Below are 111202 nucleotides of genomic sequence, written 5' to 3' on the forward strand. Positions count from 1 at the left end.
CTCAGGTACACGAGGGCGGAATGGGAGATGTTCATGCGAGGCGTGCGCGCCGGCGAATTCGAACGCTCCGCAGCCGCGGCGTGGGCGAGCTGACCCGAGCGATCAGCACGTGGGCGGGGACCTCTGCGAAGCCGTTGCACCGTTGCACCGTTGCACTGTTGCGCGTTGGGCCGTGTGGGGTGTTGCGCTGTCTGGTCGATTGCGTCGTGTCACGACAGGTGTGGAATGGGACCCCTGATGGACTAGCACGGGTCGGTTCCGTAACCTGTCCGAGACTTGGGCGGCTGTGACCCGTTCGGTGCACACACCCGGCTTGAAGGAGGACCGCGCGACCGTGGCGTCCAAACCCGCTCTGCGCACCGTCCGCGCCACCCTGACGGCCACTGCCGTCACCGCGCTGGTCGGGGCCGTAATGCCTCTCCCCCACGCCGCAGCGGATCCTGAGGTGCCGCCGAACGCCTCCGAGGCGTTGCGGAAGTACAACGAGCTGTCCACGCAGGCCGAGGCGCTGAACGAAGAGCACCTCCGCGCGCAGGAAGCCCTCTCCAACGCCCAGGGCGCGCTCGACCAGGCGAACCGCGACCTCACCACCGCCCAGCAGGCGCAGGACACGCTGCGCGGCCAGGTCGACCTGCTCACCGAGGCCTCGTTCGAGGGCGCCCGGTTCAACCAGCTGTCCGCGCTGCTGGTCAGCGACTCGCAGCAGGACTTCCTGAACCGCATGTCCGCGCTCGGCGTGCTGGCGGGCGACAACGCCGACGCGTTGCAGAGCCTCAGCGCCGCCGTGGACCTGGCGAACGACGCCGCCCGCCGCGCCAACGAGGCCGCCGACGCCGCGAACAAGGCCATCGCCGACATCGACCAGCGCAAGGCAGCCCTCGACGGCCAGATCACCGAGGCCCGCAACGCCTACCGTTCGCTGAGCGCGGCCGAGCGGGCGGCGTTGAACAACGCGGGTGACATGAGCGCGATCCCGGTGCCCGCCGGTGCCGCCGGTCAGGCGTTGGCGTTCGCGCTGGCGCAGCGCGGCAAGGCCTACGTGTACGGCTCGAACGGCCCGAACACGTGGGACTGCTCCAGCCTCATGCAGGCGGCGTACCGGTCGGTCGGCATCGCGATCCCGCGCACCACCTACGGGCAGGCCACGATCGGGCGGTCGGTGTCGCGCAATGAGGTGAAAGCCGGCGACCTGATCATCTACTACTCGGGCCAGACGCACGTGGCCATGGCGATCGACGGCATCCGCGCCGTGCACGCGTCCACCGAGGGCGTGCCGGTGAAGGTCCAGGACATCGAGTCCATCGGCCCCTTGAGCGTGATCCGGCGCGTGGTCGGCTGATTCGCGGGTACTCCTCCGCCACCAACGCGACGGAGGACGACATGCGCGACGTAGTCGATCTGATCATGCAGGACCACCGCGAGGTGGAGAGACTGTTCGACGAGTTGAAGAACAACCCGGAGAAACGCCCGCTGCTGGTGCCCGTGCTGACCGCCATGCTCACCGCGCACAGCCGTGCCGAGGAGTCCGAGGTCTACCCGGTCGCCAAGGCCGAGGCGGGTGAGACCGAGGAGATCGCGCACAGCCAGGAAGAGCACGTCGAGGCCGAACAGCTGCTGCTCAGGCTGACCCAGGCCGACCCGACGTCCCCGGCGTTCGACGAGGTGCTGAACAAGCTGGTCGAGACCGTGACGCACCACGTCGAGGAAGAGGAGTCGACGGTGCTGCCGCGTATGCGGGAGCGGCTGGACGACCGGCGGCGCGAGGAGCTGGGGCGGGCGTTCGCGGAGAGCCGGGCCCGGCACATGGGCGACCGGCCGGGTGAGGAGACCCGCGAGGAGCTGCTGACGCAGGCCCGCAACGCCGGTCTGTCCGGGGCGTCCGCGATGAGCAAGGCGCGGCTGGAGAAGGAGCTGCACCCGTCCTGAAGGGCGCTCGGCGTTCCCGGGGGCCTAGGCTTGGCGCGGTTGAGCAGCCAGCCGGATCCTGCCGACCGCACCCAGGGGTTCGAAATGGACGATTTCACCGACGCCGTCACGCTCACGGCGCGGGATGTGGCCGTGGGCGTGACGGTCGTCGAGGTGGCCGGTGAGCTGGACATGGCGACGGCGCCGGTGGTGGAGGAGTTCGTCCGCCTCAGGCTCCACGACGTGGTCCGCACGCTGGTGCTCGACCTGTCCGGTGTCACGTTCCTCGGGTCGACCGGTATCAACCTGCTGATCGAGCTGCGCACGGCGTGCGAGGCGGCGGGCACCGCGCTGCAGCTGGTGGCGAGCAGCAAGGTCGTGCTGCGCCCGTTGGAGCTGACCGAACTGACCGGCCACTTCACCTTCATCCCGGCGGTGGGCGAGGCCAGCTGAAGTGGTGACGACCGCACCGGTTCCGGTGCGGTCGACCACGTCACTGCGCGGGTGAGGTGACCTTCGGCTTCGGGGTCCACTGGGTGTAGCCGGCGCGCTCGGCCTCGGCCACCGAGCGGAAGGTGACGTCGCCCTTCATGCGCTTGTAGTACGGCGAGGCTGGGGTGTGGAAGATCATCGTCTTGGAGTTCGCCTTGACCTCGACCTCCTCCACCGCTTCTTCAACCGCCACCGGTTCGACCGCGGCTACCGCGCTGTCGACTGCCTCGGCCTTCTCGGCTTCCTCGACCGCTTGCGGGGCCTCGACCTCGGCAACGGGCTCGGGCGCTTGAGGGGTCTCGGCAACGGGCTCCGGCTCGGCAACGATCTCGGGCTCCGCAACGGGCTCCGGCTCGGCAACAACAGCGACGGGCTCGGGCTCCGGCTCCGCAACAACGACGGGCTCGACGGCAGCGACGGGCTCGGGCTCGACCACGGGCTCCGGCTCCGCAACTGCAACGGGCTCGGGTTCCGGCTCGACGGCGGGCTTCGGCTCGGGCTCGGCGGCGGTTTCGGTGGCCGAGGGCTGTTCCGGGATCTCGACGGGGACGACAGGGGCGACAGGGGCGTCAACCGGGGTGTCGGTGTCGGTTGGGGCGCTGGTTGCGGTGGCGGCTGCCGGCTCGGGCTGAACTGCCGGCTCGGGCTGGACCGCCGACTGGTCGAGGCGGTCGCGCAGATCGGTGATGGTGGCGCTGAGACGCAGCCAAGAGAGCGCGGCGCCCGCTATGAACGCCACCACGCACAGGACGAAAGTGAACAACCAGGACACTGACACTCCTACGGCCACAGCTAGCGGGACAGGGACAGCTAGACCCGACAGTGCGCAACATCCTCGGCGCGCCACCCGTCGGCCGAATGCACCTCTCGGGAAGCGCCGAATGCACCTCTCGGGAAGCACAGACTAAGGACGTGTCAAGCCGCGTGCGGCAGCACCCCCTGCCTGCACCCGCATCGACTGCACACGGGGTGGGCGGGCAGCCGCACGTCGGCCAGCAGCTTGCGGGCGTCGTCGAACGTCGGAACCCGTTGCCCCGGCACCAGGAGACTGTCCAGCACCTCCTGCCGGCGGCGTGCCAACTCGCGTGACCGCTCCACCGGATCCTTCAGCCTCGCCCGCACCCGCTCCCGCGACTGCTCGCGCGCCAACGTCCCCGCCGCGCTCAACGGCCGCGCCGCCCGCGGTTGGGTCAGGCGGGCGTTGCGCCGGTTGATGCGCCACCACGCACCCAACGTCATACCGGCCACCGGGGGGCGCGCTCGGCGCGCGCCCCCCTGCCACCACGACCTCAGCCGCGCACGGAGGAAGTCGTGCGCTACCTGGTCGCGGTTTCTCGGGCTGCCCTGCCTGGTGCCGTCAGGCCTGCGGTCGACCGCCGCGAGCAGGGCATCGACGCTCCACCCCTCGCCGAACCAGGGCTCGACGACCCGGCGCACGGCGGCGCGGTGTGCATCGGGCCAGGTCGCGCGCAGGCAGAGCGCCTCGACGGCCGTGTCGATCTCGGCGTCGGTCTCGGGGATGACACGGCCGGGCCACTGACGGGGATCGAGTCGAACACGCATCGCATGGCTCCCTTCGAACGCGTACCGAACATCCGTTCGAGATAGTGCCACCGACCACCGACAATTCCCGAATCTTAGATTTGACTTATATAAGCCACGACTGAAAGATGCTGGTCGTGCACGCGTTCGACGTACTCGGCGATCCCGTCCGCCGCCGCATCTTGGAGCTGCTCGCCGACGGCGAGCAGACCTCCGGCGCGGTCACGGAGGTGGTCCGCCGGGAGTTCGGCATCTCGCAGCCCGCGGTCTCCCAGCACCTGCGGGTGCTGCGCGAGAACGGCTTCGCCGGCGTCCGCGCGGAGGGCACCCGGCGCCTCTACGCGGTGGACGACCAAGGCCTGCGCGAGGTGGACGAGTGGCTCGACCGGTTCCGCCGGTTCTGGAGCGGGCACCTCGGCGCGCCGGCCACCGAACTCGCGCGCGGCAAGCGCGAGCGACGACTCGACGAGGAACAACAGTGATCGACATCGCCGAGCAGCTCAAGGCCATCCACCGCGAGGTGCGCGCCGGCACGGCCGACACCGTGGGCGTACTGCTGCGTCCCACACGTACGACGCCGACGCGGCGGACGTGTGGGACGCGGTGACCGACCCGGAAAGGCCCGGTACGCGCCGGACCTGATCTGAGGCGCTAGGGCTCGGAGACCTCGGCTTCGACGCTGTCCAGGGTGGACTCGATCCCGTCGAAGCCGGGGTCCGCGGGCGCCGCGTCGTCGGCACGGCAGCCGACCAGCGACAGCAGCAGCACCGCAGCCGTGATCAGGGCCTTCACTTGTTGCCGCCGCAATGGTTGGTCTGGAAGGTGTCGACGCGGCGTTGGGCGTCACCGAGCTTGGTCAACTGCTCCCCGCGCCGCGCGACCCGGCGTTCCAGCCGCTCGGCGCGGGCGGTGTTGCCCGCGTCACGTGCCTTCTGCGCCTGGGCCTGGAGCCAGGCCGTCGACCCCGCCACGTCGGGGCCGCCGTTGATGCGCGTGGTGAGCCGTTGGATGCGGTCCTCGATCTTCGGCGCCCGCTCCTCGCACAGCTGTTTCACCTGTTCGGGGCTGATCGTGATGGGCGCGTAGCTCGTGTCCTGCGCGGCCGCGACTCCCGTCGTGGTGAGCCCGAGAGCGGCGGTGCCGACGACGGCGATGCGGCGAATCCACATGTTCATGACGGCAACGATGGCGCTCGCGGATGTGGAGCACGTCCGGCGAGTGTTCGGGTTGCGCAAAGAACTCGAAACCGTCCGTTTCACCGGCGCCCCGAGTGGCAACCCTCCTCCCCATGACCGACACCTTGTGGGACGAGTTCCACCGCGTAGTGAACATGACCTCGCACGAACTGGAGGACTGGCTGCGCACCCGCTCGGCGGACGAGGACACCGAGGACCTGCCCGACCAGGCGGGGACGCCGACCGGCCAGGAGGTGCTGCGGGTCCTGCGCAAGCGGCGCACCGACCTGACCACAGAGGACGTCAAGGTGATGCGCAAGGTCGTGGAGCGGGTGCACACGCAGCGCCGCGAGGACCTGGAGCCGACGGCGGGCGAGGCGCACTGGAGGCACCGGTTGATGTCCATCGGCCACGACCCGCTCAAGCCGGCTTGAGAGGCCCCCGCACCGTCACCCTCGGGTGGCGGCGCCGACTTTCGCGTCGTCCGCCAACCGCGCGCCCGCCTCGGGGACCAGGCCGAACTGCACGACCTGGCGGCGGGCGAGGAGGTCGGTGAGCCAGTCGACGGCCACGCGCAGCCGGTTGTCCGGCATCGCGAGCAGGTGGTAGCCGCGCGCCACCGCCTTCGCGGCCGGCCCGGTGAGCGGCACGTGCAGCGGGTTGGCGACGGCCTGCGCGCCGGCCAGGTCGACCACGAACCCGAGGTCGCGGTGCCGGTAGGTCCCCACGGTGCCGTGGCCCAGGGAGGCGGCGACGTTGCGCCCGGCGAGCTTGCCCTGGCGCTGGGCGTGCTGCGCGGTCATCGGCGTCGGCTTGCCGTCGTTGAACACGTCCGGCACGGCCGCCACGTCACCGGCGGCGAACACGTGCGGGTGCGTCGGCACCGCGAGCGTCGGGTCGACCACCAGTCGCCCCTTCACCGTGGCCAGGCCCTCCCCCGTGGCCGGCGACATGGACTCCACCAGCGGGTCCGGCCGCACGCCGACGCACCACACCAGGGTCCGGGTCGGGATCTCGGTGCCGTCGGTCAGCCGGGCGCAGTGCGCGGTGACCTCCTCGACGCTCGTCTCCAGCCGCACGTCCACGCCCCGTGCCCGCAGCACCCGGGCGGCGGGCCCGGACAGCCGCTCGTCCAGTCCCGGCAGCACCCGCGGCGCCATGTCGACCAGCACCCACTTGATCTCGGACTCGGCCAGCCCGGTGCGACCGCGCAGTGCCGACCGGGTCAGCTGTTGTCCCTGCGCCACCAGTTCCGTGCCGGTGTACCCGGCGCCGACCACGACGAACGTCGCCCGCGCCGCCCGTTCGGCCGGATCGGCGGCCTGCTCGGCCAGCTCGACCTGCCGCAGCACGTGGTCGCGCAGGAAGACCGCCTCGGCGACCGATTTGAACCCGAACGCGTGCTCGGCCACGCCGGGGATCGACATCAGCCGGGTGACGGAGCCCGCGGTCAGCACGAGCCGGTCCCACTCCAGGACCTGCTCACGCCCCTCGATGTCCACCACCGTGCAAGTCCGCGCGGCCAGGTCGAGCCCGGTCGCGTGCGCCTGCACCAGTCGCGTGCGCGGCAGCTTGGGCCGCAGCGGCACGGCCACCCGGCGCGGGTCCAGCGAACCGCCCGCGACCTCGGGGAGCAGCGGCACGTAGAGCATGTAGTCGGTGGGGTTGACGGCCACCAGCTCGGCGGCGTCGGGCGGCAGCACGCGTTCCAGCGTGCGCAGGCAGTGGTAGCCCGCGAAACCCGTTCCGACGACCAGCACGCGCGGCTTGCCCATTGGCTCGATCCCTCCGACGACGGCAGGTGTGAACGTCAGCTGTTCCGCCAGCGGGTACCCAGGAGCCGGACGGGGTAGACACGGAGCATGGCCCTGGGACTGCCCGATGCGATCACCGCCTGTCTCTTCGACCTCGACGGCGTGCTGACCAGCACGGCCGTGCTGCACCGCCGTGCCTGGCGGCGCACCTTCGACGATCTCCTGCGCCCACGCGGGCAAGCGCCGTTCGCCGAGTCGGATTACATCCGGTTCGTGGACGGACGGCCGCGTTACGACGGGGTGCGGGAGTTCCTGGCCTCGCGCGGCATCACGCTGCCCGAAGGCGAACCGGACGACCCACCGGACCGGGACACCGTGCACGGGGTGGGCAACCGCAAGAACGACCTGTTGGAAGCGATCATCCGGCACGAGGGCGTGACGCCCTACGCGGGCACGGTGCCCTACCTGCGCGCGGTGGAGGACGCCGGTCTCGGCATCGGCGTGGTGACGTCGTCGGCCAACGCCCGCAAGGTGCTCGACGCGGCCGGGCTCACCCCGTTCGTGCGAGCCCTGGTGGACGGCGTGGTGATCAGCCGCGACGGGCTGAAGGGCAAGCCCGCGCCGGACTCGTTCCTGGTGGGCGCCCGCCTGCTCGGGGTGAACCCGGAGCACGCCGCCGTGTTCGAGGACGCGCTGTCCGGCGTGGAAGCGGGCCGTGCGGGCGGGTTCGGGCACGTGGTCGGCGTGGACCGGACCGGTCAGCGCGAGGCGCTGTACGCGCACGGCGCGGACGTGGTGGTCGAAGACCTCGCGGAGCTGCTGTGAGCGGATGGGAGATCCACCCCTGGAAGCTGCGGTGGGACGGCCTCGCGGTGGACCAGCTGCGCCGCACCGAGTCGATCTTCGCGCTGTCCAACGGGCACCTCGGGATGCGCGGAACGCTGGACGAGGGCGAGCCGCGCGGTCTGCCCGGCACGTACCTCAACGGCTTCTACGAGGAACACGCGCTGCCGTACGGCGAATCGGGCTACGGCTACCCCGAGGCCGGGCAGACCGTCGTCAACGTCACCGACGGCAAGGTGATCCGGCTGCTGGTGGAGGACGAGCCGCTGGACATGCGCTACGGCCGGGCCCACGTGCACTGGCGGCAGCTGGACTTCCGCACCGGCACGCTGAGCAGGCACACCGAGTGGGAGTCGCCGACCGGTCGCCGGGTGACCGTGCGCAGTGAACGGCTGGTGTCGCTGACCCAGCGCGCGGTCGCGGCGATCCGCTACGAGGTCGTGCCGAGCGAGGACACGCAGCTGGTGGTGCAGTCCGACCTGCTGGCCAACGAACCGGTGGAGCACGAGGGTGACGACCCGCGGGTGGCCGCCGCGCTGAACGAGCCGCTGGTGTCGGACTTCGCGCACGTCGAGGACTACCGGGCGGTGCTGGCGCACCACGCGCGCAACTCCGGGCTGCGGATGGCCGCGGCGATGGACCACGACCTCGAAGTCGAGGACGGCGTGCGCACCGAGATGCGCGCCGAGCGCGACCTGGCCCGGTTCACCGCGGCCGTGGACGTGCCCGCGGGCGGGAGGCTGCGGCTGGTGAAGTACCTCGGCTACGGCTGGTCCGCGAAACGGTCGGTGCCCGCGCTGCGGGCGCAGGTCGAGGCGGCGCTGGCGGGCGCGCGGCAGACCGGCTGGGAGGGTCTGCTGGCCGAGCAGCGGCGGTTCCTGGACGACTTCTGGGAGGTCGCCGACATCGAGCTGCGGGGCGACGACGAACTCCAGCAGGCGCTGCGGTTCGCGTTGTTCCACATCATGCAGGCCGCGGTGCGCGGCGAGACCCGCGCGATCCCCGGCAAGGGCCTGACCGGGCCGGGGTACGACGGGCACGCGTTCTGGGACACCGAGATGTTCGTGCTGCCGGTGCTGGCCTACACGGTGCCGGAGGCGGCGCGGGACGCGTTGCGGTGGCGGCACTCGACGTTGGGCAAGGCGCGGGAGCGGGCCGCGGTGCTCGGGCAGGGCGGCGCGGCGTTCCCGTGGCGGTCGATCAGCGGCGCGGAGTGCTCGGCGTACTGGCCCGCGAGCACGGCGGCGTTCCACGTCTCCGGTGACGTCTCGCACGCCGTGGCGCAGTACGTGAACGCCACCGGCGACACCACGTTCGAGCGCGAGTGCGGCGCGGAGATCCTGGTGGAGACCGCGCGGCTGTGGACGTCGCTGGGGCACCACGACCAGCACGGCGGGTTCCGCATCGACGGGGTGACCGGGCCGGATGAGTACTCTGCGCTGGTGGACAACAACGTCTACACCAACCTCATCGCGCAGAAGAACCTGCGCGGCGCGGCGAACGCGTGCGAACGGCACCCCGACGTGGCCGATCGGCTGGACGTGACCGCCGAGGAGATCCAGGGGTGGTGCAAGGCGGCCGACGGGATGACGATCCCGTTCGACAACCTGCTCGGCGTGCACCAGCAGTCCGAGGGGTTCACCTCGCACGCCGAGTGGGACTTCGGCGACACCGACGCCGACCAGTACCCGTTGCTGCTCAACCGGCCGTACTTCGACCTGTACCGCAAGCAGGTGGTCAAGCAGGCCGACCTGGTGCTGGCCATGCACGTGCGCGGTGACGCGTTCACGCCGTTGCAGAAGGCGCGCAACTTCGCCTACTACGAGCCGCGGACGGTGCGGGACTCGTCCCTGTCGGCCGGGACGCAGGCGGTGCTGGCCGCCGAGGTCGGCGCGTTGCAACTGGCCTACGACTACCTGGCCGAGGCCGCGTTCACCGACATGCACGACCTGCACCGCAATGTCCACAACGGACTGCACATGGCGTCGCTGGCGGGCGCGTGGGTCGGGCTGGTGGCCGGGTTCGGCGGGATGCGCGACCACGACGGCGAGCTGACGTTCGCGCCGCGCCTGCCGCCGGGGCTGGCCGGGATGGCGTTCCGCATGTCGTTCCGGGGCACCCGCTTCGCGGTGGAGGTCGGGCCGGGCGAGGTGACCTACCGGATCGTCGCGGGCGGTCCGCTGCACACCCGGCACCACGGCGTTCCGGTGGTGGTCGAACCGGGACTGGCGGTGACGCTGTCCACACCGGACCCGCCCGAGCCGCCCGTGCTCAGCCAGCCGCCGCACCGCTCGCCCGTGCGGCGGGTGCCACCGGGAGCCCGTCGGTCGGCCGGAGCCCGGTTGAACCGGGGCCGACGTTGAACCGGGGCCGGCGTTCCGCGGGCGTTCACAGGTGTTCCGGGGCGACCCGGAACGAATGTGTGGCCCTGCAAGGACTTCGGCAGGGATGAGGTGCCCGGCCGGGCTCCTGGGGGGAGTGGAGCCCGGCCGGGACTTGTCAGGCGGCCAATGGGGGGGCGGTGGCCGCCTAAGCCCTCATCGTGAGCGGGAGTACCCCTGTTACCGACTTTCAACCACAGTCCCGGACATCGACCACGTGATCTAGGTCATCAACGCCCTCACCACGGCTCACGCCGGATCGTCCACAGAGGTCCGACGACGGAAACCCGAAAGATCTCCGCAAAAATGCGGTCCCGATCGAGCCGAACGTAACCCGCACGAGTGAGACGGGCAGCGCTCCGGCCCGCGGCCGGACAGGATGCCGGAATGTGAGCTCAACACCGATCTACGACGAGTTGGCGGCCACCTACCTCGCCGACCTGACACCCGAGGTCCGCGAGCCCGCCGGGCCCGAGCAGCCGGGGCAGCACGCCCTGCCGCCCACCACCCAGACCCCGCCTCGGAGCCAGTCGCGCAAACGGCCGAAGGTCTGAACCACCTCCGATCTTGACACCGTCTCACGCAGCGGAGTAGGACGATCGCAGTCCGTAGACGAGGTCGCCTACCCCGAAGGGTGGAGCGGAATGCGTGGACGAGCGCTGTTCCTGGCAGCGGCCCTGTTCGTCACGTCGGCGTGCACCGGAGAACCGACCGACACCCCCGACCAGGTGACATTCACCTGGTGGGACTACCTCAACCACTCGCCCGCGGCCGACCAGGCCGGGCTGGACTGGGACAACGCGACCGAGTTCGGCGGCGGCCTCGGCGCGCTGCCCAACCGGACGGACACCGTGGACGACCTGGCCTGGCAGTGGGACCCGAACGTGCCGGGTTTCGCCGGACAGCCGGCGTCCGCGCGGACCCGCACCGCGTACGGCGCGAAGTACCCGGAGATCTCCCGCGCCGTCCACACCATGGCCGCACAGGTGCTCACCGGCGCGCGCAGACCCGAACAGGCGACGTCCGACGCCGAGGCGGAGATCGACCGGCTGCCGCGCTAGGCGCGACACGCCGATTAGCCGTAATGCCGCAAGGCGTTGGGCGATATGTCCCATAGGGGGAAGCCCCCGGGGACCGGGATGAGCCGAACGGGCGCGGGGTAACCCCCTCCCATGCGGAACGAGGGACCCGTGAAAGAGCGGAAAACCGGGAAGAGAGCCGACAAGAAGGCCGACTCCAAGGCCGACGCGCAGCAGTTCAGCCGGGCACAACTGCTCGCGCTCGTGGTGGGTGTGCTGCAAATCGTCGCCGCCTCCGTCCCCTTCCTGCCAATGGGAAGTGGAACCAACCACACCCTTTACATCTGCACGGGTCTGGCCGGCGTTCTTCTCGCGTGGCAGCACCGACACGCCCGTTTCTACGGTGTGCTCCTGCTTCTCCTCTACGGTCAGCTGTTCATCACCGACGCCGAGGACACCGGCGCCTTCGGCCTGCCCACGTGGGAGACCCTGGCGTACGGCCGAGCCGCCCTGGCGGGCGTGGTGATCGCGCTGATCCCGGCGTTCAAACGCCCGTAGTCGCCGGCGGTCATCGTGCCGTCCGGGTGGAAGCGCAGCTTGGCGTCGGTGCTGCGGGCGATCGACTCGAACATCGCGAGGTCGGACTTGGTGGTGGGCCGCCAGTACATGTGGGCGCCGTGGGTGACGCCCATGTCCATCGACATCATGGTAGCCACCGCCCGGTCGTACCGGCGGCGGCTCAGGTCCGCGCCGCCGGAGGCGTGGATGTCGAACACGTCGTGGTCGCCGGTCAAGGGCCGCAGCGCGCCGCGCCGGTCGCGACCGTGCACGACACCGTCCCGCACGACGTACTCGCCACCTCGTTCGAACAGCGCCATCTTGTCGCGCAACGCGTCGAACTCCACGCGGCGCTGGTCGTACCGGCGCAGCAGCCGGTCGCTGAGGTCGAAGTGGGGTAACGACGGCCGGAAGTAGCCGACGAGTCCGCGGTGTCGCCTCGCGGCGCCCAGGCGGACGTCCAGGTCGTCGATGGTCTTGGCCTTCACCGCCTCGGGTTTGGGCAGCGCGCCCTCGCGCAGCCAGGCCACCGCGTGCGGGTTCGTCGCCCGCACGTCGATGACCAGGTCCTGCTCGGCGGCCACCTGCTGGAACTTGCGGGCGTGTTCGGTCGGCATGCCGAAAACGGGCTCCACCGACGCCAGGGGGAAGAGGTGATCAGTGCGCACGGGTATTAAGGTCCGCCCGAAATGGGCGTGCACCAGACCGCCGGCTTCGGTTAGCTCGAAGCGTGACCCCTGATTCACTTGTCGGACTGCTGGCCGAACCCGAACGGTTGCGCGTGGTGGCCGCGCTGGTCCTGGGCGCCCGCACGACTGCGGACATCACCGCGGCGACCGGGTTGGACGCACGGCGCGTCGAGAACTCGTTGCGGCGGCTGCGGTCGACGGGACTCGTCGTGACCGACGGGACCGGTCTGCGGTTGCGTGAGGAACTGTTCAAGGAGGCCACCCGGGTCGAACAGGCGAACCGGGTCCCGGAGGACCCGTTCGTGCGGGACGGGCGGCTGGTGAAGCTCCCCGCGCAACGCGGACGCAGGCGGGCGGTGCTCGAACAGGTGAGCACCGCGTTCGAGCCGGGTAGACGGTACCCCGAGCGGGAAGTGGTGGAAGTGCTGAAGCGGTGGTGTGACGGCGGTGAGGTCGACCACGTGACCGTGCGGCGGTACCTCGTGGACGAAGGCCTGCTCAGCCGGGCCGACGGCGAGTACTGGCGTACCGGCGGCCCGGTGAGCGTCTAGCGGGGTCTAGCCGAACGTGTCGGGATCGGGGCCGGTGCGCTCGCCCCGGTCCAGTTCCGCGATGCGCCCCATGTCGTCACCGTCCAACCGGAAGTCGAACACGGCGAAGTTCTCCGCGATCCGGCTGGGCGTCACCGACTTGGGGATGACGATGTTGTCCAGCTGCACGTGCCAGCGCAGCACGACCTGCGCCGGGGTGCGGCCGTGTTTCGCGGCGATGTCGGTGATGACCGGATCGGACAGCAGCGCGCCGCCCTGCGCCAACGGGCTCCAGGCCTCGGTCGCGATGCCGTGCCGGACGTGGAAGGCGCGCAGTTCGGCCTGCTGGAGCCACGGGTGCAGCTCGACCTGGTTGACCGCGGGCACCGCGCCCGTGGCGTCCACGACCCGTTCCAGGTGCGCGGGCTGGAAGTTCGACACGCCGATGGCGCGGACGCGGCCGTCGGCGTGCAGCTTGCCCAGCGCGCGCCAGGTGTCGACGTACTTGTCCTGTTTGGGCGCGGGCCAGTGGATCAGGTACAGGTCGATCCGGTCGAGGCCGAGCTTGGCGGCGCTCGCGTCGAACGCGCGGAACGCCTCGTCGTAGCCCTGGTGGGAGTTCCACAGCTTGGTCGTCACGAACAGTTCGTCACGCGGGATGCCCGAGTCCGCGATCGCGCGGCCGACCGGCTCCTCGTTGCCGTAGGCGGCGGCGGTGTCGATGCTGCGGTAGCCCACCCGCAACGCTTCCCGCACCACGTCGTAAGTGTCCTCTGTGGACACTTGGAAGACGCCGAAACCGAGCTGGGGCATGGTGACGCCGTTGTTGAGAGTTGTCGTCGTCATGGGTGCCATCATGCCCGCCGCCAACGGTTCCCACGGGTCGGGTCGCCGGCTAGCCGACCAGGGCGATCCGCCGTTCCACCTCGGCGGGCAGCGTCCGCCGGTGCCGGACCACCGCGGGCAGCCTGCGCGCGGCGGCGGCCAGCGCCGCGCCCGCGTCCCGGTCCCCGGCCGCCCGCCTGGCCAGCGCGAACGTTTGCGCCAGCACCACGCCGAGCGGGCGGCGCAACCAGGTGGTCAGCAGGTCGTTGCGCAGCTCCACCCGGCGCCGCCAGGCCGACGGCGGCCGGGACGAGGACGGCTGGTGGTGCGCCACCACGTCGTCCACGTAGCAGCAGGACCAGCCGGACGCGGCCATGTCCCACGAGAACAGGCGTTCTTCGCCTGGCCAGAACAGCACCGGGTGGAATCCGCCGACCCGGACGAACGCCGACCGCCGCACGACCGCGCCGCAGCACACGAAACCCAGGACGGACGGTCCGGGCAGGTCGTCGTCACGCCCCAGCGCCGATCGGGCCATCTCGGCGCACACCGGGTCCAGCCCGCCGCCGGGTTCCACGATCGTGCGCGCCGCGACCAGCCCCAACCGTGGATGCCGGGCGAATAACTCCTCCGCCCGCGGCAGGGCGTCGGGAGCCCACCACGAGTCGTCGTCGCTGAACGCCACGTACGGGGTGGTCGCCCGCCGCACGCCGTGGTTGCGCGCCAACGCGCCCTCGTTGCGCCCCAGTTCCAGCACCTCGACCTGGTCGAACTGCCGCCGCACCCGCGTCACCGTGTCGTCGGACGAGCCGTTGTCGACGACGATGACCGGAACGTCCAGTTCCCGGAGTCGGGCGAGGGTGCGCGTCAGGTCGTCCACCCGGTCACGCGTGGCGATCACCACCGTCGTTTGCGACACCAGCGGGTGGTACCCGAAGAAGCGGTGGTTACTCATCGAATCGACGGGTAGGCCCGACTCATGGGATTCGAACGAGCGGTGGTGACCGGTGGGGCCGGGTTCCTCGGCTCCCACGTGTGCGAAGCGCTGCTCAAGCGCGGCACGCGGGTGGTGTGCGTGGACGATTTCCGCACCGGGTCGCCGGACAACCTGTCGGACGACCCGCGGCTGGGCATCGTGGTCGAGGACGTGGCCAAACCGCTGGACCTGCTCGGTTCGGTCGACCTGGTGATGCACCTGGCCTGCCCCGCGTCACCCGTGGACTACCTGCGCACGCCCGTCGACACGCTCAAGGCGAGCGGTTTCGGCACGCTGCACGCGCTGGAGCTGGCGCGGCGCAAGAACGCCCGGGTCGTCATCGCCTCCACCAGCGAGGTGTACGGCGACCCGTTGGAACACCCGCAGCGCGAGACGTACTGGGGCAACGTCAACCCGATCGGCCCGCGCAGCGTCTACGACGAGGGCAAGCGGTTCGGTGAAGCCCTGACGTGCGCGTTCCGCCGCGAGTACGGCGTGGACGCGGGCATCGTGCGGATCTTCAACACCTACGGCGCGCGGATGCGCCCGGACGACGGTCGGATGATCCCCACTTTCGTGCGGCAGGCCCGCGCGGGCGAGCCGCTGACCGTGCACGGCGACGGCACGCAGACCCGCTCGCTGTGCCACGTGGACGATCTCGTGCGCGGCCTGCTGTCGATGGCCGACAGCGACCACGCGGGGCCGGTGAACCTCGGCAACCCCGAGGAGGTCACCGTGCTGGAGGTCGCGCGGAAGGTCATCGAGCTGACCGGCAGCACGTCCACGATCGAGCACGTCGACGCCATGACCGACGACCCGCGCCGCCGCCGCCCGGACATCACCCGGGCCCGTCAGCTGCTCGGCTGGCAGCCGGAGATCCCGCTGGACGAGGGGCTGCGGCGGTCGTTTGACCGGCACCTCGTCGGGTAGTCGGAGCTGGTCCACACCGGAACCGGTCCACAGCTGGTCCACACAGGAGCGAAAGGGGAACGCCGTGCGCGTGCTCGGTGTCAACGCGGTCTTCCACGACCCCGCGGCCGCCCTCGTGGTGGACGGCGAGGTGGTGGCCGCCGCGGAGGAGGAACGCTTCTCCCGGCGCAAGCACGGCAAGCGGCCGGTGCCGTTCTCCGCGTGGGAACAGCCCGAGCAGGCCGCCCGCTGGTGCCTCAAGCACGCCGGGCTCACCCCGGCCGATCTCGACGCCGTCGCCTACTCCTACGACCCGGACCTGGTCGAGCCGAGCGACGTGCCGTGGGAGGACCTGCGCACCGAGTTCGCCCGGCGCGCGCCGTACTTCCTGGCCACCGCGCTGCCCGGGTTGGACCCGGCGATCGTGCGGTTCGTGCCGCACCACGTCGCGCACGCCGCGTCGACGGGCCTGGCCGCGCCGTTCGGCGGGGACTGCGCGGTGCTGGTCAACGACGGTCGCGGCGAGTGCCGCTCGCACCTGGCGGGCAGCTACCGCGACCACCGGCTGGAGACGCTGGCCGCGCAACACCTGCCGCACTCCCTCGGTCTGCTCTACGAGGACCTGACCGAGCACCTGGGTTTCCTGCGGTCCAGCGACGAGTACAAGGTGATGGCGCTCGCCTCCTACGCCGAGCCCAAGCACCTGGACCTGGTGCGCGAGCACGTCTACGCGACCGGTGACGGCGGGTTCGCGGTGAAGCCGCTGGACTGGGCGACGCTGGCCAAGCGCCGCGACCCGGACGGCGAGGTGACGCGCGAGCACGCCGAGCTGGCGGCGAGCGTGCAGGTGCGGGTCGAGGAGGTCCTGTTGGACCTGGTCCGGTGGCTGCACGAGCGAACCGGGCAGAAGCGGCTGACCATGGCGGGCGGTGTGGCGCTGAACTGCGTGGCGAACACGCGGATCTTCGCCGAGGGGCCGTTCGACGAGGTGTGGGTGCAGCCGGCGGCCGGTGACGCGGGCACCGCGCTGGGCGCGGCGCTGCAGGTCACGGCCGACGCCGGTGAGCCCGCCGCGGCGATGCCGGGCGCCGACCTCGGCCGGTCGTGGACCGACGCGGAGATCGAGGACCACCTGCGCACCGCCAAGATCGCCTACGAGGAGCCGCCGGACGTGGCGGTCGCGGTGGCCGAGGCGTTGGCCGACGACCAGGTGGTGGCCTGGTTCCAGGGCCGCAGCGAGTACGGGCCGCGCGCGTTGGGCCGGCGGTCGCTGCTGGCGCACCCCGGTCGGGCGGAGAACCTGGCCCGGCTCAACGAGGTCAAGGGGCGCGAGCAGTTCCGGCCGATCGCGCCGATGGTGCTGGCCGACCGTGCGGCCGAGTTGTTCGAGCGCGGGCCGCTGCCCAGCCCGTACATGCTGTTCGTGCACGACGTGCGGCCGGAGTGGCGTGACCGGATCCCGGCGGTCGTGCACGTGGACGGCACCGCGCGCGTGCAGACCGTGGACCCGGGGTCGGAACCGCTGATGGCGCGGGTGATCCGCGAGTTCGACCGGCGCACCGGCGTGCCCGTCGTGGTGAACACCAGCCTGAACACGGCCGGCCGGCCGATGGTGGACGACCCGCGCGACGCGCTGGAGTGCTTCGGCTCGGCGCCGGTCGACCTGCTGGCCATCGGCCGGTTCGTGGTGCGGCGATGAACGTCGACTACGCCGTGGTCATCCCCACCGTCGGCCGGGACAGCCTGCGGGTGGTGCTCGACGCGGTGGAGCGCGGTGACGGCCCGCCGCCGCGCGAGATCATCGTGGTGGACGACCGGCGTGATCCCGGACCGTTGCCGCCGACGCGCTGGGCCCGCGTGCTGCGCACCGGTGGCCGGGGCCCCGCCGCCGCGCGCAACGCCGGGTGGCGTGCGACGTGCTGCGAGTGGGTCGCGTTCCTGGACGACGACGTGGTGCCGGCGCACGACTGGAAGCTGCGGTTGGCCGACGACCTCGAACCGCTGGGACTCGACGTGGGCGCGTCGCAGGCGCGGATCATCGTGCCGCTGCCCGAGGACCGCAGGCCGACCGACTGGGAACGCGGCACGGCCGGGTTGGCGCACGCGCGGTGGATCACCGCGGACATGGCTTACCGGCGGGCCGCTCTCGTGCACGTCGGCGGGTTCGACGAACGTTTCCCGCGGGCTTACCGGGAGGACGCCGAACTGGCGTTGCGGGTGCAGGCGTACGGGTACCGGATCGTCACCGGTGATCGCGTGACCACGCACCCGGTGCGCGAGGCGGGGTTCTTCGCCAGCCTGCGGCAGCAGCGCGGCAACGCCGACGACGCGTTGGTGCGGCGGCTGCTCGGGCCCGAGTGGCGTGAGCGGATCGGCGGCGCGCCCGGACGGTTGCCTCGGCACGCGGTCACCACCGCGTCCGGCGCACTTTCGGTCCTTTGTGGACTCCTCGGGTTGCGCAAGGCGGCATTGGCGTTCGGCGGCTTGTGGGCGGCGTCGACCGCGCGGTTCGCCTTCGAACGCATCGCGCCCGGCCCGCGCACACCGGACGAGGTGGCGAAGATGGTCGTCACCAGCATCGCCATCCCGCCCGCCGCGTGCGCGCACCGGTTGCGCGGCGAACTGCGCCACCGGTCCGTGCCCGTCGCGGGACGGCAGCGTCGCCGGGTGGTCCTCGTGGCCGACGCGCTGGACCGGTTGCGCACCCGGATCGACCCGCGGGCATCGGCCCGTGTTGTCGGGGCGGTGCGGCGATGAGGGTCCTGGTGCTGCGCGCGCTCGGTCTCGGCGACCTGCTGACGGCCGTGCCGGCGCTGCGCGGGTTGCGCCGCGCGCTCCCGGACGCCGAGATCACCCTGGCCGCGCCCGGCTGGCTGGCCGACGCGGTGGACCGGATCGACGCGGTCGACCGGCTGCTGCCCACCGAAGGGCTCGTGCCGATCGACTACGACTCGCCGGACCTCGCGGTCAACCTGCACGGACGTGGCCAGCGGAGCACCGAGCTGCTGCGCGCCACCCGGCCCGCCCGGCTGATCACGCACGGCCCGCACGTGCCGTGGCCCGCGCGGCAGCACGAGGTGCTGCGGTGGTGCCGGCTGCTGGCGCAGTTCGGCATCGCCTGCGACCCGGCCGACCTGCGCCTGCCGCCGTTGCCGCGCACCGGCGCGATCGTCGTGCACCCCGGCGCCAGCCACGCCGCCCGCCGTTGGCCGGCCGCGCGGTTCGCGGCGGTGGTGCGTGCGCTGGGGCCGAGCGTGGTGGTGACCGGCAGTCCCACCGAGGCCCCGCTGGTCCGTGCGGTGGCGCAGGGGCGCACGCGGATGGGCGATCTGGCCGGGTTGATGGACCTGGTGGCGGGCGCACGGCTCGTCGTCTGCGGCGACACGGGCGTGGCCCACGTCGCCACCGCTTACGGCACGCCGTCGGTGGTGCTGTTCGGGCCGGTGTCGCCCGCCGAGTGGGGGCCCAGATCGGGGCCGCACCGGGTGCTGTGGCGCGGGACGACCGGTGACACGTTCGCCGACCGGCCCGATCCGGGACTGCTCGGGATCACCGTGGACGAGGTGTTGGAGGCCGCGCGATCGCTGCTGGGAGGTGGACCGTGTCCAGGATCGGCGTCATCGGCGCGGGTTATGTCGGGCTGACCACCGCCGCCTGCTTCGCGCGGCTCGGCCACACCGTCGTGTGCGCGGACGTGGACGAGGCGAAGGTCGAGGCGCTCGGCCGCGCGGAGGTCGGCGCGCACGAGCCGGGGTTGGCGGAGCTGGTCGCGGAGGGGTTGCGGGCCAGGCGGTTGCGGTTCGTGCCCGGGAACGCGGAAGCTCTGTCCGAAGTGGACTTCGTGTTCCTGTGCGTGCCCACGCCGACCGGTGCGGACGGTGCGGCCGATCTCACCGCGGTGCACGCCGTGCTGCGTGAGGCTCGGGACGCGGTCGCGCCCGGCTGCGTGCTGGTGATCAAGTCGACCGTGCCGGCCGGGACGACGGAACGGGTGGCCGCGCTGGTGGGGCGGCCGGACGTGCAGGTCGTGTCCAATCCGGAGTTCCTGCGTGAAGGCCATGCGGTGGAAGACTTCCTGCGGCCACAGCGGGTCGTGGTCGGTGCGGAGGTCGAGGAGGCCGCGCGCCGGGTGGTGGCGCTGTACGAGGGCACGGGCGCGCCGACGCTCGTCACCGGGAGCGCGAGCGCGGAGCTGGTGAAGTACGCGAGCAACTGCTTCCTGGCGATGAAATTGTCGTACGTGAACAGCCTGGCCGAGTTGTGCGAGCACGTCGGGGCGGACATCGCGGACGTGACCGAGGGGATGCGGCTGGACGACCGGATCGGGGCGTCGTTCCTCGAACCGGGGCCGGGCTGGGGCGGTTCGTGCTTCCCGAAGGACACCAGGGCGCTGCTGTCCACGGCGGAGAAGGCCGACGTCGACTTCCCGTTGCTGCGCGCGACCATCGGCACGAACGGTCACCAGGCGCACCGGGTGGTGGCGATGGTGCGCGAAGCGGTGGGAGGTTCGCTGGACGGCGTCCGGCTCGGTCTGCTGGGGCTGACGTTCAAGGCGGGCACCGACGACCTGCGCGACTCCCCCGCCCTGGCGGTGGCCGCGCTCCTCGCGGAGGAAGGCGCGCGGCTCACCGGCTACGACCCGTGCGTGGAAGCCGATTGCGGGCCGGTGACGGTGCTCGACTCGCCCGAGGCGGTGGCCGAGGGCGTCGACGGGCTGGTGGTGCTGACGGAGTGGCCGGAGTTCGCCGAGCTGGACTGGCCCAACGTGGCCGCCGCCATGAGCCACCAGGTCATCGTCGACACCCGCAACCTGCTGCCGGGTGACAAGGTGACCGAGGCCGGTTTCCGCCTCGTCTCGCTGGGCCGCGGGTGACTCCTGGACCCGGCTACCCGCGCGGGTCCCAGCGGAAGAAGCGGACGGACAGTGCCGTGGCCGCGGCGATCCAGGCGGCTGTGGAGAGCATCGCCAGGCCGATCCGTTCAGTGGGGCCGCCCCATGCCGCCTGGATCAGGGTGCCCAGGCCGCTGCCCGGCAACAGGAGCACCCGGACGTCCGGCACGCCGTCCGTCGAGATCAGGCCACCCACGACCATGGCGAAGAAGAACGGGGCCGTGGTGATCTGGGCGAGCTCGGCGGTGCCGGTGAGGCCACTGGTGCACACGCCCGCCGCGCAGCTGATCGCGGCGCCGCCCACCAGAGCCAGGGCCAGCAGGTCCGGACGTGCCGGCATCGGGGCGCCGGCCGCCACGCTGATGCCCAGCAGCACCAACGCCTGCGCCAAACCGAGCACCACGACGGGCAGCAGGATGCCGGTCAGGACCACCACGTCCGACGCCGCGCCCGTCCGCAGCCGTTTCAGGTACAGGTCCTGCCGTCGGGCGGTCAACGCGGTCGTCACGGTCACGTACACGGTGAAACCGAACGAGAACATCAGCTGGAGCGTGACGATCACCGTCCAGCCGCCCTCCTCGCCGTTCATCGTGAACGCGAAGAACATCCCCGCCGCCAACGGCATCAGCACGGCCAACGTGGCGGCGGTCCGGTTGCGCAGCAGGAGCTTCAGCTCGGCCACGCCCAGTGCGGCGATCATGCGGCCACGACCTCCTTGCCCGTCCGCGCACTGTGGAACACGTCCTCCAGGGACGCGTGATTCGCCCTGATCCGCCCCAACCGCAGCCCTTCCCGCCGCGCCCACCCGAGCAGCACGGCGAGGTCGTCCTGCAACTCGGCGGTCCGCACCTCGACCCGACCGGACGGCCGGTGCACCACGTCACCGGCCAACATCGGCAGCGCGGTGACGTCGAGCCGACCCGGCAGGTCGAACGAGATCCGCGCGGGCTGGGCGGCGAGCACGTCCACCAACGCCCCGGACACCGCGACCACGCCCTCGTGCATGATCGCCAGCCGGTGCGCGAGCGACTCGGCCTCTTCCAGGTAGTGCGTGGTCAGCACGATGGTCGTGCCGTCGCCCAGCAGCCCGCGCACCACCTCCCACGTGCGCTGCCGCGACTCCGGGTCCAACCCGGTGGTCGGCTCGTCCAGGAACAGCACCTCGGGCCTGCCGAGCACGGCCAGGGCGAGGTCCAGCCGACGCCGCTCACCGCCGGACAGCTGCTTGATCCGCACGTCGCGCCGGTGCGCCAGGTCCAGTCGCTCCAGCACGTCCTCGGTGGCACGCCGACCGCTCGTGACGCCCCACAGCCGCACCATCTCCCGCGCCGTCAGGTCGGCCGGGAACCCGCTGTCCTGGAGCATGATCCCGGTCCGCGCACGCAGCGCCGCCCGCTCGCGCCAAGGGTCCACGCCCATCACCCGCACGGTCCCGGCGAAGGGCGCGCGCAGCCCCTCCAACGTCTCCATGGTCGTCGTCTTGCCCGCGCCGTTGGTGCCGAGGAGCGCGAACAGCTCCCCCTCCAAGACCTCGAAATCGACACCGCGCACGGCCTCGAAATCGCCGTAGCGGCACCTCAGGCCCGCCACCTCGATCACCGGTTTTCTCATGGTCACCATGCTGGTCGGGGGCGCCTCCGACCCCCAGTGCCGTCGCGCACCGGTTCACGTGACAGATGTCAGCAGACAGCCGTGTGATCCGACTCGTAGATTCCCCCCTGTGACACCCCTGAGCAGGTTGCGGCGCTACACGTGGTGGTCGGTGGTCGCCGGCGGCGTGGTCGTCGGCCTCGGTACCGGGCTCGACCTGTTCACCCACGACTACGGCCTGGTCAAGTCGCTGCTGGTGGCCTCGGCGGTGGCCGTGGTGATCGTCCAGCACACCCGCTACCTGCACCAGGCCATGGGCGGGCTGGGGCGCGGTGACCACCGGCCGTGGGAGCACGGGGCGACGTTCGCGGTGGCGTTGGCGGCGTGGGCGGCGATGAGCGCCGGCGGCGGGTTCGTGTTCGGTTGGGCCATGCTGCCCGCACTGGTGGTCGCGCACGTGGGCGCGCTGTTGCCGGCGCGCAGCCGGTGGCCGGTCGTGGTGGTGATGACGGCGCTCGCCGTCGCGGTCGGCGGCCTGTTCGGCGGCGCGGACGCCGGTCCGGCGATGGTCCTGGCCGCGACGATGATCATCGCGCTGGTGTTCGCCGACCTGATCCAGCTGTGGATCTGGCAGCTGGTGGTGCAGCAGGAGCAGGGGCGCAAGACCGCCGAGGCGCTGGCCGTGGCCGAGGAGCGGCTGAGGTTCGCCGCCGACCTGCACGACATCCAGGGCCACCACCTGCAGGCCATCGCGTTGAAGGGCGAGCTGGCGCAGCGGCTGATCGGCCGGGACGACGACATGGCCCGGCAGCACGCGGGCGAGGTGGCCGAGCTGGCGCGGACCGCGTTGCGGGAGACGCGGGACGTGGTGCAGGGCTACCGGCGGGCGAGCCTGGGCACGGAGATCACCAACGCGGTGGGCGTGCTGCGGGCGGCGGACATCGACACGGTGGTCGAGGGTGACGCGGTGGACGTGCCGCCGCCGTTGCAGCCGCTGTTCGGCGCGCTGGTGCGGGAGGGCACGACGAACGTGCTGCGGCACAGCCGGGCCCGGCGCTGCGACGTGAAGATCACCGTGGCCGACGGCCAGGTGTGCGTGCGGCTGCGCAACGACGGCGTGCGGGTGGACGACGTCGGCGAGGCGGGCGCCGGGCTGGCCGGGCTGCGGGAGCGGTTCGCCACCGTCGGCGGGCGGGTCGAGGCGGGTCCGGCGGGCGCGGACGGGTTCGAGCTGGTCGGCCGGGCCGGGGTGGGCCGGTGATCCGCGTGGTGCTGGCCGACGACGAGGACCTGATCAGGGGCGCGCTGGCCGCGTTGCTGGAGCTGGAGGAGGACATCACGGTGGTCGCGCTGGCCGGTGACGGCGACGCGGCGGTCGCGGCGGTCCGCGAGCACCGGCCGGACATCGCCGTGTTCGACCTGGAGATGCCGGGTCGGGACGGTGTGCTCGCGGCCGAGGCGGTGCGCGAGCTGGACGGGGTCGCGGTGGTCATCGTGACCCGGCACGCGCGGCCCGGCGTGCTGCGGCGGGCGTTGAGCGCGGGTGTGCGGGGGTTCGTGCCGAAGACGACGCCGGCCGCGCAGCTCGCCTCGATCCTGCGCGACGTGCACGCGGGCCGCCGGTACGTGGACTCCGAGATCGCCGCCGCCGCGCTGACCGAGGGCGCGTGCCCGCTGACCACCCGCGAGCTTGACGTGCTGCGGTACGCGCTCAAGGGCGGCACGGTGGCCACGATCGCCGGCGAGGCGCACCTGGCCGCGGGCACCGTGCGCAACTACCTGTCGTCGGCGATGACGAAGCTGGGCGTGAGCACCCGTTACGAGGCAGCGCGGTTGGCCTGGGACGAGGGTTGGATCTGACCCACGTGGACGACCTTCACGGTCGTCATCTCGTCCAGCAGCTCGGGCCCGTAGCCGAACCCGGTGCCGGACATCCGGCGCGGCTGCGCGGCCCCGCCGGGTGCGCCGCCGAACACCGAGTTGACCTTCACCGTGCCCACCGGCAGCGCCCGCCACGCCTGCTGCGCGTGCGCCATCGACGCGGTGAGCACGGTCGCGGCCAGGCCGTGCTCGTCCACGCACGCCTCGGCCAGGCCCTCCTCGAACGACGGCACCACGCGCACCGGCGCGACCGGGCCGAACGTCTCCTCCCGCATCACGCGCATGTCGGGCGTGCAGTGGTTGAGCACGGTCGCCGGGTAGTACGCGCCCTCGCGCTCCGGGACCTCGCCGCCGACCAAGGGCTCCGCGCCGTCCGCCACCGCCTCGGCCACGTGCGCGTGCACGTGTTCCCGCAGCCGGACGTCCACCAGCGGCTGCGGGTCGGTGTTCCAGCGGCGCGCCTCGTCGCACAGCGCGGCCAGGAACTGCTCGGCCACGGCCTGGTGCACGAAGATCCGCTCCACCGACGTGCACAGCTGCCCGGCGTTGGTGAACGCGCCCAGCGCCGCCTGCCCGGCCGCCCACACCGGGTCGACGTCCGCGTCGACCAGCAGCGGGTCGTTGCCGCCGTTCTCCAGCAGCGCCTTCGCGCCGGTCGCGGCGCACGCGGCGGCGATCGAACGGCCGGTCGCCGTGCCGCCGACGTGCGCGACGAGGTCGACGTGCGGTGACGAGGCCAGCGTCGCGCCGACCGCACCGCCGCCGGTCAGGCTCTGCAGCACGCCCGGCGGGAAGTGGTCGACCATGAGCTGCGCGAGCAGCACGCCGGTGTGCGGGCAGCGTTCACTGGGCTTGTGCACCACGGCGTTGCCGGTCACCAGGGCCGCGCCGAGCAGCCCGCAGGACACGGCCACCGGGTCGTTCCACGGGGTCAGCACGACCACCACGCCGCGCGGTTCGGGGACCATGAAGTCCGCCGCGTCGTACGCGCCGAGCAGCGACCGGCCACGGTGGACCGGACCCAGCTCCGCGTACTGCTCCAACGTGGACACGCCGGCCAGCACACCGTCCCGCGCGGACGCGAACGAGCGGCCGGTCTCCGAGCGCACCACGTTCGCCAGGTCGTTCGCCTGGGCCCGGATCGACGCCGCCGCGGCTTTGAGCGCGGTGCCGCGTTCGGTGGCGGGTGTGGCGGCCCAGCCGGGCTGCGCCTCACGTGCGGTGAGCACCGAGCCGGCCACGTCCTCGTCCGTGGCGACGGGCAGCCAGCCGATCAGCTGGCCGTCGACCGGGCTGTGGACGTCGAGTGCTTCGACACGCATGTCCGTCATGGCCACCGGGTACCCCTTTGTCCGAGGTGAAACCCGAGGCGAAGCCCCGAGGAGGAGAGCCATGCCCGGACGCGAGGAGTTGCCCAGCACGATCGCCCGCTCGTCGAAGAAGGCCCAGCGGACGTGGATCAAGGCGCACGACTCGGCCGTGGAGACCTACGGTGAGGGCCAGCGGTCGCACCGCACCGCGTTCGCCGCGCTGAAGCACTCGTTCGAGAAGGTCGGCGACCACTGGGAGCCGAAGCAGAGCAAGGGACCGTCGGACGAGCAGGCCGCGCGCAGCACGCCCAAGCCGGGCAAGACCGCGGGCGGCGTGGACGCCAACGCCGGCAAGGAGCACCTCTACGACCTGGCCAAGGAGCTCGGCGTGGCCGGCCGGTCGAGCATGACCAAGCAGCAGCTGGTCGAGGCGATCGACAAGGCCAACAACCGCAAGACCGCCAAGGCCCGTTCCTAGTATCCACGAGTTGGCGATCCGGCGGCGACAGGCGCGCCATCGTCACCGCGGCAGCCGGCACGCTGTCCGCCGCAGCCCTGACCGCCTACCTGGTCAGGGCCGTCACCCTGCGGTTGCCGGCGAGCGAGCAGGTGTTGGACGGTGACGAACGCCGTCGGTTGATCGCCACCTGGCACCGCGGCGACCTGGCCCGCCTGCCGGCCCTCGGCGTAGCGGCGTCCGCCCTGCGCGGGGCTGCCCGCACGGCCGACGCGGTTCAGCGCCGTGCAAGGCTCGAGCCACCGCCGGTCGGTGCGGAGTTGACCGTCACGACGTGACGGTCGGCGCGGCGAAGGTGTCGGCGACCCAGTCGGCGATGTAGGTGCTGACGTGGGAGAGGTGGTCCAGTCCGATGTGCTCGGTCGCGCCTTCCTCCGCCGTGAAGACGCGCAGCCGGCGGTTGGGGCTGTGGGTGGCCTGCTCGTAGGAGCGGTGTGCGTAGGCGACGGGGATCTGGCGGTCGTTATCGCCGTGACAGATGAGGAACGGCACGGTGATGTGTTCGACGACGCCGTCCAGGCACACCGCGTCGGCGAAGTCGGGGAACGTGTCGAGGCGGTCGTGGCCCCACACCCACTGCACGTGCTCCCAGTAGTGCGGGACCGGGCGTTCTCCCTCCCGTTCGAGGCGGCGGCGCTGCACGGCGCCCCAGTCGTGGTTCGCGCCCCAGGCGACCACGAGGGCGAGGCGCTTCTCGAAGGCGGCGGCGCGCGGGGCGTAGTAGCCGCCGAGGGACCAGCCGACGAGGCCGATCCGGTCGGGATCGACGTCGTCGCGGGTGAGCAGCCAGTCGACGCACGCGGCGGCCCACGCCTCGGTGTCGATGCGGGCGGTGAGTCCCTGCAGGCGCAACGCCTCGCCCGAGCCGGGGCAGTCGATCATGAGGCACGAGATGCCGCGGGCCGCCAGTTCTTCCCAGTGCCCTGACGCGTACATGTGTTCCTTGGTGGAGTCCAGCCCGTTCCACATGATCATCACGGGCGCCCGGTCGCCGTCGGCGGCCGGGCTGAAGTACGCGGGCAGGGTCGTGCCCTCGTACGGGATCGACACGCGGGTGATGCGGGGGTCCTTGAGGTCGAAGGTCTTCTGCTGCAGTTCGAGGATGCGCCGGTAGGTGTCCAACCGATCGGGTGCCGATGCGCTCTGCAGTCGTTCGGCTTGGGACAGGTAGTTGGCGGCGCGGGCGTACAGCTGCCCGGCGGTGCGGGTGTGGCCGGCCTTCTCGGCCTCTTCGGCCTGCGCGACCAGCCGATCGGTCAGGGCGGTCCACGCGCGCAGGAAGTCCGCGGTGCCCGCGTCCTCGCCGTGGGTGGCGGCCTCCCGGATCGGCCGGCAGGCGCGGTCGACCTCGTCGATGAGGCCGCCGCTGTTGAGGGTGGCGACGACGCCCAGGTTCCAGACGTAGTTGCCGGGGAAGTACTCGAACACGGGGGTTCCTCTCACGTTCGCATGGCTTCGCTGATCGACTTCACGCCGCCGTGGGCGGTCATGCCGCCGTCGACGGGGATCTCGGCGCCGGAGATGTACGAGGCGTCGTCGCTGAGCAGGAACGCGACGAGCGGGGCGACCTCGTCCACGGTGCCGGTGCGGCCGAGCGGGGTCTCCGCGACGTTCGCGGCGCGGAACGCCGGGCTCGCCGACGCGGTCATCGGGGTTTCGATGTACCCGGGGTGGACGGTGTTGACCCGGATACCGCGGGCGCCCAGTTCGAGGCACGCGGATCGGGCGAGGCCGCGCAGTGCCCACTTGCTCGCGGTGTAGGCGACCGGGTAGTGGCCGGTCAGCGCCGCCGCCGAACCGACGACCACGATCGAGCCGCCGGCGGGCATGAGCGGCAGGACGGCCTGGACGGCGCGCAGCACACCACCGACGTTCACGTCGTGCACCCGCGCGAGGTCGGCGGGGTCCAGCTCGCCCAGACGGGCGCGCCACGTGATCCCCGCGTTGGCCACCAGGCCGTCGACCCGCCCGTGACGCCGCGCGAGTGCGGTGGTCAGCTCCGCCCAGCCGGCGGAATCGGTGACGTCGAGCTGCCGGTAGTCGACCTGGGGCAGGTCCTCCGCGGGCGTCTCGGTGAGGTCGACGCCGACGACCGCGGCGCCCTCGGCGGCGAGCAGACGTGCCTCGGCGGCGCCCTGTCCCCGACCGGCTCCGGTGACCACCACGACCTTGCCGGCCAGGCGCCCACCGTTCACCGCGCACGCGCCCTGGTCCGGCGGCGCGCCGGGCGCACCGGCGGGAGGTCCACACCGGACACGACGGTGTTGCTGATGGTGCCGATACCCTCGACGGTCATCTCCACCACATCGCCGGGACGCAGCGGCGGCGGGTCCTGCGCGCCGCGCCGCCCCCACAGCTCGGCGAGACAGCCGCCGTTGCCGCAGGTGCCCGAGCCGAGTACGTCGCCGGCGCGGACCCGAGTGCCGCGGGAGGCGTAGGACACCAACTCCTCGAACGGCCAGCCCATGTTGGACAGCAGGTCCCGCCCGACCGCCTCGCCGTTGACCGCGACGCGCAGCTCCAGGGCGAGGAACCCGTCCTCGTCGCGGAACGGCTCCAGTTCGTCGGCCGTCACCAGCCACGGGCCGAGCGTGGTCGCCGAGTCCTTGCCCTTGGCCGGACCCAGGTTCACCTTCATCTCACGCCGCTGGAGGTCCCGCGCGGACCAGTCGTTGAGCACGGTGTAGCCGAAGATCGCCTCGCGGGCCTGTTCGGGCGTGAACGAAGCTCCGTCGCGGCCCACGACCGCGGCGACTTCCAGCTCGAAGTCGAACAGCTCGCAGCCGGGCGGGATCGGCACGTCGTCGTGTGCGCCGACGAGCGCGCACGGGTTGGTGAAGTAGAACGTGGGCGCCTCGTACCACTCCGGCGGCACACCGGCGCCGCCGGACACGCTCGCCACGACTCCCTCGACGTGCTCCTCGAACGCGACGAAGTCGCGCACGGTCGGCGGGTCGAGCGGCGGCAGCAGCCGAACCCGGTCCACGGGCACGGCGGGTCCGCGGAGGGCGACCGCGCCCGCGTCGAACGTGGCCGGGAGGCCGGACCGGACGAGGTCCAGCACGGTCACTCCCAACGGGAACGCGTGGATTCCTTCCGCGTCGACAACACCCGCGCGCACGGCGCCGAGGTGTTCGTAGGTGGCGAGGCGCATCAGACCGGCGGGGCCACGAACAGGCCCTTGTCGGGGTCGTTGAAGGACTTCTTCGCGACGAACTCGTTCATCGTGTTCGCGGTGCCCCACTGGTCGGAGACCTCGGGTCGGCTGAAGTCGTAGAGGTGCGGGTGCCAGGTGTCCTCGTCGACCAGGTCCAGTTCGGTGGTGTACTCGACCGTGTTGCCGTGCGGGTCGAGGAAGTAGCTGAAGGTGTTGTTGCCGGCGAGGTGCCGGCCGGGACCCCAGATCTTCTCCACCCCGGCGCGCAGCAGTCGGCCGGTGCCGCGCATGTACTCGTCCAGGCCGCGCAGCTCGAAGGACGCGTGGTGCAGCGAGGGGTGCGGGCCGCGGGCGATGGCCAGGCTGTGGTGCCAGGAGTTGATCCGCAGGAACCACATCATCTCGCCCATGCGCGGGTGCATCAGCGTGTCGGACAGCCGGAAGCCGAGGTGGCGCTCGTAGAAGGCGCGGGTGCCGTCGGGGTCGGCGGAGTTGACGACCACGTGGGACAGTCGCACCGGGACGGACTCGCCTTCCTCGATCCGGCGATGTCGCCGGATCGCCACGTCGGCGCTGATCTCGACGGTGCGGCCCTCGTTGTCGAAGAAGCGGAACCCGTAGCCGCCGCCGGGAGTCTGGAGCACGCCGGGTTCGGTCACGAGCCGCACACCGGCCGTGGCCAACCGCCCGGCCAGGATGTCGACGTCCGCAGGTGTCGCGGCGCCGAAGGCGATCAGGTCGATCCGCTTGTCGTCGGCCTGGCGCAGGCGCACGACGTACTGCTCGGGTGAGCCCTCGGCGGCCAGGAACGAGATGCCCGTGTCGCCGTGCTCGGCGGTCAGACCCCACGCTCCGGTGAAGAAGTCCTGTTGGCGCGCCAGGTCGGGCACGGCGAGGTCGATGTGGCGCAGGTGGGTGATCAGACGGTCCGTCATGGGTTCCTCCACGAGGTCAGGCGGGCTGGGAGACGAGGTCGGCGATCCGCCCCATGAGGCCGGGCACGTCGCCCCGCTCGTGGTCGAGCAGCCACTGGCCGAGCTGGTTGGACGCCTCGACCACGGCCTTGACGCGAGCGAACCGGCGGTCGGTGAACGCGTCCCACAGGTGCTCGTCGAGGGTGTCGCCGGCGAGGAGCAACTCGGCGAGCACCGCGGCGTCCTCGAGGGCTTGCGCGCCGCCTTGGGCGAGGGTGGGCGGACAGGAGTGGGCGGCGTCGCCGATGAGCACGACCCGGCCCCGGTGCCAGGGCGGCGGGAGCAGGTGGGTCTCGAACAGGGTGTAGTTCACCCTGGCCGGGTCGTCCAGCGCCGGCCGGATCTCGTCCCACGGGCCGTGGTAGGCGGCGGCCAGCTCGCGCATGGTGGCCAGGCGTTGCTCCGGGCTCAGCCCGCTGCGGTCCCGCGCGTCTTCGACTACGTAGGCGTAGAGCGAGTCGGTGCCGGTCGGGCAGTACCCGGCGATGTAGCACGGGCCGCCGTAGAACAGATCGGTGCGCGTTACCGAGACCGGGCGAGGACCGAACGCCCGCCAGATCCCCATGCCGATGGACCGCGTCGCCGGCTCGATGCCGATCATCCGGCGGACCGTCGAACGGATGCCGTCCGCACCGACCACGAGGTCGTACCGGCCGGTCGAGCGGTCGGAGAACGTGACGTCCACGCCGCCCGCGTCCTGGACGATCCGGGCGGCGGTGCACCCGAAGCGGGTCTTCACGCCGGTCCCGGCCGCGCGGTCGAGCAGGATCGCGGCCAGCGCGGGGCGGGGCATGCCCATGGTCGCCGGCAGGTCGGGACCGCCGGTTCGGGCGTCGGGTATCTCCGCCAACAGGGTGCCGTTGGCGTCCGGTGCGCGCAGGCCGAGGCAGTCGAACGCGAACCCTCCGGCGTTGACGCGTTCCCACACGCCGAGGGTGCGCAGCACGCGCAGGGCGTTGCCCTGGAGCGTTATCCCGGAGCCGACGGCGGCGATGTCCGGCTTGATCTCGATCAGCTCGACCGCGACGCCGCGCTCGGCGAGCAGGATCGCGGTCGCGGCTCCGGCGAGGCCGCTGCCGACCACGAGGACGTTGTTCACCGCGGGCATGAGGACTCCTTTGTCCGAGCGGATGTCCGAAGCGGACTACTTGACGGCGACGGGTGCGACCGGTGCGCCGACCGCGCCGGTCACCGGCAGCGGGGCGGCGGTCAGCCAGAACTCGTAGGTCCCGTCGGCGGCGCAGTCCTCGGCGAGCGCGTCGAGGTCCCACATCTCGCCGAGGAACAACCCGATGTGCGGGATGGCCACCTGGTGCAGCGGCTGGAACGCCCGGTCGAACTCGTTGGGCCGGACCTCGACACCCCAGGTGTCGGTCGAGACCCCGGCGATCTCCGTGCCGTGCAGCCAGTCCGCGGTGGAGAACGACAGGCCCGGCGAGTCGCCGCCGGCGTAGTCGCCCCAGCCCTCCCGCCGGGCCCGGGTCAGCCGGCCGGTCCGCACCACCAGCAGGTCGCCCCGGCCGACCCGCGCGGTGTCGCCGTGCGCGGCGATCGTGGCCTCGAGGTGGTCGGCGGTGATGGCGAAGCCGTCGGGCAGCTCACCGTCCACACCGGACACCCGGCCGACGTCGAGCAGCACTCCCCGCCCCGCGATCAGCCCGGCCGTGGTCTCGATGCCGGTGAGCCGGTCGCCGTCACTGGTGACCACGTCCCCCGCCCGCCGGCCGTTGTAGGCGTAGCCGTGGTCGAAGATGTGGCCGAGGCCGTCCCACTGCGTCGAGGCCTGCAAGGGCATGAACACCACGTCGTCGGCCCCGCCCAGGCCGTGCGGGAACCCCTGGGTGCCGCGCTCGGCCTCCAGGCCGGTGTCGAGCATGGTGTGCACCGGGTTCGTGCGCCGCCGCCAGCCCTTCTGCGGGCCGTTCGCGTCGAAGCGTTGCGCCAGCGAGAAGCTCGCGCCTCTTTTGACGAGCGCGGCTCCTTCCCGGCGCTTCTCCTCGGTCAGGAAGTTCAAGGTGCCCAGGACGTCGTCGGCACCCCAGCGGCCCCAGTTGGAACACCGTTCGGCCGCCGCCGCGATCGCGCCCTCGGGATCGTTTCGGTCCACGATTCTCACGATCGGACACCACGTGGCATCAAGGAAGCCGAAATCGCCGATGCACGGTATCAGTCTCGTTGATACCGTTGTCGGCTGTGAACCTCGCCCGCCTGGACTTGAACCTGCTCGTGGCGCTGGACGCGCTGCTGCAGCACCGCAGCGTGACCCGCGCGGCCGAGCAGATGGGGCTCAGCCAACCGGCGGTGTCGGCCCAGCTGAGCCGGCTGCGACGGCACTTCCACGACGAGCTGCTGGCCAGGGCCGGAAACCAGTACCGGCTCACCCCGCTGGCCATCCAGCTCAAGGAGCGCGTGCGAGTGGCGCTGTCCGGCGTGGAGCGCGTCTTCGCCGCCGAGCCGGACTTCGACCCCGCGTCCTCGACCCGCGAGTTCTCCCTGCTGGTCAGTGACTACGGGGTCGCGGTCTTCGGCGCGGCCGTCGCCGGCCTGCTCGCCGCGGAAGCGCCCGGCACGCGACTGCGGCTGATCGCGAACACGCCGCAGCTGGTCGACACGGCCACCCAGGTCCTGGTCAACGCCGACCTGCTGCTCCTCCCGCACGGTTTCGTGGAGGACCTGTCCCACCTCGACCTCTACCGCGACGAGTGGGTGTGCCTCGTGTCGGCCGACAACGCCGAGGTGGGCGAGTCGCTGACCGTCGAGCAGCTGGAGACCATGCCGTGGGTGATGACCTACCACGGGCCGACCGCGTCCACACCCGCCGCGCGGCAGATGCGCATGGTCGGGATCGAGCCGCACGTCCAGGTGGTCACCGAAACGTTCCTGACCGTGCCGAGCCTCGTGCGCGGCACCAACCGGGTCGCCCTGCTCCAGCGGCGTCTCGCCGACGGCATCCCCGACGAACTCGGCGTGCGCGTCCTGCCCTGCCCGTTCGAGGCCGGCCCGCTCGTGGAGGCCATGTGGTGGCACCCGATGTACGACGACGACCCCGAACACCGCTACCTCCGGGACCTCGTGCTGCGCGCCACCACGATCGTGACCGCGCGGCCCACCCCGCCCGTCCACATCGACGGCACGGATAGTCCACCTCGGCGGAAGTGATTTCCGATCGCGTTCCGCGCGGCTGACACTTCGGCGGTGACGCAGGTCATCGAGGACCAGCTCCCACTCGACCGGAGACGCCCGTGACGGACCGCACCCTTTCCGCTCGTGTCCCACTCGCCCCGGACACCGCCGTCAACCCCGCCACCGGCAAGCCCGCCGGCACCGCCCAAGCCTTGGTCCTGCTGTTCTCCAGCTGCCTGTCGGTGCTCGGCGCGGTGTTGCTCGCGCCGGTCCTGCCCAGCATGCAGGCCGCCTTCGCCGGCACGCCGGGAGTCGCCACGCTCACGCCCATGGCGCTGACCGTGCCCGCCCTGGTCATCGGCCTCACCGCTTCCCTCGCCGGCCGCATCGTCGACCGGCTCGGTCGCAAACGGTTGCTGGTGGGCGCCCTCGTCGTGTACGCCGTCGTCGGCACCGCGCCGCTGTGGCTGCCGTCCCTGCCCCTGATCGTCGCCAGCCGGGTCCTCGTCGGCCTCACCGAAGCCGCGATCATGACCTGCTGCACGACCCTGCTCGCCGACTACTTCCACGGCGTCCGGCGGGAGCGCTACTTCGGCCTCCAGACCGTCTACACGACTGTCAGCGCGACGGTGTTCTTCGCCGTCGGCGGGCTGCTCGGCGCGAGCGGGTGGCGCACCCCGTTCTGGCTCTACGCGGTCAGCCTGCCGCTCGCCTTCCTCGCCGCGCGCCACATCTGGCAGCCGCCCGCCCGGCCGAAGGCGAAGCTCCCGCCCCTGGCCTGGCGCCCTCTCCTCGCTCCGGTCGGCGTCACGCTCGTCGGTGGTCTCGTCTTCTACGTGCTCATCGTCGAACTGTCCTATGTGCTCGACGGCATCGGCGTGACCTCCACCGCCACCATCGGCCTCGTCAGCGCGATCGGGTCACTGGCCACGGCGGTCGCGGCCTACCTCTTCGCCCGCGTCGCACGCCTCGGCCCGGCGGTCACGATCCCCGCCGCGTTCGCCCTCTCCGGACTCGGCATCCTCGTGCTCGCACTGGCCTCCTCGGTGCCCGTCGTGGTGCTCGGCGCCGTCGTCGCCGGCCTCGGCAACGGTCTGCTGCTTCCCGCGATGCTCACTTGGGCACTGGGCTCGCTGACCTTCGAACAACGCGGTCGCGGCACCGGAATCTGGACCTCGGCGGTGTTCATCGGCCAGTTCATCTGCCCGCTCGTGGTCCTGGCTCTGGCCGGCGCGATCGCCGGGTTGCCGTCGGCCCTGATCGTCGTCGGCGCCGTCGCACTCCTCGTCGCCGTCGGTGTCCGGCTCCTCCGCCCCGTGCGGCCGGCCGATTTCCCCGCCTGAGCGCGGGTGAGGGCGCGATTCGGGGAAGGCCGGGTCATGGTGTGACATCGGAAGCGCCTGCGGCCGCGAGCGCCTCGTCCAGGGTCAGGGTGCGGGACACCTCGTTGATCGACACCTCGGGCGGCCCGGCCACGAATTCACCGAGCCCCGTCAAGAGCCGCTGGAAGTCCGGCGTGCGGAAGTGCCGGAGCTGGGCGTCCAACGACGCCCAGCGCTCGACGATGACGAAGGTGTCGAGGGCTTGGGCGACCGAACGCACCACGGCCAGTCCGAGGCCGGAGCCGGGTAGACCGCGTGCCGGCCGTTCGCCAGGTCGACCAGCTCGTCGACCAGTGGGACCAGCTCCCGAGTCTCGCTGTCCAGGTCGTCGATCAGGTGCGCCCGCTCCTCGGGGCTGAGCTCGTCGAGCCGGCGCAGCACGGTGGTGTTGGTGCGGATGCTGGTCAGCGGGGTCTTCAGCTCGTGGCCGGCGTCCTGCACCAGCCGCACCTGGTCCTCCCCGGCCCGCACGAGCTGACCGAGCATGGCGCGCAGCGCGGTGCTGAGCCGCCCGACCTCGTCCCGTCCCGCCCACGGCACAGGTGTGTCGAGCCCGCCGGTCTCCGCGATCCGCTCGGCCGTGCTCGTCAGCCGCGCCAGTCGGCGGGTGACCCCGTTCGCGGCGATCCAACCGGCCATCCCGGCCAGCACGAACACGACGAGTCCCACGAGCAGCATCGCCTGACGCAGGTCCCGCAGCAGCCGGTCGGTCTCGGTGGCCCGCTGCGCGAGCTGGACCGCGCCCCGCCCGCCGCCGAGCGAGACCGTCACCAGCTGGAACCGCTCACCGCCGGAGGTGAACCCCCTTCGGCCTGCGTACCCGGCGCAGGACTGGCGGCGACCGCACGATCCGCCCCGGTCACCGGGATCGGCGGGCGCTCCTCGTCACAGCTCCGGTCAAGACCGTCAGCCTGCGGCTGCTGGGCAGCGAGGACGTCCTGAGTGACGACGAAAGCCGTCGGTTGGTCACCGCGTGGCACCGCGGCAACGTGGCCCGTCTGCCGGCTCTCGCCGCAGCCGCCACGCACCGGGCCACTCGTTAGACCTGAAGCCCTAGACCTGGAGCCACTTCCGGTCTGCCAGGAGTTGGCCGGCTTGGGGGCCCATCAGGGACATGCCACCGTCCACCACGTACGACGCCCCGGTCACGTACCCGGCCGCCGGGGTGGCCAGGAACGCCACCACCGCGGCCACCTCGCCCGCGTGGCCGGGGCGCCCCAGCGGCACGCCGGGCCGCTGCTCCGTGCGCGGGTCCACGTCCTCCTGACCCGTCATCGGGGTGGAGATCTCGCCGGGCGCCACCGAGTTGACCGTGATGGCGTGCTCGGCCAGCTCCAGCGCCAGCACCTTCGTCAACGCGCCCAGCCCCGCCTTGGCCGCGCAGTACGGCGCGGCCCCGACCCGCGGCTGGTGCTCGTGCACCGACGTGATGTTGATGATCCGGCCGCCCTGACCGGCCTTGATCATGTGCTTCGCGGCGCGCTGGGAGCACAGGAACGCGCCGTCGAGGTCGACGGACAGCACATTCCGCCAGGTGTCGAAGTCCATGTCCATGGCCTTCTGGGCGGTGCCGGTGCCCGCGCAGTTCACCAGCACGTCGACACCGCCGAGCTCGCCGGCCAGTTCGTCGACCACGGCGGCCGAGGTGGGCAGGTCGGTCAGGTCCAGCCGCCGCACGACCGCCCGGACGCCCTTCTCGCGGACCTGGCGGGCGGTGTCCTCGGCGCCGTCGGCGTCCTCGTGGAACGTGATGCCGACGTCCACGCCGCCGCCCGCGAGGGCCACCGCGATCGCCTTGCCGATGCCGGAGTCGGAGCCGGTCACCACCGCGCGCATCGGCGCGCCGGCCCGGTCCTGGGGAAGTGGAGCGCTCATGGGCTCCGGGTACCCGGCCCGGAACCCGCCACACGACGGTGTCCGCCACACGACCGTGTTTGCCACCCACCATGCCGGGAACCCGAGCCCCGACAACCCCGCGAGGTCGCCGTCGATCGTTCGCGACTCATTTTCCGGCGATCACGCTTTTCGATCGTCGGAAAATCAGGCGCGAGCGGTCGACCTCCCGGGCGACCGAGCCCGCCGTCTGCGGAGCAGCGGCAATTCAACACAGCAATTCAACACAGGAGTTCTGATGAAGGCCGTCACCTGGCACGGCAAGCGGGACGTGCGCGTGGACACCGTGCCGGACCCGATCCTCAAGGAGTCGACGGACGTGGTCGTCCGCATCACCTCCACCGGGTTGTGCGGCTCGGACCTGCACCTGTACGAGGTGATGGGCCCGTTCATCGACGAGGGCGACATCCTCGGGCACGAGCCGATGGGCATCGTGGAGGAGGTCGGCGCGGAGGTCACCGAGGTCAGGCCCGGTGACCGGGTGGTGGTGCCGTTCAACATCTCCTGCGGCACGTGCTTCATGTGCGAGCTGGGCCTGCAGTCGCAGTGCGAGACGACCCAGGTGCGCGAGCACGGGTCGGGCGCGGCGCTGTTCGGCTACACCAAGCTGTACGGGCAGGTGCCCGGCGGGCAGGCGGAGTACCTGCGGGTGCCGTTCGGGAACACGCTGCCGATCAAGGTGCCCGACGGCCCGCCGGACGACCGGTTCGTGTACCTGTCCGACGTGCTGCCCACGGCGTGGCAGGCGGTCGAGTACGCGGGCACGCGGGACAGCCTGGTCGTGCTCGGGCTCGGTCCGATCGGCGATATGGCGACCCGGATCGCCCAGCACCGCGGCGTCGAGCAGGTCATCGGCGTCGACCTGGTGCCGGAACGCATGGCGCGCGCCCGCGGCCACGGCGTGACCGTGCTGAACGTGCGGGACAGCCACCTGGTGGACCACATCCGCGACCTGACCGACGGGCGCGGCCCGGAGGCGGTGATCGACGCGGTCGGCATGGAGGCGCACGGCGCGCCGGTGGCGAAGTTCGCGCACCAGGCGGTCGGCCTGCTGCCGGACGCCATCGCGGCCCGGTTCATGCAGACCGCGGGCGTGGACCGGCTGCACGCGCTGCGGCTCGCGATCGACATCGTGCGGCGCGGCGGCACCATCTCGGTGTCCGGCGTGTACGGCGGGATGGCCGACCCGCTGCCGATGCTGACGCTGTTCGACAAGCAGGTCCAGCTGCGCATGGGCCAGGCCAACGTGTGGCACTGGGTGCCGGACATCCTGCCGTTGCTGACGGACGACGACCCGCTCGGCGTGGACTCGTTCGCCACCCACCACCTGCCCCTGGACCAGGCGCCGCACGGCTACGACATCTTCCAGCACAAGCAGGACGGCGCCGTCAAAGTGCTGCTGCGCCCGTGACGGGTTATCGTCCAGCCATTATCCGCTCTCGGTGGTTGCTCGCCGTGGCGTTACCGGCGGTGCTGGCAGGCGGATGCGGCACGGGCACGGGTGACCTGGTCGGCCGACTTCTGGAACCGGTCGCTGCAGAACTGGCAGTCGGAGTTCCTGGCCATCGGCTCGATGGTGGTGTTGAGCGTGTACCTGCGGCAGCGGGGATCACCGGAGTCGAAGCCGGTGGGCACACCGCACAACACCACTGACGAGACGGGCTGACCGAGCGGGGCTCGGGCGGCCGGGGCTCATTCCAGGCGCTCTTCCTCGTCCTCGTCGTCCTCGTCGTTCACCTGGATGGTGTCCCGCCCGCGCTCGCGCCACGGCAGCACGAACCACAGCATGCCGAACAGCACGGCCGCGAAGACGCCCAGCGCGATGGCCACCCAGCCGCCGACGATGACCTCGCCGAGCATCAGGATGGTGCCGATCATGGCCACCGCCAGGCACGCCAGCCCGATGATCGCGAAGCGGTTCGCCACCTCGATGACGTCCTCGCGCCTGCCGCGGCGGAAGAGGAGGCGGTGCCAGGCCGCCGGGGCGGTGAGCAGCGCCACCGAGCACGCGGCGAACAGGATGGTGATCAGGTGGGTGACGCGGATGTAGTAGTCGGCCGCCGCGTAACGCTCGGTGAAGGCGATCGACAGCAGGAAGCCGAACAGGATCTGCACGCCAGCCTGCGCCACCCGCAGTTCCTGCAACAACTCGTTGAGGTTGCGGGCCAGTCTCCGCTGGTGCGACTCCTCGGCCTGGCTCACTGGGACCAGATACCCATCACCCGGTCCGGTTAATCACTCCGACCCAAACGCCGGCTACTGCGTCCGGGTGACGAACGACAACCCGAAGTGGTTCAGCGTGGCCGGGAGCGGCGCGCGCAGTGTCGGCACGTCGAGGTGGTCGCGCAGCGCGTCCAGCATGGTGCTCCCCGCCACCAGCACGAGATCACGACCCGGGCACACACCCGGACCGCCGCTGAACGGCACCAGACCCGGATCGGGCGGTGTCGGCCAGATCTCCGGCGTGTACGCGTCGGCGTAGGGCAGCCGGTCCGGATCGCGGTGCAAGTACGGCACGAACACGACGAACGTGGTGCCCTCCGGCAGCCACTTGCCGTGCCAGCGGGTCGGTTCGGTGCTCTCCCGCAGGATCACCGGCGTGGTCGGCCACAGCCGCACCGACTCCCAGATCCCGGCCTGCCCCTCCCCGCCGATCGCCAACGCCCGCATGGTCGCGATGCCGGCCGCGTCGAACGCGAACAGCCAGTGCGGCATCTGCTCCCGCAGCTCGTCGACGGTCCCGAGGCCCGCCAGGCTGCCGGGCTCACCGCGCTCCAGGTGCCCGCGCAACCGTTCCTCGAACCGCTTGCGCGACTCCTCCCGGCGCGGGTGCAGGTAGGCCCAGTTCGCGTTGCCCCGCAACGTTTGCAGCACGTCGGTCAGCTCCACGTCCTCACGCGCGAACGAGCCGAGCAGGATCCGCCGGGCCGCCCGCCACCACGACTGCGCGAACGCGTCCCACGTCAACGCGCCGGTGCTGCGGGCGTGCCGAAGCAGCAGGTCGGCCTCGTCACCCACGATCCCCGGCACGTCGATCTTCTCCGGCCGCAGCACGTCGTCGTTCACCGCACGCCGCCGCGCCCGCTCCGCACCCGTCGAGATCAGCACGCCGTGCGGCTGGAAGTGCGCCAAGGCGGCCTTCTTCTCCCGGGTGGCCAACGCGAACGGTTCCGGCGACTCGGCCAGCAGCCGCGAGACGTCCTCCGGGTCCAGCAGCAACGCGATGCTGCGCCCGGTCACCCTCAGCCGCAGCGGTTCCGGGCCGTAACGCTCGCGGAACCGCCTCATGGTGGCCACGGCGGCGGCGTCCGCCTGCACCTTCTCCGCCACCGTCGTCACCGCCGACCGGCGCACGACCACGCCCTTCGCCAGCGTCGGCAACAGCACCTTGGCGAACGCCCGGCCCGTGTCCAACCTCGAGGCTACGGCCACGACCCCTCCTCCGCGTGCGCGACGACGAGTTCGCGCACCTCGCACCCCTCGGGCTGGCGCAACGCGAACACGATCGCGTCGGCCACCCGCTCGGGCGGGTTCAGCTTGCTGTCGTCCGGCGGCCGGTACTGCTCGGCCCGGTCGTCGAAGAAGTGCGTGCGCATCCCGCCGGGGATCACCAGCGTCACCCCGACCCGCCCGGCGGTCTCGGCGGCCAACGCCCTGGTGAAGCCGACCACGCCGAACTTCGAGGCGCAGTAGGCGGTCGCGTCGCTGACCGCGCGCAGCCCGAGGGTCGAGGCGATGGTCACCACCCGGCCGCCGTCCAGCATCGGCAACGCCGCCCGCACCACCGCCGCCGTGCCGAGCAGGTTCACCATCACCACCCGGTCCCAGTCGGTGCCGGACACCTCGTCCAGCCGGCCGCAGGCGTCCGTGCCCGCCGCCGTCACCACCGCCCGCAGGCCGCCGTTGCGCTCCGCGATGGCCCGCACCGCCCGTTCCGCCGCCCTGGTGTCCGACAGGTCCACCGACTCGAAATCGGCGACCTCCGGGGACGACGGGGCGGCCTTGTCCAGCACCAGCGGGCGCCCTCCCAGCTCGTGCACCGCGTGCACCACGGCCGCGCCCAACCCGGACGCGCCTCCGGTCACCAACACCTGGCCGACCATTCAGCCCCTCCTCGACAGCATTTCGGTGGTCGAACGGCCCCGGTGGTAGGGCACGACGACGGTCCGCCCGCCCCAGCCCCGCACGAGGTCCGCTTCCGGCAACGAATCCACGGAGTAGTCGCCGCCCTTGACCCACACGTCCGGGCGCAGGGCGGCCAACACGCGTTCCGGCGTGTCGTCCTCGAACACCACCACGTCGTCCACGCAGCCCAGCGCGCGCAGCACCTCGACCCGGTCCTCTTCCCTGGTGACCGGCCGGTCCGGGCCCTTGAGCCGGCGCACGGACGAGTCGGAGTTCAGGCACACCACCAGGCAGTCGCCGAGCGAGCGGGCGGCGCGCAGGGTGCGGACGTGGCCCGCGTGCAGCAGGTCGAAGCACCCGCCGGTGGCGACGACCACGCCTCCCCGTGCCCGCACTGCGTCCACTGTGGACAGCGGGTCGACGGGCCGGAACCCGGACGCGCCGCCGCACCTGAGGAACTCGGCGGCCGACGTGACCGCGTCGGCGACCGCGTCGTCCATCGCGGCACCGCCCATGAGCCGTGCCGCGACGGTCACCGCGAACCGGTCGCCCGCTCCGCACGGGTCGACCACGGGGACGCTCGGCGCGGGCACGGCGACCGGCGTTCCGCCGCCGAGCAGGAGCGCGCCGTCGGCGCCGAGCGTCACCACGACCGCCCGCGCCCGCCACCGGTCGCGCAGCACCCGCAGCGCGTCCATCGGGTCGGCGCGCCCGCTGAACGCCTTGGCCTCGGCCGCGTTCGGTGTCACCAGGCGCGCGCCGGGCACCGGCTCCGGGCCGCGCGGGTGCGGGTCCCACACCACCGGGCGGCGGGCGAGCACGCCGCGCAGCCGTTCGTCGCGCACCAGCCCGCGCCCGTAGTCGGAGACGAGCACGTAGTCCGCCTCCAGCACGGCGTCGAGCATGTCGTCGGTGGCCTGCGGTGCGCCCGGCCCGCCGCCCCGGTCCAGCCGGGCGATCGACTGGCCGCCGCAGCGCAGCCGCGTCTTGACCGGGGTGGGTGCGGGCGACGGTCCCAGCACGGACGGCACCCGCGCCAACTCGTCCCGCAACCGCTGCCCGTCCTCGTCGTCGGCAACGGCGCTGACCAGCGTCACGTCGACACCGTCGGCGGCGGCCAAGGCCGCGGCCAACCCGGCGCCACCGGGTCGTGCCCGTTCCTCCTCCACGTCCAGCACCGGCGCGGGCGCGTCCGGGCACAACCGCTCGGCGGTGCCCAGCACGTCCACGTCGAGCAGCGAGTCACCCACGACGACGAGCTTCACGACACCCTCCGTTCCGCCGCGGGCAACGCCGCTTCGAACGCGGCGCACAGGGCGTGCACCGCGACCAGTTGGGCTTCCTGCACGTTCGCCGGGTCACCGGGCAGCGCCAGCACCTCGTCCGCGACCTCGGCCAGCGGGTTCGGCGTCGGCCCGGTCATCGCCCACACGTGCGCGCCCGCCAGCCGGGCCGCCTTCGCCGCCTCGATCAGGTTCCGGCTGCGCCCGCTGGTGGACAGCAGCACGACCACGTCCTGCGGCCGGGCGTGCGCGGTGACCTGGCGGGCGAACACCTGGTCGTAGCCGTAGTCGTTGCCGATCGCGGTCACGCTGGACGACTCCGCGCACAGCGCTATCGCGGAGAACGGCCGCCGGTCGTCGCGGAACCGGCCGACCAGCTCGGCGGTCAGGTGCTGCGCCTCGGCGGCCGAACCGCCGTTGCCCGCCGCCAGCAGCCGACCGCCGGCGGTCAGCCGGCGGGCCAGCACACCGCCCCAGCGGGTCAGCCGCGGCGCCTGGGCGCGCAGCCCGGCCAACGACCGGGCGAGTCCGTTCAGGTGGCTCTCGACGGTCATCGCGTGCCTCCCACGGCCACGGCCTGGCCCGCCGTGACCCGCTCGTAGACGCGTTCGGTGTCCTCCGCGATCCGGTCCCACGTGTAGCGCACGCCGACCCGGTCCAGGCCCGCGATGCCGCACGTCTCCCGGCGGGCCTGGTCGGCCAGCATCGAGTGCAGCGCGCGGGCCAGCGCGGCGGGGTCGCGCGGCGGCACGAGCGTGCCGGTGACGCCGTCCACCACCGTGTCGGTCAGGCCGCCCACCGCGCTGGCCACCACCGGCACACCGCACGCCATGGCCTCCAGCGGCACGATGCCGAACGGCTCGTACCACGGCACGCACGCCACCACGTCCGCCGAGCGCAGCAACGCGGGCATCGCGTCCCGCGACACCTGCCCGGCCAGCCGCAGCCGGTTCCGCACGCCGACGCGCTCGGCGTGCGCGGCCAGCCGCCGCGCCTCCGGGTCGGCCTGGACGTTCACCGGGCCGCCCGCGATCACCAGTTCGGTGTCCGGCAGCGACCGCAACGCGGTGATCAGGTCCTGGAAACCCTTGCGCGGCACCAACCTGCCGACCGAGACGATCCGGTGCCGGCAGCGGCGGCGGTCGCTCGGGCCGTCGGGCCGAAAGCGCACCGGGTCCACCCCGCACGGCACGACCGAGATCTTCGACCGCCGCACGCCCATGCGCATCAGCTCGACCACCTCGTCGTCACAGGTCGCGGCGATCCGGTCGGCCTCGCGGCCGATCATCCGCTCGATGCCGATCCGCTCGGGCGGGCTGGTGTCGTCGGCGCCCTGGTGGCGGCGCTTCACCGTGCCCAGGGCGTGGTAGGTCTGCACGACGGGCACACCCGCCTTGCGCGCGGCGAGCACCGAGGCCAGGCCGGACATCCAGAAGTGCGCGTGCACGACGTCGGGCCGGTCCTCGTACCAGCGTTGTTCCAGGAACCGGGCGAACCCGCCCATGTGCGGCAGCAACTCGTCCTTCGGCACCGAGCGCGCCGGACCGGCGGGCACGTGCACCACCTCGTAGCCCTGCTCGGTGCGCACCCGCTGCGGCAGGCCCGGGGCGTCACGACGGGTGTAGACCGCCACGTCGTGTCCGAGTGCCGACAACGCCGCTGACAACGCGGCGACGTGCACGTTCTGACCACCGGCGTCGACACCGCCCAAGGCGGCCAGCGGGCTGGCGTGCTCGGACACCATCGCGATCCTCATCCGCTCACTCCCGTCAGCAACCGGTCCCAACTCCGCAGGAAGGCGTCGAGCCCGTACCGTGCCAGGGCGAACTCCCTGGCCTGCTTCCCCTTCTGCCTGGCCAGCGCCGGATCCGCGACCAGGTCGGCCACGGCCCGCACCAGCTCGTCCACGTCGGTGGACACCACTCCCGCGTCCGGCGGCACCGCGCGCACCACCTCGGTGCACGCCAACGCCACCACGGGCATCCCCAGGTGCATGGCCTCGATCAGCGACAACCCCAACGACGTCCACCGCACGGGGTGCAGGTAGAGCCGTCGCCGGGCCAGCTCCCGGTGCAGCGACTCGAGGTCGTGGTCGCCCTGCCCCATCGCGCCCAGCCTGTGGGTGCGCATGCCGTAGACGTCCACCGGGGCCGCCTCGGCGAATCGCGGCAGCAGGTCGGTGCCCACCACCCGGCCGCGCCGCACGGGGTCGTTGATCACCGCGGCGGCACGTGCCAGCTCACCGGTGTAGCGGAGACCGGGGTCCACCACGCCGTGCTCGATGACCACCGTACGTGTGGTCCCGCAGTCCCACATCAGCTCGTTGAAGTGGGTGACGTGGACGATCGTGCCCGTCCAGTCCCGGAGCGGGTGGGGTTGGTTCGGGTACCTCGGTGTGTTGTGCTCCAGGTACACCACCGGGACACCGGTCGGCACCAGGCCGACTTCGACGGGCCGTTGCAGCACCGCGACGTCTGCCCCCACTTCGGACAGAGCCACTTCGGACGGTGCGACTTCGCGCGCGGCGGGCCAGTCGCGGCCGGCCAGACCGAGCCCTCTCGGCGGCCCGGGGATCAGGTACTCGTGCCCACCCCGGACGAACGCGTTCGTCCACGAGCCGTGCACGTGCCACAGCAGGATCTTCACGTCCGCACCCCCACGAGGTCGGCTACGGCGGTGACGACCCGGTCGGGCGTCACCCGGTCCAGACACGGGTGGCCGGGGACGGGGCACTCGCGGGCGCGGGAACCCCGGCACGGCGCGTTCTGGTCGCCCAGCAGCACGTGCGGCCCGTGCGGTGCCCACCGCCGGGCGGGCACGACCGGCGCGAACAACGACACCACCGGCGTGCCGACGGCGACGGCGAGGTGCGCCGGCCCGGTGTTGCCGACCACCACCGCGTCCGCGCGGGCCAGCAGGCCGGCCAGTTCGGCGAACGTCGTCCGGCCGCCGAGGTCGACGCCGTGCGCGCCGGCCACGTACTCGGTCAACTCCGCTTCGTCGGGCCCGCCGGTGACCAGGACGCGGTGCCCGGCCTCGGCGAGAGCCGTCACGGTCTGCGCACACCGGTCCGGTGACCACGCGCGGGCGGGCGCCGAGGCGCCCGGGTGCAGGACCACGTACGGCCCGATCTCGGTGGTCTCCGGTGGTGTGGTGATCGCCAGCCGGCCGTCGTCGCCGGGCGGCAGCTCGAAACCGGCGGCGCGTGCGACTTCCAGCGCGCGCTCGGCCTCCGGGATGTCGGGGTCCTCGCGCAGCCCGACGTCCAGCAGCGAGCCGGGGTAATCCGTTGAACGGGCAGCGACTTTCGGCACGCCGGCGAGCTTCAGGAGCAGCGCCAGCGGCAGCGGGCTCTGGTGGAACGAGGTGAGGATCAAGGCCGCGTCGGCGCGAATCCCCTTGAGCAGGGCCACGATCCCCTCGATGTCGGGGGTCCGGACCTCCGGCGCGGGGTTGCCGATCCAGGGACAGTCCCAGCGCACCACCCGCCGGACACCGGGCAGCAACGCCGCCGCCTGCACGCCGGAATTCCCGCACAGCAGCACGACTTCGCCCGCGTGCGCGGCGGCGCGGATCGCCGGGCCGGCGAGCAGCACGTCGCCGTCGCTGTCGAGCCTCGCCACGATGGTCCTCATAGGACCATCGCCAACGCGGACGCGAGGTCGGGCGCGGTGAAGGGCGCCCGGTCGACCTCGTCGGGCAGGGTTTCCGGTGTGGGCACGAGGATCGGCACGGCACCCGCCGCGAGCGCGGCCTTGACGTCCGCCTCGATGTCACCGATCACGTAGGTGCGCTCGGGCCGTGCCTGAAGCGCTTCACACGCCTGGTGGATCATCGTGGGCGCGGGTTTGCGGCACGCGCAGCCGTCGTCGGGGTGGTGCGGGCACACCTGCCAGGTGCTGAACCGACCGAGCAGCGCTTCGACCCGCGCGTTCACCGCGTCCACCTGCTCGTGCGTGAGCAGACCGCGACCGATGCCGGACTGGTTGCTGACCACGCCCGTGCGCACTCCGTGAGTGCGCAACACGCGCAGGACCTCGCGCGCGCCGGGCATCGGCCGCACCCGATCCGGGTCGCCGTTGTAGGGCACGTCCCTGATCAAGGTGCCATCGCGGTCGAAGAGAACCGCATCGGGATAGTGGTCCACAGAGGAGACTTAGCCGGCTCGGTGAGAAGCAAACACTTCTCGACAAAGCGCTACTCTCCGTCACCCTGACGTGGGTCCGGATGTGTGGGCGCCCTCCGGACGGGTACCCGAGTGTCGAACTCGATTCCCGAAGAGAGGTTGTTGCAGTGACGACGATCGAGAAGTCCGTGGACGTCGAGGTCCCGGTCACGACGGCGTACAACCAGTGGACGCAGTTCGAGTCGTTCCCGCAGTTCATGGAGGGTGTCGAGCGGATCACGCAGGTGACACCCACCCGCACCCACTGGGTCACCAAGATCGGTGGCGTGACCAGGGAGTTCGACGCCGAGATCACCGAACAGCACCCGGACGAGCGGGTCGCGTGGCACACCGTGGACGGCCCGCCGCAGGGCGGCGTGGTGACGTTCCACCGGCTCGACGACCGCCACACCCGGGTCCACGTGCAGATGGAGTACGACCCGCAGACGCTCACCGAGAAGGCGGGCGCCGCGACGGGCGTGGTCGGGCACCGCGTGTCCGGCGACTTGGAGCGGTTCAAGGAGTTCATCGAGGGCCGCGGCAGCGAGACCGGCGGCTGGCGGGGCGACGTGAGCCGTCCGCCGCAGGCCGGCGAGACGCGCCACGACCTGCCCGACGCCGGCCGACCGGGCGACCCGTTGCGATGAGCACGCGGGCGGTGCGGGAGCCGCGGAGACGGAACTGGTCGCACCCGCCGATCCCACGGCCCCGGCCGCCGGTCGACGGTAGCTGACAGACGGTAGCCAACAGGAGCTAACAGGACGGACGTGTCCGACAACGGGAAGGGCCCGTGAACCTCATCGTTCACGGGCCCTTCCCGTTGCTTCATCGCTTCACCGCGACGTGTTCCGCGACGTGTTCCTAGCCCTGCCTCAGCCGGTCGAACAGCTGGGACACGGACTGCCGCAGCGCCGAGGCGGCGTCACCGAGCAGCGAACCGGCCACGCGGCTGCCGTTCGGGGGCGGGTTGCCCGCCTGCGGGTCCACGTCCTGGTCCAGCAGCTCGCGCAGGACCTCCAGCACCACCTCGGGGTGGCCGAGCGGCACCGGTGCGGCGAACGTCTGCACCGAGCTGATGAGGCCCTCGTGCCGCCGGACCAGCTCGCCCACCTCGGCGCCCGCCGCCGCGCCCGCCACCAGGTGCACGGGCACCGCGCGGTCGACGAACTCGGACAGCACCTCGTCCACCTCGCGCCACGGCTCGTCCGCCGCGGGCAGCCGGCACCACATGACCTGCAGGTATTCCGTCAGCGGGCGCCACGTGCCGGGCAGGTCGCCGTGCCTGCCGACACCGGCCGGGTCGAGCACGACCACGGCCGGCGCGTCGGGCGGGCCCGCCCACACCACGGACGGACCCTCGCTCCTGGGTTCTTCCATGCGGTCACACCTCCACTACGGCGGGTTCCACGCAGTAGACCGTGTATGCCGACCGGATGACGGGTTGTGCCACGTTGCGCACCCGGACCCCGCCCGGCGTCATGCCCTGCTCGTTGCCGAAGTGCGCGTGCCCGTGCACGGCCAGGTGCGTCTCGGTCGCGTCGATCGCCTCGCCCAGCAGGTAGGAGCCGAGGAACGGGTAGATCTCCGGCGGCTCGCCGCGCAGCGTGTCCGGCACCGGCGAGTAGTGCGTCAACGCCACCTTCACGTCGGTGTCCAGGCTGTCCAGGGCGATCCGCAGCGAGTCGGCGATATCGGTGGTGTGCCGGATGAACGCCTTCATCTCCGGCTCGCCGAACGCGCTGCCGCACTTGCCCGCGAACCCGCCGCCGAAGCCCTTCACGCCCGCGACGCCCAACGTGCGGCCGTCGACGCCGATCGTGGCGGTCTCGCCCTCCAGCACGGTGATGCCCGCGTCCCGCAGCACGGCGGTGACCTCGTCCGGTTTGTCGTCGTGGTGGTCGTGGTTGCCCAGCACGGCTACCACGGGCACGGGCAGCCCGCCGAACTCGTCGGCCACCACCCGCGCCTCCGACACCGTGCCGTGCCGGGTCAGGTCACCGGCCAGCAGCAGCACGTCGGCGCGGTCCCCGAGCTGTTCCAACGCGGGCCGCAACCGGCCGCGCGCGTCCTCGCCCAGGTGCACGTCACCCACCGCGGCGATGCGAATCATCGAAGCTCCTCTCGGCCGACCGGCGCTTCGGACGGCACCACCTTCACGTCGTCGAGCACGGTCAGTTCGGGCGCCACGTCGTGGATCACCGCCTCCATCTCGGCGCGGCGTTCCGGGCTCGCCACGTCACCGGACAGCAGCACGTGGTCACCGCGCACGGTGACGCGCACGCCGAGTTCGGTGGTGCGCGGGTCCTCGGCCAACGCCTGGCGCAGCCGGGCGGCGAGGTATTGCTCTGCGGTCATCGGGTGCTCCTGGTCAGCGGGGCGGGCAGGAGGTCGAGGCGTTCGACGAGCACCAGGAACGCCTCGGCGTACGGCGAGTGCTTGGTGGTTTCGCGGACGCGATCCCAGTCGATCTGCTCGCGCAACGCGCGGGCGAACGGCAGCAGCTCGCTGAAGTCGCAGCGGTGTCCGTCGAGGACCAGCAGCTTGCTGATCATCACGTCCGTCGCCGGCATCACGGGCAGCGTCACCGAGCCGACCGGCAGCTCTTCGGCGCGGCTCAGCGTCTGGTCGGTCACGGGCATCTCGTTGGGGCGGAACAGCAGGTCCACCAGCGAGTCGCCGTCGTAGACCTTCAACAGCCAGTCCTCCGGTGGGGTCGCGGCACGCATACCGGCCGCGACCAGGGCTCTCACCGCGTCGCCCGCATCCTGCTCGCGCACCAGGATGTCCACGTCGTGTTCCGTCGCGGGCCCACCTCTGGCGTACACCGCGCACCCGCCCGCCAGGGCGAACGGGATGTCGTGCGCGCGCAGGGCCTTGGCGACCTTCGTCAACGTGCGCAGCAACTCGTCTTGGACACCGGTCATGCCTGGTGGCTACCCGTCCGGGTAGCTGTTCACACGACTGCGGGTAGCGCCGTCCGGAGCCGGGTAGCCCACCCCGTATGACTGCCACACCGCCCGACCCGGACCCGGACCGCACGCCCGGTCTGGAACCCGGTGGCGGGGTCGCCCCCGGTGAGACGCCACCCGACTCCGGCCAGACCTCCGGCCTGTCCCACCCGCAGCCCATGCCGTCCCGGCGCGGCCCCATCGTCACGCTGGTGGTGGTGCTGGTCGTGACGCTGCTGGCGTTGGCGTTCGTCGTGGCCCAGGTGATGGGCTGGACCAACCTGTTCGAGGGCCACTGACGCTGTTCGAGGGCCACTGGCGCTTCAGGGCTTGAGCGGCGGGCTCGGCTCGAGACCTTCCTTGCGGCCCAGGCCGTCGAGGAGCTGCCTCAGCGTGTCGCGGGCGTTGTGGCGGGGCGTCCAGCCGAGCCGGGTGAACGCCTTGGTCGCGTCCAGCAGCGGCATGGTGAGGGCCAGGTCGACCCAGCCGTGCGAGGTGGGCTGCAGGCGCAGCTGCCAGGTGATGCGGGCGGCCGTGCGCAGGACGGCCGGCGGGATCGGCGCGTGCCGGGTGCCCATGACCTCGGCGAGGACCTGCGGCGTGACGACCGGCTCGGAGACCAGGTTGAACGCGCCCGCGGCCTTGGTGGTGACGATCTTCGCGACGGCGTCCGCGAGGTCGTCGGCGTGCACGAACTGGAGCACCATCGCGCGCGGCAGCGGCAACACCGGCAGCCTGAACCGGAACAGGGCGTGCGGGACGAACGGGCCGAGGAAGAGGCGCTTGATCTCGGCGGCGGCGTCCGGTTGCAGCACCAGGCCGGGTCGGACGCGGGTGACGATGAGCTCGGGGTGCTCGCGTTCGACCCGGTTCAGCAGGTGCTCCACGGCCGCCTTGTGCCGGCTGTAGTAGGAGTTGGGGAGGCCGTCGGTGGGCCAGCTCTCGTCCACGGTGTGGTCTTTCGCCGCCGGCGAGTACGCACCGACGGACGACATGTGCACCAGGTGCGGGACGCCCGCCTTGACCACGGCGGTGAACACGCGGTCACTGCCCGCGACGTTGGTCTGGTAGAGCAGGCGCTCGTCGTGGCCGGGCTGGATGCGCCAGGCCAGGTGGACCACGGCGTCCGCGTCGCGGAAGACCTCGGTGAGCGGTTCCTCCGCGCCGTCGCGGCTGATGTCGACCGTGGTCCACGGGATGTCGTAGGGCGGCTCGTCCTCCGGCGGGCGGCGGGAGATGCCGTGCAGGGCCGTGCCGGGCTCGTCGGCGAACCGGCGCAGCAGGGCCGTGCCCAGATTCCCGGTGGCGCCGGTGACGACGATCCTCATGCCGGTCGGATACCCACCCGGGAGTCGTCCACTCGCGCACCCCGAGTCCTCCGGTCCGGCGCCGCGAACCGCTCGGCCGCTCAGCCGCTCGACGGCGGTGCGGGGATCGGGGACTTCTCCAGGGCCAGGGCCGCCGCGTGGAGGTTGGCCGCCATCGCCTCGCCCGTGCTCTTCGACCAGTCGTGGCCGTGCGTGGTGTCCGGGTAGTCCGGGCCGGGTCCGGGGCCCATGTTCCAGTACGTCCACGCCTGGCCGGGGATGGTGTAGCCGATGTCGGCGAGCGCGCCGGACACCTCGCTGATCACGTGGTGCGCGCCGTCCTCGTTGCCGGTCACCACGACGCCCGCCACGCGGTTGTACGCGACCGGGCGGCCCTCGTCGTCCTGCTCCGAGAGCATCGCGTCCATGCGCTCGATCACGCGCTGCGCGATGGACGACGGCCGCCCCACCCACGTCGGCGTGGCGACCACCAGGATCTCGCCGTTCAGCAACTCGTCGTGCAGGGTGGGCCACTGGTCACCCTCCCCCAGGTCGGTCACCACACCCGGCGGCACGTCGTAGTCCACCACCCGGAACGTCCGCACCTCGACGTCACGCTCCTCCAGCGCCTTCACGACGACGTCCGCCAACATCTGCGTGTTCGACGGCTCGGGCGACTTCTTCAGCGAGCAGTTGAGCACCACAGCCCTCATCGGGGCACACCTCCGCATCAGGTAGACCAGAGCCGGGGGTACCCCGGGCGATCACGGCGAACCGGCGCCCGAAAATGCGTTGCCGTGACGGCGGGGAGATCGCCAAGCTCGCGGGATGGTCTACGTCCCGCGCAACGACATGCCCCACGCGGACGGTCGCGCCGGTATCGACGCGGCACTGGTGAAGCGCCTGATCGCGAGCCAGTTCCCGCAGTGGCGCGATCTGCCGGTGACGCCGGTCGAGGTCGACGGGTGGGACAACCGCACGTACCGGCTCGGCGACGACATGAGCGTGCGGCTGCCCACCGGCGAGGGTTACGCGCCGGCCGTGGAGAAGGAGCACCGGTGGCTGCCGGTGCTCGCGCCGTCGTTGCCCGTTCCGGTGCCCGTGTCGCTGGCGATGGGCGAACCGGGCGAGGGCTACCCGTTCCACTGGTCGGTCCGCCGCTGGCTGGACGGGCAGACCGCCGCACCCGACCGCATCGACGACCTCCCCGCGTTCGCGGTCTCGATCGCCGACTTCATCCGCGCCCTGCAGCGCATCGACGCGACGGACGGGCCGCCTGCCGGTGCGCACTGCTTCTACCGGGGCACGCCGCCCGCGCACTACGACGACTGGACCCAGAGCGCGCTGACCAAGTTGGAGGGGCGCATCGACACCGAGCGGGCGGCGGCCGTGTGGGACGACGCCCTCCGCGCACCTGCTTGGGCCGGGCCGCCGGTCTGGTTCCACGGCGACATCGCGAGCGGCAACCTGCTGGTCGACGGCGGGAAGCTGACCGCGGTCATCGATTTCGGCGGGTCCGGCGTCGGTGACCCGGCCTGCGACCTCGTGATCGCGTGGACGATGTTCTCGGGCGAGAGCCGGGAGGCGTTCCGCGACGCGGTGGACCTCGACACCGCCACCTGGGCACGGGCGCGCGGCTGGGCGTTGTGGAAGGCCCTCATCACGCTCGCCGACGAGACCGATGAGACGCGGGCCGCCATCAACCACCGGGTGGTCGACGAGATCCTGAACGACGCGCCATGACGCCGAAGGGGGGTGCCTCCGCAGCGGAGGCACCCCCCTTTTCGGATCAACACTGTCGGATCAACACTGTGGATCAGCGTCGGATCAGCGGTTGACGGTCAGGTCGCGCGCGGAGGCGTAGCGTTCCCGCACCCACGGGGTCGGGTCGGCCTCCACCGCGGTCGACGCGAGTTCCGTCCACAGCGGCGGCGCGTCCGCACCGCTCGCCGCCCACGCCGCCTGCCGGGCGGCGCCGTCGGCCACGTACTCGCTCGGCGACGGCACGACCACCGGGCAGCCGAACACGGCGGGCGCGAGCCGCTGCACGGCGGGCATCCGGGCCCCGCCGCCGATCAGCAGCACCCGCGACACCGGCATACCGAGGGCCACCAGCGCGTCGATCGCGTCGGCCAGGCTGCACAGCAGGCCCTCGACCGCGGCGCGCGCCAGGTGCGCCGGGGTCATGGTGTCCAGCCGCAGGCCGTGCAACGCGCCGGTGGAGTCGGGCTTGTTCGGCGTCCGCTCGCCCTCCAGGTACGGCACGAACACCAGCCCGTCCGCACCCGCCGGAGCGCTCAACGCCAGGTCGGACAGTGAAGGCAGGTCGACGCCCAGCATGTCCGCCGTCGCGTCGAGCACCCGTGACGCGTTGAGGGTGCACACGAGCGGCAGGTGGCCGCCCTCCGCGTCGGCGAAGCCGTTGACGATGCCGGTGCCGTCGGCGACCGGGTTCGGCCACCGCGCGAACGCCGTGCCGGACGTGCCGATGGACACCACGACGTCACCGGGCTGCGCCTGCACGCCCAGTGCCGCCGCCGCGTTGTCGCCCGCGCCCGCGCCGAACCGGCCGACGAGTTCCGCCGGACCGAGCACCCGCGGCAGCGCGACGACCTTGCCCAGCGCCAGTTCCAGCAGGTCCGGTCGGTAGTCCTCTGTGGACGGCGACCAGTAGCCGGTGCCGCTGGCGTCGCTGCGGTCGGTGGTCAGGGCGTCCAACGACGTCCCGCCGGACAGCTTCCAGGTCAGCCAGTCGTGCGGCAGGCACACCGCCGCCGTGCGACCGACCGACTCCGGCTCGTGCGCCGCCAGCCACCGCAGCTTGGTCACCGTCAAAGACGCGACCGGGACGCTGCCGATCGCCTCGGCCCACTTGTCCGGACCGCCCAGCTCGACGGTGAGGTCGGCCGCCGCCGCCGCGGAACGGGTGTCGTTCCACAGCAACGCCGGCCGCACCACCTCGCCGGAGGAATCCAGCGTCACCATGCCGTGCTGCTGCGCGGCCACCGACACGGCGGCCACGTCGTCCAGACCGCCCGCGTCCGCGATGGCCGTCTGCAGCGCGTCCCACCACGCGGAGGGGTGCACCTCGGTGCCCGTCGGGTGCGCCGCACGCCCTTGCCGCACAAGGGCACCGGTGTCCGCGTCGCGCACCACCACCTTGCAGGACTGGGTGGACGAGTCGACGCCCGCGACGAGCGCCATCAGCGCGCGCCCAACAGGTGCTCGGTCGCCAACTGCGCGAGGCGCACGAACCCGAAGCCGCGCTCACCGGCGACGGCCGGGTCGAAGTCCTCGCCCTTCAGGAAGTCCGCGATCGACTCGCCCGGGTTCAGGGTCGGCTCGGCCAGTTCGTACACGCCGCTGGCCTTCAGCGCCTCCTGCACCTCGGGGTCGGCGCGGAACGCCGTCGCCCGCTCGCGCAGCAGCTTGTAGGTGCGCATGTTGGCCGCCGCGCTCTCCCACACGCCGTCGAAGTCCTCGGTGCGCAGCGGCTTGTAGTCGAAGTGCCGCGGGCCTTCGTAGCCGCCGTTCTCCAGCAGGTCCACCAGGAAGAACGCGGACAGCAGGTCGCCCTGGCCGAACACGAAGTCCTGGTCGTAGCGCGGGCCCTTCTGGCCGTTGAGGTCGATGTGGAAGAGCTTGCCCTGCCACAGCGCCTGGCCGATGCCGTGCACGAAGTTGAGGCCCGCCATCTGCTCGTGGCCGACCTCGGGGTTCACGCCGACCAACTCGTGGTGCTCCAGCGTCGAGATGAACGCCAGGGCGTGGCCGATCGTCGGCAGCAGGATGTCGCCGCGCGGCTCGTTGGGCTTGGGCTCCAGCGCGAAGCGGAAGCCGTAGCCCTGGTCGATCGAGTACTGCGCGACCGTGTCGACGGCCTCGCGGTAGCGGTCGAGGGCGGCGTGCACGGGCTTGCCGGCATCGACCTCCGAGCCTTCGCGGCCACCCCACATCACGATGGTCTCCGCGCCGAGTTCGGCCGCCAGCTCCAGGTTGCGCAGCACCTTGCGCAGCGCGAACCGGCGCACCGAGCGGTCGTTGCTGGTGAAGCCGCCGTCCTTGAACACCGGGTGGGTGAACAGGTTGGTGGTCACCATGGGCACGACCATGCCGGTCTCGTCCAACGCCGCGCGGAACGCGCTGACGCGCTTGTCCCGCTCCGCCGCGTCCGCGCCGAAGGGGAACAGGTCGTCGTCGTGGAACGTGATGCCCCACGCACCGAGCTCCGAGAGCTTGCGCACCGCCAGCGGCGCGTCCAGCACGGGGCGGGTCGCGTCGCCGAACGGGTCGCGTCCCTGCCAGCCGACCGTCCACAGACCGAAGCTGAACTTGTCCACGAGGGCACCTCCAATAAGTTTGATGCCTGAACTTATCGCACTCAGCCGCTAGTATCCAGTGGTGTCCAGACCGCAGCCCGCGAGCCAGCACACCGTGCGACGGCACAACTCCGCCCTCGTGCTCGACGCGATCGCCGAGACGCCGGGCTCGTCGCGCGCGGCCGTCGCCGCCCGCACCGGCCTGACCAAGGCGACCGTGTCGAGCCTGGTGGACCGGATGATCGGCGCCGGGCTCGTCGCCGAGGGCGAGGCGCAGGCGCGATCCGGTCCGGGCAGGCGCGGCACGGCGCTGCACCTGTCCCCCACCGGACCGCACGGGCTCGGCGTCGAGATCGGGGTCGACTACCTGGCGACGTGCCTGGTCGACCTCACCGGACGGGTGCGGGCGCGGTGGCTGCGGCCCAGCGACAATCGTGCCTCCTCCCCCGCCCGCGTGCTGGCCAAGGTGGCGACGGCGGTGCGGACGGCGGTGAAGCAGGACGTGCCGATCGGCGGGGTCGGCGTGGCCGTGCCCGGTCTGGTCGAGGTGGCCGGCGGGTCGCTGCGGGTCGCGCCGAACCTGGGCTGGCGCGAGGTGGACATCCGGGGCGAGCTGACCCGCCGGATGGCGCTGGACGTGCCGGTGCTGGTGGGCAACGAGGCGAACCTGGCCGCGTTGGCCGAGCTGTGGCACGGGGACGTGGCGGCGGATTTCGTGCACATCTCCGGTGAGATCGGCATCGGCGCCGGGATCGTGGTGGGCGGCGGGCTGTTCGAGGGCGTGTCCGGGTTCGGGGGCGAGATCGGCCACCTGTCGGTCGACCCGCGCGGGCCGCAGTGCGCGTGCGGGTCGCGGGGGTGTCTGGAGCGGCTGGCCGGGCAGGACGAGATCGTGCGCGCGGCGGGCGTCTCGGGCGTGGACGAACTGCTGGCACGGCTGGCCTCGGGCGACCGCACGGCCACGACGGCGGTGCGGTCGGCGGCCAAGTGGTTGGGCGTGGCGCTGTCCGGCGCGGTGAACCTCCTGGACCTGCCCACAGTGGTCCTGGGCGGCACCTACGCCCGCCTGGAACCGTGGCTGCGGGAGCCCCTGCACGCCGAGTTGGACCGCCGCGTGGTCAGCGCCGAGTGGTCCCCGGTGCGGGTGGTCGCCTCGTCCCTGGGCGCCGAGGCCGCCGTGCGCGGCGCCGCGACCACCGCCGTCCGCGCGATCCTCGCCGACCCCGACCCGTACGTGAACTCGGTCCTGGCCTGACCTACGCGTCCAGGACCGCCAGGAGCGCCTGGTAGGTGTGCTCCGGGTCGCCTTCACGGGAGAGGATGACCACGGGTTGGCGGGCGGCGATGACGGCCATCAGGTTGTCGTGCATGTCCGACAGCTCGCGCGGCGTGGCCTGGATGGTGTCGCGCTCGGCGAAGCGGCGCAGGGCGTTCTCCTTCGAGTCGAACAGGACGATCTCGTGGAACGTCGCGCCGACGTCGGCGGCCAGGCGGGCGAGGCGCTCCAGGAACTCCGGGCGGCCCAGGAACTGGGGCACGACCACGTCGTGACCGGACGTCAGGTGCGTGCGGGCGGCGGCGATCGCGATGTCCCGCGCCAGCCGCCCGGCCCGCGGCAGGTCGCCGCTGATCAGGTCGCGCACCCGGTCGACGTCCAGCGCCAACGCGGGCGGGTGGTCCTCGGCGTAGCGGCGGGCGATGGTCGACTTGCCGCACCCCGGCGGGCCGTTCAACACGATCAGGAGGGCCACACCCCCGAGACTAGCGGTGGGACGGCGCCGTGTGCCGGGACGACTACGCTGTGTCTTCACCCGAATGCACTCGCCGGATGCGGACACACTCCGGCCGCCCGTCTGACAGCCTGTACGGCACATTTGACGTTGCCGAGCAGGTGCGGACAATCGGGGATACTGGGGCAGGGGGTGGACCGGTGCCGCGTGGAGAGCGCCCGTTGGACGTCGGCGACAGCTCGTTGCTCAAGTTCGCCGCCGACCTGCGGTCGTTGCGGGACAAGGCGGGCGGGTACAGCTACCGGCAGTTGGGCGCACGCGCCCACTACTCGGCGACGACGCTGTCGGACGCGGCGGGCGGGCGGAAGCTGCCGACGCTCGCGGTGACGTTGGCGTACGTGCGCGCCTGCGAGGGCGACGTGGCCGAGTGGGAGGACCGGTGGCGGCAGGTCGCCGCCGAGGTGCTGCCCAGCCCGGAGCCGGAGCCCGACGAGGGCCACCCGCCGTACTCGGGCCTGGCCGCCTACGGCACCGAGGACGCCGAGTGGTTCTTCGGCCGCGACCACCTGCTGGACGACCTGGAGCAGCGCATCGCGCACCGGCGGTTGGTCGCGGTGTTCGGCGCGTCCGGCGCGGGCAAGTCGTCGCTGCTGCGCGCCGGCCTGGTGCCGCGGATGACCGGCCGGGTCGTGGTCACCACGCCGAGCGAGACGGCCGAGCCGGACCTGGACGCCGACCTGCTGATCGTGGACCAGTTCGAAGAGGTCTTCACGCTGTGGCAGGACGTCGAGCAGCGCGCGGCGTACGTCGACGCGCTGCTGACCGCCCGGTGCAAGGTCGTGCTCGGCGTGCGGGCCGACTTCTACGGGCACTGCGCGCAGCACCCGGCGCTGGTGGAGGCGCTGACCGACGGCCAACTGCTGCTCGGGCCGATGGGTCCCGAGGAACTGCGCCAGGTGATCATGCAGCCCGCCGTGAAGGCGTCGTGCACGGTGGAGACGGCGCTGGTGTCCCGGCTCATCGCGGACGCCACCGGTCAGGCCGGCGTGCTGCCGCTGATGTCCCACGCGCTGCTGGAAACCTGGCGGCGTCGGCGCGGCACCACGTTGACGCTGGCCGGGTACGAGGCGGCCGGCGGCATCCAGCACGCCATCGCGCAGACCGCCGAACGCACCTACACGTCGTTGGAGAAGCAGCAGCGCGCGTTGGCGCGACAGGTCTTCCTGCGGCTCACCGCGCTCGGCGACGGCACCGAGGACACCAAGCGGCGGCTGCCCCGTGCCGAACTCGACGACGACGTGGACGTGGACGTCGTGCTCGACCGGCTGGCGCACGCCCGGCTGCTCACCCTGGACCGGGACAGCGTGGAGATCGCGCACGAGGCGCTGATCCGCTCCTGGCCCCGGCTGCGCGGCTGGCTCGCCGAGGACCGGGACGGGCTGCGCACCATGCGCCAGCTCACCGAGGCCGCGGCCACCTGGGACTCGCTCGGCCGCGACCCGGACGCGCTGTACCGGGGTTCGCGGCTGGACACCGCGGTCGAGTGGACGCGGCGGGACGGCGTGCGCACCAGCGCCCAGGAGCGGGACTTCCTGGCCGACAGCCTCCAGGCCCGCGAACGGGAACGGCGGCTCGCGCACCGGCGCACCCGCAGGCTGCGGCAGCTCGTCGCGTTATTGGCCGTGCTGCTGCTGCTCGCGGGCACCGCCGTGGTCGTCGCGATCCGGTCGCAGAAGGAGGCCGCCGACGGCTGGCGCACCTCGGCCTCCTGGTACGTGGCCAACCAGTCGCAGCAGCTGCGCAGCAGCGACGCGGGGCTCGCCGACCAGCTCGCCATCGCCGCGTACAACCTCAACCCGACCAACGAGACGCGCAACGGCGTGCTCAGCGCGCTCGCGGCGAACGCACGGGACCCGGCCGCCCGCCCGGCGTTCGCCTCCGCCCAGGCCCGGAGCCCGGACGGTGTGCCGCAGCCGACCACCCGCGTGCTCGGCCCCGCCGACGAGACCGTGACGTCGATCGCCGTGGACGGCGCGGACCAGGCGTTCGCCACGACGTTGGTGGACGAGGTGGCGAAGGTCTGGGACGTCACGGACATCACCGCCGAAGTCGCGCACACCTTCGACTTCCGGGTGGAGCGGATCGTGCTCGACCCGGCCCGCGCCCGCACCCTGGTCACCGTGTCGAACCTCCGCGAGGTCGCGGTGTGGGACTGGTCGGCCCCGGGCCGGCCGGTCAAGCGGTCGCAGCTGCCCGGCCACGCGCGCCCGGTCACCGGCGTCGTCTACAGCCCCGACGGGGAGGTCGTCGTGACCTACGACGACACGGGCGCCGTCCGGCTGTGGGACGTGTCCGACCCGGCGCGGCCACTGCGGATCGGGGAGCTGAACACCGGCCTGGAGGTCACCGCGGCCACGTTGTCGGAGGACAACCGCACCCTGGCGCTCGGCTGCGCGAACGGCGAGGTCCGACTGCTCGACCTGACCGATCGGTCGGCGCCGAAGGAGATGTGGTCCCGCAAGGCGCACCGGGGAGCGATCCACTCGCTGGGCTTCCGCCACGACGACACCGCCCTCGCCAGCGTCGGCAAGGAGGACAAGGTGGCGCTGTGGGACGTGTCGGACCCGACGCGGCCGGTCGAGCTGGGACGGATCAACGGGTCCACCAAGGGCGTCTACGGGGTGGCGTTCGGCGACACCCCGCACCAGGTGGTCACGTCCAGGTCGGACGGCACGACGCGCACCTGGGAGTTCGACTTCGACACGGCGGTGCGGACGATGTGCGACGCGGTGGAGGCGCACATCTCCCGCGAGGAGTGGCAGCAGTACGTGGGGGCGATCGGCGCGCTGGAGTACAGCCGTCCGTGTGCCTGAGATGGCGTATCACCCGGCCCGGACGGATAATCACGCCGTGACCACCCCGCGTGACGACGACCGCACCGAAGCGCTGCCCGCGAGCCCGGTACCGGACGGCCCGCCGGCGGTGGGTCCGCGCGACACCGGGCCGAGCACCGTCGAACCCACGCCGCCGCCGATCGCCTCACCCGGCACACCGGACCTGGCGGCCGGGCCGCCCGCGAAGCTCAAGCCGACCAGGATCAGCGGCACCTGGGTCGCGGTGCTGGCCTCGATCGTCGTGCTGATCGTGCTGCTGGTGTTCATCCTGCAGAACCTCACCGGCGCCACGATCAACTTCCTCGGCCTGGCGGGCACGCTGCCGCTGGGCGTGGCGCTGCTGTTCGCGGCGATCGCCGGCGCGATCGTGGTGGCCCTGGTCGGCGCAGCCCGGATCATGCAGCTGCGCCGCCAGGCCAAACGAGGGCTGCGCTAGACCCATCGGGGCTGGACCCATCGGGGCCTCAGACCGTCGAACAGGTCCTGCCGTTCAGCGTGAAGCCGGTGGGTGTGACGTTGCTGCCCTGCCAGCTCGCCTGGAATCCGAAGTCCACCGAGCCACCCGCCGCGATGGTCCCGTTCCAGCCCTCGTTGGTCACCGTCACGGCGGCGCCGGACTGCGACGCCTTGCCGTTCCAACTGTTGGTGATCTGCTGGCCGTTCGCGAACGACCAGCCCAGGCTCCAGCCCGTGACGGCGCCGGTGCCCCGGTTGGTGATCTTCACCGACCCGGTGAAGCCGCCTCCCCACTGGCTGACGACCTGGTACCGCACCTCACACGCGCCGGCCGGCGGCTGGCTCGTGGTGGTCGTGGTCGGCCCAGTGGTGGTGGTGGTCGTGGTGGTGGTGGTGGTCGACGAGGTCGGGCTCGTCGACGTGGGCGTGGTGCTCGTAGTGCTCGTGGGGTGAATGGTGGTGATGCCGCCGTTCGGGTCGGCGACGAGGATGCCGCGCCCGTTGGTGCCCAGGTAGACGCGGCCGTAGACGCGCGGGTCACCGGTGATGGCCTCACCCATGTTCCCGTACTGGTGGGCGTCGTCGTTGATCTGCACCCAGCCCCGGCCGGCCTCGTCGTCGGACCGGTACACGCCGGTCTTGCCGTTGAGGGTCATCACCGCGTAGAGCGCGGGATAGGTGTTGCCCTCCCTGGGCTTGCCGAAGCCGATGTTGACCGCGCTGGTGACGGAATCGGGCCAGATCTCCGTGACGGTCGCGGCGGAGTCGGTCGAGCGGAAGACGCCGCCCTCGCCCGCCAGCCAGAGGTGCCCTTCGTGGCCGGGCACCGCGTGCAGCTTGCTCACGTCCGCGGTCGCGCCCGCGGTGAACGTCGCGCCGCCGTCCGTGCTGAGGTAGACGGTGTCGTTCGCCAGCCCGTAGAACTTGTTCGGGTTGACCCGGTCGGATTCGACCACGGCGCCGGCCGGGATGCCGGTGGACGGCGTCCACGAGTTGCCGAAGCCCACCGAGTAGTGCACGCCCGCGCCCTGCGGGCTCCACAGGAACCGGCTGCCGTCCGCCGCCGCGGCGATCGTGCCGCCACCGGTGACGCCGCCGGGTTCGCTGCCCTGGAACCAGTTCGCGCCGCCGTCGGTGGAGAACGCCGCCCGCATGTCGTTGGGCCGCGCGGTCTTGTCGAAGTCGCCCGACCGCACCATGACCGCCGGGTTCTTCTCCGCGTAGTCCAGGCTCCTGGTGGTGGTGAAGTACGGCTGCTGGAACATCATCGCCGGCACCTTGGTCAGGTCCGTGTGCCGGAACCCGCCGATGTCACCGAGACCGCTGATCAGCGGCGCGCCCGTCGGCGGGCTGACCAGGTCGAGCACCGCGGTCTCCTCCAGGCCCGCCGCGGTGGGCCTGATGGTGATCTGGCCGCCGTTGTCCCACTTCAGCAGGTCCGTGGCGCCGTAGATGGTGGCGCCCGTGCCGTACATCATCCGGTTGGAGTCGAACGGGTCGATCTCCAGCGACTCGACCATCCAGCCCAGCTTCGGCGTGACCTCCGGCGGCTGCGGGTTCTCGCCGAAGCTCAGCCACGGCGAGGAGCTGATGTCCATGGTGTAGCGGAAGCTGCGGTTCGGAAAACTGGTGAAGTCCCACGCCCGCGTCCACGTCGCGCCGCCGTCGGTGCTGCGGAAGATGATGATGTCCGGCCACCAGGAGATCTGGGTGGCGACCATCAGCGTGTTCGGGTTCTGCCGGTCGATGGTGAGACCGCTGTAGCCGAAGTAGTCGTCGGAGCTGCTGGACGGGACGGGGCTGATCTGGGTCCAGGCGCCGGTCGCGGTGTTGTACTTCCACACGTCGCCCTTGCCGCCGTCGTACGGGCCGCCGGTGTCGCTGGTGGCCAGGTAGAGGAAGCCGCCCGCGGTGTCCAGCTCGCCCTGGTGCGCGATGTAGCCGGTCGGCTGGCCGGCCAGCCGGGTCCACGTCGCGCCCGCGTCCGTGCTGCGGTAGACGGTGTTCTCCTTGTCGGCGACGCCGACGTAGATCGTCTTCGTGGGGCTGCCCGCCGTCGAGGAGCGCGGGTCGTAGGTCACCCAGACCACGCCCTGGATGTCGTTGGCGTAGCCGTTGGGGTCGTTGGGGTCGGCGACGTAGTTGCCGGGGTTGGGGAAGCTCGTCACCTGCGACCACGTGGCGCCGCTGTCGGTGCTGCGCCACAGGCCCTTGCCGCTGGGCGCGCCGAAGTACAGCACCCGGCCGTCGTTGGGGTCGACGGACAGCCGCTCGCCCATGCCGCGGCCCGGCATGTTGCCGCCGACCTTGAACGGCAGCTGGGTCGTCTGCCACGTCCTGCCGCGGTCCGAGGAGCGCAGGATCGCGCCGTTGTTGGGGTCCCAGCTGTTGGTGTACATGCCGACGGCGGCGTACACCTTGTCCGCGTTCTTGGGGTCCGGCGCGATGCTCGCCACGCCGTTGTAGCCCCACTTGTCCCAGCCGACCCAGTCCAGCAACGGGATCCAGCGGCCGGTGGTCTTGTCCCACCGGTACGCGCCGCCGATGTCGGTGCGCGCGTAGATCAGGTCCTTCTCGGCCGGGCTGAACACGATGCCCGGCACGAACCCGCCGCCCGCGATCTCCACGTTGCGCCAGTTGTGCGGCTGGACGATCCCCGTGGCGGAGGGCTCCGCCGCCGGGCTCGTCGCGGTGGAGACCAGCACGACACCCAGTGCGGCCACGGCCGCGGTGGTCAACGCCAGAAGCCGTCGTCTCATGGCTGTTGCGCTCCTTTGCGCAGGGGGGGTGGGAGGAGGCGGTGGGCGAGAGGGATCCGCCTCCCCCCGGGCTGTGCGCAAACTCTGGGAGCGCTCCCAGAGTTTGCAGAATTGGACCGTAGCCAGGCGAATCGGTCGGCGGCAAGAGGGCGAGCTACGCCATCCGAGTGAAGTGCGAGATGTGTTCAGCCCGTTGGTGTCGAATGCGTCGAACCGAGCGTCGAATCGCTTCGAAAAAGGCCGCGACCCGAGCCTGGGGCTCGGGTCGCGGCACGCTCGTCAAGATCCGGACGGGGGCCGGACCCGGTTCGAGACGGGGTCGGACGCGAGGTCGGTCAGCGCCCGTTCAGGCGCTCGACCGGGTGACCATCGCGGTCGGCAGGAGCAGGAACGGCGGGAGGTTCTCCTCGCCGGCCAGCTCCGCCATGAGCCGCCACGTCATGGTGCGCCCCAACTGCTCCACGTCCTGCCGGATCGTGGTCAGCGGCGGCACCGCGGTGGAGGCGATCATCAGGTCGTCGAACCCGACCACGGCCACGTCGTCGGGCACCCGCTTGCCGTGCGCGTGCAGGGTCTGCAACGCGCCCAGTGCCATGATGTCCGCGCCGACGAAGACCGCGTCCAGGTCCGGTGCCCGTTTGAGCAGGTCGGCCATGGCGACCGCGCCGCTCTCCGGGGTGAAGTCGCCGTACGCGACCAGGTCGGTGTCGAGCCGGGCCTGGCTCAGCCCGCGCTTCCAGCCCGAGAGCCGGTCCATGCCCACCGCCATGTCCCGCGGACCGGCGATGGTGGCGATGCGCTTGCGACCCAGCGAGACCAGGTAGCGAGCCGCCTCCATGGCGCCGTTGAAGTTGTCCGAGTCCACATAGGGCACTCCACCGGCGCCGAGGGGCCTGCCGCCGACCACGGTCGGCAGGCCCGCGTCGGCGAGCGTGCGGGGCAGCGGGTCCTGACCGTGCAGGCTGATCACCAGCACGCCGTCCACGTGACCGCCGCAGAGGTAGTTGACGAGGTCCTGCTCGTCGCCTTCCTTGCTCATCATGAGGACGAGCTGCACCCGCTTGCCCGCCAACTCGGCGTGCACGCCGCGCAGCACGCCGGCGAAGAACGGGTCGGCCAGCACCCGGCTGCCCTGCTCGGACACGACCAGGGCGATGCAGTTGGCCCGGCTGCCCGCGAGCGTCCGAGCCGCCTGGTTGGGGCTGTAGCCGAGCTTCCCGATGGCCTGGTGCACGGCCTCGCGCGCCTTCGAGCTGACGTACGGCTCGCCGTTGATCACCCGGGACACGGTCGACTTCGACACCCCGGCTGCCCGAGCGACCTCCTCGAGCCGGGTGTTGGGTCGTCGCGCCTTGGGCGGGTCAACGGCATCTGTCACGGAGCGACCGTCGCCGCGAGAGCGTTGCCACGGGCAACCTGCGAGTACCACATGGCGCTCATCTTAGGCGTCCGGACCTGGGTCTCGTAGTCGACATGCACGATCCCGAACCGCTTGGCGTAGCCCTCGGCCCACTCGAAGTTGTCCATCAGCGACCACGCGAAGTAGCCGCGGAGGTCGACACCGGCCTCGATGGCCGCGTGAGCCGCCCTCAGGTGCGACTCGATGTAGCCCAGCCGCTCGGTGTCGTGGATCGAGCCGTCGTCGTTGACGGAGTCGCGGTAGGCGGCGCCGTTCTCGGTGACGTACAGGGGGATGTCGGGGTAGTCCTGGTGCACCCGCACGAGCACCTTGTAGAGGCCGTCCGGCTGCACCTCCCAGTCCATGTCGGTGCGCGGCAGGCCGCGGCTGGGGAACGTGACGTGCTCCGCTCCGACCCACGGTGACCCGGTCGGGCGACGTCCGTTGGTCTGGACCTGGCCCGAAGAATCGGACGCAGCGGAGTCCGGTGCGGGGGTGCCGCTGACGAAGTGCTCGGCGTAGTAGTTGACGCCCAGCTGGTCCAACGGCGCGGAGATGATCTCCAGGTCGTTCTCGCGGATGTGCTTCGAGAAGCCGTACGGCTCCAGGTCCTCCACGATGTCCGCCGGGTACTCGCCCTTGAACAGCGGGTCCAGGAAGATCCGGTTCTGCAGGCCGTCGAGCCGGCGGGCGGCGTCGAGGTCGGCCGGGTCGTCCGGGTCCGCCGGGATGATCGGGTACATGTTGAGCGTGATGCCGATCTTGGCGTTCGGCGCCTGCTCGCGGATCGCCGCGGTGGCCAGGCCGTGGGCCAGCAGCAGGTGGTGCACGGCCGCGACGGCGGCCTCCGGCTCCTGGCGACCGGGCGCGTGGACGCCGGCGGCGTAGCTGAGCAGCGACGAGCACCACGGCTCGTTGAGCGTGGTCCAGTTGTCCACCCGGTCGCCCAGCGCGCCGACGACCGACTCGGCGTACTCGGCGAAGCGGTACGCGGTGTCCCGGTTGGCCCAGCCGCCCTCGTCCTCGAGGGTCTGCGGGAGGTCCCAGTGGTAGAGGGTCAGCCACGGGGTGATGTTGTTCTCGAGCAGCTTGTCGACCAGCCGGGAGTAGAAGTCCAGGCCGGCCTGGTTGACCGGACCGGCGTCCGGGCGGATGCGCGGCCACGCCGTGGAGAACCGGTAGGCGTGCAGGCCGAGGTCGACCATCAGCTGGACGTCCTCGTCCACTCGGTGGTAGTGGTCGACGGCGGGGTCGCCCGTGTCACCACCGACCACCGCGCCGGGAACCTTGCAGAACGTGTCCCAGATGGACGCGGTGCGACCGTCCTCGGTGGTCGCTCCTTCGATCTGGAACGCCGCGGTCGCGGCGCCCCACACGAATCCCTCGGGAAAGGAAATCGACTCCACAGCTACCCCTTCACAGCACCCTGCATGATCCCGGCGACGATCTGCCGACCGAGTACGAGGAAGACGATCAGAATCGGGACCGTGGCCATCGTGGTCCCGGCGAGCACGAGCGAGTTGTCGACGTAGTAGCCGCTCTGCAACTTCTCCAGGGCGACCTGCATCGTCGGGTTGTCGGCGTTGAGCACGATCAGCGGCCAGAGGAAGTCGTTCCACGACATCATGAACGTGAAGATGCCGAGCATGGCCGCGGCCGGGCGCACCGCGGGCAGGCACACGTGCCAGAACGTGCGGATCATGCTGCACCCGTCCATGCGGGCCGCCTCGATCAGCTCGTCCGGCACGGCGTCGGCGATGTACTGGCGCATCCAGAACACGCCGAACGCGGTCACCAGGTTGGGGATGATCACCGCGCCGAGGGTGCCGGACCAGCCGTACTCCGCCATCGCCATGTAGAGCGGGATGACGCCGAGCTGCGTGGGCACGGCGAGCGTGGCGACCACGAAGACCATCAGCGGTCCGCGGCCCTTGAACCGCAGTTTGGCGAACGCGAACCCGGCCAGCGTGGACAGCACGACCACGGACAGCGTGACCGTGCCGGAGACGAGGATGCTGTTGCCCAGCGCCTTCCAGAACGGGATGGTGTCCAGCACCCGGCCCGCGTTGACGAAGAACTTGCCGCCGGGCAGCAGGGGCGCGTCGGAGGTGAACTCGCCGTCGTCGTGGCTGGCCACGAGGAACGACCAGTAGAACGGGAACGCCGAGCCGAGGATGAACGCGATCAGGATGCCGTAGACGACGAAGCTCGGGCGCCGCTCGGCGAGCGATCCCGCCTTCGAGCGCCTGGGCTTCGGGCGCTTGGCCCCGGTGGTGGTGGACGGTGCCGGGCGATCTGCGATGGTGGCCATCACGCCTCCCCACTGGACGCGAGCCTGCGGGTGAGCAGGAAGTTGATCCCGGCGATCACGATGATCACGAGGAACAGGACCCAGGCCATCGCCGAGGCGTAGCCGAGGTTCAGGCTCCGGAAGCCGGACTCGTACATGTAGAGCACGACCGTCTGGTACTGGTTGGTCGCGCCGCCGCTGGTGCCCGCGGACGGCGAGAACAGCAGGGGCTCGGTGAAGATCTGGAGCCCGCCGATGGTCGACGTGACGATCACGAAGATCAGCGTGGGGCGCAGCATGGGCAGCGTGATGCTGATGAACTGGCGCACCTTGCTCGCGCCGTCCACCCAGGCCGCCTCGTAGACGTCGCGCGGGATGGCCTGCATGGCGGCCAGCACGATGAGGGCGTTGTAGCCGGTCCACCGCCAGTTGACCATGGTCGCGATGGCGATGTGGCTCCACCAGCGGTCGGCCTGCCAGTCGATCCGGCCGAACCCGATCGCCTCCAGCACGTCGTTGATCGTGCCGTACTGCACGCCGAACAGGTCGCCGAAGATGATGGTCAGGGCGACGAGGCTGGCCACGTAGGGCAGCAGCACGCCCATCCGCCAGCCGGTCCGCCCGCGCAGCGCCGTGTTGAGCAGCGCGGCCAGCAGCACCGCGATGATCACCTGCGGGATCGTGGAGATCGCGAAGATGCTCAGCGTGTTGACCATCGCGTTCCAGAACTGCGAGTCGGCCAACAGCGTGGTGTAGTTGTCGATCCCGACGAACGGCGTTTCGTCCGCGCCCAGCTCCCAGTCGAACAGGGAGACGTAGGCGGTGTAGACCAGCGGGAACAGGCCCACCAGGGCGAACAGGACGAAGAACGGGGCGATGTACAGGTACGGCGAGAACTTCACGTCCAGGTGGGTCAGCCGATGCCGCCAGCCGAGCTTCTCCGGACCGATGTCATCGTTGTCGTCGCGCCGCGGCGGGCGGGGCTCGGCGCCCCGCCCGCGCGTGACCGTGAGTTCGGTCGTCATTACTTGGCAGCCTTCTGGGCTCCCTCGATGACCGTCTTCCAGGCGTCCGCAGGCGAGGTGCCCTGCTCGACCGACGTGAGGGCGGGCGAGACCACGTTGTCCTGGATCTCACCGTCCTTCGGCCCCTTGTACTGGGCCTGCGCGACCTTCTTGGCCTGCTCGGCGAACAGCAGGCCGACCTTCTCGCCACCGAAGTACTCGTTGACCTGGTCCAGCAGCTCCGGCGAGGTCAGGGCCTCGGTCTGGCTGGGGAACGGGCCCTTGGCCTTGAACGCCTTGATCTGCTGCTCCGGCGCGGTCAGCCACGCGGCGAGCTTGGCGGCCTCGGCCTTGTTCTTGCCCTGCTTCGGGACGGTCAGGTACGAGCCGCCCCAGTTGCCGCCGCCGCCGGGGAACGCCGCGGTGACGGCCCACTTGCCCTTGTGCGCGTCGCCGGCGTTGCCCGCGATGACACCCAGCATCCAGGACGGGCAGGTCTTGGTGGCGAAGGCCGACTCCTTGAAGCCCTTCTCCCACTCCTTGCTCCACGCGGCGAGCTTGGCCGACTGGCCGCGCGCGACCGCGCCGGTGACCTGGTCGAAGATCTTCTTGTCGTCGTTGGTCTCGATGACGAGCTTGTCGTCCTTGTCGTAGTAGCCGACCTTCGCCTGGTTGTGCATCGGGTTGAAGATCTGCGCGGCGGAGTCGAACCACGGCTTCTGCGTCGCCGCGACGTACTTGTCACCGGCCTCGAAGTACGAGTCCCAGGTGGCGAAGAGGGCCTTCACGCCCTCGGGGTCCGACGGCAGGCCGGCGGCCTCGAAGAGGTCCTTGCGGTAGCACATGGCCAGCGGGCCGATGTCGGTGCCGTAGCCGACGAGCTTGCCGTCCTTGGTGGTGACGGCGTCGACCTTCCACTTCAGCCAGCGGTCGTCCTTGACGTCCTTCGGGCCGATGTCCTTGAGGTTCTCGAACTGGCCCGACTTGGCCATGACCTGGCTGAGGAAGCCCTCTTCGATGGCCTCCACGTCGGCCAGACCGGAGCCCGCGCCCAGCTTGGTGAACAGGTTCTGGTGGTGCGGCGCGGCCTGGCCGGTCTTGCGCTGGGTGACCTTGACGTTCGGGTTGGCGGCTTCGTACTCCTTGAGGAGGTCCTCGTAGCCGAACTCGTTGAAGGTCGCGATGGTCAGCTCGACCTTGCCGTCGGGCGACGTTCCGGACCCGCCCGAGCCGCAGGCCGTGGCGGCTGCGGCAAGCACTGCTGTGCAGGCCAGGACTTTGGCCAAGCCTGCTCGACGGTAGCGCACGAGAACTCCTCAGTTGATCGGCGGTGAACGTTCTGGGAGCGCTCCCAGGTTTTGCGGAAGTGTGGTTCGCGCCACGGAGTTGTGTCAAGCTCTCGTGTCCGCGCTGTTACCGATCCTGCGTCGTTTGCCGACCTGGACCGATTCTGCCAGCCGTGCCGCCCGTACTCCGTTCAGACACTGCGCGTAGGCCGGTCGGACACGCTCCGCTGCGCCCTTGGGCCGCTTCCGCTCACAGAACCCACGGGCACCGCCGCCGGCTCCGATGACCCGTCCTGGCGTTCGATGATCGATGGACATCCCCTATGGGCGATGTCCAGCAGATCGTCGTCTTCAACGCCGACAGCGTTCTCAACATCGGCGACGCGACGATCAAGCTGGAGCCCGTCCCGAGCTTGGTCAGCATCGGAGCAGACGGCCAGGGGTCCCAATACGAGATGCAGGGCGTCCGCTGATCGAGTGACGTCCACCCACGTCAGACAGGCACGGCCCTCGGTCGATCACGCGGGTTTCGAAACCACGTGATCCCCGAGGGCCGTGCCCCTGCTACCGGCCGTCTTCGAGGTCGCCCTCGGTTTCCAGGTAGGCGTTCTGCAACGCTTCCAGCGTCTCGGCTTCCGGGTGCTCCCACATGCCCCGGTTCGCCGCCTCCAGCAGCCGTTCCGAGATGCCGTGCAGCGCCCACGGGTTCGACTCGGCCAGGAACTTCCGGTTCTCCGGGTCCAGCACGTAGCTCGCCGCGAGCTGCTCGTACATCCAGTCCGCGACCACCCCCGTGGTGGCGTCGTAGCCGAACAGGTAGTCGACCGTGGCAGCGAGTTCGAACGCGCCCTTGTAACCGTGCTTGCGCATCGCGGCCAGCCACCTCGGGTTGACCACGCGGGCGCGGAAGATCCGGTTCGTCTCCTCGTGCAGGGTCCTGGTCCGCACGGCGTCCGGCCGGGTGCTGTCGCCTACGTAGGCGGCAGGGGCTTTGCCGGTGAGCGCGCGGACCGTGGCGATCATTCCGCCGTGGTACTGGAAGTAGTCGTCCGAATCGGCGATGTCGTGTTCACGCGTGTCGATGTTCTTCGCCGCGACGGCGATGCGCTTGTAGGCGCTCTCCATCGCCGGACGCGCTTCCACCCCGTCGAGTTCACGGCCGTAGGCGTAGCCGCCCCACACCGCGTACACCTCGGCCAGGTCGGCGTCGTCGCGCCAGTTCCGGCTGTCGATGAGCGGGAGCAGACCGGCGCCGTACGCGCCCGGCTTGCTGCCGAAGATGCGCATGGTCGCCCTGCGCGCGTCGTTGTGCTGCGCCAGGTCGGCCTGGGCGTGCGCCCGGACGTAGTTGTCCGCCGCCGACTCGTCCAGGTCGGCCACGAGTCGCACCGCGTCGTCGAGCAACGCGACCACGTGCGGGAACGCGTCGCGGAAGAAACCGCTGATCCGGACGGTGACGTCGATCCGCGGCCGGTTCAGCTCGGCGAGCGGGATCGCCTCCAGGCCGGTCACCCGGCGGGACTGGTCGTCCCAGGTGGGCCGGACACCCATCAGGGCGAGCACCTCGGCGATGTCGTCACCGGCCGTGCGCATGGCGCTGGTGCCCCAGACGGACAGGCCCACGGACGGCGGCCACTCCCCCGTTTCCGCGCGGTAACGGTCCAGGAGCGAGTCGGCCATGGCCTGACCGGTCTCCCAGGCCAGGCGGGACGGCACCGCCTTGGGGTCCACCGAGTAGAAGTTGCGACCGGTCGGCAGGACGTTCACCAGGCCGCGCAGCGGCGAGCCGCTGGGACCGGCCGGGACGTAACCACCGTCGAGGGCGTGCAGGACGTTGGTCATCTCGTCCGTGGTGCGGGCCAGCCTGGGCACGACCTCGACGGCCGCGAACTCCAGGATCCTGGCGACGTCCTCGTTCTCGGTGAGGGTCCGCGCCGCGGCCACGTCCCACCCGGCGTCTTCCATGGCCTGGACGAGTGCGCGGGCCTCCGACTCGACCCGGTCCGTGTCGGTCCGGGCGTTGGCCGCGCCGGTCCTGGCCTCGGCCAGGCCCAGGGCCTCGCGCAGGCCCGGCAGGGCGGCGACCTGGCCCGCCCACATCTGCTTGGCCTGGAGGATGGACAGCACCAGGTTGACCCTGGTCTCGCCGGTGGGCGCCTCGCCGAGGATGTGCAGGCCGTCGCGGATCTGGACGTCCTTCACCTCGCACAGCCAGCCGTCGACGTGCAGGATCAGCTCGTCGAACTCGGCGTCGTGCGGCCGGTCGTCGAGGCCGAGGTCGTGGTCGAGCTTGGCGGCCTGGATGAGGGTCCAGATCTGGGCCCGGATCGCGGGCAGCTTGGCCGGGTCCATCGCGGCGATGTTGCCGTGCTCGTCCAGGAGCTGTTCGAGCCTGGCGATGTCGCCGTAGCTGTCGGCCCTGGCCATCGGCGGCACGAGGTGGTCCACGAGGGTGGCGTGCGCCCGCCGTTTCGCCTGGGTGCCCTCGCCCGGGTCGTTGACCAGGAACGGGTAGATCAGCGGCAGGTCGCCGAGGGCGGCGTCGGGGCCGCAGCCCGCCGACATGCCGACGGTCTTGCCGGGCAGCCATTCGAGGTTGCCGTGCTTGCCGACGTGCACCACGGCGTCGGCGCCGAACTCGTCCTCCAGCCAGCGGTACGCGGCCAGGTAGTGGTGGCTCGGCGGCAGGTCCGGGTCGTGGTAGATGGCGATCGGGTTCTCGCCGAAGCCGCGCGGCGGCTGGACCATGACCACGACGTTGCCGGAGCGGAGGGCGGCCAGGACGATCTCGCCGTCCTTGTCCTTCGACCGGTCGACGAACAGGTCACCGGGAGCCGCACCCCAGTGCTGCTCCATGTCCTGCCGGGTGTCCTCCGGAAGGGTGGCGAACCACTGCCTGTAACGGGCCGCCGGGAGTCGGACGGGGTTGCCCCGGATCTGCTCCTCGGTGAGCCAGTCGGCGTCCTGGCCGCCGGCCGCGATGAGGGCGTGGATCAACGCGTCGCCGTCCAGGTTCGCCACGCCGGGCAGGTCGTCACCGATGTCGTAGCCGTGGTCCTTCATCGCGGTGAGCAGCCGCACGACGCTCGCCGGCGTGTCCAGGCCCACCGCGTTGCCGATGCGGGAGTGCTTGGTCGGGTACGCCGAGAGCATGACCGCGATCCGGCGTTCGGCCGGCGGGATGTGGCGGAGCCTGCCGTGGCGGACGGCGATGCCCGCGACCCGCGACGCGCGCTCCTCGTCGGCCACGTAGACGGTGAGGCCGTCCTCGTCGATCTCCTTGAACGAGAACGGCACCGTGATGATCCGGCCGTCGAACTCGGGGATCGCCACCTGGGTCGCGGTGTCCAAAGGGGACAGCCCGTCGTCGTTCTCGTCCCACGCGGCACGGCTGCTGGTCAGGCACAGCGCCTGGAGGATGGGGACGTCGAGGGCGGCCAACGCGCCCACGTCCCACGCGTCGTCGTCACCGCCTGCGGACGCGTCGGCGGGCTTGGTGCCGCCGGCCGCGAGCACGGTGACCACCAGGGCGTCCGCCTTGCCCAGCTCGGTCAGGAGCTCCGCGTCCGCCGAGCGCAGCGAGGCGCAGAAGATCGGCAGCGGCCGGCCGCCCTTGGCCTCGATCGCGTCGCACAACGCGTGCACGAACGCCGTGTTCCCGGCCACGTGGTGAGCGCGGTAGTACAGGACCGCGATGGTCGGGCCGTCACTTTTGCCGGCACCGTCACTTTTGCCGGCACCGTCACTTTTGCCGGCACCGTCACTGTCACCGGCACCGCTGCCCGCGGGCTCACGCTCCAGCACGCCCCAGGTGGGGGTCGGCTCGGGCGGGGTGAAGCCGTGGCCGGTGAGCAGCACCGTGTCGGACAGGAAGTTGTACAGCTGCGCGAGGTTCACCGCGCCGCCGTGGGCCAGGTACGCGTGCGCCTCCGCGCACACACCGCCGGGAACGGTGGACAGCTCCATCAGCGGGGCGTCGGGGTTCTGCTCGCCGCCCAGCACGACGACCGGGAGCGGCCGGGCCAGCAGCCAGTCCAGCCCCTCCTCCCACATCCGGCGTCCGCCGAGGATGCGCACGACCACCAGGTCGACGCCCTCCACCAGCGCCGGGAGGTCGTCCACGGCGGTGCGGGCGGGGTTGGCCAGGCGGTAGTCCGCGCCACTCGCGCGGGCGGACAGCAGGTCCGTGTCGGAGGTCGACAACAGCAGGATCACGTGCGGGCTCCATCCCTCGGGGGTCCTCGCCCCAAGTCGTAGGGGACGGCTAGCGGAGTTCCTGGCTCCCGGGACTTCTCCCGGTCACAGTGGCGGGACCGCGCCGGATTCACACCGGCTTCCTCCTGTTGCTTCGCCGTTCGGATGTCACCCTAACCGGCGGTTAGCATCCAGCCCATGTCCACCGACCGAGTTCGCCCGGACGCCTGCCCCGGAGCCGTCGACGTGCACCAGGCCGCCGACGGCGGGTTGGCGCGCGTGCGGGTGCCCGGCGGCACGTTGAGCGCGACGCAGTTCGACGTCCTGCGCACCGCCGCACTGGAACTCGGCGACGGCTGGATCGAGCTGACCTCACGGGCGAACGCGCAGATCAGGGGCCTGGCGCCGGGCGCGGAGCTGGAGTTGGGCGGTCGGCTGCGCGAGGTCGGCCTGCTGCCTTCCGTGACGCACGAGCGGATGCGCAACATCATCGCCGCGCCGTTGGAGGACAACCAGGCGTTGGTCGACGCGCTCGACGCCGCCTTGTGCGCGGTGCCTGAACTGGCGTTCCTGCCCGGTCGGTTCCTGGTCACGGTGGGTGGCGCGGTGAGCGGCCTGGCGGGTGACATCGGGCTCGTCGGTGACGCGTTGTTCCTGGCCGGGCGGGATTGCGGGCTTCGCGTGACCGATCCAGTAGACGCCGTGGTGACCGCCGCACGGGTCTTCCAGGAGATCCGCGGCGACGCGTGGCGGCTGTCCGAAGTGGACGGCGGTGTGCGGAAGATCACCGAGGCCCTGGGCATTCCGCACCCGTCCAGGATCGATCCCGCTGTGACGCCGGTCGCACCGGGCGTGCACGGTTCCGCCGTCGTGGCGGGCGTGCCGTTGGGGCGGTTGGACGCGCGCCTGCTCGCCGGTGTGCCGGTGCGGCTCACGCCGTGGCGGAGCCTGGTGCTGCCGGTCGGCACGGACACCACTGGGCTGTTCACCTCGCCGGACTCGCCGTGGCACGGCGTGAGCGCCTGCACCGGCCGGCCGGGGTGCGCGAAGTCGCTGGCCGACGTGCGGGCCGACGCGACCCGCTGGATCGACACCCGGAACGCGCCGGGTCGCGTGCACTGGTCGGGCTGCGCACGGCGGTGCGGGCGGCCGGCCGGCGACGTGGTGGAGTTCGTCGCGACCGGCGACGGGTACGAGGAGATCAGTTGACCAGCTACGTCAAGGACGGCGCGGAGATCTACCGCCGTTCCTTCGCCACCATCCGCGCCGAGGCCGATCTGGCGCGGTTCCCGTCGGACGTCGCCCGGGTGGTGGTGCGGATGATCCACGCCTGCGGGATGGTCGACCTGGTCTCGGACGTCGACCACTCACCCGGCGTGGTGCGTGCCGCCAGGGCGGCGTTGCTGGCGGGTGCGCCGATCCTGTGCGACGCGCAGATGGTCGCGGCGGGCGTGACCCGGCGTCGGCTGCCCGCGGACAACGAGGTCGTGTGCACGTTGGGCGATCCGCGGGTGCCGGGGTTGGCGGCGGAGATGGGCAACACGCGCAGTGCCGCCGCGCTGGAGCTGTGGCGGGACAGGCTGGACGGCGCGGTGGTCGCCATCGGCAACGCGCCGACCGCGTTGTTCCACCTGCTGGACATGATCGCGGCCGGCGCGCCACGGCCGGCCGCCGTGCTGGGTGTGCCGGTGGGCTTCATCGGCGCGGCCGAGTCGAAGGACGCGTTGGCGGCCAACGATCTCGGGTTGGAGCACCTGGTCGTGCGCGGGCGTCGGGGCGGCAGCGCCATGACCGCGGCGGCGATCAACGCGATCGCGAGCGAGGAAGAATGACGGGCAGGCTGTACGGGGTCGGGGTGGGTCCGGGCGACCCGGAGCTGGTGACCGTCAAGGCGGCGCGGCTGATCGGCGAGGCGGACGTGGTGGTGTTCCACAGCGCCCGTCACGGGCGGAGTGTGGCGCGCCGGATCGCCGCGCCGTACATGCGGGACGGGCAGATCGAGGAGCAGCTGGTCTACCCCGTCACGACCGAGGACTCCGACGACTACCAGGGTGAGATCGACGCGTTCTACGAGGAGTGCGCGGCACGGTTGGCCGCCCACTTGGACGCCGGGCGTGTCGTGGTGGTGCTGGCGGCGGGTGACCCGTTCTTCTACGGCTCCTACATGCACCTGCACAAGCGGTTGGCGCACCGGTACGAGGCCGAGGTCGTGCCGGGGGTGACGTCGGTGAGCGCCGGTGCGGCGGTGATCGGGCGGCCGTTGGTGGAGCGGGACGAGGTGCTGACCGTGCTGCCGGGGACGTTGTCGGCGGACGCGTTGGCGGAGCACCTCGCGGGCGGCGACCCGGTGGCGATCATGAAGCTGGGGCGGACGTTCCCGCAGGTGCGCGAGGCGTTGACGAAGGCCGGGCGGCTGGACGAGGCCTGGTACGTCGAGCGGGCGACGACCGGGGCGCAGCGCACCGCGCCGCTGTCCGAAGTGGACGCCGATGGTGTGCCGTACTTCTCGTTGGCGCTGCTGCCGAGCAGGCCCGCGCCTCCGCGTTCGGAACGTGGCGGCGAGGTCGTGGTGGTCGGGCTGGGGCCGGCCGGGCCGGAGTGGTTGACGCCGGAGGCCCGTCGGGCGTTGGCGGACGCCGACGACCTGGTCGGGTACGTGACCTACCTGAACCGGGTGCCGGTGAACCCCCGGCAGCGCCGGCACGCGTCGGACAACAAGGTGGAGGCCGAACGGGCGGCGTTCGCGCTGGACCTGGCCAAGCGCGGACGGCGGGTCGCGGTGGTGTCGTCCGGCGATCCGGGTGTGTTCGCGATGGCCAGCGCGGTGCTGGAGGTGGCGACCGAGGAGCAGTTCTCGGACGTGCCGGTGCGGGTGCTGCCGGGCTTGACCGCGGCGCACGCGGTGGCCAGCCGGGTCGGCGCGCCGTTGGGGCACGACTACTGCGTGGTGTCGCTGTCGGACCGGCTCAAGCCGTGGGACGTGATCGAGGAGCGGCTGGAGGCGGCGGCCAAGGCCGATCTGGTGCTGGCGATCTACAACCCGGCGTCGCGCAGCCGGACGTGGCAGGTGGAGTCGGCGCGGGACCTGCTGCTCAAGCACCGCTCCCCCGACACGCCGGTGGTCATCGGGCGGGACGTCGGCGGGCCGGAGGAATCCGTTCGCGTGGTGCCACTGGCCGAACTGGACGCGTCCACTGTGGACATGCGGTGCCTGCTGCTGATCGGCTCGTCGCAGACCCGGGTCAGTGCGCGCGGCACGGTGTTCACCCCGCGCCGCTACCCCGGGTGAGCCAGTCGACCGCCTCGGCGACCGTCTCCACCAGCGGTGCTTCCGGTGGTGGCGGTCGGCGCACGACGACGACTGGGATGCCGAGGTGACGGGCGGCGGTCAGCTTGGCCGCCGTCATCGGGCCGCCGCTGTCCTTGGTGACCAGGACCTCGACGCGGTGTTCGCGCATGAGCTCCAGTTCACCGTCCACTGTGTACGGTCCGCGGTCGAGCACGAGGTCGAGGCGGGGGTTCGGCGGGTCGGGCGGGTCGACGGTGCGCGCCACACCGCTGGTGAACGCGGCCAGCTCCTGGCGTCCGGTGGTGATGAACGCCCGGCGGCCGGCGACGAGTTCGGCCGCCTCGGCGACGGTGTCCACGTACTGCCAGTCGTCCTCGGGCGGCCAGCCGGGACGGCGCAGCACCAGGAACGGGGTGCCGGTCGCGGTGGTGGCGGCGAGGGCGTTCGCGGTGATGCGGTCGGCGAACGGGTGCGTGGCGTCCACGACCGCGTCGACGTGTTCGGCTTCGAGGTAGGCGACGAGCCCTTCGACACCGCCGAAACCGCCGATGCGGACCTCGCCCTCGGGCAGCTTCGGGTCGGCCACCCGGCCGGCCAGCGACGAGATCAGCCGGAAGCCGGTGAGCTGGGCGGCCAGTTCACGGGCCTCACTCGTGCCACCCAGTACCAGCACGGTCCTCATGGCTGTTGCATCCTGACGTCGTGAGCACGAACCTGCGCTTCGGCTGGACGACCGGCGCCTGCGCCACCGCCGCCACCACGGCGGCGTACACGGCGCTGCTCACCGGCGAGTTCCCCGACCCGGTGCGGATCGTGCTGCCGAAGGGCCAGACGCCGTCGTTCGCGCTGGCCCGTGAATCGCTGTCCGCCGACCGGGCGTTCGCCGCGATCGTGAAGGACGCGGGCGACGACCCGGACGTCACGCACGGCGCGTTGGTCGGGTCGACGGTCCGGCACGGTGCGCCGGGCAGCGGGGTGGTGTTCGAGGCAGGTCCCGGCGTGGGCACGGTGACCAAGCCCGGCCTGCCGCTGCCGGTGGGCGAGCCCGCGATCAACCCCGTGCCGAGGCAGATGATGCGTGAGCACATCGCGCGGGTGGCTCTTGAGCACGGCGGCAGCGGGGACGTGGTCGTGTCGATCTCGGTCGAGCACGGCGAGGAGTTGGCGCGCAAGACGTGGAACCCGAGGCTGGGGATCCTGGGTGGACTGTCGATCCTCGGGACGACCGGGATCGTGGTGCCGTACTCGTGCTCGGCGTGGATCGACAGCATCCGGCGCGGCATCGACGTGGCGCGTGCGCAGGGGTACCAGCACGTGGCCGGGTGCACCGGGAGCACGTCGGAGAAGGTCGCGGCGGCGGTGCACGGGCTGCCCGAGGACGCGTTGCTGGACATGGGCGACTTCGCCGGGGCGGTGTTGAAGTACCTGCGCCGTCATCCCGTGGCCCGGCTGACCATCGCGGGCGGGATCGGGAAGCTGTCCAAGCTGGCGGACGGGCACCTGGACCTGCACTCCGGGCGTTCGCAGGTCGACCTGGGGTTCCTGGCGTCGCTGGTGGGCGATCCCGCGGTGGCCTCGGCGGTGACGGGGGCGAACACGGCGCTCGGGGCCTTGCAGGTGTGCCAGGCGGCCGGGGTGCCGTTGGGTGACCTGGTGGCGGTGCGGGCCAAGGCGACGGCGGACGACGTGCTGCGCGGCGCTCCCGTCGCGGTGGACGTCATCGTGATCGACCGCGCGGGCACGATCGTCGGCAGGGCCTGAGGTCATGACCGACAGCGGGTGGTCGAGTAGAGGTGGCTGTCCGGGAAGCCCTCGGCGGCCAGGACCTTGCCCACGACGATGACGGCGGTCCGTTTCACGCCTGCCGCCAGCACCTGGTCTGCGATGTCGGCGAGCGTGCCGCGCAAGACCAGCTCGTCGTCACGGCTGGCACGGGCGACCACCGCGACCGGGCAGTCCGCGCCGTAGTTCGGCAGCAGATCCGCCACCACCTCCGCGATCCGCTGCACGGCCAGGTGCAGCACGAGGGTGGCCCCGGACCGGCCCAACGTGGCCAGGTCCTCGCCCGGCGGCATGGGCGTCGCGCGGGCCGACGTGCGGGTCAGGATGACGGTCTGCCCCACCCCCGGAACGGTCAGCTCACGGTTCAGCGCCGCAGCGGCGGCGGCGAAGGCGGGCACGCCCGGCGTCACGTCGTACGGGATGCCCAGGGCGTCCAGGCGGCGCATCTGCTCCGCCATCGCGCTGAACACCGACGGGTCGCCCGAGTGCAGCCGCGCCACCTGCTGCCCGGCGGCGTGGGCGGCGGCGAGTTCGGTGATGATCTGGTCCAGGTCCAGCGACGCGGTGTCCACCAGGCGGGCACCGGGCGGGCAGTGTTCGAGCACTTCGACCGGCACCAGCGCGCCCGCGTACAGGCACACCGGGGACTCCGCGATGAGCCGGGCCGCCCGCAGGGTCAGCAGGTCGGCCGCGCCGGGCCCGGCGCCGATGAAGTGGACGGTCACTGGTTCTCCTTCGTCACAGCCCACGTGGTCACGGGCATCTGCGGGCGCCAGCCGGTGAAGCCGCCGATCGCGGTCCCCCGGCTGATCTCGATCCGGGTCAGGTCACCGCCGAGCCGGGCGTGCCACCGCGTGAGCACGGCCTCCGACTCCAGCGTGACGGCGTTGGCGACCAGCCGCCCACCGGGCCGGAGCGCGTCCCAGCAACGTTCGACCACGCCTTCGACAGTGAGACCGCCACCGATGAACACGGCGTCCGGTGCCTCGAGATCCAGAACACCGGGCGACGACCCGACGACCACCCGGACGTTCGGCACACCCAACGTCGTGGCGTTGCGTGTGATGCGCGCAGCGCGCTCGACGTGCTGCTCCACGGCAATCGCCCGGCAGCTCGGGTGGGTCCGGCACCACTCGACGGCGATGCTGCCCGCACCCGCGCCGACGTCCCACAGCAGCTCACCGGGACGCGGCGCGAGCAGCGACAACGTCACCGCGCGCACCTCCCGCTTGGTCAACTGCCCGTCGTGCTCGTAGGTGTCGTCCGGACGGCCCGGCGTCAGCGACGCGCCGTCCGCACCGCACTCGACCGCGAGCACGTGCAACGGGTCGGCGGAGTCGAGGTCGTGGTGGACCCGCTCCCGGGGCCCGCCCAGCTGCTCCAGCACGGTCAGCCGCGCGTCCGGCGCCAGAGCGGCCACCTCGGGCGGGTAGCCGCCGAGCACCAGCACCCGCCGTCCGGGGTGCAGGTGCGGGACGAGGAGCGCGGCGGGCTTGCCGACCAGGCTGACCACGTCCACCTCGTCCAGCGCCCACCCCAGGCGGGCGCACGCCAGGGACACCGACGACGGGTGCGGCACCACGCGGACGTGTTCGGAGCCCAGCAGCCGGACCAGGGTCGTGCCGATGCCGTGGAACATCGGGTCGCCGCTGGCCAGCACGCCCACCCGCCGGCCCTCGTACCGGGCCAGCAGCCCCGGCAGGGCCGGTACCAGCGGTGACGGCCACGGCACCCGTTCGACTCGTTGATCCAGGAGGGGACCGGGGATCAGGTCGAGCTGGCGGGTGCTGCCCATCAGCACCTCGCACGACGCGATCTCGTGGCGCGACGCGTGCGGCAGGCCCTCCCAACCGTCGGCCCCGATGCCGATGACGGTGACGGTGACGACCACGGACTCAGACCGTGCCCAGGACGCGGGAGACGGCGATCTCGATCACCACGCGTTCGGGGTTCGGCCGGGGCGTGCGGTAGCGGTCGGCGTAACGCCGCACGGCGTCCTCGACCGCCTCCGACTCGACCCGCACCACCGCCCGGCCCTCCAGCGTCGACCAGCGGCGTCCGTCCACTTGGCACACGGCGGCGGGCAGGCCACCGTCGCCGGCGGCGAGGATCTGGCGGACCTTGTGCGAGCCGCGCGAGCTGATCACCCGCGCGGTGGCGGTGTCCACGTCCAGCGTGACGCCCACCGGCACGACGTGCGGCGTGCCGTCCGCGCGGATCGTGGTCAGCGTGCACAGGTGGCGCTCGGTCCAGAACGCGCGGAAGTCCTCGCCCTTGGTCGACAACATGCGTGCATCATGCGGCACGCACCGGCTAGGGTGAAAAACGTGACACGTCGATTTAGCCGCCCCCGGCCGGGAGACCCGGTCGCTGGGGCCTGCGGCGTGCGCTAGTTCACGTGGTCCCGGTGGCGGACCGGCTCGGGGGATCCCTCCAGCCGATGTCCACCACCGCTCGAAGGGACCACCCGCGATGCCTCGCGACCTCAGCGACCCCACGTACGGGCCGCACGCCGTGCAACTCCTCGTCAACGAGATCACCACCGCCCTGCCGGGTGAGCTGCGCGTGCTGCGCGACCACCCGGAGGTGTCGATCGACGACAACTACACCGCGTTGGGCTACCCGCCGGACGCCATCACGCGCGACGCCCGCTACACGCGCTACACCAGCGGGAACCGGATGCTGCGCAGCCACACGTCGGCCATGGTGCCGCCCGCCCTGCGGCTGCTCGGCACCGAGCAGGGCTGGGACGACGTGACGCTGGCGTGCGTCGGCATGGTGTACCGCCGTGACGCGGTCGACCGGGTGCACTCCGGCACGCCGCACCAGCTCGACGTGTGGCGGATCTCCCACCACCGGGCCGACCTGGACGAGTTGATCGACGCCGTGATCACGGCCGCCGTGCCCGGTCTGCGCTACCGCACCACGCCCGCGTCCCACCCGTACACGTCTGCCGGACGTCAGGTGGACGTGCTCGTGGACGGCGAGTGGCTGGAGGTGGCCGAGTGCGGTCTGGCGGCCCGGCACGTGCTGCGCCGGGCGTGGCTGCCCGACGAGGTGCACGGCCTCGCCATGGGCATGGGCCTGGACCGGCTGCTGATGCTGCGCAAGGGCATCCCGGACATCCGCCTGCTGTCCTCCGACGACCCGCGCGTGGCCGCCCAGATGCTGGATCTGACCCCGTACCGGCCGGTGTCCAAACACCCGCCGATCACCCGCGACATCTCGGTGGCGGTCGACCCGGACGCCGACACCGAGACCATCGGTGACGTGGTGCGGGCCGCAGTCGGTGACCTGGTCGAAGAGGTCGTCGTAGTGAGCGAGACTCCGATCCACGACCTTCCACCGGCCGCCGTCGCCAGACTCGGCGCTCGCCCGGACCAGAAGAACGTGCTGCTGCGCCTGGTCCTCCGCCACCCCACCCGGACCCTCACCGACGACGAGGCCAACGCCGCCCGTGACGCCGCCTACGCGGCCGTGCACGAAGGCGATCAGCCCCTGATCTCGTTGAGGTAGTTGTAGATCGTGTACCGGGTCACGCCGAGCACGCCCGCGAGGTAGTCGACGGAGTCGCGGATGAGGAACAGGCCCGCCTCGTCCAGGACGCGCACCACCTGGGACTTGTGGGACTTCTTCATCAACTCCACGGGCACGCCGACGGCCGTCACGGCGCGTTCGACCAGGAGGCGTTGGAGGGTGTCCACGTCACCGGGGAACGCTTCGACGGCCGACACGGCGTTCTCCGGTCGCCGGTTGGGTCCGGGGTCGCTGTTCACGCACAGGCAGCCGACGGCCACGCCCCGGGCGTCACGCAGGAACACGGTGGACGAGTGGATCACCCGGCCGTCCGGGGCGTAGGTCTCGTAGCCCGCGAGGTCCTGCGTGGTGCCCCGGCGGACCAGGCCGAGCAGCAGGTCGGTCATCGGGCCGCCGACGCTGCGGCCGGTGAGGTCGCCGGCGATGGCGATGATCGAGTTGGGCAGGGCGCCGAGGTCGTGCAGGACGACCTCGGTGCCCGGTCCCAACGCCTCGGCCAGGCTGTTGACCGTCGGGATCAACGCCGTGAGCACGTCGGAGGTCACCGCGGGCACCCGGGAGGTCTCGCGCGGCACGTCGACAGTGGTGGCGGCGGGTTTGCGGATCTCCTTCAACGCGGTGGCGAAGCGCGCGATGGTCTCGGACGTGGTCGAGGCGTGCGGTGAGAGGCGGACGTGCTCCGGCCGCACGGTGGCCGTCACGCCCGCTTCCACCAGCGCCGCACCGATCACCGAGGGCGGGTGGTCCGGCAGGGTGAACGCGAGGATGCCCGCCCGGCGGTCCGTCGCCGAGACGACCTCGCCGCCCGCCGCGTGGATGACCTCGACCAACTCGTCGGATTGTTCAACAATCCGACCGTAAAGCGACTCGACCCCGGCCAGCTCGACCAGCTCCAACGCCGCCGCCAACGCGCCCGACGCGATCGGGCTCAGGTTGGTGATCGACCAGCCCGCCGCGCCTTCGTCGACGGGGTGGATGGCGTTGTCGAACAACCCGGAGTCCTCCGCGCCGGTCCAGCCCGACAGGACCGGGTCGAGCCGGCTCAGAGCGCGGTCCGACAGGGTCATGAAACCGGTCGACCAGCCCGCCCGCAGCCACTTCTGGCCGCCGACCACGAGCACGTCGGCCACCTCCCACGGCTCGTCCACGACCCCGAACCCCTGGATACCGTCCACGATCAGCAACCGGTCGCCGACCGCCTCGCGCAACGCCGCCAGGTCCGCCCGGTACCCGGTGCGGAAGTCCACCGCGCTCACCGACACCGCCGTCGTCTCCGGCGTCAACGCCGCCCGCACCACGTCGGCCGTCACCGGGCCGGCCGGCAGCCACCCCACGTCGACCCGGGGCGACCGCGCCCACGGGTAGGTGTTCGCCGGGAACTCCCCCGACGACACCAGCACCCGACCGGTGACGCCCAGCGCCGCCTGGAACAGACCCGTGCTGGTGTTCGGCAGCAACGTCACGTGGTCGGTGTCCCCGTGGCACAGCCGGGCCACCGCCGCCTTGGCCCTCAGCTCCTGCCGCATCAGGTCGTCCACCGTGGACGGCCCGGCCGCCGCCGACGTCTCCAACAGCCGCGTGGACGCGTCCACCACCGCGAACGACGGCGGCCCGAACCGGGCGAAGTCCAGGTACCCCTCCGGCTCGCGGCACTGGACGAGGTAGGACGACGGGATGCGCATGACCACCTAGAGCACCTTCGCGAGGAACTGCTGCGTGCGTTGCTGTCGCGGATTGTCCAGCACCTGGTCCGGCGGCCCGGCCTCGACCACCGCGCCGTCCACCATGAACACCACCGAGTCCGCGACCTGCCGGGCGAACCCGACCTCGTGCGTCACCACGATCATCGTCATGCCGTCCCGGGCCAGGTCCACCATCACGTCCAACACCTCGCCGACCAGCTCGGGGTCGAGCGCGGAGGTCGGCTCGTCGAACAGCATCAACTTCGGCCGCATCGCCAACGCCCGCGCGATCGCCACCCGCTGCTGCTGGCCACCGGACAGCTGGTGCGGGTACGAGCCGGCCTTGTCCGCCAGCCCCACCCGGTCCAGCAACGCCCGCGCCTCCTCCAACGCCACTCGACGCGGTGTCCGGAGCACGTGCACGGGACCTTCGGCGACGTTCTCCACAGCGGTGCGGTGGGGGAACAGGTTGAACCGCTGGAACACCATGCCGATCCCCCGCCGCTGCCGCGCCGCCTCACGCTCGCGCAGCTCGAACAGCTTCCCGCCGCGCGTGGTGAACCCGACCGCCTGGCCGTCGACCCAGATCCGGCCCGCGTCGATCGTCTCCAGGTGGTTCACGCAGCGCAGGAACGTCGACTTGCCCGCGCCGGACGGCCCGAGCAGGCACACCACCTGACCGGCGTCCACTGACAGGTCGACGCCGCGCAACACCTCGGTATGACCGAACGACTTCCGCACACCCACGGCCCGCACGAGGCTCACCGGGCCACCCCCTTGCCGTAGTAGCGCTCCAGGAAGTGCTGCCCGACGCTCGCCACGCTGACCACGACCATGTACCACGCGGCGGCGGCCAGCAGCGTCTCCATGATCTGGAGGTTGCGCGAGGCGATGTTGTTGGCCGCGTGGATCAGCTCCAGGAACCCGATGACCGACGCCATGGACGTGCCCTTGAGCATGTTGATGAAGTTGTTGCCGGTCGGCGGGATGATGACCCGCATGGCCTGCGGCAGCACGACGCGGCGCAACGTGGTCGCGGGCGTCATGCCGATCGCCTTGGCCGCCTCCACCTGACCGTGGTCCACGCTGTTCAGCCCGGCCCGCACGATCTCCGCCATGTACGCGCTCTCGTTGAGCCCCAACCCGAGCAGCGCCGCCACGAACGCCGTCACCAGGACGTTCGTCTTCTCCTCGAACAGCCCGAAGACGGAGATGTTCTCGAAGACCAGCGCCAGGTTGAACCACAGCAGGATCTGCAGCAGCACCGGCAGGCCGCGGAACAGCCACACGTACCCGGCGGCGAACCAGCGGGCGACCGGGTTGGCCGACCGGCGCAGCAGCGCGATGACCATGCCGAGCACGATCGCGCCGGCCTGGGCGACCAACGCCAGCACGACGGTGTTGACCAGGCCGCGCAGCATGATGTCGTGGGTGAAGAACCCCGGCACGGCGGCGTAGTCGATCTTCGCGTCGGCCAGCGCCCAGCCGAGGGCGCCGAGCACGGCCAGGATCACCGCGCCGACGACCCACCGCCCCCAGTGCCGCAGCGGGACGACCACCAGCTCGTCCGCCGGTGCGATGTCCTTCTGTTCGACATCCCCCGGTGCGATGTCACTGCCCATTGACGGTCACCTTCGTCACCGCGCCCTGCGACACGTCCCAGGCGTCGAGGATCTTGCCGTAGGTGCCGTCGTCCACGAGCGCCTGCAGCGCCTTCTGGACGGCCGAGGTCAGCTCCGGGGTGCTCTTGTTGACGCCGATGCCGTACGGGCCGCCGTTGATCGGGGCCAGGTCCACGACCTCGAAGAACTCGCCGTCACCCGCGGTCTTGGCCACGTAGACGGCGGTGGGCAGGTCGTTGAGGATGGCGGCGACCCGACCGGTGCGGAGCTGGTTCTGGTTCTGCGTGTCGCTGTCGGTGGCGGTCACCGAGATCGGGTCGCCGGACAGGCACTTGAACTCCTTGGCGTAGGTCTCCTGGCTGGAGCCGAGGTTGACCGCGACCGCCTTCCCGCACAGGTCGTCCGGACCCTTGATGCCCGCCGGGTTGCCCTTCTGCACCATGATCGTGATGCCGGAGGTGAAGTAGTCCACGAAGTCGATCGCCTGCTGCCGTTCGGGGGTGTCGTTCATCGCGGCCATGGTCACGTCGATCCGGCCCGCCTGGAGGCTCGTGATGAGCGAGCTGAACGCCATGTCCTGGTGCTCGACGGTCAGCCCCAGCTTGGCCCCGACGGCCTTGACCAGGTCGACCTCCGAACCGACCGGGGTCTTGCCGTCGGCGGCGTAGAAGTTGTTCGGCGGGTTCTGGATGTTCGAGCCGACGCGCAGCTTGCCCGCCTGCGCGACCGCCGCGGGCAGGGTCGCGGCCAGCGCGTCGTCCTTGGTGACCGCCTCCACGATCGACGCGGTCGACGGGAGGTCGTCGGCTGGTCCGGCCGGTTGCTCCTCGGCGGGCGAACCGCACGCGACCAGCGCGAACAGGGACAGGGCGAGGGCTGCGGTCCTGCGCACGGCACACCTCCTGCGATCGGATGGCCCGAAAGCTACAACGTTCTGTTGAAGACGTCCACATATCGTTGAAGGGAATTCGAGAGGTGTGGGATTCGTTGGCGTGGGTACAAGGGGGCGACCCCCATGTCCACAGCAAGGAGGACCTATGGCCACCGTGGAGCTGACTGCGGAGAACTTCGACGAGGTTGTCGGCGGCTCCGAGATGGTCCTGGTCGACTTCTGGGCCGACTGGTGCGGACCGTGCAAGCAGTTCGGCCCGGTCTACGAGAAGTCCGCCGAGAAGCACGGCGACGTCGTGTTCGGCAAGGTCGACACCGAGGCGCAGCAGCAGCTCGCCGCGGCGTTCCAGATCCGGTCGATCCCGACCCTCATGATCGTGCGCGACGGCGTGGTCCTCTACGCCCAGCCCGGAGCCCTGCCGGAGTCGGCGTTGGAGGACCTGATCGAGCAGGCCCGCAAGGTCGACATGGACGAGGTGCGCAAGCAGGTCGCGGAGCAGACAGCCGAACAGCAGGCCTGATCGTCACCACCGATCAGTCCATCGCGGTCGTGTCGCGGGGCGGGGCCACCGGGTCCCGCCCTTCGGGCTGTCCGGCCTCGATCCGCCTGCCCCGCTCCAACTCGGCGTCCAGTTCCGCGCCGAGCAGCAGGGCCAGGTTCGAGATCCACAGCCACACCAGGAAGATGATCACACCGGCCAGTGAGCCGTAGGTCTTGTTGTAGGACCCGAAGTTCGCCACGTAGAACGCGAAGCCCAGCGACGCGACGACCCACACCAGCACGGCCAGCAGGCCGCCCGGCGTGATCCACAGCCAGCTCGGCTGCCGCACGTTCGGCGACGCCCAGTACAGCAGACCGATCGCGAGGCTCGCGAGCAGGAACAGCACCGGCCACTTGGCGATGTCCCACACCGTCACGAACGTCGAGCCCAGCCCGAGCAGCCCACCCAGCCACTCGGCCACCCCTCCGGTGAGCGTCACACCGAGCGCCGTCAGCGCCAGCAGCACCACCACGCCGATCGTCAGCGCGAGCCGCAGCGGGATGATCTTCCAGAACGGACGGCCCTCCTCGACGTCGTAGATCGAGTTCGACGCGCGCATGAACGCGCCGACGTACCCCGAGGCCGACCACAGCGCGGTGACCAGACCGACGATCGCGAGGATCCCACTGGCCCCGGACCGCTGCAGGTTCTCGATCGCGCCCACGATGGTGTCCTTGGCCTCGCCCGGCCCCAGCACGTCCAGACTGTCCACAATGGTCTGTGTGGCGTTCGGCCCGAGCAGCCCCAGCAGTGCGGTCAACAACAGCAGGCCGGGGAACAGCGACAGCACGGCGTAGTAGGTGAGCGCGGCGGCCCAGTCGGTGAGCTTGTCGTCACCGAACTCCTTCACCGTCCGCTTGAGCACGGCCCACCACGACCTCTTCGGCAGTTGGGTCGGTGCCTCCGGTGCGTGCGCCATGCCGACGGGTTTCCCCCGGACACCGCGCGTACACCCACACGTTTGCGGGTATTCGGAGGGTGAGCGGAGAGAGGAGACGGCCATGAATCACGTCGCCACCACCCACACCGCCGACCCGGTCACCGACCGGGTGACCGACCGGGTGACCGACCGCGCCTCCGACCGTGCTGCCGACCGCGAACCGTCCACCGCCGAGCTGGTGGGCACGCTCTCGGAGCAGCTGAGCCGGCTGGCGCGGGACGAGATCCGGTTGGCCGCGGCCGAGATGCGCACGAAGGGCAAGCGCATCGGCACCGGCGCCGGGCTGCTCGGCGGCGCGGGTGTGCTGGCCTGGTTCGGCCTGATGACGGTGCTCGCCGGGCTGGTGCTGCTGCTGGCCACCGCCATGCCGGCGTGGATCGCCGCGTTCGTCGTCGCGGTGGCCGTGTTCATCGTCGCGGGCGTGCTCGCGCTGGTCGGCCGCAAGCAGCTCGACCGCGGCACCCCGCCGGTGCCGGAAGAGGCCATCGCGGGCGTCAAGCAGGACATCGCCACCGTGAGCGAGAGGGCACACCGATGAGCGGCAAGGACGTCCCCAAAGACCCGGACGAGCTGCGCGCCGATGTCGAGCAGACCCGACGCGACCTCGGTGACACCGTGGAAGCGCTGGCGCACAAGACCGACGTGCCCGGACGGGTCAAGGACAAGGCGCACGAGGGAGTGGAACAGGTGAAGGAGACCGCTACCCGGGCCAACGCGGCCGTGGCGGCGGCGGCGAGCAAGACGACCGCCGCGGTCGGTCACGTCGCCGACAAGGCGGGCGAGCAGGTCGGCAAGGCGGGCGCGGTCGCCGGTGCGGTCGGGGAGAAGGCCGGCGCCGTGGCGACCCAGGTCAGCCACAGGGCCGGCGAAGTGGCCGAGCAGGTGGGCCACAAGGCCGGCGAGGTCGCGGGCCAGGTGGGCGAGAAGGCCGCGCACGCGGTCGAGTCGCTGCCGCCGCCCGTGCAGCAGCGCGTGGAGCAGAGCGTTCAGCAGGCCCGGCGGCACCCGGCCGTGTTCGCGGCGGGCGCGGCGGCGGTCGTGCTGCTGCTGTGGAAGCTCCTGCGGCGGGGGCGGTAGTCATGAGCAAGCTGCTCTACCGACCGCTCGGACTGCTGTTCAGCGTGCTCGGCGGTCTCGCCGCGAGCGCGTTGTTCGGCCAGGTGTGGAAGCTCATCACCGGCACCGAGGAAGCACCGACCCCGACCCAGAAGGACCGCAGCTGGGGTGAGGTGCTGCTGGCGGCGTCCGTCCAGGGCGCGATCTTCGGCCTGGTGAAGGCCGCGATCGACCGGGGCGGTGCGACCGGCTACGACAAGCTCACCGGCGAGTGGCCCGGTGACACGAACAAGTACGACGACGACTGACTGGTCCTGCCGGTGTCCGACCCCGCGGTGAGTGGGGTCGGACGCCCGCGGAGCGGAAGACGAACAGCAGGAATGGGGCGACTGCCACAATCCACCTTCACAGGCCTCTGACCTGCGGAGACGTTTCACTAGGAGGGCGGTTCGTCCTCTCGCCCACGCCGTTCGCCCTCGTCGAGGAACTGCTCCGGGTCCACGTCGAGGTCCGGTGGCTCGGGTGTGCCCGCCGAGTGCGGCGGATCGGGGTTGATCGGCCCTTCGGTTTCGGCGAGGTCTTCTTCGGTGCGTTCTTCGATCGGCTCTCCGGGTTCGGTCATGCCGTCGAAGTACCCCGACGCACCCGTTTGAACCCGGCCCTGACTGCCCGGCTAAAACCGCGGCGTGCGCTTCTCCAGGAACGCCGCCACGCCCTCCGCGTACTCCGCGCTGTGCACGGCCTCGTCGTACAGCGCCCGCACGGCGTCGTCCTCGTCGTGCTGCCCGTCGGTGATCCGGTTGACGATGTGCTTCGCGCCGCGGACGCTGACCTGCGCGCGGGCGGCGATCGTCTCGGACAGCTGCTTGACCCGCGCCTCCAGCGCGTCCGCCGGGTGCACCTCGTTGACCAGGCCGATCCGCAGCGCGGTGGCCGAGTCGATGATCTCGCCGCTGAACAGGATCTGCTTCGCCCACGCCGGGCCGACCACGTCCACCAGCTGCTTGGTGGAGGTGAAGTTGTAGACGATGCCGAGCTTGGCGGGCGTGATGCCGAACCGGGCGTCCGCCGCCGCCACCCGCAGGTCGCAGGCCAGCGCGATCTCGCAGCCGCCGCCGATGCAGAACCCGGTGATCGCGGCGATGGTGGGCTTGCCGAGGGTGGCGATGGCGCGTTCGCCGTTGTGCACGGCCTCGCCGTACCGGGCCGCGCCGTCCGCGCCCTTGCGCAGGGTGGAGAACTCGCTGATGTCCGCGCCCGCCGAGAAGTGCTCGCCACCGCGGACGACCAGCACGCGCACCGCGTCGTCGTCCCGCACGCGGGCCAGCAGGCCGGGCAGCGCGGACCACATGTCGTAGCTCATGGCGTTGCGCTTGGCCGGGCGGTCGATGGTCAACGTCGCCACCGGGCCTGCGGTGTCGAGCCTCAGCGTCATTACCGGAGAGTAATGCGTGACCGGCCGTCGCCGTGCGTGAGAGCCCTCACGACTGTGCCCTCACGACTGTGCCCTCACGACCGGGCCCTCACAACCGGGCCCTCACAACCGGGCCCTCACGACAGGATCGAGAAGGCCAGGCCGCCCACCACCGCGCCGAGGACCACGCCGACGACGACCTGCGCCTTCGTGTGGTCACCCAGCGCCACCCGCGACCAGGCCACCAACGCCACCAGCGGCGCGGCCAGGAGCACCCACGGGCCGTAGGTGATCGTCAGGACCGCCACCGCGCCTGCCGCGACCGCCGCGTGGACCGAGACCTTCCAGCCGCGCACGCCGTTCACCGGCAGGCCGAACGTCACCGCCAGGCACACGAGCAGGCTGAGGAACATCGACAGCGCCAGTGCGACCATCGCCCTCGGCGCACCGCCGAACGTCAGCGCGGCGATGCCGAGCCCGAGCGACGCCACGCAGACCAGCAACGGCACCAGCCGTCCCTCGCGGTTGGTCACGTGGTGACCCTCCCAGCGGCCCCGCCGCGCGCCGCGCACGATCACGGCCATCGGGATGACCGACCCGGTCAACCCCACGACCGCGCCCCACAGCAGGGTTTCCGGGACGCTCCTGGTGGCGTGCCAGGCCACCAGGAGCGGCAGGCTGAGGACCAGCACCCAGGGCGCCAACACCTCCGTGACCAGTCGAGCCAGTGGTGTTGCGGACGCGCCTGTGGTCACCCGTCCACTTTAGAGGCGGTACCCGTTACGGGTGTACGCGAGGCTGAAAGAGCCCCGGTTGGCGAAGTACACCGACACGAGGTACGCCGGGTCGGTGGCGAGCAGACCGCGCGGGAGGTCGCTGCCGTCGTTGCCGTCGTCCCACCCCCAAGCGGTGTTCGCGGCGTTGTCCTTGCCGTTGTCACCACGGAACGTGCCCCAGCTCGCGAACGTCGTGGAGCTGTTGCGCTGCGCCCACAGGCCGCCGGCGGCGAAGGTGTCCACGAGCCGGTAGCCGACGGACCGGTCGTTGCCGCCCGACGGCACCTCGCCGGTCGCGCTCGGCACGTACACCACGCCGTCGCCGCCGGGGAACTCCGCGCCGTTCCACGCGTACAGGCCGTGCCCCTTGGCTTCCTGGCGCGTGGTCGGCCGGGTGCCCTGGAGCCGCAGGGTGCCGTCGACGCCCTCCCGGCCGGAGGTGAACGTGCTGCCCGCCGGCACGTACGAGTAGAAGTTGCTGTGCGCCACCGTCACCACGGCTTCGAGCCGGCCGTAGGTCGAACCGTCCTTGCGGACCGTCGCCAGCACGCCCTCCATGTCGTTCTCGTGGGTGTTCTGCCCGAGCGGGTCGGGCGAGTCCTCCCAGTCGCGCGGGTGGTAGAAGCTGTAGACCACGAACCAGTGCGTCGAGGTTTCCACGACCGAGTAGTAGGCGGCGCCGGTGAGGCGGGCGAGCGAGTCGTCCTGGCTCTCCCAGTTGTCCAGGGTGTTCCACTCGCCGTCGAAGTCCACAGTGGACAGGTAGTCGGCGTCGTAGTCGGACGAGTCCGTGTCCTGGTAGTGGACGGGCGCCCAGTGGAAGGCGAGTTCGGCGTCGGTCGCCGCGTGCGCGGGAGTCGTGAGGAACGTCGACAGCGTGACGGCCGCGAACAGGGACGCGGCGATCTTGCGTGCGGGGGACATGCTCCACCTCCGTCAGGGTTGCCCGTCGGAGCCAACGGGCCGCGCTGAACCCTGCGGTTAAAAGGTGACCAACACAAGAGGTGATTCAGGTGATCATTTACCGAGCGGTGCCTGCCAGGCCGTGAGAACCCTTCGGAACGCCGAACGTTCCGCCTGGTCGGTGGTCGCGTTCTCCAGCCGTGCGCGGACGGCGGGGATCAGCGCGTCGGCGTGTTCGCGCATCGCGATGAGGACGTCGGCCAACGGCGGGGGCGACCACGGCCGGGATTTCGGCTCGACGGGCAGGCCGAGCCGAGGACCGGACAGCCGCTGCCGCAACGGTTCCACGGCCCGTTCGTCGCCGAGGAGGGCCAGCGCGGTGAGGGCGGCGTCGGCGGCGGGCAGGTACACGTCCCGTGCGGCGAGGGCGAGGTCGTCGGCGAAGGGCGCGCGGGCACGGGCGAGCAGGTTCGCGGCGAGGCGGCGGTTCTCCGGCTCGTCGTCGGCCAGGCGGTCCGCGATCAGCGGCAGGAGGTCGGCGTCGAGCAGTCGGGGGGACGCCCACAGCGCACCGGCCCGGACGTCCGCGTTCGGGTGGTCCAGCAGTCCGGCGACCAGCGTCCGACGCGCGGCGCGGTCGTCACCGAGTTCCCGGTTGAGCCACCAGACGACGGCGGACGGGCGCGGGCTGCCGACGCACCACGCGTCCGCCCACACCTCCACGTCGGTGAACGCGTCGAGCAGTGACGGGACGTCGGGCGCGATCCCCAAGCGCCGCAACCCCACCGCCGCCGCGAGCCGGACCTCCGGGTCCGGGAGCAGTCCGGTGAGCCAGTCGAGCGCGGCCGGATCCGCGTGGTGGCCGGTGGCGACGATCAGGCCGAGCTTGGCGGCGTGGTCGGGTTCGACGTCGAAGCGGTCGCGCAGGGCCGGCCAGACGGTGTGCCCGAGGGCTTGCGCCAACGGGAACGTCACCATGCGCCGGACCTCGACGTCCGGGTCGGCGAGCAGTCCCAGCAGGCGCGGCACGGTCGCCGTCCACGCGTCGGGCCAGGCCGCGTCCACGTCCGCCGGTTCGGCGGTGCGGGCGGCGTGCGCGAGGTCGCCCAGGGTCTCCACCACGGCCGGGCGGACGGTGACGGTCGGGTCTTCGGCCAGGTCGAGGAGGGCCGGGAGGAGGGCGGGCGCGGCGGAGTGCACGGCGTCGCCGTCGTGGTAGACGTTCGCGTTCAGCTCACCGATCGCGGCCGGCGCGGACACCGGGTCGCGGACCTGCGCCAGCAGATCGGGCACGTCGGTCGCCGGGCCGTAGGCGTGTTCGAGCTGATCCCACACGCCGCGCACTCTAGGTCGTACGCCCGCGCCATTCGACTGCTTAAGACGCGGGGAACATCCCGGCCATGCCCGGCGGTGGGGTGAACGGGCGCCAACGGTTCGGGCGTTGGGCCAGTCGGTCGGCGATCACCCACAGCACGGAGGCGTTGTAGCCGTAGCCGAGGTGGCTGGAGGCCACCGCGACGTTCTCCCACCGCGCGCCGGGCGTCGAGATGCACGCCTGCCACGCCACGATGCCGTCCGACTTCGAGTACAGCGACGTCGACGGCACCGGGAACGGCGGCCGGGTGTGCTCGGGCGGCGGCCTGTCCGCGCCCGACACGTAGAACCGGGCCAGCAGCTGGTACACCGGGTTGACCCTGGTCTGCCGCATGTCGGTCATCGCGTACGGGCTGCCCAGCGTGATCACCTGGCGCACCATCCCGGGGTACTCGCGGGCCAGCTCGCGGGCGAAGATGCCGCCCAGCGACCAGCCGACGACGCTCACCTTGCCGCCGACGGCCAGTTCCCGCAGCAGGTCCCGCATCCCGCGCACGACCTCGACCGACGGCCCGATGTTGCGGCCCAGGCCCCAGCCGTGCACGTCGTAGCCCAGGCCGGTGAGGAACTTGCGCAGCATCCCCGTCGACCCGTCGGTCGCGCCGAGGCCCGGCAGTACGAGCACGGCGTGCCCGTCGCCGCTCGGCGCGGCGCGCAGCAGCGAACGGGTGGCGGCGAACTGGCCGATGTCGACCACGGCACGGGTCGGCTCGGTCAGGTACCAGAGCAGACTCGGTGCGGAACCCTCGACCAAGTGCAGGTCAGGGTGGTCCGGTGGGATTTCCGGTAGTGCGGACATGGTCCCTCCCCCGCTCCGCGTCGAGCGTGCCCCAGGTAACCATGATGTTTCGCGGCGATCGATTTCGCCAGTACCGGTGAGTCTCGATTGTGGCGCGGTCGTCTCAACAGCCACTCGCGCGCCGCCTGGACCGCAGTGTCTGGACCGCGTGTCGGGACAGGCCTACGGTCGGGGCCATGGACCGGATGAGCGCCATGGACGCGGGTTTCTTCTTCATCGAGGACGAGAACGTGCCCATGCACGTCGGCTCCGTCCTGGTTTTCGAGGGTCCGGTCCCGTCGTACGGCGACGTGGTGCGGCTGTTCGCGGCCAAGCTGGGCAACGTGCCGCGTTACCGGCAGCGGGTGAAAGCGCTTCCCCTGCACGTCGGGCGCCCGGTGTGGGTGGACGACGAGCACTTCCAGATCCTCTACCACGTCCGGCACACGGCGGTGCCGACGCCGGGCGCGGACGACCAGCTCCGCAACCTCGCCGGACGCCTGTTCGCGCAGCGCCTCGACATGTCCAAGCCGTTGTGGGAGGTATGGCTGGTCGAGGGCCTGGAGGGTGGTCGGTGGGCGATCATCTCCAAGGTGCACCACTGCCTGATCGACGGTGTCGCGGGCACCGATCTCATGCAGGTGCTGCTGGACTGGCGCGAGGAGGCGCCGCTGCCCGAGCCGGTGAAGTGGAAGCCGACGCCGAGCCCGTCGACGTTGGACCTGGTCGTGGACGGGGTGCGGGACGCGGTGTTGACGCCGGTCAAGCACCTGGCCGCGTTCCCGGCGTTGGCCAAGCGGTTGCGCAGCGGTTCGGAGGTGCTGGAGGTCGGCCGTGCCGTGCTGGGCAGCCTGCCGACGACCGCCCGGCGGTTGGCGATCAGCACGCCGAAGTCGTTGAACGGGCCGATCGGACCGCACCGGCGGTGGGTGTGGGCCAAGGCGAACCTCGCCGAGATCAAGGCCGTCCGCAAGGTCGCCGGTGGCACGGTGAACGACGTCATCCTGACCGCCGTGACCAGCGGGTTCCGCGACCTGCTGGCGAAGCGGGACGAACTGGCGGACGGTCAGGTGGTGCGCAGCATGGTGCCGGTGTCGATGCGCTCCTCCGCCGAGCGCGGGGTGCTGAACAACCGGGTCAGCGCGGTGCTGGTGAACCTGCCCGTCAGCGAGCCCGACCCGTTGGAGCGCCTGGCGTCGATCCGCGAGCAGATGGACGACTTGAAGAGCAGCCGCCAGGCGGCGGGCGCGGACGTGCTCACCGGCCTGTCGAACTTCGCCGCCCCAACTCTGCTGGCGCTGGGTTCGCGCACCGCCGTGCGGTTCCCGCAGCACCTGTTGCAGACGGTGACCACCAACGTCCCCGGCCCCCGCATCCCGCTGTTCATGCTGGGCAGGCGGCTGTCGGAGATCTACCCGTACGTGCCGATCGCCAGCACGATGCGGATCAGCGTCGGCATCTTCTCCTACCTCGACCAGATCACCTTCGGCATCAACGCGGACTTCGACGGCGTGCAGGACGTCCAGGTGCTGGCCGACGGCATCCGCGCGGGCTTCGACGAACTCGTCACGGCGACCGCAAGCTGACCTGGCCCGCGGCCACCGCACCCGCGAACTCCACCGCCTCCGCCGCGGCTTCGCTGATCTTGGTCAACGCAGCCGGCTCGACGTACAACTCCACGTCCTGCCCGATCTTGAACACCACCGCACCCCCACCCGGCTCCACCTCGTAGTTGATCCAGACATCACTGGGAACCTGCGCCCACAAGTGCACCCGAGCCCGACTCATCCTCTGCCTCCCGCACTCGACCAACATCCGCTGCTACCATGGTTGCCGGTCTTAGTGATATCAGCAAATGACTTCACCCGATAGAGGGAACGCCATGGCATCCACATCGCCAACCGTCGCCGCCTGGGAGCTCGGACTCCGACTGCGAGAGCGCCGCGAACTCATGGACATCACCGCAGCGTCGGCCGCGAAAGCCATCCACACCGGGCAGTCGTTCGTGTCGGGCGTCGAGACGGGACGCGTGAAGATCAACGCGAAGAAACTCGCGGAACTCGCCGCCGTGCTGGACTTCGACGAGGCCGAAACCGAAGAGCTGCAAGCACTTCGCGAGGCGGCCGGCAGGCGAACTTGGTGGAGCCCCTACTCCGCCATGTTCAACGCGGACATGTTGCGGTACTTCGGCTTCGAACACGGCGCCGAGACCATCCGCGCCTACAACGCGGGCCTGATCAGCGGTTTGCTGCAGACCGAGGCATACGCGTTGGCGGTCATGCACGGAGGCGGGCCGAGCATCCGGCTGGCCGAGGCGAACCGTCGGGTCGAGGTGCGCATGAAGCGGCAGCAGAGGCTGGATGGCGAGGATCCGCTCCGACTCACCGCGCTCATCACCGAGTCCGCGCTGAGGCAACAGGTCGGCGGGCGCGAGGTGATGGCCGGACAACTCCGACACCTGGCGAACAAGATCGAGCAACTGCCGGACACGCTCGATGTGCGGATCATCCCGTTCTCCGCCGACTACTACAACGCGCTTGGCGGATCGAACTTCTACATCTTCGGCTTCGCCAGCAGCCGACTGCCGGACCTGGTCTGGCAGGAGACGATCACGTCCACGGATCTGATCGATCAACCCATGCGCATGCGCGAGTACAGTTTGGCTCACGACCAGGCCATGAGTTACGCGCTCGACCGGACCGAGTCGCTTGGACTGATCGAGCAGATCCGCAAGGAGCTTGAGTGAGGGACCGCATCGACCGCAGCGGCTGGTTCAAGTCGAGCCACAGCGCCGACAACCCAGCCTGTGTGGAGATCCGGTTCAACGCTGACACCACGGATGTGCGCGACTCGAAGAACGCTGCCGGGCCGGTGCTGTCGTTCCCGCGTGCCGCGTGGGCGAAGTTCCTGCGTCGCTGATCAGGCTTCGAGCCAGTTCTTGATCCGCTCGGCCACCAGTTCCGGCACTTCCATCTGCGGCACGTGGCCGACGTCTTCGAGGACGTCGAACCGCCACGACGGGTTGCGGCGGGCCACTTCCCGCGCGGACGCCACGGGGACCAGGCGGTCCTTGTCGCCCGCCATCAGGTACACCGGCACGCGCACCCGGCTCATCGCCGTGTAGTACCGACGCCTCGTCGCGCCCGTCCACACCACCGACCTGGCGGCGGCCAGGAACGCCTCGTCCAGGCCCGGCACCTCGGCCCGCTGCTCCAGCAGCGACATCGACGCCAGGATGATCTCCTCCGGCACCGCCTTCGCGTTGGCGCACACCAGGTTCAGCACCCGTTTCACCTGCCGGCGCGGCGACACGCCCGTGCGCGACTTCCTCAGGAACCACTGCCCCAGCCCCGGCACCGCGTACATCGCGAACGCCGCCGCGACCTGCGGGTCCAGGCGGACACCCAGGGGCAGCGGCACAGCCGGGTCCAGCAGGGCCAGCGCGGTGACGGACGCGGGACGGCGGGCGGCGTGCAGGATCGAGATCATCCCGCCCATCGAGTTGCCGACCAGCACCACCGGCTCGCCGACGACCTCGGCCAGGAACCGTTCGAGCAGCAGGGCGTTGGCCGGCACCGTCGTGGCGCGCCCCTCGGGGTGGGTGAGCCCGAAACCGGCCAGGTCGACGGCCAGCACGCGGTGGCGGTCGACCAGGTGCGGCGCGAGCAGGCACCAGTTCAGGTGCGACCCGCCCAAGCCGTGCACGAGCACCACCGGCGGCCCGTCGCCGCCGAAGTCGACGTAGTGCACCGGGCCGTCCAGGTCGACGTACCGGCTGGTCCCGCCCCAGTGGTCGAGAGTGGTCATACCGGTCAGTATGTCCCGGACGGGTGACCGTACAGGCCGGGGCCCTCGATCTCCACGCCCGCGAGGAAGGCCTTGGAGGCGTCGTAGGACGCGGCGATCAGCTCGGCGGTGTGCCCGAAGTCGAGCGGGGTGACCGGCTGGACGGGCGGTCCGGGCAGTGCAGATCGTCTCACTCGGGCGCGCCTGCCCGCCGACCAACCCGCGCCGGACGAGGTCATCAGAGTCGAGAGGGGGATCCCTGGGGAGGTAGCGGGTGATCGTGTGGCTCAACGGCGCGTTCGGCGCCGGCAAGACGACTTTGGCCGAGGAACTGCGTCGCCGGATCGACACGCAGGTCCTCGACCCGGACAACCCGCAGGTCGACGCCAACGCCCCTGCCTTCCGGCTCCGCAACGTCGACCGCTGCGTGGCCGCGCGAACCGCCCTGCCCCCGGACACGCTCGTCCTCCGCTCGGACCACCACGACCCGGCGCAACTGGCGGACCAGGTCCTGGCCGCGCTCCCCGGCTGACCTGGCCGGTCGGGCGGCGGCACGGATCAGGCCGACGGTGGTCCGGCGGCGATCCGGTCGCGGGCGGCGGCGACCGTGGTGTCCCAGTCCGACTCGATCCACCAGGTCGCGCCCGCGTCGGCCCACTCCCCCGCGCTGGTCGCGACGCCCTCGGCGATCACGTCGTAGCCCTCCCACGGCAGCCCGAGCGACGTCCGCAGCTCCCGTGCCTCCGCCACCACCGCCGCCAACTCCTCCGGGCTCGACGGCCCCCGCGCCTCACCGTCGGCGATGATGTTCGGCAGCAACCCGTCCCACGCCACCGCACGCCGCATCGACGCGGCACGACCGAAGGCACCCACCACCCACACCGGCACACGGGGCCGCTGCACGGGCGGTGGTGGTGGGAAGAAGTCGGTCTCCCGCACGTCGTAGCGCTGCCCGCGGAACGAGAACGGCTGTCCGCGCATCAGCCCGTCGTACACCGCGAGCCCTTCGTCGAGCAGCAACGCCCGCTCGGCACGGCTCGTCTCACGTTCGAACGCCGTCCACCCCGGGTGCAGCGCACCCAGCCCGACCGACAGCTGCACCCGCCCACCGGACAGCCGGTCCAACGTCGCCACCCTGGACGCCACGTCCCACGGCTTGAACCGGGCCAACGGCGTCAGCATGGTCCCCAACCGCAACGACGACGTGCGCATCGCCGCCGCCGTCAACGCCACCCAAGCGTCGACACCCCACACCGCCTCGGCCAGGAACACACCGTCCCACCCGCACTCCTCCGCCAACGACGCGCACGAGGCGACCTCGGGGGCGTCGAAGAACGGCAACACGATCCCGCACCGCATGTCGGCAGCCTCCCACACCTCGCGCCCCCAGGCCGGGCGTGAGGTCCCGCACCACCTCCCACCCCGATCCGTCCACACAGGACACGGCCGGCACCGCGCCGCACCCGGTGCCGACACGAGCGGGTAGTCGCCCGAGCCGACACTGGCGGTGGGCGGGTTCTCCGGGCCGACCAGCAGCCGCACCCCCGCCGTCCGGCCGGTGACGAACAAGGACGTTAGCGGCCCCGACGCCCTACCGGTCCCAGCTTCGCGGCGCAGGCGCCCAGGTGGTGGTGAAGGCGGCCCACACGATCGGGGAACAGGTGAGGTCGCCCGTCTCCTCCCAACGGGTGGCGGCGGCGCGTTGCCAGTCGTTGAGCGCGGTCACCGGGTCGGGGGCGCGGTGGGCCGCGTCGATCGCCAGCACGGTCGGCGCCAGCACGGGGGTCGACGGGAAGCCGGGGACCAGCCGGGTCAGCCCCTCGTCGGTCGGCAACGTCCACCTCGTCGCCGTCACGTGCTCCGCGCCGCCGTGCACCATGGCCGTGACCAGCCCGGACGGTTCAGCGAAGCGGAGGTCGCCGCCGCTCTCGCACGCCACCAGCGCCACCCGGTTGGGGAAGCGCCACGGCCGCACGGGGCCGGGACGGTGTCCGAGCACGATGTCGGCGGCGGCCAGCGGGCGGTGCGCGCCCAGCGGAGCCGCCCGGCCCGTGGTGTCGGCTGTGCAGGACAGGTGCATTCGTGCGCCCAGGCCGTGGCCGCCGGTGGTCACGTGGCCCACGTACAGGAAGCGCGCGGCGGTGGCCAAGGCCCGTTCGAGGTGGTCGCGGTCGATGTCGTCACGGCGCACACCGCCGGGCGCGAACCCGGAAGCCAACGTGGCCAGTTCCGGCGTGACCCTGCCGAGCACCGATCCCAGACCGGACGCGTCGGCGAACCCCGGCACCTTGGGGTCCAGCACGCCCACGACCGTCCCTTGTGGATCGAACGCGGTCACCCGACGTCCTGGGGCGTTGCCCACGGTCGCGGGCGGCAGCACGGAGATGTCGAGGCTGTGCACGGCCCGTTCGCCTTCGTCCACCCGCAGCGCCTCCCACGGCACCAACGCGGTCGACGGCGACGGCTGGACGCGCAGGTGCGGCCGGATGCCCTGTTCCAGCCACGAGTTGAACTCGACCGCAAGCGGTTGCGGGAACAGCGCCCGGTACACCCGTGTCGCCAGGTCGAGTTCCCGCGCGTGGTCCACCAGCGGCCCGTGGGTGAGCGAACGCCGCAAAGCCCCGTCGGCGCTCTCCCCCGGCAACGGCGACGGCACCGCCGCCGCCCACTCGTCCAACACCGGCTGCAAGAGCTCCCGCGGCACGACCTGGGCGCGGGGCCGGTCCGGTTCGTGCTCCCACCGCCACGACAGGTACAGGTCGCCCGCGTCCACGAACTTGAGCTGCACGGTCACCACGACGCCACCGCCCGCTCCGACCGCACCGGGAACCCGTACCGCTCCTCGGCCACGTCGATCCAGGCGTCCAGGGCGTTCCGGACCGCCGGGTCGAGCCGGACCCTGGGCGGCAACTCGAACCCGGCGCTCGGAAAGGCCGGGTCCACACCGGCGCCGAACCCCGAAGCCGCATGAGGCAGGTGCGCTTCAGCGGCCGGGGGCTCGGGCAGCATCACCAACTCACCGCGTTCCACCGGCACCGCCGTCCCCACGGCGTCCAGCGACACCGCACCCGCGATGTGGTCGATGTACTCCGCCGCCAACGCCGGGTCCTCGACCGCCCGGATGGCCAGGAACGCCGACCTGGTCGCGGGTGCGGAGGCCAGCGCCACCCACCGTTCCCGCAGCGGCCCGTGCGGGAACCGCTGCCGCACCGCCTCCGACGCCAACGCGGCGGGCAGCGCCAGGTCCAGCGCCCGACGGGCGAGCGCCCGCCGTTCCTCGCCGGTCACCGCCGCCGCCCGGCGCACGAGGGCGTCCGCGCGCCACCACGCCATGCCCAGCACCACGTGCCACCACCCGATCGCCGCGCACACCGCCTCCGCGTCGCGGTAGCAGGAATCGGCGGCGGCGAACTCCCCCAACGTCTCGAACGCCGCCCCGCGCACCTGGTGCACCGCCACCGACTCCAGCGGGGTCGCGGCCGGCCCCAGCAACGCGAGCGCCCGGTCCAGCAACCCCAACGCCTCCCGCGACCGTCCCCGCAGGATCGCGACCGCCGCCCGGCCGTGCACGCGGGCGGTGTGGCCGCCGTCCGGCGCGAGTCGGGCTCAGGGGTAGAGGGTCACTCCCGGGTCGAGTGCGATCTGGGTCAACTGCTCGTGGCTCAGCGGCGGGGTCGGGCTTTCCGGTGTCCCGCCGGCTTTGGCGTCCACGGCGACGTTCTCGGCTTGCACGATGATGCCGGTTCCGTCGGCCTTGCTGACCTCGGACCGGTAATACGTCACGCCGGAGGGGTTGGACAGCGTGGTGATCACGACGACCTCGCCGTTGGGGCCGGTCCGGCGTTCGCAGTCGAGGTCTCCCCCGGCGACCTGGCCGGTGGAGCACTCGGTCGACGGCGAGGCCGTGCCGCCCATCCGCCCGATCAGGGCCATGACGTTGCCCTTCACGCCCGCGGTGACGGTGGTGGCGCGGGCCGTGAAGTAGTCCTCCCCGCCGCCGCACGAGCCGTCGCCGTAGTCCACCAACGGTGTGTTGACGTGGAAGAACTCGAACGGCCCGTGCGGTGTGCCCTTCGGGTACTCGGCCCCCGGGTTGGCCTCGAACGCGGTGCCCGGCAGCTGCTTCTGGACGGCCGTGGTCAGCACGGCGGTGAGGCGGCCCACGGCGGCCGCCACCGCCGTCTCCGGCAGTTCGTCGGTCGGCTCCTCCCGCCGCCACGGCCTGGCCTTCTCGTCCAGCCGGCTGCGCACCAGGATGCGGCGCACGTACGCGTCGAGGTGCGTCACGTCCTTGGCCCGGCGCCAGTGCCGGTAGAGCTTGCCGATCGTGATCGCGACGAGGTCGTCGGCCAGGTGCCAGTCATGGCACAGCAGGTAGGCGGTCCGCCGCAGGGCCTCCATCCGCGCCGTGGCGTACTCCCGGTACCCGCCGTCCTCGGACCGCTTCACCCGAACCTCCCGCGTCGTCTCCCCATACCTGCTCCAACAGGCCGGCACGGCGTCGAGGTTGCCCGGCCCGGATACCGATTTCGACGGATCTCGCGGGCGGGGGTGTCGGTTTGTGCCGTGACGGTCGTTCGCCCCACGATCCAGGCCGGTTTTCGCTACGGCTACAGCTCGTCCAGCCGGACCAGGCCGTCCTGGATGGCGCGGGCGACCAGCGCGGCCTTGGTCGACGCCGGGCGCCCGACGTTGGCGTACCTGATGCGGACCCGGTCGATGTAGCTGTTCACCGTGCGCACGGACAGGCCGAGCTTGCGGCCCACCATCTCCTTGGACTCGCAGGCGAACCAGTTGACCAGCACGTCGACCTCACGCGGGGTGAGCCGCGGTCGGTCGGGCCGGGTGTCCGTGCTGATGGCGCGGGCCATGGCCGGTGGTGTGCAGGGCAGGTTCCGGCCGGCCGCCTGGATCGCGTCGACCAGGTGGCCCGGCCCCTCGGTCTTGGTGAGGTAGGCGAACGCGCCGAGGTCGAGGCAGGTGAGAATGGTGTCGCGGTCTTCCCGCATGGTGTACACGATCACCTGCCGGCCTGCGTCGACCAGCCGACGCAGGTCCGCGTAGGCCGGGACCTGTCCGGTCAGTTGCAGGTCGAACACGATCACGTCGGCGGACAGGCCGGGGTCGGTCCACGCCACCGCCGGCGTCGCCCCGGAGTCGACCACCCGCACCGGCGGTTCGGCCGCGGCGCACCACGCTTCAAGGCCGGAGACGATCGCCGGGTGGTCGTCCACGACCACCACCGTGGTCAGTCCGTTGTTCGCCACGTGGCCTCCACCCAGACGTTCGCCCCGTCCACCAGCCGGGTCACGGTGACTCCCGTGTCGTCGGCGGCGACGGGTTCCGGTTCGTTCACGACCACCTCGTCGGTTCGGGCGACGACGCTCACCGCGACGCCGGCGGGCGACCCGAGCACCGTCACCCGCGCCTCGGAGGTGGCCGTCGCCATGATCCGCAACGCCGGTTCGGTCAGCGCGCGGCGCACCGCCGGGGGCGGTGTGGGTCGGTCTCCGCACGTCCCGAGGTAGACCACGACCCCGTTGCGTTCCGCCAGGTCCACGCACGCGCGCAGCTCGTGCAGCAGTGGGTCGACGACCTCGTCGTGCTCGGCGAACAGCCGGCGCAGCCGTGCCGCCGCCACGGCGTAGGCGTTGCGCACCCGTTCGTCGCCCAGGTCCGCCGAGCCGGTCGTCAGGTCGGTCAGCAGCGGCACGGTCGTGGTCGCGAGATCGGCGTACCGCGACCGGCGGTCGGAGTGCAGGTGCTCCGCGATGGCGTCGGCGGTCCGCACCCGCTCCGCCCGGCCGGCGGCGGCCGACGCGGTCACCGCGAGCCTGCGCAGCGCCATGGCGGCGGCCAGGACCGGCAGCTCGCAGCCGAGCACGACCGCGGTGACCACGACCAGGTCGGCCACCTCGCGGTGCTGCCCGACCAGGATCAGCTGCGCGAAGCCGACGACGGTGTGCGCGCCGAGGAACACGGCCGGTGCGACCGCACTGTGGTCCACCAGCAACAGCAGCCCGAACCAGCCGATCACGCCGTAGGACCACTCCGCTTCCGACATGAGCTCGGCGGCCGGAATCCCGGTGGTGGCCAGCACCGACGCCGTGAACACCGCCGCCACCATGATCCAGCGCGACCGGCCGAGCGGTCGGTCCCGCAGGACCCGCACCCCGGCCGCGATCGCGACCGCGGTCAGGATCGCGAAGGCGAGCGCTTCCCTGGCCGGGCTGAGGTAGATCTCCTGGTTCGCGACCAACAACGGCAAGGCGAACGCGAACTGCGTGGTGACCGCGATGGCGAGCGTGGCCAGGCGCAGCCCGCGCCGAAGCCTGTCCACCACGAGGTCCCGACCCTGCTCAGTCATCCGGCGACTCCAGGCGGACCCGCGTGCCCGCTCCGGGCCGGGTGGTCACGACCGCCCGGCCACCGACCCGCGCCATGCGCTGCTCGATGGACTGCGACACGCCGCGCCGGTGCGGCGGTACCCGCTCCGGTGCGAAGCCCCGGCCCTGGTCGGCGACCTCCACGGTGACCAGGTCACCGGCGCGCTCCACGCTCAGTTCCGCGGTGTCGACCCCGGCGTGCCGGGCCACGTTGGTCAACGCCTCCCGGGCCGCCGCGCTGATCGCCGCGGCCCGGGTCGCCCGCATCGGCATCGTCCGCGGTGAGCGCAATCGCACGGCGACCGGCGCGTGCCGCGCCACCTGGTCCAGCAGCCGCACGAGATCCGCCTCGCCGTCCGGGAACTCCGGTCGCGCGGCGAGCGCCGCCAGGTCCCGGGCGGCCTGTTCGGCGAGCCACGGCTCCGTGGCGTCGACCATGCGCGACCCGACCGCGAGCAGGGTGGCCGCCGCCGTGTCGTGCAGCACCGCCAGGTGCTCGCGTTCGTCCGCACGCCGGGCCGCCGCGACCGCCGCGTCGAGCCGGGTCTGCTCGCTCGCCGCGACGGCCTGGTCGGCTCGCCGCGCCCCGGCTCGGACGAACAGGAACAGCACCCTCGACAGGCCGGCTTCACCGAAGGTCCACAGTCCGACCGGGACGGAGACCGCCCAGGTCTCGGGCGCGGCGAGGGCGTTGCCGGCGAAGTGCGCCACCACGACCGCGGTGGCCAGCAGCACGCCACCGGTCGTGGTGGTGAACCACTGGTGCGCCACGGCCGTGATCGAGACGACGGCGAGGACCCAGTTCGTGCTGTCGCCCAACGAGTCCGGCGGCACGGTCCACCGCTGCGTCAGGCACAGCAGCGTGATCACCAGTGTGTCCGCGACCGGCATCCAGCGACGGAAGGCGAACCGGGTGTACAGCACGCTCCAGGCGCCGAGCCCGGCGACCACGCCCACCACGAGCGGACGCTGATCGGGAGACGCTCGGACGACGGCGGCACCGCTCGCGCAGACCAGCACCGCCGTGCGCATGAACACGGCGAAACGCCGGCCCAACCCGTGCAGCTCGCCTTCGATGACGCCACCCGGCGGTACCAGCCCGTCCCCTGCCCGCGGGCTCGATCGCACGGGTCGCTCAGCGACCTCCGAGCCCACCTCGGTCACGGGCGAGAGCTTCCCGCACAACCACCCACACGATCCCCCAAACCCCACCACACCACCCGAATAGTGCAACAACGCGCCACGCGCGCTCACCCGCAGTGAGCACGCACGTCGGGGTGCCCGAACGTGGTCGGCCGGGCAGGGCACAATGGCTCGCTGTGACCACAGCCATTCACCAGAGGATCGCCGACGAGCTCGGGGTGCGGGCCGGGCAGGTCAGCGCCGCCGTCGACCTGCTCGACGGTGGTTCCACCGTTCCCTTCATCGCCCGGTACCGCAAGGAAGCGACCGGCGCGCTCGACGACACCCAGCTGCGCACGCTGGAAGAGCGGCTGGGCTACCTCCGCGAACTCGAGGAACGTCGGACGGCTGTGCTCGAGTCCATCCGGTCCCAGGGCAAGCTGGACGAGGCGCTGGAGGCCTCGATCCTGGCCGCCGACTCCAAGGCCCGGCTGGAGGACCTCTACCTGCCCTACAAGCCGAAGCGGCGGACCAAGGCGCAGATCGCGCGCGAGCAGGGGCTCGAACCGCTCGCCGACGGGCTGCTGAACGACCCCACGCAGGACCCGCAGGAGGTGGCGAAGGCGTACGTGACCGAGGAGGTCGCGGACGTGGCCGCCGCGTTGCAGGGCGCGCGGGCGATCCTGGTCGAGCGGTTCGGCGAGGACGGCGACCTCATCGGTGACCTGCGGGAACGCATGTGGGGCCAGGGTCGGGTGGTGTCCAAGGTCCGGGAGGGCAAGGAGGAGGACGGGGCCAAGTTCTCCGACTACTTCGACTTCTCCGAGCCGTTCACGAAGCTGCCCTCGCACCGCATCCTCGCGCTGCTGCGCGGCGAGAAGGAGGAGGTGCTCGACCTCCAGTTCGACCCGGCCGACGAGGACGAGCCCACCGGCTACGAGGCGCGGATCGCGTCCCGGTTCGGCGTGGACAACCAGGGCCGACCGGCCGACCGGTGGCTGGGCGACACCGTGCGCTGGGCGTGGCGGACCCGGATTCTCGTGCACCTGGGCATCGACCTGCGGTCCCGGCTGCGGGCGTTCGCCGAGGACGAGGCGGTGAAGGTGTTCGCGTCGAACCTGCGCGACCTGCTGCTGGCCGCCCCGGCGGGCACGCGCGCCACCATGGGCCTCGACCCCGGTTTCCGCACCGGCGTGAAGGTGGCCGTGGTCGACGCGACCGGCAAGGTCGTCGCCACGGACGTGATCTACCCGCACGTGCCCGCGAACCGGTGGGACGAGTCGATCGCCAAGCTGGCCGTGCTGGCCAAGAAGCACGACGTCGAGCTGATCTCGATCGGCAACGGCACCGCGTCGCGGGAGACCGACAAGCTGGTCGTCGACCTCCTCAAGCGGCACCCCGACCTCAAGCTGACCAAGGCCGTGGTGTCGGAGGCGGGCGCGTCGGTGTACTCGGCGTCGGCGTTCGCCTCGGCCGAGCTGCCCGACATGGACGTGTCGCTGCGCGGCGCGGTGTCCATCGCCCGCCGGTTGCAGGACCCGCTGGCCGAGCTGGTCAAGATCGACCCGAAGTCGATCGGCGTCGGCCAGTACCAGCACGACCTGTCCGAGTCGAAGCTGTCGCGCTCGTTGGACGCGGTGGTCGAGGACTGCGTGAACGCGGTCGGCGTCGACCTGAACACGGCGTCCGTGCCGCTGCTGACGCGGGTTTCCGGCATCACCGCCGGTCTGGCCGAGAACATCGTGCTGCACCGCGACAGCAACGGCCCGTTCCGCTCGCGCAAGGCGTTGAAGGACGTGGCGCGGCTCGGCCCGAAGGCGTTCGAGCAGTGCGCGGGCTTCCTGCGCATCCCGAACGGCGACGACCCGCTGGACGGCTCCGCCGTGCACCCCGAGGCGTACCCGGTGGTGCGCCGGATGCAGGAGCGCGCGGGCGGTGAGCAGCTGATCGGCAACACCGCCGTGCTGAAGTCCCTGCGCCCGCAGGAGTTCGTGGACGACACGTTCGGCCTGCCGACCGTCACCGACATCCTGCGCGAGTTGGAGAAGCCGGGACGCGACCCGCGACCGGCGTTCAAGACCGCGACGTTCGCCGACGGCGTGGAGAAGATCGCCGACCTCAAGCCCGGCATGGTGCTGGAGGGCGTGGTGACGAACGTGGCCGCGTTCGGCGCTTTCGTGGACGTCGGCGTGCACCAGGACGGTCTGGTGCACATCTCGGCGCTGTCCGACAACTACGTCAAGGACCCGCGGGACGTGGTGAAGTCCGGCGACGTGGTGCGGGTGAAGGTGCTGGAGGTCGACATCCCGCGCAAGCGGATCGGCCTGACGCTGCGCCTGGAGGACGAGCCGGGCCGCAAGCCGCCGCGCGAGGACGGTCAGCGCGGTGGGCAGCAACGTGGTCAGCGCGGCGGCGGTGGGCAGCGCAACGGTGGCGGCAAGCCCCGTCAGCAGGAGCGCCCGCCGGCGAACGGCGCGATGGCCGAGGCACTGCGCCGGGCCGGGCTTGGCGGCGGCAAGTAGGGGTACTCGCGTGGCCATGAGGGTCGTCGTCACGGGTGCCAGCGGCAACGTGGGGACGGCCCTGCGCCGCGTGCTCGCCGAAGCGGGCGACCAGGTGGTGGGCATCGCGCGGCGGATACCGCCCGGTTCGCCCGGGTGGGTGAGCTGCGACGTCGGCGCGCCGGCCGCCGAGGTGGTGTTGAGCAGGGCGTTCGACGGTGCGGACGCGGTGGTGCACCTGGCGTGGGCGATCCAGCCCACGCCGGGTGAGCCGGACATGCGGCGCACCAACATCACCGGTACCGCGCACGTGCTGCGGGCGGCGGAACGCGTGGGCGTGCCGCACCTGGTGGTGACGTCGTCGGTCGCGGCGTACACGCCCGCGTCGGCGCCCGTGGACGAGGCCTGGCCGTGCGGCGGGGTGCCTGGCAGCGCTTACAGCGCGCAGAAAGTCGAACTGGAACGGCTGGTCGACGGTCGCCCCGGCGTGGCGGTGGTGCGGCCTTGCGCGGTCGTGCAGCCGGACGCGGGCGCGGAGATCGAGCGGTGGGTGCTGAGCCCGTTGATCCCGTACCGGGTGGTGGGGCGCTCGTGGTTGCCGGTGCCGTTGTGGCGGGGGCTGCGGGTGCAGATCGTGCACGCGGAGGACGTGGCTCGGGCTGTTCGGACAATCCTGCGGCTGCGTGCGGTGGGTGCTTTCAACATCGCGGCCGATCCGCCGTTGCGGGCGGCGGAGTTGGCTTCGGTGCTCGGCGGGTTCATGGTGCCGGTGCCGTTGGCCGTGTTGCGGGCGTTGGCCTGGCCGACGTGGCGCGTGGGTCTGCAGCCGGTGCACCCCGGCTGGTTGACGTTGGCCGATCAGGCGTCCCTTGTGGACTGTGACCGGATGCGGGCGCTGGGGTGGGAGCCGTCGCACGAGCCGCGGCAGGCGTTGGAGTCGTTCGTGGCGGCGGTCGCGGCGGGGCGTGGGGCGTGGGGGCCGCTCGCGCCGCAGCGCCGTGGTCGGTGGCGCAGACTGGGGTTCGGTCGGCCGGTGCACCAGAGCCAGGGAGACGTGCGTTGAGCGATGTCGTGGACGCGGTGGTCGTCGGGTCCGGTCCGAACGGGCTGGTGGCGGCGAACGTGCTGGCCGACGCGGGGTGGGACGTGCTGGTGCTGGAGGCCGCCGAGGAGCCGGGCGGCGCGGTGCGCACGGCCGAGCTGACCGAGCCTGGGTTCCTCCACGACCTGTTCAGCGCGTTCTACCCGTTGGGCGCGGCCTCACCGGTAATCACCGGGTTGGACCTGGCGCGGCACGGGTTGCGGTGGCGGCGGGCGCCGGAGGTGCTGGCGCACGTGCTGCCGGACGACCGGGCCGTCGTGCTGTCGCAGGACGTGGACCGGACGGCGGCGTCGGTGGACGCGTTCGGCGCGGGTGACGGTGACGCGTGGCGGGCGGAGTTCACGCGGTGGCAGCGGGTGCGCGAGGAGCTGATCGAGGGCCTGATGCGGCCGTTCCCCCCGGTGCGGGCGGGAGCGGGGCTGTTGGCCGCGTTGGGGCCGGGTGAGGCGTTGCGGTTCGCGCGGTCGTTCGTGCAGTCGGTGCGGGCGTTCGGGGACGAGCGGTTCACGGGTGAGGGCGCGCCGTTGTTGTTGGCGGGCAACGCGATGCACACCGACCTGGGTCCGGATCAGGCGGGCGGTGCGGCGTTCGGGTGGCTGCTGTCGATGCTCGGGCAGGACGTGGGGTACCCGGTGCCCGAGGGTGGCGCGGGGGCGTTGACGCAGGCGTTGGTGCGGCGGCTGGGTGGTGTGGTGGAGTGCTCGCGCCCGGTGACGAAGGTGGTCGTGGCCGGTGGGCGGGCGCTGGGGGTGCGTGACGCTTCCGGCGGGTTCGTGCGGGCGCGCAAGGCGGTGCTGGCGGACGTGCCCGCGCCGGCGTTGTACTCGAACCTGGTCGGTGCCGAGCACCTGCCGTCCGGGTTGGTGGCGGACCTGGACCGGTTCGAGTGGGACGACGCGACGATCAAGGTGGACTGGGCGCTGAACGGCCCGATCACGTGGACCGCCGAAGGGGTGCGGGGTGCCGGCACCGTCCACTTGGGAGGCGACCTCAACGGGTTGGCCGTCAGCAGCACGGAAATCGCGTGCGGCCGGGTGCCGCGCACCCCGTTCGTGATCATGGGCCAGATGACGACGACCGACCCGACCCGATCGCCCGCGGGCACGGAGACGGCATGGGCGTACACGCACGTGCCGCGCGGCGAGCGTTGGTCGGCGGACCGCTTGCGACGCCGGGCCGACCGCGTGGAACAGCTGATCGAACAGCACGCGCCGGGCTTCCGCGCCCTGATCCGGGCACGGGTCGTCCACGGGCCCGCGGACCTGGAGGCGCGCAACCGGAGCCTGATCGGCGGATCGATCAACTCGGGCACCGCCGCCATCCACCAACAGCTGGTCTTCCGCCCCGTCCCGGGCCTGGGCCGAGCCGACACCCCCGTGGACCGCCTGTACCTGGCCGGGGCCTCCGCGCACCCGGGCGGCGGCGTCCACGGTGCTGCGGGAGCCAACGCCGCACGCGCCGCCCTGGCCCGCAACGGCCTGGCCGGCGACGCCTACCGCCTCCTGATCCGCGGCCTGCACCGCACCCTCTACTGACCACGAGTTACCGACCGCGAGTTACCGACCGCGAGTCCCGGGCGTTCGACTCGCGGGTCAGAGGGTGCCCTTGCGGGCGGCCAGGTCGGCCAGGCGGCGCAGCGACTCGCGGTTGCGGGGCACCAGGAACAACGACTGGACGGACACCGGCAGGACGGACACCGGGCCCTTGACGGCCTCTTCCAGCATGGTGATCTCGGCGCCGTCGGGCACGGTCTTCAGCTCGAACCGGATCCGCGCCGCGCCCATCGGCCACATCCGCGCCTCCAGTTCCAGCAACCCGGGCGGGTCGACGTCCAGCACCGTGGTCACGTCCTGCACCGCCACCGGCCACACACCCACGCTGTGGTGGATCCGGGTGCCGGTACCCGGCCACCCCGGGTCGACCTCGCGGATGTGCGCGGCGCCCACCACCCAGCTCGCGTAGGACCAGCCGTCGGCCAGCACCGCGAACACCCGCTCCACCGTCGTGGGCACTGTCAAGCGGACCTCGATCATGCCCAGCGGATTCCCCGGCCGGACCGCCGGAAACTACCCGCTGGAGCTACTTGGCCCGCGTGCCCTTGAGCTTGACCAGCTCGGATTCGAACAGGTTGGCGACGACCGCCAGCCCGCCGGGTGTCGCCGGGTCCGGCTTGGCGATGTAGGACTGGGTGCTCGACGGCCGACCGACCAACGAGAACCGCAGCTGGCCGGTGAGGCTGTTCGTCTCGACCTTGTTGGTGTCCTGGAACGCCCGCAGCACACCGTCACGGGTCAGGTCCCGCGCGGCGCACGCCTTCTCCAGGATCGCCGCGAACGCCATGCCGATCACGTAACCGTGGTCGACCGAGCCGGTGGGCTTCAGGTCCGGGTACTTGCGCGTGAACGCCTCGGCGACCGCGCGCGGCCCCGGCAGGTCGGTGGCGAACGGCGCGATCGGCGACACCACCTGCACCCGCTTCACCACGGCCGCCGCGGCGGGCGAGTCGAGGATCAGCGGGTCGTAGCCGACCGCGTTGACCAGGAACGGCACGTCCCAGCCGATCCTCTCGGCGGTGGCGACGGCGGTCGCGGTCTGCTGCGGCGACGTGCTCAGGAACACCGCCTGCGCGCCCGCCGCCTTCAGCTCACCGATCTGGGCGACCACGTCGGCGGTCTCCGGCACGGCCTTCGACACGAGCTCCATGCCCCACTGCTCGGCGACGAACGTGCTGCCTTCGAGGGCGTTGCGGCCGTAGTCGCTGTCGACGTAGACGTGCCCGATCGTGTCGCCGTCGCTGATCAGGCCGGACCGCTTGACGTGGTCCAGGCCGTTGATCACGTCGAGGTCGTAGGTGGTGCCGACGATGACCATGTGCGGGTTGCCCAGCAGGCTCGCCGACCAGGACGCGGGCGCGGCGATGGCGCGGGTCTGCATCAGGTCCGGCTCGATGGCCTCGGTCATCGGCGTGCCGGTGACGTCCATGAACCCGAGCACCTGCGGTTCCAGGTCGAAGTACGCCTCCAACGCCCGGTTGACGTCGTAGCCGTGGTCCGCCTGCTTCAGCTCGACCTTGCGGCCGCAGATGCCGCCGCGCTCGTTCAGCTCGCCCAGGAACAGCTCGTAGCCCTTGATCCGGATGAGCGACGTGGGCGAGAACGGGCCGGTCATGTCGGTGAGCACGCCCAGCGAGATGGTGTCGGCGGTGACACCGGGGCCCGCCTTGACCGGGTTGTCGTCCTCGGCG

Annotated in this window: 119 protein-coding genes and 1 riboswitch (2 of these 120 cut by a window edge); of the genes, 48 read left to right on the forward strand and 71 right to left on the reverse strand. The window is 71.7% G+C overall.

The window, feature by feature from the left end:
• The 4 genes from FM051_RS15125 to FM051_RS15140 form a co-directional block, all read left to right on the forward strand.
• Positions 1 to 93: the 3' portion of a DUF397 domain-containing protein gene (locus tag FM051_RS15125; protein WP_158843596.1), read on the forward strand. Its footprint begins 282 nt before the window's first position; the window shows 93 of its 375 coding nt (coding positions 283-375); its start codon lies beyond the left edge, outside the window; its stop codon occupies positions 91 to 93.
• Between the two features lie 220 nt (positions 94 to 313).
• Positions 314 to 1339, forward strand: a complete 1026-nt coding sequence (locus FM051_RS15130) for a C40 family peptidase (protein WP_238412402.1) — start codon at positions 314 to 316, stop codon at positions 1337 to 1339.
• Between the two features lie 41 nt (positions 1340 to 1380).
• Positions 1381 to 1926, forward strand: a complete 546-nt coding sequence (locus FM051_RS15135; protein WP_158843597.1) for a hemerythrin domain-containing protein — start codon at positions 1381 to 1383, stop codon at positions 1924 to 1926.
• Between the two features lie 39 nt (positions 1927 to 1965).
• A complete protein-coding gene (locus FM051_RS15140; protein ID WP_158843598.1) occupies positions 1966 to 2358 on the forward strand; it encodes an STAS domain-containing protein in 393 nt (130 codons plus the stop codon).
• A gap of 40 nt (positions 2359 to 2398) precedes the next feature.
• On the opposite strand, the gene FM051_RS50505 is transcribed toward FM051_RS15140, so the two are convergent.
• Together FM051_RS50505 and FM051_RS15150 are read right to left on the reverse strand one after the other, a co-directional pair.
• Positions 2399 to 3169: a sunset domain-containing protein gene (locus tag FM051_RS50505; RefSeq protein ID WP_202918846.1), complete on the reverse strand. Its 771-nt coding sequence runs from the start codon at positions 3167 to 3169 to the stop codon at positions 2399 to 2401.
• A 143-nt stretch (positions 3170 to 3312) separates the two neighbouring features.
• The gene (locus FM051_RS15150) at positions 3313 to 3960 is read right to left on the reverse strand and encodes a hypothetical protein (protein ID WP_158843599.1); all 648 of its coding nucleotides are present in this window, start codon (positions 3958 to 3960) and stop codon (positions 3313 to 3315) included.
• Between the two features lie 116 nt (positions 3961 to 4076).
• Here FM051_RS15150 and FM051_RS15155 point away from each other — a divergent pair, with 116 nt between their 5' ends.
• Both FM051_RS15155 and FM051_RS53150 read left to right on the forward strand, forming a co-directional pair.
• Positions 4077 to 4421 carry an ArsR/SmtB family transcription factor gene (locus FM051_RS15155; protein ID WP_158844116.1) on the forward strand — a complete coding sequence of 115 codons (345 nt, stop codon included), beginning with the start codon at positions 4077 to 4079 and terminating at the stop codon, positions 4419 to 4421.
• Positions 4418 to 4546, forward strand: coding sequence for a hypothetical protein (locus FM051_RS53150; protein ID WP_274383589.1), 129 nt, complete (start codon positions 4418 to 4420; stop codon positions 4544 to 4546). The genes FM051_RS15155 and FM051_RS53150 overlap by 4 nt, the downstream gene beginning before the upstream one ends.
• A 44-nt stretch (positions 4547 to 4590) precedes the next feature.
• Here the strand turns inward: FM051_RS53150 and FM051_RS15160 are convergent, their stop codons facing one another.
• Both FM051_RS15160 and FM051_RS15165 read right to left on the reverse strand, forming a co-directional pair.
• Positions 4591 to 4731, reverse strand: coding sequence for a hypothetical protein (locus tag FM051_RS15160; protein ID WP_158843600.1), 141 nt, complete (start codon positions 4729 to 4731; stop codon positions 4591 to 4593).
• Positions 4728 to 5114 carry a hypothetical protein gene (locus FM051_RS15165; RefSeq protein ID WP_158843601.1) on the reverse strand — a complete coding sequence of 129 codons (387 nt, stop codon included), beginning with the start codon at positions 5112 to 5114 and terminating at the stop codon, positions 4728 to 4730. The genes FM051_RS15160 and FM051_RS15165 overlap by 4 nt, the downstream gene beginning before the upstream one ends.
• Positions 5115 to 5227: 113 nt before the next feature.
• Between FM051_RS15165 and FM051_RS15170 the strand changes: the two genes are divergently transcribed.
• Positions 5228 to 5548 carry a DUF3140 domain-containing protein gene (locus FM051_RS15170; protein WP_158843602.1) on the forward strand — a complete coding sequence of 107 codons (321 nt, stop codon included), beginning with the start codon at positions 5228 to 5230 and terminating at the stop codon, positions 5546 to 5548.
• Positions 5549 to 5563: 15 nt separating this feature from the next.
• Here FM051_RS15170 and FM051_RS15175 read toward each other — a convergent pair whose 3' ends face one another.
• Positions 5564 to 6889, reverse strand: a complete 1326-nt coding sequence (locus FM051_RS15175; protein ID WP_158843603.1) for an NAD(P)/FAD-dependent oxidoreductase — start codon at positions 6887 to 6889, stop codon at positions 5564 to 5566.
• A gap of 87 nt (positions 6890 to 6976) precedes the next feature.
• Between FM051_RS15175 and FM051_RS15180 the strand changes: the two genes are divergently transcribed.
• From FM051_RS15180 to FM051_RS15195, 4 genes are all read left to right on the forward strand, one after another.
• A complete protein-coding gene (locus FM051_RS15180) occupies positions 6977 to 7693 on the forward strand; it encodes an HAD family hydrolase (protein ID WP_158843604.1) in 717 nt (238 codons plus the stop codon).
• Complete coding sequence (locus FM051_RS15185) at positions 7690 to 10074, forward strand: glycoside hydrolase family 65 protein (RefSeq protein ID WP_158843605.1); 2385 nt, start codon at positions 7690 to 7692, stop codon at positions 10072 to 10074. The genes FM051_RS15180 and FM051_RS15185 overlap by 4 nt, the downstream gene beginning before the upstream one ends.
• Before the next feature lie 407 nt (positions 10075 to 10481).
• Positions 10482 to 10646, forward strand: a complete 165-nt coding sequence (locus FM051_RS15190) for a hypothetical protein (protein ID WP_158843606.1) — start codon at positions 10482 to 10484, stop codon at positions 10644 to 10646.
• A 90-nt stretch (positions 10647 to 10736) separates the two neighbouring features.
• Positions 10737 to 11153, forward strand: a complete 417-nt coding sequence (locus tag FM051_RS15195) for a hypothetical protein (RefSeq protein ID WP_158843607.1) — start codon at positions 10737 to 10739, stop codon at positions 11151 to 11153.
• A gap of 386 nt (positions 11154 to 11539) precedes the next feature.
• Here FM051_RS15195 and FM051_RS15200 read toward each other — a convergent pair whose 3' ends face one another.
• Positions 11540 to 12337 carry a hypothetical protein gene (locus FM051_RS15200; protein ID WP_238412403.1) on the reverse strand — a complete coding sequence of 266 codons (798 nt, stop codon included), beginning with the start codon at positions 12335 to 12337 and terminating at the stop codon, positions 11540 to 11542.
• Positions 12338 to 12399: 62 nt separating this feature from the next.
• On the opposite strand from FM051_RS15200, the gene FM051_RS15205 reads away from it, so the two are divergent.
• Entirely contained in the window at positions 12400 to 12909 is a 510-nt protein-coding gene (locus FM051_RS15205; protein ID WP_158843608.1) for a DUF2087 domain-containing protein, read from the forward strand.
• 6 nt (positions 12910 to 12915) lie between these two features.
• Here FM051_RS15205 and FM051_RS15210 read toward each other — a convergent pair whose 3' ends face one another.
• Together FM051_RS15210 and FM051_RS15215 are read right to left on the reverse strand one after the other, a co-directional pair.
• Positions 12916 to 13743 (reverse strand): aldo/keto reductase, encoded by an 828-nt coding sequence (locus FM051_RS15210; RefSeq protein ID WP_202918880.1) that lies wholly within the window; start codon positions 13741 to 13743, stop codon positions 12916 to 12918.
• A 40-nt stretch (positions 13744 to 13783) separates the two neighbouring features.
• Positions 13784 to 14668 carry a glycosyltransferase family 2 protein gene (locus FM051_RS15215; RefSeq protein WP_158843610.1) on the reverse strand — a complete coding sequence of 295 codons (885 nt, stop codon included), beginning with the start codon at positions 14666 to 14668 and terminating at the stop codon, positions 13784 to 13786.
• 24 nt (positions 14669 to 14692) lie between these two features.
• Between FM051_RS15215 and FM051_RS15220 the strand changes: the two genes are divergently transcribed.
• The 5 genes from FM051_RS15220 (at position 14693) to FM051_RS15240 (ending at position 20471) form a co-directional block, all read left to right on the forward strand.
• Positions 14693 to 15619, forward strand: coding sequence for a UDP-glucuronic acid decarboxylase family protein (locus FM051_RS15220; RefSeq protein ID WP_158843611.1), 927 nt, complete (start codon positions 14693 to 14695; stop codon positions 15617 to 15619).
• Between the two features lie 64 nt (positions 15620 to 15683).
• Positions 15684 to 17297, forward strand: coding sequence for a carbamoyltransferase family protein (locus tag FM051_RS15225; RefSeq protein ID WP_158843612.1), 1614 nt, complete (start codon positions 15684 to 15686; stop codon positions 17295 to 17297).
• Positions 17294 to 18355, forward strand: coding sequence for a glycosyltransferase (locus FM051_RS15230; protein WP_158843613.1), 1062 nt, complete (start codon positions 17294 to 17296; stop codon positions 18353 to 18355). Before FM051_RS15225 ends, FM051_RS15230 begins: the two co-directional genes overlap by 4 nt.
• Positions 18352 to 19242 (forward strand): glycosyltransferase family 9 protein, encoded by an 891-nt coding sequence (locus tag FM051_RS15235; protein WP_158843614.1) that lies wholly within the window; start codon positions 18352 to 18354, stop codon positions 19240 to 19242. The genes FM051_RS15230 and FM051_RS15235 overlap by 4 nt, the downstream gene beginning before the upstream one ends.
• A complete protein-coding gene (locus FM051_RS15240; protein WP_238412404.1) occupies positions 19200 to 20471 on the forward strand; it encodes a UDP-glucose dehydrogenase family protein in 1272 nt (423 codons plus the stop codon). The genes FM051_RS15235 and FM051_RS15240 overlap by 43 nt, the downstream gene beginning before the upstream one ends.
• A 13-nt stretch (positions 20472 to 20484) precedes the next feature.
• On the opposite strand, the gene FM051_RS15245 is transcribed toward FM051_RS15240, so the two are convergent.
• Both FM051_RS15245 and FM051_RS15250 read right to left on the reverse strand, forming a co-directional pair.
• Positions 20485 to 21189, reverse strand: coding sequence for an ABC transporter permease (locus FM051_RS15245; RefSeq protein WP_158843615.1), 705 nt, complete (start codon positions 21187 to 21189; stop codon positions 20485 to 20487).
• A complete protein-coding gene (locus tag FM051_RS15250) occupies positions 21186 to 22100 on the reverse strand; it encodes an ABC transporter ATP-binding protein (protein ID WP_158843616.1) in 915 nt (304 codons plus the stop codon). The genes FM051_RS15245 and FM051_RS15250 overlap by 4 nt, the downstream gene beginning before the upstream one ends.
• A 109-nt stretch (positions 22101 to 22209) precedes the next feature.
• Between FM051_RS15250 and FM051_RS15255 the strand changes: the two genes are divergently transcribed.
• Together FM051_RS15255 and FM051_RS15260 are read left to right on the forward strand one after the other, a co-directional pair.
• Positions 22210 to 23340 carry a sensor histidine kinase gene (locus FM051_RS15255; protein WP_238412405.1) on the forward strand — a complete coding sequence of 377 codons (1131 nt, stop codon included), beginning with the start codon at positions 22210 to 22212 and terminating at the stop codon, positions 23338 to 23340.
• A complete protein-coding gene (locus FM051_RS15260; RefSeq protein WP_158843617.1) occupies positions 23337 to 23939 on the forward strand; it encodes a response regulator transcription factor in 603 nt (200 codons plus the stop codon). The genes FM051_RS15255 and FM051_RS15260 overlap by 4 nt, the downstream gene beginning before the upstream one ends.
• Here the strand turns inward: FM051_RS15260 and FM051_RS15265 are convergent.
• A complete protein-coding gene (locus FM051_RS15265; RefSeq protein WP_158843618.1) occupies positions 23897 to 25291 on the reverse strand; it encodes an aldehyde dehydrogenase family protein in 1395 nt (464 codons plus the stop codon). The genes FM051_RS15260 and FM051_RS15265 overlap by 43 nt on opposite strands.
• Positions 25292 to 25352: 61 nt before the next feature.
• Between FM051_RS15265 and FM051_RS15270 the strand changes: the two genes are divergently transcribed.
• Together FM051_RS15270 and FM051_RS15275 are read left to right on the forward strand one after the other, a co-directional pair.
• The gene (locus FM051_RS15270) at positions 25353 to 25748 is read left to right on the forward strand and encodes a ChaB family protein (RefSeq protein WP_158843619.1); all 396 of its coding nucleotides are present in this window, start codon (positions 25353 to 25355) and stop codon (positions 25746 to 25748) included.
• A 113-nt stretch (positions 25749 to 25861) separates the two neighbouring features.
• On the forward strand, positions 25862 to 26065 hold the full coding sequence (locus tag FM051_RS15275) for a hypothetical protein (protein ID WP_158843620.1): 204 nt from the start codon (positions 25862 to 25864) through the stop codon (positions 26063 to 26065).
• Here the strand turns inward: FM051_RS15275 and FM051_RS15280 are convergent.
• Genes FM051_RS15280 through FM051_RS15305 form a run of 6 tightly spaced genes read right to left on the reverse strand, consistent with a single transcriptional unit; the run spans position 26055 to position 32025 of the window.
• A complete protein-coding gene (locus tag FM051_RS15280; RefSeq protein WP_158843621.1) occupies positions 26055 to 27215 on the reverse strand; it encodes an alpha/beta fold hydrolase in 1161 nt (386 codons plus the stop codon). The two genes, FM051_RS15275 and FM051_RS15280, sit on opposite strands and share 11 nt — an antisense overlap.
• Before the next feature lie 11 nt (positions 27216 to 27226).
• Positions 27227 to 27982 (reverse strand): SDR family NAD(P)-dependent oxidoreductase, encoded by a 756-nt coding sequence (locus FM051_RS15285; protein ID WP_238412406.1) that lies wholly within the window; start codon positions 27980 to 27982, stop codon positions 27227 to 27229.
• A complete protein-coding gene (locus FM051_RS15290; RefSeq protein ID WP_158843622.1) occupies positions 27979 to 28941 on the reverse strand; it encodes a fumarylacetoacetate hydrolase family protein in 963 nt (320 codons plus the stop codon). The genes FM051_RS15285 and FM051_RS15290 overlap by 4 nt, the downstream gene beginning before the upstream one ends.
• Positions 28941 to 29879 carry a VOC family protein gene (locus FM051_RS15295; protein ID WP_158843623.1) on the reverse strand — a complete coding sequence of 313 codons (939 nt, stop codon included), beginning with the start codon at positions 29877 to 29879 and terminating at the stop codon, positions 28941 to 28943. The genes FM051_RS15290 and FM051_RS15295 overlap by 1 nt, the downstream gene beginning before the upstream one ends.
• 16 nt (positions 29880 to 29895) lie before the next feature.
• Positions 29896 to 31026 carry an FAD-dependent oxidoreductase gene (locus FM051_RS15300; RefSeq protein WP_158843624.1) on the reverse strand — a complete coding sequence of 377 codons (1131 nt, stop codon included), beginning with the start codon at positions 31024 to 31026 and terminating at the stop codon, positions 29896 to 29898.
• Between the two features lie 36 nt (positions 31027 to 31062).
• Positions 31063 to 32025, reverse strand: a complete 963-nt coding sequence (locus FM051_RS15305; protein ID WP_158843625.1) for a cyclase family protein — start codon at positions 32023 to 32025, stop codon at positions 31063 to 31065.
• Positions 32026 to 32111: 86 nt separating this feature from the next.
• Between FM051_RS15305 and FM051_RS15310 the strand changes: the two genes are divergently transcribed.
• Together FM051_RS15310 and FM051_RS15315 are read left to right on the forward strand one after the other, a co-directional pair.
• Positions 32112 to 33077, forward strand: a complete 966-nt coding sequence (locus FM051_RS15310) for a LysR family transcriptional regulator (protein WP_158843626.1) — start codon at positions 32112 to 32114, stop codon at positions 33075 to 33077.
• Positions 33078 to 33160: 83 nt separating this feature from the next.
• The gene (locus tag FM051_RS15315; protein WP_158843627.1) at positions 33161 to 34384 is read left to right on the forward strand and encodes an MFS transporter; all 1224 of its coding nucleotides are present in this window, start codon (positions 33161 to 33163) and stop codon (positions 34382 to 34384) included.
• Between the two features lie 150 nt (positions 34385 to 34534).
• On the opposite strand, the gene FM051_RS15320 is transcribed toward FM051_RS15315, so the two are convergent.
• Together FM051_RS15320 and FM051_RS15325 are read right to left on the reverse strand one after the other, a co-directional pair.
• Positions 34535 to 35194 (reverse strand): histidine kinase dimerization/phospho-acceptor domain-containing protein, encoded by a 660-nt coding sequence (locus tag FM051_RS15320; protein ID WP_158843628.1) that lies wholly within the window; start codon positions 35192 to 35194, stop codon positions 34535 to 34537.
• A gap of 282 nt (positions 35195 to 35476) precedes the next feature.
• Positions 35477 to 36298 (reverse strand): SDR family oxidoreductase, encoded by an 822-nt coding sequence (locus tag FM051_RS15325; protein WP_158843629.1) that lies wholly within the window; start codon positions 36296 to 36298, stop codon positions 35477 to 35479.
• Positions 36299 to 36554: 256 nt separating this feature from the next.
• On the opposite strand from FM051_RS15325, the gene FM051_RS15330 reads away from it, so the two are divergent.
• Together FM051_RS15330 and FM051_RS15335 are read left to right on the forward strand one after the other, a co-directional pair.
• Positions 36555 to 37727, forward strand: coding sequence for a zinc-dependent alcohol dehydrogenase (locus FM051_RS15330; RefSeq protein ID WP_158843630.1), 1173 nt, complete (start codon positions 36555 to 36557; stop codon positions 37725 to 37727).
• A 90-nt stretch (positions 37728 to 37817) separates the two neighbouring features.
• On the forward strand, positions 37818 to 37982 hold the full coding sequence (locus FM051_RS15335) for a DUF6766 family protein (RefSeq protein WP_158843631.1): 165 nt from the start codon (positions 37818 to 37820) through the stop codon (positions 37980 to 37982).
• Between the two features lie 26 nt (positions 37983 to 38008).
• Here the strand turns inward: FM051_RS15335 and FM051_RS15340 are convergent, their stop codons facing one another.
• Genes FM051_RS15340 through FM051_RS15380 form a run of 9 tightly spaced genes read right to left on the reverse strand, consistent with a single transcriptional unit; the run spans position 38009 to position 45871 of the window.
• Positions 38009 to 38518, reverse strand: a complete 510-nt coding sequence (locus FM051_RS15340; RefSeq protein WP_158843632.1) for a DUF6328 family protein — start codon at positions 38516 to 38518, stop codon at positions 38009 to 38011.
• Between the two features lie 54 nt (positions 38519 to 38572).
• Positions 38573 to 39748, reverse strand: a complete 1176-nt coding sequence (locus FM051_RS15345) for a cytochrome P450 (RefSeq protein ID WP_158843633.1) — start codon at positions 39746 to 39748, stop codon at positions 38573 to 38575.
• On the reverse strand, positions 39739 to 40419 hold the full coding sequence (locus tag FM051_RS15350) for an SDR family oxidoreductase (protein WP_158843634.1): 681 nt from the start codon (positions 40417 to 40419) through the stop codon (positions 39739 to 39741). Before FM051_RS15350 ends, FM051_RS15345 begins: the two co-directional genes overlap by 10 nt.
• The gene (rfaE2, locus tag FM051_RS15355) at positions 40420 to 41706 is read right to left on the reverse strand and encodes a D-glycero-beta-D-manno-heptose 1-phosphate adenylyltransferase (RefSeq protein WP_158843635.1); all 1287 of its coding nucleotides are present in this window, start codon (positions 41704 to 41706) and stop codon (positions 40420 to 40422) included. It lies immediately after the preceding gene.
• The gene (locus FM051_RS15360) at positions 41703 to 42278 is read right to left on the reverse strand and encodes a D-sedoheptulose-7-phosphate isomerase (RefSeq protein ID WP_158843636.1); all 576 of its coding nucleotides are present in this window, start codon (positions 42276 to 42278) and stop codon (positions 41703 to 41705) included. Before FM051_RS15360 ends, rfaE2 begins: the two co-directional genes overlap by 4 nt.
• A complete protein-coding gene (locus tag FM051_RS15365; protein WP_158843637.1) occupies positions 42275 to 43480 on the reverse strand; it encodes a glycosyltransferase in 1206 nt (401 codons plus the stop codon). The genes FM051_RS15360 and FM051_RS15365 overlap by 4 nt, the downstream gene beginning before the upstream one ends.
• Positions 43477 to 44370 (reverse strand): glycosyltransferase, encoded by an 894-nt coding sequence (locus FM051_RS15370; protein ID WP_158843638.1) that lies wholly within the window; start codon positions 44368 to 44370, stop codon positions 43477 to 43479. The genes FM051_RS15365 and FM051_RS15370 overlap by 4 nt, the downstream gene beginning before the upstream one ends.
• Complete coding sequence (locus FM051_RS15375) at positions 44367 to 45359, reverse strand: glycosyltransferase family 9 protein (RefSeq protein WP_158843639.1); 993 nt, start codon at positions 45357 to 45359, stop codon at positions 44367 to 44369. The genes FM051_RS15370 and FM051_RS15375 overlap by 4 nt, the downstream gene beginning before the upstream one ends.
• Positions 45356 to 45871, reverse strand: coding sequence for a D-glycero-alpha-D-manno-heptose-1,7-bisphosphate 7-phosphatase (locus FM051_RS15380; protein WP_202918847.1), 516 nt, complete (start codon positions 45869 to 45871; stop codon positions 45356 to 45358). The genes FM051_RS15375 and FM051_RS15380 overlap by 4 nt, the downstream gene beginning before the upstream one ends.
• Before the next feature lie 146 nt (positions 45872 to 46017).
• Here FM051_RS15380 and FM051_RS15385 point away from each other — a divergent pair, with 146 nt between their 5' ends.
• Positions 46018 to 46536: an SRPBCC family protein gene (locus tag FM051_RS15385; RefSeq protein ID WP_158843640.1), complete on the forward strand. Its 519-nt coding sequence runs from the start codon at positions 46018 to 46020 to the stop codon at positions 46534 to 46536.
• A gap of 214 nt (positions 46537 to 46750) precedes the next feature.
• On the opposite strand, the gene FM051_RS15390 is transcribed toward FM051_RS15385, so the two are convergent.
• From FM051_RS15390 to FM051_RS15405, 4 genes are read right to left on the reverse strand one after another with little or no spacing between them, the layout of a single operon-like run.
• A complete protein-coding gene (locus tag FM051_RS15390; RefSeq protein ID WP_158843641.1) occupies positions 46751 to 47266 on the reverse strand; it encodes a hypothetical protein in 516 nt (171 codons plus the stop codon).
• Between the two features lie 4 nt (positions 47267 to 47270).
• Positions 47271 to 47999, reverse strand: a complete 729-nt coding sequence (locus FM051_RS15395; RefSeq protein ID WP_202918848.1) for a metallophosphoesterase family protein — start codon at positions 47997 to 47999, stop codon at positions 47271 to 47273.
• Positions 47996 to 48244, reverse strand: coding sequence for a BON domain-containing protein (locus FM051_RS15400; protein WP_158843642.1), 249 nt, complete (start codon positions 48242 to 48244; stop codon positions 47996 to 47998). Before FM051_RS15400 ends, FM051_RS15395 begins: the two co-directional genes overlap by 4 nt.
• Positions 48241 to 48813 (reverse strand): nucleotidyltransferase family protein, encoded by a 573-nt coding sequence (locus FM051_RS15405; RefSeq protein ID WP_158843643.1) that lies wholly within the window; start codon positions 48811 to 48813, stop codon positions 48241 to 48243. The genes FM051_RS15400 and FM051_RS15405 overlap by 4 nt, the downstream gene beginning before the upstream one ends.
• A gap of 77 nt (positions 48814 to 48890) precedes the next feature.
• On the opposite strand from FM051_RS15405, the gene FM051_RS15410 reads away from it, so the two are divergent.
• Positions 48891 to 49136, forward strand: coding sequence for a DUF6480 family protein (locus FM051_RS15410; RefSeq protein ID WP_158843644.1), 246 nt, complete (start codon positions 48891 to 48893; stop codon positions 49134 to 49136).
• Positions 49137 to 49160: 24 nt separating this feature from the next.
• Here the strand turns inward: FM051_RS15410 and FM051_RS15415 are convergent, their stop codons facing one another.
• Entirely contained in the window at positions 49161 to 50165 is a 1005-nt protein-coding gene (locus FM051_RS15415) for an NAD-dependent epimerase/dehydratase family protein (protein WP_158843645.1), read from the reverse strand.
• A gap of 80 nt (positions 50166 to 50245) precedes the next feature.
• Positions 50246 to 50857 (reverse strand): flavodoxin family protein, encoded by a 612-nt coding sequence (locus tag FM051_RS15420; protein ID WP_158843646.1) that lies wholly within the window; start codon positions 50855 to 50857, stop codon positions 50246 to 50248.
• A 115-nt stretch (positions 50858 to 50972) separates the two neighbouring features.
• Between FM051_RS15420 and FM051_RS15425 the strand changes: the two genes are divergently transcribed.
• Positions 50973 to 51887 carry an aminoglycoside phosphotransferase family protein gene (locus FM051_RS15425; RefSeq protein WP_238412408.1) on the forward strand — a complete coding sequence of 305 codons (915 nt, stop codon included), beginning with the start codon at positions 50973 to 50975 and terminating at the stop codon, positions 51885 to 51887.
• An 84-nt stretch (positions 51888 to 51971) separates the two neighbouring features.
• Here FM051_RS15425 and FM051_RS15430 read toward each other — a convergent pair whose 3' ends face one another.
• Both FM051_RS15430 and xylA read right to left on the reverse strand, forming a co-directional pair.
• Positions 51972 to 53348: a xylulokinase gene (locus tag FM051_RS15430; RefSeq protein WP_158843647.1), complete on the reverse strand. Its 1377-nt coding sequence runs from the start codon at positions 53346 to 53348 to the stop codon at positions 51972 to 51974.
• The gene (xylA, locus tag FM051_RS15435) at positions 53348 to 54484 is read right to left on the reverse strand and encodes a xylose isomerase (protein ID WP_202918849.1); all 1137 of its coding nucleotides are present in this window, start codon (positions 54482 to 54484) and stop codon (positions 53348 to 53350) included. The genes FM051_RS15430 and xylA overlap by 1 nt, the downstream gene beginning before the upstream one ends.
• Positions 54485 to 54545: 61 nt before the next feature.
• On the opposite strand from xylA, the gene FM051_RS15440 reads away from it, so the two are divergent.
• Entirely contained in the window at positions 54546 to 55718 is a 1173-nt protein-coding gene (locus FM051_RS15440; RefSeq protein WP_202918850.1) for an ROK family transcriptional regulator, read from the forward strand.
• A gap of 1 nt (position 55719) precedes the next feature.
• On the opposite strand, the gene FM051_RS15445 is transcribed toward FM051_RS15440, so the two are convergent.
• The gene (locus FM051_RS15445; RefSeq protein WP_158843648.1) at positions 55720 to 56214 is read right to left on the reverse strand and encodes an AAA family ATPase; all 495 of its coding nucleotides are present in this window, start codon (positions 56212 to 56214) and stop codon (positions 55720 to 55722) included.
• A gap of 179 nt (positions 56215 to 56393) precedes the next feature.
• On the opposite strand from FM051_RS15445, the gene FM051_RS15450 reads away from it, so the two are divergent.
• Complete coding sequence (locus FM051_RS15450) at positions 56394 to 59066, forward strand: nSTAND1 domain-containing NTPase (protein ID WP_158843649.1); 2673 nt, start codon at positions 56394 to 56396, stop codon at positions 59064 to 59066.
• Positions 59067 to 59103: 37 nt separating this feature from the next.
• Positions 59104 to 59523 (forward strand): LapA family protein, encoded by a 420-nt coding sequence (locus tag FM051_RS15455; RefSeq protein ID WP_420803602.1) that lies wholly within the window; start codon positions 59104 to 59106, stop codon positions 59521 to 59523.
• A 28-nt stretch (positions 59524 to 59551) separates the two neighbouring features.
• On the opposite strand, the gene FM051_RS15460 is transcribed toward FM051_RS15455, so the two are convergent.
• The 6 genes from FM051_RS15460 to FM051_RS15485 form a co-directional block, all read right to left on the reverse strand.
• The gene (locus tag FM051_RS15460; protein WP_158843650.1) at positions 59552 to 62302 is read right to left on the reverse strand and encodes a cellulose binding domain-containing protein; all 2751 of its coding nucleotides are present in this window, start codon (positions 62300 to 62302) and stop codon (positions 59552 to 59554) included.
• Between the two features lie 346 nt (positions 62303 to 62648).
• Positions 62649 to 63680 (reverse strand): LacI family DNA-binding transcriptional regulator, encoded by a 1032-nt coding sequence (locus tag FM051_RS15465; protein ID WP_158843651.1) that lies wholly within the window; start codon positions 63678 to 63680, stop codon positions 62649 to 62651.
• Positions 63677 to 65098 carry a glycoside hydrolase family 1 protein gene (locus tag FM051_RS15470; RefSeq protein ID WP_158844139.1) on the reverse strand — a complete coding sequence of 474 codons (1422 nt, stop codon included), beginning with the start codon at positions 65096 to 65098 and terminating at the stop codon, positions 63677 to 63679. The genes FM051_RS15465 and FM051_RS15470 overlap by 4 nt, the downstream gene beginning before the upstream one ends.
• Positions 65099 to 65109: 11 nt before the next feature.
• Complete coding sequence (locus FM051_RS15475) at positions 65110 to 66012, reverse strand: carbohydrate ABC transporter permease (protein ID WP_158843652.1); 903 nt, start codon at positions 66010 to 66012, stop codon at positions 65110 to 65112.
• Entirely contained in the window at positions 66012 to 67016 is a 1005-nt protein-coding gene (locus FM051_RS15480; protein WP_158843653.1) for a carbohydrate ABC transporter permease, read from the reverse strand. The genes FM051_RS15475 and FM051_RS15480 overlap by 1 nt, the downstream gene beginning before the upstream one ends.
• Positions 67016 to 68302 (reverse strand): ABC transporter substrate-binding protein, encoded by a 1287-nt coding sequence (locus FM051_RS15485; protein ID WP_158843654.1) that lies wholly within the window; start codon positions 68300 to 68302, stop codon positions 67016 to 67018. The genes FM051_RS15480 and FM051_RS15485 overlap by 1 nt, the downstream gene beginning before the upstream one ends.
• 302 nt (positions 68303 to 68604) lie before the next feature.
• On the opposite strand from FM051_RS15485, the gene FM051_RS15490 reads away from it, so the two are divergent.
• Positions 68605 to 68754, forward strand: a complete 150-nt coding sequence (locus FM051_RS15490) for a hypothetical protein (protein WP_158843655.1) — start codon at positions 68605 to 68607, stop codon at positions 68752 to 68754.
• Between the two features lie 91 nt (positions 68755 to 68845).
• Here FM051_RS15490 and cobN read toward each other — a convergent pair whose 3' ends face one another.
• Positions 68846 to 72496 (reverse strand): cobaltochelatase subunit CobN, encoded by a 3651-nt coding sequence (gene cobN, locus FM051_RS15495; protein ID WP_158843656.1) that lies wholly within the window; start codon positions 72494 to 72496, stop codon positions 68846 to 68848.
• Positions 72497 to 72533: 37 nt separating this feature from the next.
• A riboswitch (cobalamin riboswitch) is annotated at positions 72534 to 72665 on the reverse strand.
• Positions 72666 to 72673: 8 nt separating this feature from the next.
• Between cobN and FM051_RS15500 the strand changes: the two genes are divergently transcribed.
• From FM051_RS15500 to cobJ, 3 genes are read left to right on the forward strand one after another with little or no spacing between them, the layout of a single operon-like run.
• On the forward strand, positions 72674 to 73684 hold the full coding sequence (locus tag FM051_RS15500; RefSeq protein ID WP_158843657.1) for a hypothetical protein: 1011 nt from the start codon (positions 72674 to 72676) through the stop codon (positions 73682 to 73684).
• Positions 73681 to 74307, forward strand: coding sequence for a precorrin-8X methylmutase (locus FM051_RS15505; RefSeq protein ID WP_158843658.1), 627 nt, complete (start codon positions 73681 to 73683; stop codon positions 74305 to 74307). The genes FM051_RS15500 and FM051_RS15505 overlap by 4 nt, the downstream gene beginning before the upstream one ends.
• A complete protein-coding gene (cobJ, locus tag FM051_RS15510) occupies positions 74304 to 75764 on the forward strand; it encodes a precorrin-3B C(17)-methyltransferase (protein ID WP_158843659.1) in 1461 nt (486 codons plus the stop codon). The genes FM051_RS15505 and cobJ overlap by 4 nt, the downstream gene beginning before the upstream one ends.
• On the opposite strand, the gene FM051_RS15515 is transcribed toward cobJ, so the two are convergent.
• Positions 75739 to 76446 (reverse strand): cobalt-precorrin-6A reductase, encoded by a 708-nt coding sequence (locus tag FM051_RS15515; RefSeq protein WP_158843660.1) that lies wholly within the window; start codon positions 76444 to 76446, stop codon positions 75739 to 75741. The genes cobJ and FM051_RS15515 overlap by 26 nt on opposite strands.
• A gap of 20 nt (positions 76447 to 76466) precedes the next feature.
• On the opposite strand from FM051_RS15515, the gene FM051_RS15520 reads away from it, so the two are divergent.
• Positions 76467 to 77525 (forward strand): cobalt-precorrin-5B (C(1))-methyltransferase, encoded by a 1059-nt coding sequence (locus tag FM051_RS15520; RefSeq protein ID WP_158843661.1) that lies wholly within the window; start codon positions 76467 to 76469, stop codon positions 77523 to 77525.
• Between the two features lie 2 nt (positions 77526 to 77527).
• Here the strand turns inward: FM051_RS15520 and cobM are convergent, their stop codons facing one another.
• Genes cobM through FM051_RS15535 form a run of 3 tightly spaced genes read right to left on the reverse strand, consistent with a single transcriptional unit; the run spans position 77528 to position 79834 of the window.
• On the reverse strand, positions 77528 to 78271 hold the full coding sequence (gene cobM / locus FM051_RS15525; protein ID WP_158843662.1) for a precorrin-4 C(11)-methyltransferase: 744 nt from the start codon (positions 78269 to 78271) through the stop codon (positions 77528 to 77530).
• Complete coding sequence (gene cbiE / locus FM051_RS15530) at positions 78268 to 79437, reverse strand: precorrin-6y C5,15-methyltransferase (decarboxylating) subunit CbiE (protein ID WP_158843663.1); 1170 nt, start codon at positions 79435 to 79437, stop codon at positions 78268 to 78270. The genes cobM and cbiE overlap by 4 nt, the downstream gene beginning before the upstream one ends.
• Before the next feature lie 4 nt (positions 79438 to 79441).
• Positions 79442 to 79834, reverse strand: coding sequence for a pyridoxamine 5'-phosphate oxidase family protein (locus FM051_RS15535; protein ID WP_158843664.1), 393 nt, complete (start codon positions 79832 to 79834; stop codon positions 79442 to 79444).
• Between the two features lie 184 nt (positions 79835 to 80018).
• On the opposite strand from FM051_RS15535, the gene srmL reads away from it, so the two are divergent.
• Positions 80019 to 81062 carry a PheS-related mystery ligase SrmL gene (srmL, locus tag FM051_RS15540; protein WP_158843665.1) on the forward strand — a complete coding sequence of 348 codons (1044 nt, stop codon included), beginning with the start codon at positions 80019 to 80021 and terminating at the stop codon, positions 81060 to 81062.
• Here srmL and FM051_RS15545 read toward each other — a convergent pair.
• Genes FM051_RS15545 through FM051_RS15560 form a run of 4 tightly spaced genes read right to left on the reverse strand, consistent with a single transcriptional unit; the run spans position 81038 to position 85279 of the window.
• Complete coding sequence (locus FM051_RS15545; RefSeq protein WP_158844141.1) at positions 81038 to 82765, reverse strand: aminotransferase class V-fold PLP-dependent enzyme; 1728 nt, start codon at positions 82763 to 82765, stop codon at positions 81038 to 81040. The genes srmL and FM051_RS15545 overlap by 25 nt on opposite strands.
• A gap of 6 nt (positions 82766 to 82771) precedes the next feature.
• Positions 82772 to 83530 (reverse strand): amino acid ABC transporter ATP-binding protein, encoded by a 759-nt coding sequence (locus tag FM051_RS15550; protein ID WP_158843666.1) that lies wholly within the window; start codon positions 83528 to 83530, stop codon positions 82772 to 82774.
• Positions 83527 to 84387, reverse strand: coding sequence for an amino acid ABC transporter permease (locus FM051_RS15555; protein WP_238412409.1), 861 nt, complete (start codon positions 84385 to 84387; stop codon positions 83527 to 83529). Before FM051_RS15555 ends, FM051_RS15550 begins: the two co-directional genes overlap by 4 nt.
• On the reverse strand, positions 84377 to 85279 hold the full coding sequence (locus FM051_RS15560) for an ABC transporter substrate-binding protein (protein WP_158843667.1): 903 nt from the start codon (positions 85277 to 85279) through the stop codon (positions 84377 to 84379). The genes FM051_RS15555 and FM051_RS15560 overlap by 11 nt, the downstream gene beginning before the upstream one ends.
• Positions 85280 to 85424: 145 nt before the next feature.
• Between FM051_RS15560 and trxA the strand changes: the two genes are divergently transcribed.
• A complete protein-coding gene (gene trxA, locus FM051_RS15565) occupies positions 85425 to 85799 on the forward strand; it encodes a thioredoxin (RefSeq protein WP_158843668.1) in 375 nt (124 codons plus the stop codon).
• Between the two features lie 13 nt (positions 85800 to 85812).
• On the opposite strand, the gene FM051_RS15570 is transcribed toward trxA, so the two are convergent.
• Entirely contained in the window at positions 85813 to 86739 is a 927-nt protein-coding gene (locus tag FM051_RS15570; protein WP_158843669.1) for a YihY/virulence factor BrkB family protein, read from the reverse strand.
• An 82-nt stretch (positions 86740 to 86821) separates the two neighbouring features.
• Here FM051_RS15570 and FM051_RS15575 point away from each other — a divergent pair, with 82 nt between their 5' ends.
• Genes FM051_RS15575 through FM051_RS15585 form a run of 3 tightly spaced genes read left to right on the forward strand, consistent with a single transcriptional unit; the run spans position 86822 to position 88124 of the window.
• Positions 86822 to 87298, forward strand: a complete 477-nt coding sequence (locus FM051_RS15575; RefSeq protein WP_158843670.1) for a phage holin family protein — start codon at positions 86822 to 86824, stop codon at positions 87296 to 87298.
• Positions 87295 to 87837: a DUF3618 domain-containing protein gene (locus FM051_RS15580; protein ID WP_158843671.1), complete on the forward strand. Its 543-nt coding sequence runs from the start codon at positions 87295 to 87297 to the stop codon at positions 87835 to 87837. The genes FM051_RS15575 and FM051_RS15580 overlap by 4 nt, the downstream gene beginning before the upstream one ends.
• Positions 87838 to 87839: 2 nt before the next feature.
• On the forward strand, positions 87840 to 88124 hold the full coding sequence (locus FM051_RS15585; protein ID WP_158843672.1) for a DUF4235 domain-containing protein: 285 nt from the start codon (positions 87840 to 87842) through the stop codon (positions 88122 to 88124).
• A 128-nt stretch (positions 88125 to 88252) separates the two neighbouring features.
• Here FM051_RS15585 and FM051_RS15590 read toward each other — a convergent pair whose 3' ends face one another.
• From FM051_RS15590 to FM051_RS15615, 6 genes are all read right to left on the reverse strand, one after another.
• A complete protein-coding gene (locus FM051_RS15590; RefSeq protein WP_158843673.1) occupies positions 88253 to 88438 on the reverse strand; it encodes a hypothetical protein in 186 nt (61 codons plus the stop codon).
• A 51-nt stretch (positions 88439 to 88489) separates the two neighbouring features.
• A complete protein-coding gene (locus FM051_RS15595) occupies positions 88490 to 89251 on the reverse strand; it encodes an enoyl-CoA hydratase/isomerase family protein (protein ID WP_158843674.1) in 762 nt (253 codons plus the stop codon).
• A gap of 116 nt (positions 89252 to 89367) precedes the next feature.
• A complete protein-coding gene (locus tag FM051_RS15600; RefSeq protein ID WP_158843675.1) occupies positions 89368 to 89985 on the reverse strand; it encodes a phosphatase PAP2 family protein in 618 nt (205 codons plus the stop codon).
• 9 nt (positions 89986 to 89994) lie between these two features.
• A complete protein-coding gene (locus FM051_RS15605) occupies positions 89995 to 90930 on the reverse strand; it encodes a hypothetical protein (RefSeq protein ID WP_158843676.1) in 936 nt (311 codons plus the stop codon).
• Between the two features lie 93 nt (positions 90931 to 91023).
• The gene (locus FM051_RS15610) at positions 91024 to 92244 is read right to left on the reverse strand and encodes a HEAT repeat domain-containing protein (protein ID WP_158843677.1); all 1221 of its coding nucleotides are present in this window, start codon (positions 92242 to 92244) and stop codon (positions 91024 to 91026) included.
• 40 nt (positions 92245 to 92284) lie between these two features.
• Complete coding sequence (locus FM051_RS15615) at positions 92285 to 93082, reverse strand: lipase family alpha/beta hydrolase (protein WP_158843678.1); 798 nt, start codon at positions 93080 to 93082, stop codon at positions 92285 to 92287.
• Positions 93083 to 93258: 176 nt separating this feature from the next.
• On the opposite strand from FM051_RS15615, the gene FM051_RS15620 reads away from it, so the two are divergent.
• The gene (locus FM051_RS15620) at positions 93259 to 94647 is read left to right on the forward strand and encodes a WS/DGAT/MGAT family O-acyltransferase (protein ID WP_158843679.1); all 1389 of its coding nucleotides are present in this window, start codon (positions 93259 to 93261) and stop codon (positions 94645 to 94647) included.
• On the opposite strand, the gene FM051_RS15625 is transcribed toward FM051_RS15620, so the two are convergent.
• Positions 94628 to 94849: a hypothetical protein gene (locus tag FM051_RS15625; RefSeq protein WP_158843680.1), complete on the reverse strand. Its 222-nt coding sequence runs from the start codon at positions 94847 to 94849 to the stop codon at positions 94628 to 94630. The genes FM051_RS15620 and FM051_RS15625 overlap by 20 nt on opposite strands.
• A 94-nt stretch (positions 94850 to 94943) precedes the next feature.
• On the opposite strand from FM051_RS15625, the gene FM051_RS15630 reads away from it, so the two are divergent.
• The gene (locus FM051_RS15630) at positions 94944 to 95807 is read left to right on the forward strand and encodes a helix-turn-helix domain-containing protein (protein WP_158843681.1); all 864 of its coding nucleotides are present in this window, start codon (positions 94944 to 94946) and stop codon (positions 95805 to 95807) included.
• Positions 95804 to 95980, forward strand: a complete 177-nt coding sequence (locus FM051_RS15635) for a DUF397 domain-containing protein (protein ID WP_238412410.1) — start codon at positions 95804 to 95806, stop codon at positions 95978 to 95980. The genes FM051_RS15630 and FM051_RS15635 overlap by 4 nt, the downstream gene beginning before the upstream one ends.
• Here the strand turns inward: FM051_RS15635 and FM051_RS15640 are convergent, their stop codons facing one another.
• Complete coding sequence (locus FM051_RS15640; protein ID WP_158843682.1) at positions 95981 to 96868, reverse strand: alpha/beta fold hydrolase; 888 nt, start codon at positions 96866 to 96868, stop codon at positions 95981 to 95983.
• Between the two features lie 5 nt (positions 96869 to 96873).
• On the reverse strand, positions 96874 to 97041 hold the full coding sequence (locus tag FM051_RS15645) for a hypothetical protein (RefSeq protein ID WP_202918851.1): 168 nt from the start codon (positions 97039 to 97041) through the stop codon (positions 96874 to 96876).
• An 80-nt stretch (positions 97042 to 97121) separates the two neighbouring features.
• Between FM051_RS15645 and FM051_RS15650 the strand changes: the two genes are divergently transcribed.
• Positions 97122 to 97379 carry a hypothetical protein gene (locus FM051_RS15650; RefSeq protein ID WP_158843683.1) on the forward strand — a complete coding sequence of 86 codons (258 nt, stop codon included), beginning with the start codon at positions 97122 to 97124 and terminating at the stop codon, positions 97377 to 97379.
• Positions 97380 to 97405: 26 nt separating this feature from the next.
• Here FM051_RS15650 and FM051_RS15655 read toward each other — a convergent pair whose 3' ends face one another.
• From FM051_RS15655 to FM051_RS15685, 7 genes are all read right to left on the reverse strand, one after another.
• Positions 97406 to 98206: an LLM class flavin-dependent oxidoreductase gene (locus FM051_RS15655; protein ID WP_158843684.1), complete on the reverse strand. Its 801-nt coding sequence runs from the start codon at positions 98204 to 98206 to the stop codon at positions 97406 to 97408.
• A gap of 232 nt (positions 98207 to 98438) precedes the next feature.
• Positions 98439 to 99641, reverse strand: a complete 1203-nt coding sequence (locus FM051_RS15660; RefSeq protein ID WP_158843685.1) for a CHAT domain-containing protein — start codon at positions 99639 to 99641, stop codon at positions 98439 to 98441.
• Positions 99638 to 100417 carry a hypothetical protein gene (locus FM051_RS15665; protein ID WP_158843686.1) on the reverse strand — a complete coding sequence of 260 codons (780 nt, stop codon included), beginning with the start codon at positions 100415 to 100417 and terminating at the stop codon, positions 99638 to 99640. Before FM051_RS15665 ends, FM051_RS15660 begins: the two co-directional genes overlap by 4 nt.
• Positions 100418 to 100453: 36 nt before the next feature.
• Entirely contained in the window at positions 100454 to 101296 is an 843-nt protein-coding gene (locus FM051_RS15670; RefSeq protein WP_158843687.1) for a SigE family RNA polymerase sigma factor, read from the reverse strand.
• A gap of 161 nt (positions 101297 to 101457) precedes the next feature.
• Positions 101458 to 102114: a response regulator transcription factor gene (locus FM051_RS15675; RefSeq protein ID WP_202918852.1), complete on the reverse strand. Its 657-nt coding sequence runs from the start codon at positions 102112 to 102114 to the stop codon at positions 101458 to 101460.
• Complete coding sequence (locus FM051_RS15680; protein WP_158843688.1) at positions 102096 to 103214, reverse strand: hypothetical protein; 1119 nt, start codon at positions 103212 to 103214, stop codon at positions 102096 to 102098. Before FM051_RS15680 ends, FM051_RS15675 begins: the two co-directional genes overlap by 19 nt.
• Entirely contained in the window at positions 103207 to 104397 is a 1191-nt protein-coding gene (locus tag FM051_RS15685; RefSeq protein WP_158843689.1) for a sensor histidine kinase, read from the reverse strand. Before FM051_RS15685 ends, FM051_RS15680 begins: the two co-directional genes overlap by 8 nt.
• Before the next feature lie 155 nt (positions 104398 to 104552).
• Here FM051_RS15685 and FM051_RS15690 point away from each other — a divergent pair, with 155 nt between their 5' ends.
• Genes FM051_RS15690 through FM051_RS15700 form a run of 3 tightly spaced genes read left to right on the forward strand, consistent with a single transcriptional unit; the run spans position 104553 to position 109493 of the window.
• Positions 104553 to 106877 (forward strand): Tex family protein, encoded by a 2325-nt coding sequence (locus FM051_RS15690; protein ID WP_158843690.1) that lies wholly within the window; start codon positions 104553 to 104555, stop codon positions 106875 to 106877.
• A 16-nt stretch (positions 106878 to 106893) separates the two neighbouring features.
• Positions 106894 to 107919, forward strand: a complete 1026-nt coding sequence (locus tag FM051_RS15695) for an NAD-dependent epimerase/dehydratase family protein (RefSeq protein ID WP_158843691.1) — start codon at positions 106894 to 106896, stop codon at positions 107917 to 107919.
• The gene (locus FM051_RS15700) at positions 107916 to 109493 is read left to right on the forward strand and encodes a phytoene desaturase family protein (protein WP_158843692.1); all 1578 of its coding nucleotides are present in this window, start codon (positions 107916 to 107918) and stop codon (positions 109491 to 109493) included. The genes FM051_RS15695 and FM051_RS15700 overlap by 4 nt, the downstream gene beginning before the upstream one ends.
• Positions 109494 to 109550: 57 nt before the next feature.
• Here FM051_RS15700 and FM051_RS15705 read toward each other — a convergent pair whose 3' ends face one another.
• Both FM051_RS15705 and FM051_RS15710 read right to left on the reverse strand, forming a co-directional pair.
• Positions 109551 to 109991, reverse strand: coding sequence for an SRPBCC family protein (locus FM051_RS15705; protein WP_158843693.1), 441 nt, complete (start codon positions 109989 to 109991; stop codon positions 109551 to 109553).
• A 46-nt stretch (positions 109992 to 110037) separates the two neighbouring features.
• Positions 110038 to 111202 carry the 3' portion of an ABC transporter substrate-binding protein gene (locus tag FM051_RS15710; RefSeq protein WP_158843694.1) on the reverse strand. It continues 56 nt past the right edge of the window, so only the last 1165 of its 1221 coding nucleotides appear in the window; its start codon lies off the right edge, out of view; the stop codon is at positions 110038 to 110040.

The sequence above is a fragment of the Saccharothrix deserti genome, from assembly GCF_009769385.1.
In the GTDB taxonomy this organism is placed as follows: Bacteria; Actinomycetota; Actinomycetes; order Mycobacteriales; family Pseudonocardiaceae; genus Actinosynnema; species Actinosynnema deserti.

Coding starts and splice junctions, on each gene's coding strand:
- FM051_RS15135 (WP_158843597.1), top strand. CDS start 1,381: ATGCGCGACGTAGTCGATCTGATCATGCAGGACCACCGCGAGGTGGAG.
- FM051_RS15150 (WP_158843599.1), bottom strand. CDS start 3,960: ATGCGTGTTCGACTCGATCCCCGTCAGTGGCCCGGCCGTGTCATCCCC.
- FM051_RS15165 (WP_158843601.1), bottom strand. CDS start 5,114: ATGAACATGTGGATTCGCCGCATCGCCGTCGTCGGCACCGCCGCTCTC.
- FM051_RS15170 (WP_158843602.1), top strand. CDS start 5,228: ATGACCGACACCTTGTGGGACGAGTTCCACCGCGTAGTGAACATGACC.
- FM051_RS15175 (WP_158843603.1), bottom strand. CDS start 6,889: ATGGGCAAGCCGCGCGTGCTGGTCGTCGGAACGGGTTTCGCGGGCTAC.
- FM051_RS15180 (WP_158843604.1), top strand. CDS start 6,977: ATGGCCCTGGGACTGCCCGATGCGATCACCGCCTGTCTCTTCGACCTC.
- FM051_RS15195 (WP_158843607.1), top strand. CDS start 10,737: ATGCGTGGACGAGCGCTGTTCCTGGCAGCGGCCCTGTTCGTCACGTCG.
- FM051_RS15210 (WP_202918880.1), bottom strand. CDS start 13,743: ATGGCACCCATGACGACGACAACTCTCAACAACGGCGTCACCATGCCC.
- FM051_RS15215 (WP_158843610.1), bottom strand. CDS start 14,668: ATGAGTAACCACCGCTTCTTCGGGTACCACCCGCTGGTGTCGCAAACG.
- FM051_RS15220 (WP_158843611.1), top strand. CDS start 14,693: ATGGGATTCGAACGAGCGGTGGTGACCGGTGGGGCCGGGTTCCTCGGC.
- FM051_RS15230 (WP_158843613.1), top strand. CDS start 17,294: ATGAACGTCGACTACGCCGTGGTCATCCCCACCGTCGGCCGGGACAGC.
- FM051_RS15235 (WP_158843614.1), top strand. CDS start 18,352: ATGAGGGTCCTGGTGCTGCGCGCGCTCGGTCTCGGCGACCTGCTGACG.
- FM051_RS15245 (WP_158843615.1), bottom strand. CDS start 21,189: ATGATCGCCGCACTGGGCGTGGCCGAGCTGAAGCTCCTGCTGCGCAAC.
- FM051_RS15250 (WP_158843616.1), bottom strand. CDS start 22,100: ATGAGAAAACCGGTGATCGAGGTGGCGGGCCTGAGGTGCCGCTACGGC.
- FM051_RS15265 (WP_158843618.1), bottom strand. CDS start 25,291: ATGACGGACATGCGTGTCGAAGCACTCGACGTCCACAGCCCGGTCGAC.
- FM051_RS15270 (WP_158843619.1), top strand. CDS start 25,353: ATGCCCGGACGCGAGGAGTTGCCCAGCACGATCGCCCGCTCGTCGAAG.
- FM051_RS15290 (WP_158843622.1), bottom strand. CDS start 28,941: ATGCGCCTCGCCACCTACGAACACCTCGGCGCCGTGCGCGCGGGTGTT.
- FM051_RS15295 (WP_158843623.1), bottom strand. CDS start 29,879: ATGACGGACCGTCTGATCACCCACCTGCGCCACATCGACCTCGCCGTG.
- FM051_RS15300 (WP_158843624.1), bottom strand. CDS start 31,026: ATGCCCGCGGTGAACAACGTCCTCGTGGTCGGCAGCGGCCTCGCCGGA.
- FM051_RS15325 (WP_158843629.1), bottom strand. CDS start 36,298: ATGAGCGCTCCACTTCCCCAGGACCGGGCCGGCGCGCCGATGCGCGCG.
- FM051_RS15330 (WP_158843630.1), top strand. CDS start 36,555: ATGAAGGCCGTCACCTGGCACGGCAAGCGGGACGTGCGCGTGGACACC.
- FM051_RS15350 (WP_158843634.1), bottom strand. CDS start 40,419: ATGGTCGGCCAGGTGTTGGTGACCGGAGGCGCGTCCGGGTTGGGCGCG.
- FM051_RS15360 (WP_158843636.1), bottom strand. CDS start 42,278: ATGACCGTCGAGAGCCACCTGAACGGACTCGCCCGGTCGTTGGCCGGG.
- FM051_RS15365 (WP_158843637.1), bottom strand. CDS start 43,480: ATGAGGATCGCGATGGTGTCCGAGCACGCCAGCCCGCTGGCCGCCTTG.
- FM051_RS15375 (WP_158843639.1), bottom strand. CDS start 45,359: ATGAGGACCATCGTGGCGAGGCTCGACAGCGACGGCGACGTGCTGCTC.
- FM051_RS15390 (WP_158843641.1), bottom strand. CDS start 47,266: ATGGAAGAACCCAGGAGCGAGGGTCCGTCCGTGGTGTGGGCGGGCCCG.
- FM051_RS15395 (WP_202918848.1), bottom strand. CDS start 47,999: ATGATTCGCATCGCCGCGGTGGGTGACGTGCACCTGGGCGAGGACGCG.
- FM051_RS15400 (WP_158843642.1), bottom strand. CDS start 48,244: ATGACCGCAGAGCAATACCTCGCCGCCCGGCTGCGCCAGGCGTTGGCC.
- FM051_RS15405 (WP_158843643.1), bottom strand. CDS start 48,813: ATGACCGGTGTCCAAGACGAGTTGCTGCGCACGTTGACGAAGGTCGCC.
- FM051_RS15410 (WP_158843644.1), top strand. CDS start 48,891: ATGACTGCCACACCGCCCGACCCGGACCCGGACCGCACGCCCGGTCTG.
- FM051_RS15415 (WP_158843645.1), bottom strand. CDS start 50,165: ATGAGGATCGTCGTCACCGGCGCCACCGGGAATCTGGGCACGGCCCTG.
- FM051_RS15420 (WP_158843646.1), bottom strand. CDS start 50,857: ATGAGGGCTGTGGTGCTCAACTGCTCGCTGAAGAAGTCGCCCGAGCCG.
- FM051_RS15425 (WP_238412408.1), top strand. CDS start 50,973: ATGGTCTACGTCCCGCGCAACGACATGCCCCACGCGGACGGTCGCGCC.
- FM051_RS15430 (WP_158843647.1), bottom strand. CDS start 53,348: ATGGCGCTCGTCGCGGGCGTCGACTCGTCCACCCAGTCCTGCAAGGTG.
- FM051_RS15460 (WP_158843650.1), bottom strand. CDS start 62,302: ATGAGACGACGGCTTCTGGCGTTGACCACCGCGGCCGTGGCCGCACTG.
- FM051_RS15475 (WP_158843652.1), bottom strand. CDS start 66,012: ATGGCCACCATCGCAGATCGCCCGGCACCGTCCACCACCACCGGGGCC.
- FM051_RS15480 (WP_158843653.1), bottom strand. CDS start 67,016: ATGACGACCGAACTCACGGTCACGCGCGGGCGGGGCGCCGAGCCCCGC.
- FM051_RS15490 (WP_158843655.1), top strand. CDS start 68,605: ATGGGCGATGTCCAGCAGATCGTCGTCTTCAACGCCGACAGCGTTCTC.
- FM051_RS15500 (WP_158843657.1), top strand. CDS start 72,674: ATGTCCACCGACCGAGTTCGCCCGGACGCCTGCCCCGGAGCCGTCGAC.
- cobJ (WP_158843659.1), top strand. CDS start 74,304: ATGACGGGCAGGCTGTACGGGGTCGGGGTGGGTCCGGGCGACCCGGAG.
- FM051_RS15515 (WP_158843660.1), bottom strand. CDS start 76,446: ATGAGGACCGTGCTGGTACTGGGTGGCACGAGTGAGGCCCGTGAACTG.
- FM051_RS15535 (WP_158843664.1), bottom strand. CDS start 79,834: ATGTTGTCGACCAAGGGCGAGGACTTCCGCGCGTTCTGGACCGAGCGC.
- srmL (WP_158843665.1), top strand. CDS start 80,019: ATGCCTCGCGACCTCAGCGACCCCACGTACGGGCCGCACGCCGTGCAA.
- FM051_RS15545 (WP_158844141.1), bottom strand. CDS start 82,765: ATGCGCATCCCGTCGTCCTACCTCGTCCAGTGCCGCGAGCCGGAGGGG.
- FM051_RS15555 (WP_238412409.1), bottom strand. CDS start 84,387: ATGGGCAGTGACATCGCACCGGGGGATGTCGAACAGAAGGACATCGCA.
- trxA (WP_158843668.1), top strand. CDS start 85,425: ATGGCCACCGTGGAGCTGACTGCGGAGAACTTCGACGAGGTTGTCGGC.
- FM051_RS15570 (WP_158843669.1), bottom strand. CDS start 86,739: ATGGCGCACGCACCGGAGGCACCGACCCAACTGCCGAAGAGGTCGTGG.
- FM051_RS15575 (WP_158843670.1), top strand. CDS start 86,822: ATGAATCACGTCGCCACCACCCACACCGCCGACCCGGTCACCGACCGG.
- FM051_RS15580 (WP_158843671.1), top strand. CDS start 87,295: ATGAGCGGCAAGGACGTCCCCAAAGACCCGGACGAGCTGCGCGCCGAT.
- FM051_RS15585 (WP_158843672.1), top strand. CDS start 87,840: ATGAGCAAGCTGCTCTACCGACCGCTCGGACTGCTGTTCAGCGTGCTC.
- FM051_RS15590 (WP_158843673.1), bottom strand. CDS start 88,438: ATGACCGAACCCGGAGAGCCGATCGAAGAACGCACCGAAGAAGACCTC.
- FM051_RS15595 (WP_158843674.1), bottom strand. CDS start 89,251: ATGACGCTGAGGCTCGACACCGCAGGCCCGGTGGCGACGTTGACCATC.
- FM051_RS15605 (WP_158843676.1), bottom strand. CDS start 90,930: ATGTCCCCCGCACGCAAGATCGCCGCGTCCCTGTTCGCGGCCGTCACG.
- FM051_RS15615 (WP_158843678.1), bottom strand. CDS start 93,082: ATGTCCGCACTACCGGAAATCCCACCGGACCACCCTGACCTGCACTTG.
- FM051_RS15620 (WP_158843679.1), top strand. CDS start 93,259: ATGGACCGGATGAGCGCCATGGACGCGGGTTTCTTCTTCATCGAGGAC.
- FM051_RS15625 (WP_158843680.1), bottom strand. CDS start 94,849: ATGAGTCGGGCTCGGGTGCACTTGTGGGCGCAGGTTCCCAGTGATGTC.
- FM051_RS15630 (WP_158843681.1), top strand. CDS start 94,944: ATGGCATCCACATCGCCAACCGTCGCCGCCTGGGAGCTCGGACTCCGA.
- FM051_RS15640 (WP_158843682.1), bottom strand. CDS start 96,868: ATGACCACTCTCGACCACTGGGGCGGGACCAGCCGGTACGTCGACCTG.
- FM051_RS15655 (WP_158843684.1), bottom strand. CDS start 98,206: ATGCGGTGCGGGATCGTGTTGCCGTTCTTCGACGCCCCCGAGGTCGCC.
- FM051_RS15680 (WP_158843688.1), bottom strand. CDS start 103,214: ATGACTGAGCAGGGTCGGGACCTCGTGGTGGACAGGCTTCGGCGCGGG.
- FM051_RS15695 (WP_158843691.1), top strand. CDS start 106,894: ATGAGGGTCGTCGTCACGGGTGCCAGCGGCAACGTGGGGACGGCCCTG.
- FM051_RS15705 (WP_158843693.1), bottom strand. CDS start 109,991: ATGATCGAGGTCCGCTTGACAGTGCCCACGACGGTGGAGCGGGTGTTC.